At 64.9% G+C, this 115343-nt stretch carries 101 protein-coding genes and 4 tRNA genes (2 of these 105 cut by a window edge); 37 read left to right on the top strand and 68 right to left on the bottom strand.

Going from position 1 to position 115343, the window contains the following annotated elements:
• The 3 genes from glgB to ABEA06_RS05795 form a co-directional block, all read right to left on the bottom strand.
• Positions 1–2559 carry the 5' portion of a 1,4-alpha-glucan branching protein GlgB gene (glgB, locus tag ABEA06_RS05805; RefSeq protein ID WP_345310883.1) on the bottom strand. The gene continues 1512 nt to the left of window position 1, outside the view, so only the first 2559 of its 4071 coding nucleotides appear in the window; its start codon is at positions 2557–2559; its stop codon lies beyond the left edge, outside the window.
• Between the two features lie 50 nt (positions 2560–2609).
• Positions 2610–4379 carry a maltose alpha-D-glucosyltransferase gene (gene treS, locus ABEA06_RS05800; RefSeq protein WP_303381839.1) on the bottom strand — a complete coding sequence of 590 codons (1770 nt, stop codon included), beginning with the start codon at positions 4377–4379 and terminating at the stop codon, positions 2610–2612.
• Between the two features lie 75 nt (positions 4380–4454).
• Positions 4455–6518, bottom strand: coding sequence for an alpha-1,4-glucan--maltose-1-phosphate maltosyltransferase (locus ABEA06_RS05795; RefSeq protein WP_345310887.1), 2064 nt, complete (start codon positions 6516–6518; stop codon positions 4455–4457).
• 400 nt (positions 6519–6918) lie between these two features.
• Here ABEA06_RS05795 and glgP point away from each other — a divergent pair, with 400 nt between their 5' ends.
• Positions 6919–9519 (top strand): alpha-glucan family phosphorylase, encoded by a 2601-nt coding sequence (gene glgP / locus ABEA06_RS05790; RefSeq protein ID WP_345310882.1) that lies wholly within the window; start codon positions 6919–6921, stop codon positions 9517–9519.
• Between the two features lie 86 nt (positions 9520–9605).
• Here glgP and glgX read toward each other — a convergent pair whose 3' ends face one another.
• From glgX to ABEA06_RS05760, 6 genes are all read right to left on the bottom strand, one after another.
• On the bottom strand, positions 9606–11774 hold the full coding sequence (glgX, locus tag ABEA06_RS05785) for a glycogen debranching protein GlgX (RefSeq protein ID WP_345310881.1): 2169 nt from the start codon (positions 11772–11774) through the stop codon (positions 9606–9608).
• Positions 11761–12741 (bottom strand): 23S rRNA (guanosine(2251)-2'-O)-methyltransferase RlmB, encoded by a 981-nt coding sequence (gene rlmB / locus ABEA06_RS05780; protein ID WP_303381836.1) that lies wholly within the window; start codon positions 12739–12741, stop codon positions 11761–11763. Before rlmB ends, glgX begins: the two co-directional genes overlap by 14 nt.
• 93 nt (positions 12742–12834) lie before the next feature.
• Positions 12835–14265 carry a cysteine--tRNA ligase gene (gene cysS / locus ABEA06_RS05775; protein ID WP_345310880.1) on the bottom strand — a complete coding sequence of 477 codons (1431 nt, stop codon included), beginning with the start codon at positions 14263–14265 and terminating at the stop codon, positions 12835–12837.
• A gap of 9 nt (positions 14266–14274) precedes the next feature.
• On the bottom strand, positions 14275–14790 hold the full coding sequence (gene ispF, locus ABEA06_RS05770) for a 2-C-methyl-D-erythritol 2,4-cyclodiphosphate synthase (RefSeq protein WP_303381834.1): 516 nt from the start codon (positions 14788–14790) through the stop codon (positions 14275–14277).
• Positions 14791–14830: 40 nt separating this feature from the next.
• Positions 14831–15628: an IspD/TarI family cytidylyltransferase gene (locus ABEA06_RS05765; protein ID WP_345310879.1), complete on the bottom strand. Its 798-nt coding sequence runs from the start codon at positions 15626–15628 to the stop codon at positions 14831–14833.
• A 21-nt stretch (positions 15629–15649) separates the two neighbouring features.
• Positions 15650–16132, bottom strand: a complete 483-nt coding sequence (locus tag ABEA06_RS05760) for a CarD family transcriptional regulator (protein WP_190782494.1) — start codon at positions 16130–16132, stop codon at positions 15650–15652.
• Between the two features lie 234 nt (positions 16133–16366).
• Here ABEA06_RS05760 and ABEA06_RS05755 point away from each other — a divergent pair, with 234 nt between their 5' ends.
• Positions 16367–16903, top strand: coding sequence for a hypothetical protein (locus ABEA06_RS05755; RefSeq protein WP_345310878.1), 537 nt, complete (start codon positions 16367–16369; stop codon positions 16901–16903).
• Positions 16904–16976: 73 nt separating this feature from the next.
• On the opposite strand, the gene ABEA06_RS05750 is transcribed toward ABEA06_RS05755, so the two are convergent.
• Both ABEA06_RS05750 and ABEA06_RS05745 read right to left on the bottom strand, forming a co-directional pair.
• Entirely contained in the window at positions 16977–17657 is a 681-nt protein-coding gene (locus ABEA06_RS05750; protein ID WP_345310877.1) for a response regulator transcription factor, read from the bottom strand.
• Complete coding sequence (locus tag ABEA06_RS05745; protein WP_345310876.1) at positions 17654–18847, bottom strand: sensor histidine kinase; 1194 nt, start codon at positions 18845–18847, stop codon at positions 17654–17656. Before ABEA06_RS05745 ends, ABEA06_RS05750 begins: the two co-directional genes overlap by 4 nt.
• A gap of 228 nt (positions 18848–19075) precedes the next feature.
• Between ABEA06_RS05745 and phoU the strand changes: the two genes are divergently transcribed.
• A complete protein-coding gene (gene phoU, locus ABEA06_RS05740; protein WP_345310875.1) occupies positions 19076–19774 on the top strand; it encodes a phosphate signaling complex protein PhoU in 699 nt (232 codons plus the stop codon).
• A gap of 132 nt (positions 19775–19906) precedes the next feature.
• On the opposite strand, the gene ABEA06_RS05735 is transcribed toward phoU, so the two are convergent.
• A complete protein-coding gene (locus tag ABEA06_RS05735; protein ID WP_303381828.1) occupies positions 19907–20665 on the bottom strand; it encodes a phosphoglyceromutase in 759 nt (252 codons plus the stop codon).
• 77 nt (positions 20666–20742) lie between these two features.
• On the opposite strand from ABEA06_RS05735, the gene ABEA06_RS05730 reads away from it, so the two are divergent.
• On the top strand, positions 20743–21534 hold the full coding sequence (locus ABEA06_RS05730; protein ID WP_345310874.1) for a class I SAM-dependent methyltransferase: 792 nt from the start codon (positions 20743–20745) through the stop codon (positions 21532–21534).
• Positions 21535–21566: 32 nt separating this feature from the next.
• Here ABEA06_RS05730 and ABEA06_RS05725 read toward each other — a convergent pair whose 3' ends face one another.
• Positions 21567–21917 carry a DUF2516 family protein gene (locus ABEA06_RS05725; RefSeq protein ID WP_303381826.1) on the bottom strand — a complete coding sequence of 117 codons (351 nt, stop codon included), beginning with the start codon at positions 21915–21917 and terminating at the stop codon, positions 21567–21569.
• Positions 21918–21927: 10 nt separating this feature from the next.
• The gene (locus ABEA06_RS05720; protein WP_345310873.1) at positions 21928–23058 is read right to left on the bottom strand and encodes a trans-sulfuration enzyme family protein; all 1131 of its coding nucleotides are present in this window, start codon (positions 23056–23058) and stop codon (positions 21928–21930) included.
• Positions 23059–23152: 94 nt separating this feature from the next.
• Here ABEA06_RS05720 and tmk point away from each other — a divergent pair, with 94 nt between their 5' ends.
• Genes tmk through ABEA06_RS05705 form a run of 3 tightly spaced genes read left to right on the top strand, consistent with a single transcriptional unit; the run spans position 23153 to position 26510 of the window.
• Positions 23153–23788 carry a dTMP kinase gene (gene tmk, locus ABEA06_RS05715; RefSeq protein WP_345310872.1) on the top strand — a complete coding sequence of 212 codons (636 nt, stop codon included), beginning with the start codon at positions 23153–23155 and terminating at the stop codon, positions 23786–23788.
• Entirely contained in the window at positions 23785–24912 is a 1128-nt protein-coding gene (locus ABEA06_RS05710; RefSeq protein ID WP_312395134.1) for a DNA polymerase III subunit delta', read from the top strand. Before tmk ends, ABEA06_RS05710 begins: the two co-directional genes overlap by 4 nt.
• A gap of 20 nt (positions 24913–24932) precedes the next feature.
• On the top strand, positions 24933–26510 hold the full coding sequence (locus ABEA06_RS05705; protein ID WP_345310871.1) for an alpha/beta hydrolase: 1578 nt from the start codon (positions 24933–24935) through the stop codon (positions 26508–26510).
• Here ABEA06_RS05705 and ABEA06_RS05700 read toward each other — a convergent pair.
• The gene (locus tag ABEA06_RS05700; RefSeq protein ID WP_345310870.1) at positions 26507–28456 is read right to left on the bottom strand and encodes an FAD/NAD(P)-binding protein; all 1950 of its coding nucleotides are present in this window, start codon (positions 28454–28456) and stop codon (positions 26507–26509) included. The two genes, ABEA06_RS05705 and ABEA06_RS05700, sit on opposite strands and share 4 nt — an antisense overlap.
• A gap of 230 nt (positions 28457–28686) precedes the next feature.
• Here ABEA06_RS05700 and ABEA06_RS05695 point away from each other — a divergent pair, with 230 nt between their 5' ends.
• The 3 genes from ABEA06_RS05695 to ABEA06_RS05685 all read left to right on the top strand — a co-directional run bounded on the left by ABEA06_RS05695 (position 28687) and on the right by ABEA06_RS05685 (position 31243).
• A complete protein-coding gene (locus ABEA06_RS05695; RefSeq protein WP_345310869.1) occupies positions 28687–30072 on the top strand; it encodes an NtaA/DmoA family FMN-dependent monooxygenase in 1386 nt (461 codons plus the stop codon).
• A gap of 1 nt (position 30073) precedes the next feature.
• A complete protein-coding gene (locus tag ABEA06_RS05690; protein WP_345310868.1) occupies positions 30074–31084 on the top strand; it encodes an LLM class flavin-dependent oxidoreductase in 1011 nt (336 codons plus the stop codon).
• An 86-nt stretch (positions 31085–31170) separates the two neighbouring features.
• A tRNA-Thr gene (locus ABEA06_RS05685) sits at positions 31171–31243 on the top strand.
• A gap of 123 nt (positions 31244–31366) precedes the next feature.
• Here the strand turns inward: ABEA06_RS05685 and ABEA06_RS05680 are convergent.
• From ABEA06_RS05680 to ABEA06_RS05670, 3 genes are all read right to left on the bottom strand, one after another.
• Positions 31367–32311: a TauD/TfdA dioxygenase family protein gene (locus tag ABEA06_RS05680; RefSeq protein WP_345310867.1), complete on the bottom strand. Its 945-nt coding sequence runs from the start codon at positions 32309–32311 to the stop codon at positions 31367–31369.
• 293 nt (positions 32312–32604) lie between these two features.
• Positions 32605–33357, bottom strand: coding sequence for an ABC transporter ATP-binding protein (locus ABEA06_RS05675; RefSeq protein WP_303383735.1), 753 nt, complete (start codon positions 33355–33357; stop codon positions 32605–32607).
• A 2-nt stretch (positions 33358–33359) separates the two neighbouring features.
• The gene (locus ABEA06_RS05670) at positions 33360–34505 is read right to left on the bottom strand and encodes an ABC transporter permease (RefSeq protein WP_345310866.1); all 1146 of its coding nucleotides are present in this window, start codon (positions 34503–34505) and stop codon (positions 33360–33362) included.
• A gap of 220 nt (positions 34506–34725) precedes the next feature.
• Here ABEA06_RS05670 and ABEA06_RS05665 point away from each other — a divergent pair, with 220 nt between their 5' ends.
• Together ABEA06_RS05665 and ABEA06_RS05660 are read left to right on the top strand one after the other, a co-directional pair.
• The gene (locus tag ABEA06_RS05665; protein WP_303382941.1) at positions 34726–36042 is read left to right on the top strand and encodes a sensor histidine kinase; all 1317 of its coding nucleotides are present in this window, start codon (positions 34726–34728) and stop codon (positions 36040–36042) included.
• Positions 36039–36656: a response regulator gene (locus tag ABEA06_RS05660; protein WP_303382940.1), complete on the top strand. Its 618-nt coding sequence runs from the start codon at positions 36039–36041 to the stop codon at positions 36654–36656. Before ABEA06_RS05665 ends, ABEA06_RS05660 begins: the two co-directional genes overlap by 4 nt.
• Positions 36657–36704: 48 nt before the next feature.
• On the opposite strand, the gene ABEA06_RS05655 is transcribed toward ABEA06_RS05660, so the two are convergent.
• From ABEA06_RS05655 to ABEA06_RS05640, 4 genes are all read right to left on the bottom strand, one after another.
• Positions 36705–37184, bottom strand: coding sequence for a hypothetical protein (locus ABEA06_RS05655; protein ID WP_303382939.1), 480 nt, complete (start codon positions 37182–37184; stop codon positions 36705–36707).
• A gap of 60 nt (positions 37185–37244) precedes the next feature.
• The gene (locus tag ABEA06_RS05650; protein WP_345310865.1) at positions 37245–37463 is read right to left on the bottom strand and encodes a YbdD/YjiX family protein; all 219 of its coding nucleotides are present in this window, start codon (positions 37461–37463) and stop codon (positions 37245–37247) included.
• Positions 37463–39751: a carbon starvation CstA family protein gene (locus ABEA06_RS05645; RefSeq protein ID WP_312395120.1), complete on the bottom strand. Its 2289-nt coding sequence runs from the start codon at positions 39749–39751 to the stop codon at positions 37463–37465. The genes ABEA06_RS05650 and ABEA06_RS05645 overlap by 1 nt, the downstream gene beginning before the upstream one ends.
• A 120-nt stretch (positions 39752–39871) precedes the next feature.
• On the bottom strand, positions 39872–40855 hold the full coding sequence (locus tag ABEA06_RS05640) for an NAD(P)H-quinone oxidoreductase (RefSeq protein WP_345310864.1): 984 nt from the start codon (positions 40853–40855) through the stop codon (positions 39872–39874).
• Between the two features lie 202 nt (positions 40856–41057).
• On the opposite strand from ABEA06_RS05640, the gene ABEA06_RS05635 reads away from it, so the two are divergent.
• A tRNA-Ser gene (locus ABEA06_RS05635) sits at positions 41058–41148 on the top strand.
• 136 nt (positions 41149–41284) lie between these two features.
• Here the strand turns inward: ABEA06_RS05635 and ABEA06_RS05630 are convergent.
• From ABEA06_RS05630 to ABEA06_RS05620, 3 genes are read right to left on the bottom strand one after another with little or no spacing between them, the layout of a single operon-like run.
• A complete protein-coding gene (locus ABEA06_RS05630; RefSeq protein WP_345310863.1) occupies positions 41285–42994 on the bottom strand; it encodes a phospho-sugar mutase in 1710 nt (569 codons plus the stop codon).
• 28 nt (positions 42995–43022) lie between these two features.
• Entirely contained in the window at positions 43023–43679 is a 657-nt protein-coding gene (deoC, locus tag ABEA06_RS05625; RefSeq protein WP_303382934.1) for a deoxyribose-phosphate aldolase, read from the bottom strand.
• A 42-nt stretch (positions 43680–43721) separates the two neighbouring features.
• Positions 43722–45017: a thymidine phosphorylase gene (locus ABEA06_RS05620; protein WP_345310886.1), complete on the bottom strand. Its 1296-nt coding sequence runs from the start codon at positions 45015–45017 to the stop codon at positions 43722–43724.
• A gap of 155 nt (positions 45018–45172) precedes the next feature.
• On the opposite strand from ABEA06_RS05620, the gene ABEA06_RS05615 reads away from it, so the two are divergent.
• Together ABEA06_RS05615 and ABEA06_RS05610 are read left to right on the top strand one after the other, a co-directional pair.
• Entirely contained in the window at positions 45173–46390 is a 1218-nt protein-coding gene (locus tag ABEA06_RS05615) for a NupC/NupG family nucleoside CNT transporter (protein ID WP_345310862.1), read from the top strand.
• A gap of 39 nt (positions 46391–46429) precedes the next feature.
• A complete protein-coding gene (locus ABEA06_RS05610) occupies positions 46430–47365 on the top strand; it encodes a sugar-binding transcriptional regulator (RefSeq protein WP_345310861.1) in 936 nt (311 codons plus the stop codon).
• A 49-nt stretch (positions 47366–47414) separates the two neighbouring features.
• Here ABEA06_RS05610 and ABEA06_RS05605 read toward each other — a convergent pair whose 3' ends face one another.
• On the bottom strand, positions 47415–49442 hold the full coding sequence (locus ABEA06_RS05605) for an FAD/NAD(P)-binding protein (RefSeq protein WP_345310860.1): 2028 nt from the start codon (positions 49440–49442) through the stop codon (positions 47415–47417).
• 27 nt (positions 49443–49469) lie between these two features.
• Between ABEA06_RS05605 and ABEA06_RS05600 the strand changes: the two genes are divergently transcribed.
• The gene (locus tag ABEA06_RS05600) at positions 49470–51632 is read left to right on the top strand and encodes a prolyl oligopeptidase family serine peptidase (protein ID WP_345310859.1); all 2163 of its coding nucleotides are present in this window, start codon (positions 49470–49472) and stop codon (positions 51630–51632) included.
• Positions 51633–51800: 168 nt separating this feature from the next.
• Positions 51801–53258: an MDR family MFS transporter gene (locus tag ABEA06_RS05595; protein WP_345310885.1), complete on the top strand. Its 1458-nt coding sequence runs from the start codon at positions 51801–51803 to the stop codon at positions 53256–53258.
• Between the two features lie 24 nt (positions 53259–53282).
• Here ABEA06_RS05595 and ABEA06_RS05590 read toward each other — a convergent pair whose 3' ends face one another.
• From ABEA06_RS05590 to ABEA06_RS05580, 3 genes are all read right to left on the bottom strand, one after another.
• Complete coding sequence (locus tag ABEA06_RS05590; RefSeq protein ID WP_345310858.1) at positions 53283–55241, bottom strand: S8 family serine peptidase; 1959 nt, start codon at positions 55239–55241, stop codon at positions 53283–53285.
• A gap of 232 nt (positions 55242–55473) precedes the next feature.
• Positions 55474–55565 (bottom strand) — tRNA-Ser (locus ABEA06_RS05585).
• A 112-nt stretch (positions 55566–55677) separates the two neighbouring features.
• Complete coding sequence (locus ABEA06_RS05580; protein WP_345310857.1) at positions 55678–56775, bottom strand: glycosyltransferase; 1098 nt, start codon at positions 56773–56775, stop codon at positions 55678–55680.
• 97 nt (positions 56776–56872) lie between these two features.
• Between ABEA06_RS05580 and ABEA06_RS05575 the strand changes: the two genes are divergently transcribed.
• Complete coding sequence (locus tag ABEA06_RS05575; RefSeq protein ID WP_345310856.1) at positions 56873–58375, top strand: lipopolysaccharide biosynthesis protein; 1503 nt, start codon at positions 56873–56875, stop codon at positions 58373–58375.
• Positions 58376–58381: 6 nt separating this feature from the next.
• On the opposite strand, the gene ABEA06_RS05570 is transcribed toward ABEA06_RS05575, so the two are convergent.
• Together ABEA06_RS05570 and ABEA06_RS05565 are read right to left on the bottom strand one after the other, a co-directional pair.
• The gene (locus tag ABEA06_RS05570; protein WP_303383447.1) at positions 58382–59515 is read right to left on the bottom strand and encodes a glycosyltransferase family 2 protein; all 1134 of its coding nucleotides are present in this window, start codon (positions 59513–59515) and stop codon (positions 58382–58384) included.
• Between the two features lie 30 nt (positions 59516–59545).
• On the bottom strand, positions 59546–61702 hold the full coding sequence (locus ABEA06_RS05565) for a RecQ family ATP-dependent DNA helicase (RefSeq protein ID WP_345310855.1): 2157 nt from the start codon (positions 61700–61702) through the stop codon (positions 59546–59548).
• A gap of 684 nt (positions 61703–62386) precedes the next feature.
• Here ABEA06_RS05565 and pstS (ABEA06_RS05560) point away from each other — a divergent pair.
• Both pstS (ABEA06_RS05560) and ABEA06_RS05555 read left to right on the top strand, forming a co-directional pair.
• Positions 62387–63526: a phosphate ABC transporter substrate-binding protein PstS gene (gene pstS / locus ABEA06_RS05560; protein ID WP_345310854.1), complete on the top strand. Its 1140-nt coding sequence runs from the start codon at positions 62387–62389 to the stop codon at positions 63524–63526.
• Between the two features lie 56 nt (positions 63527–63582).
• Complete coding sequence (locus ABEA06_RS05555) at positions 63583–64557, top strand: MsnO8 family LLM class oxidoreductase (RefSeq protein WP_345310853.1); 975 nt, start codon at positions 63583–63585, stop codon at positions 64555–64557.
• On the opposite strand, the gene ABEA06_RS05550 is transcribed toward ABEA06_RS05555, so the two are convergent.
• On the bottom strand, positions 64552–65721 hold the full coding sequence (locus tag ABEA06_RS05550) for a heparan-alpha-glucosaminide N-acetyltransferase domain-containing protein (RefSeq protein WP_345310852.1): 1170 nt from the start codon (positions 65719–65721) through the stop codon (positions 64552–64554). The two genes, ABEA06_RS05555 and ABEA06_RS05550, sit on opposite strands and share 6 nt — an antisense overlap.
• A 110-nt stretch (positions 65722–65831) precedes the next feature.
• Here ABEA06_RS05550 and ABEA06_RS05545 point away from each other — a divergent pair, with 110 nt between their 5' ends.
• From ABEA06_RS05545 to ABEA06_RS05530, 4 genes are all read left to right on the top strand, one after another.
• Complete coding sequence (locus ABEA06_RS05545; protein WP_345310851.1) at positions 65832–66596, top strand: SIR2 family NAD-dependent protein deacylase; 765 nt, start codon at positions 65832–65834, stop codon at positions 66594–66596.
• Between the two features lie 307 nt (positions 66597–66903).
• Positions 66904–67434, top strand: a complete 531-nt coding sequence (locus ABEA06_RS05540; protein ID WP_345310850.1) for a nucleotidyltransferase family protein — start codon at positions 66904–66906, stop codon at positions 67432–67434.
• 2 nt (positions 67435–67436) lie between these two features.
• Complete coding sequence (locus ABEA06_RS05535) at positions 67437–67703, top strand: hypothetical protein (protein WP_303382222.1); 267 nt, start codon at positions 67437–67439, stop codon at positions 67701–67703.
• A 412-nt stretch (positions 67704–68115) separates the two neighbouring features.
• Entirely contained in the window at positions 68116–68661 is a 546-nt protein-coding gene (locus ABEA06_RS05530; protein WP_345310849.1) for a hypothetical protein, read from the top strand.
• A 366-nt stretch (positions 68662–69027) separates the two neighbouring features.
• On the opposite strand, the gene ABEA06_RS05525 is transcribed toward ABEA06_RS05530, so the two are convergent.
• The 7 genes from ABEA06_RS05525 to ABEA06_RS05495 form a co-directional block, all read right to left on the bottom strand.
• Complete coding sequence (locus ABEA06_RS05525; protein ID WP_345310848.1) at positions 69028–70173, bottom strand: phage major capsid protein; 1146 nt, start codon at positions 70171–70173, stop codon at positions 69028–69030.
• A gap of 272 nt (positions 70174–70445) precedes the next feature.
• Complete coding sequence (locus tag ABEA06_RS05520) at positions 70446–70778, bottom strand: hypothetical protein (RefSeq protein WP_345310847.1); 333 nt, start codon at positions 70776–70778, stop codon at positions 70446–70448.
• A gap of 40 nt (positions 70779–70818) precedes the next feature.
• Positions 70819–71115 (bottom strand): WhiB family transcriptional regulator, encoded by a 297-nt coding sequence (locus ABEA06_RS05515; RefSeq protein WP_345310846.1) that lies wholly within the window; start codon positions 71113–71115, stop codon positions 70819–70821.
• Positions 71093–71395: a hypothetical protein gene (locus tag ABEA06_RS05510; RefSeq protein WP_345310845.1), complete on the bottom strand. Its 303-nt coding sequence runs from the start codon at positions 71393–71395 to the stop codon at positions 71093–71095. Before ABEA06_RS05510 ends, ABEA06_RS05515 begins: the two co-directional genes overlap by 23 nt.
• Positions 71396–71561: 166 nt before the next feature.
• Positions 71562–72704, bottom strand: a complete 1143-nt coding sequence (locus tag ABEA06_RS05505; protein ID WP_345310844.1) for an AAA family ATPase — start codon at positions 72702–72704, stop codon at positions 71562–71564.
• Positions 72701–73540, bottom strand: a complete 840-nt coding sequence (locus ABEA06_RS05500) for a bifunctional DNA primase/polymerase (RefSeq protein ID WP_345310843.1) — start codon at positions 73538–73540, stop codon at positions 72701–72703. The genes ABEA06_RS05505 and ABEA06_RS05500 overlap by 4 nt, the downstream gene beginning before the upstream one ends.
• Positions 73541–73713: 173 nt before the next feature.
• On the bottom strand, positions 73714–73908 hold the full coding sequence (locus ABEA06_RS05495; RefSeq protein ID WP_129700766.1) for a helix-turn-helix transcriptional regulator: 195 nt from the start codon (positions 73906–73908) through the stop codon (positions 73714–73716).
• 99 nt (positions 73909–74007) lie between these two features.
• Here ABEA06_RS05495 and ABEA06_RS05490 point away from each other — a divergent pair, with 99 nt between their 5' ends.
• Both ABEA06_RS05490 and ABEA06_RS05485 read left to right on the top strand, forming a co-directional pair.
• Positions 74008–74676 (top strand): helix-turn-helix domain-containing protein, encoded by a 669-nt coding sequence (locus ABEA06_RS05490; RefSeq protein ID WP_345310842.1) that lies wholly within the window; start codon positions 74008–74010, stop codon positions 74674–74676.
• Complete coding sequence (locus tag ABEA06_RS05485; RefSeq protein WP_345310841.1) at positions 74663–75796, top strand: tyrosine-type recombinase/integrase; 1134 nt, start codon at positions 74663–74665, stop codon at positions 75794–75796. The genes ABEA06_RS05490 and ABEA06_RS05485 overlap by 14 nt, the downstream gene beginning before the upstream one ends.
• Before the next feature lie 62 nt (positions 75797–75858).
• Here the strand turns inward: ABEA06_RS05485 and ABEA06_RS05480 are convergent.
• Positions 75859–75931: transfer RNA gene (locus ABEA06_RS05480), tRNA-Lys, on the bottom strand.
• Between the two features lie 144 nt (positions 75932–76075).
• On the opposite strand from ABEA06_RS05480, the gene ABEA06_RS05475 reads away from it, so the two are divergent.
• The 5 genes from ABEA06_RS05475 to ABEA06_RS05455 all read left to right on the top strand — a co-directional run bounded on the left by ABEA06_RS05475 (position 76076) and on the right by ABEA06_RS05455 (position 81191).
• The gene (locus ABEA06_RS05475) at positions 76076–76813 is read left to right on the top strand and encodes an ABC transporter permease (RefSeq protein WP_303382238.1); all 738 of its coding nucleotides are present in this window, start codon (positions 76076–76078) and stop codon (positions 76811–76813) included.
• Positions 76810–78651: a glutaminase A gene (gene glsA / locus ABEA06_RS05470; RefSeq protein ID WP_345310840.1), complete on the top strand. Its 1842-nt coding sequence runs from the start codon at positions 76810–76812 to the stop codon at positions 78649–78651. Before ABEA06_RS05475 ends, glsA begins: the two co-directional genes overlap by 4 nt.
• 21 nt (positions 78652–78672) lie before the next feature.
• Positions 78673–79293 (top strand): hypothetical protein, encoded by a 621-nt coding sequence (locus ABEA06_RS05465; protein ID WP_303382224.1) that lies wholly within the window; start codon positions 78673–78675, stop codon positions 79291–79293.
• A gap of 248 nt (positions 79294–79541) precedes the next feature.
• Entirely contained in the window at positions 79542–80159 is a 618-nt protein-coding gene (locus ABEA06_RS05460; RefSeq protein WP_312395380.1) for a DUF47 domain-containing protein, read from the top strand.
• A gap of 6 nt (positions 80160–80165) precedes the next feature.
• Positions 80166–81191, top strand: coding sequence for an inorganic phosphate transporter (locus tag ABEA06_RS05455; protein WP_303382226.1), 1026 nt, complete (start codon positions 80166–80168; stop codon positions 81189–81191).
• A gap of 70 nt (positions 81192–81261) precedes the next feature.
• Here the strand turns inward: ABEA06_RS05455 and pstB are convergent, their stop codons facing one another.
• From pstB to pstS (ABEA06_RS05435), 4 genes are all read right to left on the bottom strand, one after another.
• Positions 81262–82041, bottom strand: coding sequence for a phosphate ABC transporter ATP-binding protein PstB (gene pstB / locus ABEA06_RS05450; protein WP_345310839.1), 780 nt, complete (start codon positions 82039–82041; stop codon positions 81262–81264).
• Between the two features lie 37 nt (positions 82042–82078).
• Entirely contained in the window at positions 82079–83197 is a 1119-nt protein-coding gene (pstA, locus tag ABEA06_RS05445) for a phosphate ABC transporter permease PstA (RefSeq protein ID WP_303382228.1), read from the bottom strand.
• Positions 83197–84144: a phosphate ABC transporter permease subunit PstC gene (gene pstC / locus ABEA06_RS05440; RefSeq protein WP_303382229.1), complete on the bottom strand. Its 948-nt coding sequence runs from the start codon at positions 84142–84144 to the stop codon at positions 83197–83199. Before pstC ends, pstA begins: the two co-directional genes overlap by 1 nt.
• 149 nt (positions 84145–84293) lie before the next feature.
• Entirely contained in the window at positions 84294–85406 is a 1113-nt protein-coding gene (gene pstS, locus ABEA06_RS05435; protein ID WP_303382230.1) for a phosphate ABC transporter substrate-binding protein PstS, read from the bottom strand.
• Positions 85407–85714: 308 nt separating this feature from the next.
• Between pstS (ABEA06_RS05435) and ABEA06_RS05430 the strand changes: the two genes are divergently transcribed.
• The 3 genes from ABEA06_RS05430 (at position 85715) to disA (ending at position 89461) form a co-directional block, all read left to right on the top strand.
• Positions 85715–86872: an FUSC family protein gene (locus tag ABEA06_RS05430; protein ID WP_303382231.1), complete on the top strand. Its 1158-nt coding sequence runs from the start codon at positions 85715–85717 to the stop codon at positions 86870–86872.
• Positions 86873–86918: 46 nt separating this feature from the next.
• A complete protein-coding gene (gene radA, locus ABEA06_RS05425; protein ID WP_312395378.1) occupies positions 86919–88310 on the top strand; it encodes a DNA repair protein RadA in 1392 nt (463 codons plus the stop codon).
• 74 nt (positions 88311–88384) lie between these two features.
• On the top strand, positions 88385–89461 hold the full coding sequence (gene disA, locus ABEA06_RS05420) for a DNA integrity scanning diadenylate cyclase DisA (RefSeq protein ID WP_303382233.1): 1077 nt from the start codon (positions 88385–88387) through the stop codon (positions 89459–89461).
• Between the two features lie 8 nt (positions 89462–89469).
• On the opposite strand, the gene ABEA06_RS05415 is transcribed toward disA, so the two are convergent.
• Positions 89470–90201, bottom strand: coding sequence for a hypothetical protein (locus tag ABEA06_RS05415; RefSeq protein ID WP_345310838.1), 732 nt, complete (start codon positions 90199–90201; stop codon positions 89470–89472).
• Between ABEA06_RS05415 and ABEA06_RS05410 the strand changes: the two genes are divergently transcribed.
• On the top strand, positions 90200–91210 hold the full coding sequence (locus ABEA06_RS05410) for an HhH-GPD family protein (RefSeq protein WP_345310837.1): 1011 nt from the start codon (positions 90200–90202) through the stop codon (positions 91208–91210). The two genes, ABEA06_RS05415 and ABEA06_RS05410, sit on opposite strands and share 2 nt — an antisense overlap.
• 39 nt (positions 91211–91249) lie before the next feature.
• Here the strand turns inward: ABEA06_RS05410 and ABEA06_RS05405 are convergent, their stop codons facing one another.
• The 20 genes from ABEA06_RS05405 to dacB all read right to left on the bottom strand — a co-directional run bounded on the left by ABEA06_RS05405 (position 91250) and on the right by dacB (position 111346).
• Positions 91250–91768, bottom strand: coding sequence for an amino-acid N-acetyltransferase (locus ABEA06_RS05405; protein WP_345310836.1), 519 nt, complete (start codon positions 91766–91768; stop codon positions 91250–91252).
• A gap of 112 nt (positions 91769–91880) precedes the next feature.
• Complete coding sequence (locus tag ABEA06_RS05400) at positions 91881–94496, bottom strand: ATP-dependent Clp protease ATP-binding subunit (RefSeq protein ID WP_312395373.1); 2616 nt, start codon at positions 94494–94496, stop codon at positions 91881–91883.
• A 250-nt stretch (positions 94497–94746) separates the two neighbouring features.
• A complete protein-coding gene (locus tag ABEA06_RS05395) occupies positions 94747–95079 on the bottom strand; it encodes a histone-like nucleoid-structuring protein Lsr2 (RefSeq protein ID WP_303383613.1) in 333 nt (110 codons plus the stop codon).
• A 257-nt stretch (positions 95080–95336) separates the two neighbouring features.
• Positions 95337–95600 (bottom strand): hypothetical protein, encoded by a 264-nt coding sequence (locus ABEA06_RS05390; protein ID WP_303383612.1) that lies wholly within the window; start codon positions 95598–95600, stop codon positions 95337–95339.
• Between the two features lie 59 nt (positions 95601–95659).
• Positions 95660–97183, bottom strand: a complete 1524-nt coding sequence (lysS, locus tag ABEA06_RS05385; RefSeq protein WP_345310835.1) for a lysine--tRNA ligase — start codon at positions 97181–97183, stop codon at positions 95660–95662.
• Positions 97184–97206: 23 nt separating this feature from the next.
• Positions 97207–98049, bottom strand: coding sequence for a pantoate--beta-alanine ligase (panC, locus tag ABEA06_RS05380; protein ID WP_345310834.1), 843 nt, complete (start codon positions 98047–98049; stop codon positions 97207–97209).
• Positions 98046–98972 carry a Rossmann-like and DUF2520 domain-containing protein gene (locus ABEA06_RS05375; protein WP_345310833.1) on the bottom strand — a complete coding sequence of 309 codons (927 nt, stop codon included), beginning with the start codon at positions 98970–98972 and terminating at the stop codon, positions 98046–98048. The genes panC and ABEA06_RS05375 overlap by 4 nt, the downstream gene beginning before the upstream one ends.
• Positions 98969–100675, bottom strand: a complete 1707-nt coding sequence (locus tag ABEA06_RS05370) for a PH domain-containing protein (protein ID WP_345310832.1) — start codon at positions 100673–100675, stop codon at positions 98969–98971. Before ABEA06_RS05370 ends, ABEA06_RS05375 begins: the two co-directional genes overlap by 4 nt.
• Positions 100675–101190, bottom strand: a complete 516-nt coding sequence (locus ABEA06_RS05365) for a PH domain-containing protein (RefSeq protein ID WP_303382616.1) — start codon at positions 101188–101190, stop codon at positions 100675–100677. Before ABEA06_RS05365 ends, ABEA06_RS05370 begins: the two co-directional genes overlap by 1 nt.
• Positions 101174–101731, bottom strand: a complete 558-nt coding sequence (locus ABEA06_RS05360) for a DUF3180 domain-containing protein (protein WP_345310831.1) — start codon at positions 101729–101731, stop codon at positions 101174–101176. Before ABEA06_RS05360 ends, ABEA06_RS05365 begins: the two co-directional genes overlap by 17 nt.
• A gap of 7 nt (positions 101732–101738) precedes the next feature.
• Positions 101739–102236: a 2-amino-4-hydroxy-6-hydroxymethyldihydropteridine diphosphokinase gene (gene folK / locus ABEA06_RS05355; protein ID WP_303382618.1), complete on the bottom strand. Its 498-nt coding sequence runs from the start codon at positions 102234–102236 to the stop codon at positions 101739–101741.
• Positions 102237–102253: 17 nt separating this feature from the next.
• The gene (folB, locus tag ABEA06_RS05350; RefSeq protein ID WP_303382619.1) at positions 102254–102658 is read right to left on the bottom strand and encodes a dihydroneopterin aldolase; all 405 of its coding nucleotides are present in this window, start codon (positions 102656–102658) and stop codon (positions 102254–102256) included.
• A gap of 6 nt (positions 102659–102664) precedes the next feature.
• Positions 102665–103567 carry a dihydropteroate synthase gene (gene folP, locus ABEA06_RS05345; protein WP_345310830.1) on the bottom strand — a complete coding sequence of 301 codons (903 nt, stop codon included), beginning with the start codon at positions 103565–103567 and terminating at the stop codon, positions 102665–102667.
• Positions 103564–104220 carry a GTP cyclohydrolase I FolE gene (folE, locus tag ABEA06_RS05340; RefSeq protein WP_303382621.1) on the bottom strand — a complete coding sequence of 219 codons (657 nt, stop codon included), beginning with the start codon at positions 104218–104220 and terminating at the stop codon, positions 103564–103566. Before folE ends, folP begins: the two co-directional genes overlap by 4 nt.
• Positions 104221–106368, bottom strand: coding sequence for an ATP-dependent zinc metalloprotease FtsH (gene ftsH, locus ABEA06_RS05335; protein WP_345310829.1), 2148 nt, complete (start codon positions 106366–106368; stop codon positions 104221–104223). It abuts the gene before it with no gap.
• A 220-nt stretch (positions 106369–106588) separates the two neighbouring features.
• Entirely contained in the window at positions 106589–107140 is a 552-nt protein-coding gene (gene hpt / locus ABEA06_RS05330; protein ID WP_303382623.1) for a hypoxanthine phosphoribosyltransferase, read from the bottom strand.
• A gap of 50 nt (positions 107141–107190) precedes the next feature.
• Entirely contained in the window at positions 107191–108183 is a 993-nt protein-coding gene (tilS, locus tag ABEA06_RS05325; RefSeq protein ID WP_345310828.1) for a tRNA lysidine(34) synthetase TilS, read from the bottom strand.
• A 60-nt stretch (positions 108184–108243) separates the two neighbouring features.
• Complete coding sequence (locus tag ABEA06_RS05320) at positions 108244–108705, bottom strand: DNA-binding protein (RefSeq protein ID WP_396415721.1); 462 nt, start codon at positions 108703–108705, stop codon at positions 108244–108246.
• Positions 108706–108756: 51 nt separating this feature from the next.
• Positions 108757–109854 carry a zinc-dependent metalloprotease gene (locus ABEA06_RS05315; protein ID WP_345310827.1) on the bottom strand — a complete coding sequence of 366 codons (1098 nt, stop codon included), beginning with the start codon at positions 109852–109854 and terminating at the stop codon, positions 108757–108759.
• Between the two features lie 46 nt (positions 109855–109900).
• Positions 109901–111346, bottom strand: a complete 1446-nt coding sequence (gene dacB / locus ABEA06_RS05310; RefSeq protein WP_345310826.1) for a D-alanyl-D-alanine carboxypeptidase/D-alanyl-D-alanine endopeptidase — start codon at positions 111344–111346, stop codon at positions 109901–109903.
• Positions 111347–111515: 169 nt separating this feature from the next.
• On the opposite strand from dacB, the gene ABEA06_RS05305 reads away from it, so the two are divergent.
• Positions 111516–112031 (top strand): inorganic diphosphatase, encoded by a 516-nt coding sequence (locus tag ABEA06_RS05305; RefSeq protein ID WP_312396894.1) that lies wholly within the window; start codon positions 111516–111518, stop codon positions 112029–112031.
• Between the two features lie 202 nt (positions 112032–112233).
• The gene (locus ABEA06_RS05300; RefSeq protein WP_345310825.1) at positions 112234–113049 is read left to right on the top strand and encodes a hypothetical protein; all 816 of its coding nucleotides are present in this window, start codon (positions 112234–112236) and stop codon (positions 113047–113049) included.
• A gap of 4 nt (positions 113050–113053) precedes the next feature.
• Here ABEA06_RS05300 and ABEA06_RS05295 read toward each other — a convergent pair whose 3' ends face one another.
• From ABEA06_RS05295 to serS, 3 genes are all read right to left on the bottom strand, one after another.
• Positions 113054–113674 (bottom strand): hypothetical protein, encoded by a 621-nt coding sequence (locus ABEA06_RS05295; RefSeq protein WP_396415722.1) that lies wholly within the window; start codon positions 113672–113674, stop codon positions 113054–113056.
• 68 nt (positions 113675–113742) lie between these two features.
• The gene (locus ABEA06_RS05290) at positions 113743–114654 is read right to left on the bottom strand and encodes an HAD family hydrolase (RefSeq protein ID WP_345310824.1); all 912 of its coding nucleotides are present in this window, start codon (positions 114652–114654) and stop codon (positions 113743–113745) included.
• A gap of 81 nt (positions 114655–114735) precedes the next feature.
• On the bottom strand, positions 114736–115343 hold the 3' portion of the coding sequence (gene serS / locus ABEA06_RS05285) for a serine--tRNA ligase (protein ID WP_345310823.1). Its footprint extends 697 nt past the window's final position; only the last 608 of its 1305 coding nucleotides appear in the window; its start codon lies off the right edge, out of view; the stop codon is at positions 114736–114738.

The raw sequence follows: 115343 nt of genomic DNA, 5'->3' as shown, positions 1-115343 counted from the left end.
TTCGTAGGTGGACTCGAAGACCCGGGATGCCGTGGACGGCGGTACTTCCGTTCCGAACGCCATGGGGTCGGCCTTGTCCCGCCAGCTACCATCACGGCCCTGGACACGGAACTTGTAGGTGTCCCCCGAGCCCATTCCCGGGATGAACAACTCCCAGATGCCGGTGGAGCCCAGCGAGCGCATCGCGTGCTCGGAACCGTCCCAGCCGTTGAAATCACCAATGACACGCACGGCGCGAGCATTGGGGGCCCACACCGCAAAGCTCACGCCCCGGATCTCTCCCATGGCCGAGGGGTACCGGTGAACGTGCGCACCCAGCGCAGTCCAAAGCGTCTCGTGGCGCCCTTCACCCATCAGATGCAGGTCCAACTCGCCCAGGGTGGGTGCAAAGCGGTACGGGTCATCCAGAACTTGCGGTTCCTGCCCGCTGTAGGTCACCTCTAGACGATAATCCGGGATACGCCCCTCCTCATGACAGGCAACGACACCCGAGAAGATGCCGCCCCACTCGTGTTCGAGCGGGTACAGACCGTCCACGGTGCGCACCGAAACGTCGCTCGCGAACCGACGCAACGTACGAATGGTGACCGTGTCATCACCGTTCGGGTGAGCGCCCAGCACCGAGTGGGGATCGTGGTATCTGCCCTCTGCCACGGCCGCCAGCACCTCTTGGGACACGGGCTTGGGCTTGTTCTCCCCGGATGGGCCGGCGTCCTGATCCGTGTTCTGCGACATCTCCGCGGGCACGGGGCGCTGCTTTCCCGTGGGTTCCGGATCAGCCGAGGTGTCCGGAGTGTGTCGGGGGTCCTGCTCTCGCTCGGTACTCACTACTTCCTCAGTTCTGAAGGTGTCGTCGGAGTTCTGATGATCGTCCGTCGTGGCTGTCACGCTACGGGAGCTTGCGTCGCGTAGCGAACGGATGACGGCATCGGTCGGTACATCCACCCAGTCGGGACGGTTGCGCTGTTCATAGACCACTTCGTACAGCGCCTTGTCCAGCCACAGCGCTTGGAACAGCACGGATTCCGTGTCGAGGGTCCGGCCGCTGACCTCGCGGTAACCCTCGAGAAAGGCCGACGACGCCGCCCGCGTCCATTCCTGCGTGTCCTCGGACCGGTCGCGACCGGCCATGGCGCCGGCGTAATCCAGGGAACGCAGCATGCCCACGACATCGCGGAGCGCAACGTCCGGGCGTACTCGCTCCTTGATGGGGCGCAACGGTTCACCCTCGAAATCGAGAACCTTGAAACCATCGTCCCGGTTGTAGAGCACCTGACCCAGGTGATAATCCCCGTGAATGCGCTGCAGAGGAGGCAGCTCGTGGAGGTTTTCGAGCTCGGCCATGAGTGATTCGAGGACCTGCTCGAACTCGCTGAACCGGTCGCCGCATGCCTCCCAGGCCCAGCGCAACCGCCCCGAAATGTCCTTCAGGAAAGCATTGCGGGCGTCGTGGTCGACGGTGACCGGGTCGAAGGCAGCAATCAGATCCGCGTGCACACGCGCCGTGGTGGCCCCCAGTTCCCGGGCACGGTCCGTGAAGTCCGCGCCGTTCGTTGCACTGTCGACCGCCATGGCCCATGCGTCCTGCGCGTGGTCCACGAAGTGTGCCGCCACGGCCAGCTGGCCCGCGGTCGTCACGAGTCCTTGGCGCCACTGGGCATCGATCCACCCTGCAGTGGCCGGCACGGCCGAAGATCCCTGCGAGGTGAGCTCCACGCCGACCTCGACATCCGGGTTGCGCCCTTCCCCCACCACACGGAAGAACTTCACGATGACCGCGTCACCACGCAGGGCGGTGTCCGACGACGTCTCGTGGGCGGGCGGGGTCAGGATCACCGACGTGTTCGACTGTTCCGAAGAAATGACGCGGACCTGGTCGGAGCCGGAGATCCTGTACTGCATGTTGAGCGCGCCCGTGTACTTGCCGTGGATGCCCATACCGTGGCGCAGCACACCACCGACACCGAGTTGGGTGTCCATGATGCGCAGCACGGCGTCCAGGAATGCGGGGTCGCCCACGGCGTCGTAGAGATAAGACGTGCCGGCGTGGTCTTCGTCCAGTTCGGAACTCGCGCGGGCGCGGGGTTCCTGGTTCGACGGTGGCTTGTCCGGCCCGGCGTGCGTGGGCTCGTCAGTGGGTGAGGTGGCCTGCTCCGCGGTGGCCCCCGAGCGGCGTCGTTCCCAGAACGACCCCGCCTGCCGAACCGCACGCCTCAGGAAGGAGGTTGAGGCATCCACGCCGGCCACGATCTGCTCGGGTAGAGCGCGACTGGGACCGGTGCCCTGATAGGAGCCGATCAGGTACCGCTCGTACTCGGCCAGCGGCTCGGCGGTGCGTACTACCGGAACATTCAGCAGCTCGCTGCGATCACCCACGGTGGCCCGAACCAGGTACACCACATGATCGCGCACGAGCGAATCCGTGCCCTCGAGGTCGAGGTCCAGCTGCACACGGCCCGCGACATCAAGCGTGATCTCCTCAGCTATGGCGGTGATCGGGAACCAGCGTTGCCGCGGCAGCCAGTCACGCAACCGGTCCAGAACCTGTTGATCCGTCATTGTGTGTTCCCCGCTTCCCTCAGATACATCTTCGTGGAGTGCCCCACCGGTCAGTCGTTACGCGCGGGCTTGATGATAGGCATCGCGATGGTTTCCGGGTGGGATCCGTCGATCGAGGACGCGCTGCGCAACCGCAGCCAGAAGAAGTCCTGCGATCCCAGGGTGATCCGGTAGCGACCGGACTCATCGAACTCACCGAAAGGCTCCCCGCCGAACAGTTCGCGGGTACCGCGACCGGCGTACTCGGGCAGCGTCAGCGAGCAACTGGCCGGCACATGCGACAGGTTAAAAATGCTGAGCACCGTTTCGCCGTGCTCGTCATCCGCATCGTGGGGATCCAAGCGACGCAAGAACGCAAGCACCGACTCGTGATCGGTGTCCACGTTCACGTAGTCCCCCATTCCGAATGCCGGGTGTGCCTTGCGGACCATGAGCATTTGCCGGATCCAATGCAACAGCGACGAGGACGACGCAAGCTGGGTCTCCACGTTGGTCTGGGTGTAGTTGTACACCAGTGACTGGATCACCGGGAGGTACAGCTTGCCCGGATCCGCGGTGGAAAACCCGGCGTTACGATCCGGGGTCCATTGCATAGGCGTGCGGGAGGCATCACGGTCGTCCAGCCAGATGTTGTCGCCCATGCCGATCTCATCCCCGTAGTAGAGGAACGGCGAGCCCGGTAGCGACAAGAGCAACGCGTGGGCGAGCTCCAGCTCGGCCCGCGAGTTGTCGAGCAACGGCGCCAGGCGACGTCGGATACCGATGTTGGCTCGCATGCGCGAATCCGGGGCATACCAGCCCAGCATGGCCTGGCGTTCCTCGCTGGTCACCATTTCCAAGGTCAACTCGTCGTGGTTGCGCAAGAACGTACCCCACTGGGTGCCCGCGGGAATCTGCGGCGTGTTCTCCATGGTGGAGACGATGGGCTCGGCCTTCTGGTCACGCAGCGCGTAGTAAATGCGCGGCATGATCGGGAAGTGGAAGCACATGTGGCACTCGGGTGAGGTCTCCGTTCCGAAGTACTCCACGACCTCATGCGGCATCTGGTTGGCTTCAGCAATGATCACGCGCCCCGGGTAGAGCTCGTCCACCATGGTGCGCAAGTTGACCAGGAAATCGTGGGTGCCCGGCAGGTTCTCGCAATTGGTGCCGTCCTCCTCGATCAGGTACGGGATGGCATCCGCGCGGAAGCCGTCAATGCCCATGTCCAACCAGAACTTGACCACGTCGAACACGGCCTGGACGACCTTGGGGTTCTCGAAGTTAAGGTCCGGCTGGTGGGAGAAGAAACGGTGCCAGAAGAACTGACGCCGCACCGGATCGAAGGTCCAGTTGGACTCCTCCGTGTCCACGAAGATGATGCGCGCGTCCTGATACTTCTCATCCGTGTCGGACCACACGTAGAAATCGCCGAAGGGCCCCTCCGGATCTTCGCGGGACGCCTGGAACCACGGGTGCTGATCCGAGGTGTGGTTCAACGGCAAGTCGGTGATCACGCGCAGTCCGCGCGCGTGAGCCTCGGCCACGAGCCGCTTGAAATCGCTGACCGTACCGAACTCATCCAACACCGAGTAGTAGTCGGAGATGTCGTAGCCGCCGTCGCGCAGCGGGGACTCGTAGAACGGTGGAATCCACAGGCAGTCGATGCCCAGCCACTGCAGGTAATCCAGCTTGTCGATCAGCCCGGAGAAATCACCGGAGCCATCGCCATTGGCGTCCGAGAACGCCCGCACCAGAACTTCGTAGAAAACGGCTTTGCGGAACCAGTCCGGATCGTGCGAAATACCCGGCGCGTTGAGGTGGAAGGGTGTGCTGGTCATGGTCGGTTGCTGTGGCCTCTCAAAGGTGACGTGGACATACTGGTGGCACAGGGTTGATCCGAGCCATCACGGGGATCACTTCACGTTGCGTCGAATGTGCAGGATGTGCGCGGGCTCAATGTAGGGATCCAGACGGACGTAGTTGTGGGTCCCCCACTTCCAGCTGGCACCGGAAATCAGATCATCCACCCAGAACGAACCGTCCTCGTTGAAGTCATCATCGCCCAGACCCAGAGAATCCAGTTCCAGCCACACCGTGGCCTCACGCGTGGCGTGCGTGTCGGTATTGATGACGACGATCACGGTGTCCTTCACCTCGTGGCCATCGCGTTCCACGGTTTTGGTTTTGGAGTACGCAACGATGGCGGAATCGGTCGTGGATTGCACGGTGAGGTTCTGCAGATCACCCAGCGCCGGGTGGTCCCGGCGGATCTCGTTGAGCCGGGTGATGTATGGGGCCAGCGACTCGCCCCGATCAACCGCGCCCTGGAAATCACGGGGGCGCAGTTCGAACTTCTCGTTGTTTATGTACTCCTCGGCACCCGGGCGGGCCACGTGCTCGAACAGTTCGTACCCCGCGTAGACGCCCCACAACGGTGAGGCAGTCGAAGCCAACGCCGCGCGCACCTTGAAGGCCGCCGGACCACCGAACTGCAGGTACTCGGTGAGGATGTCCGGGGTGTTGACGAAGAAGTTCGGCCGGTAGGCGGATGAGGTTTCGTGGGAAACCTCTTCGAGGTACTCCTCGATCTCTTCCTTGGTGTTGCGCCAGGTGAAGTACGAGTAGGACTGCTGGAATCCGGCCTTGGCCAAGCCCTGCATCATGGCCGGGCGGGTAAAGGCCTCCGCGAGGAACACGGTGTTCGGGTGCTCTTCGCGCACACGGGCAATGAGCCACTCCCAGAACCACAGGGGCTTGGTGTGCGGGTTGTCCACGCGGAAGATGTCCACGCCGTGGCTGATCCACAGTTCGACCACGCGCAGCACCTCGCGGGCCAGACCCTGCGGATCGTTGTCGAAGTTCAGCGGGTAGATGTCCTGGTACTTCTTGGGCGGGTTCTCCGCGTAGGCAATGGTGCCGTCGGCGCGGGTGGTGAACCATTGCGGGTGTTCGGCGACCCATGGGTGGTCGGGGGACGCCTGCAGCGCGAGGTCCAAGGCCACTTCCAGGCCCAGTTCGTGAGCGTGGGCCACGAACTTGTCGAAGTCTTCGAAGGTGCCCAGGTCAGGGTGGATGGCGTCGTGACCGCCCTCGGCCGAGCCGATGGCCCACGGAGAGCCAGGGTCCTGCGGTCCGGCCTCGAGTGAGTTGTTGGGCCCCTTGCGGTGGTTCCGTCCGATCGGGTGGATGGGCGGCAGGTAAGCAACGTCGAAGCCCATGGCCGCGGCTCGGTCCAGGGCCTCGACGGCCGTGGTGAAGTTACCGGAGATCCACTGGCCCGCTTCCGCATCCCAGGTGGCGCCTTCGGAGCGCGGGAAGAACTCGTACCACGATCCACGACCCGCCGCTTCGCGTTCGACCTCGATCGGGAACCGCTGGGACGAGCTCAACAGGTCGCTCAACGGGCGCTCGGCCACGTATGCCTTGACCTGGGCGGAAGTGCCAGCAGCCAGCCGGTCCTCGACCGACAGACCGGTATCCATCATGCGGGCCGCGGCGTCCTCGAAGGCCTGCGCCTCCGCCGTGGAACGCGAGGATTCCTTGGACGCTGCTTCGAAGAGCAGTTGGCCCTCCTTGAACATGAGCTCGACGTCCTGGCCGACACCGATCTTGATCTCGGCGGCATGCAGCCACGTATCGTACAGATCCGACCAGCCCTCGACCGCGAAACCCCAAGGGCCCTCCGCCAGTGGGCGCAGCAGTGCGTGGAAGCGATCGGTACCGGGGGCGCCCGGTGTCATGGTGACGCGCTGGACCTCGTGGCCCTGCGGGTCGTACAGAACGGCGCTCGCGCCCAGGGAATCGTGGCCTTCGCGGAACACGGTGGCGGAGACTCGGATGTCTTCGCCGGGGATCGCTGTGGCGGGGAGACGACCGCACTCCACCACGGGGCTGACATCGGTGATGGGGATGCGTCCGTAGACCAGGTCCGCGGACGGGAACTCGGATGAGTCACCCGAGTCGGATTCACTGCCCAATTCGGCGGTGCCGTGCTGCTCCGTGGGTTCACGATCCACCACGTCATCCTCTTCCAGGAGGTCGACTCGGGGCTGTTCGTCCGGCTGCTGACCGGCTTCATCTTCGGTGGCGCGCTGGCGCTGGAAGGATGGCGAAACGTCGGGCACGCCCGTGGCGGGGACCGGTGCGTTGAAGCGGCTTCCCACATCAGGCTGGGCGGACCCGACCTGGGACGTAGGTTCCTGCGGGTCGTTGGTGCGTGCGTGATGGCCAGTGGGCTGAGGATTCTGCTGCGACACGGACCTAACGTTAGCGACAATCCGCCCGAATCTTAAGGCCGACCACTCATCTGGGGTCATGGGAGTGTCCCAATCGGACCATGACGTGGGGGGCGGCCCGCGTGCCGGTAGGCTCGCACTTGTGAAGGCCATACGTAGATTCACCGTCCGCACCGTCCTGCCCGAATCCATTGCGCCCTTGAGCCGGCTGGCCAAGAATTTGCGGTGGTCATGGCACAAGCCCACCGAGGATCTGTTCGCGCAGCTCAACCCGCGTGCCTGGGAGAACGTTCACGGTGACCCCGTGAAACTTCTGGGATCCCTCACTCGTGAGGAGATTCAGCAAATTGCTGAGGATCCACAGACCGTCGAACAGATCACGGCACTCGACGCAGATCTGACCAGGTACTTGACCCAGCCCCAGTGGTACCAGCGCACCCAGACCGACGACGCTCCGGCGGCCATCGCGTACTTCTCCGCCGAGTACGGCATCACCTCCGTACTGCCCCAGTACTCCGGTGGTCTGGGCATTCTCGCCGGTGATCATCTCAAGACCGCATCCGACATGGGAATCCCCGTGGTGGGTGTGGGCCTGCTGTACCAGGCCGGTTACTTCAAGCAGTCGCTGTCCCAAGACGGTTGGCAACAGGAAACGTATCCCGTCCTCGACCCAGACGAAATGCCGTTGACTCTGCTGCGCGAGCAGGACGGCGCCCCCGCGCGCATTTCGCTGCCGCTGCCCAACTCACGTTCGCTGTCCGCTCAGATCTGGCGCGCCGATGTCGGCCGGGTCCCGCTGTTGCTGCTGGACTCCAACATTCCCGAGAACGACGAGCACGCCCGCAACGTGACCGACCGCCTCTACGGCGGCGGCAGTGATCATCGTTTGCAACAGGAACTGCTCCTGGGCATGGGCGGCATCCGTGCGCTGCGCGCGTTCGCCCGCATCACCGACGCACCCGCGCCCGAGGTGTTCCACTGCAACGAGGGTCACGCGGGCTTCCTGGGTATCGAGCGCATCCAGGAACTGATGAACCCCCTTGACGGTTCCGAACCCATGACGTGGAACGAGGCACTGACCGCCGTTCGTTCCGCCACGGTGTTCACGACACACACCCCGGTACCCGCCGGTATCGACCGCTTCGACCGGGCGCAGGTCGAATACTTCGTCAATGCGGGCCTCACCCCCGCCGTTCCCACGGCGCACGTCCTCGAACTGGGCGCGGAGAACTACGAGGGTGGGGACCCGAGCAAGTTCAACATGGCCGTCATGGGTCTGCGTCTGGCACAACGCGCCAACGGAGTGGCCAAGTTGCACGGTGTGGTCTCGCGCGGAATGTTCCAGGGGCTGTGGTCCGGTTTCGATACCGAGGAGGTTCCGATCACCTCCGTCACCAACGGTGTCCACACGCCGTCGTGGATCGACCCTGCCATGCGAGAGATCGCGGTCGACCCGCAGGAGAACGACCAGGACCCGGCTTCGCGCTGGCGCAAGATCTACCAGGCCAGCGACCAGGACCTGTGGCGCGTTCGGCGCGATCTGCGCGAACGCCTGGTGCATGACGTCCGACGTCGCTTGCGCTCCTCGTGGAAGAAACGCGGCGCCGCCGATGCCGAGCTGGCATGGACGGACTCCGTACTTGACCCGGACGTTCTGACCATTGGCTTCGCCCGTCGAGTGCCCACCTACAAACGCCTGACACTCATGTTGCGCGATCCCGAGCGGCTCAAGCGGCTGCTGCTGGATCCGGAGAACCCCATTCAGCTGATCGTAGCGGGTAAGTCCCACCCGGCCGATGAGATGGGCAAACGAATGATTCAGGATCTGGTGCGCTTCACGGACGACCCCGAGGTGCGCCATCGCATTGTGTTCCTCCCCAACTACGACATCGCCATGGCCCGCGTGCTGTTCCCGGGCTGCGACGTGTGGTTGAACAACCCCCTTCGTCCGCTGGAAGCATGCGGCACCTCGGGCATGAAGGCCGCCATGAACGGTGGGTTGAACCTGTCGGTGCTGGATGGCTGGTGGGATGAGATGTACGACGGCCAGAACGGCTGGGCCATCCCCACCGCGGACAACAAGGCCAGCGCGGACGAACGTGACGACATCGAGGCCGCTGCTCTTTACGAGCTGATTGAGAATCACGTGGCGCCGCGCTTCTACGGTGAGTCCGCGGACGACCCTGAAATCACCTCCGAAGAGATCCCGCACCAGTGGCTCGCAATGGTCAAGCACACGCTGGCCACGCTGGGCCCCAACGTGTCGGCCCGCCGCATGCTGACAGACTACGTGCAGAAATTGTACGTGCCGGCCTGTGTGTCCGGGCGCCGCGCACTTGCCGACAACGGCACGGTGGCGCGCTCCACCTCGCGGTGGATCGAACGTGTGCGTCAGGGGTGGCCGCAGGTGCATGTCGAACACGTGGACGCCGAGGGTGTGCTGCAGGAACCACAAATCGGTGACGAGCTGACCATCAACGCCTACATCAATCTGGGGTCCTTGGCTCCTCGGGACGTCAAGGTCCAGGTGGGCTTCGGTCACGTCTCGGAATCGGATCACATTCACGAACGCAATTACGCGTACCTGGATCGGGTCACCGAGCTGGGTAGCGGACGTTTTCTGTTCAGTGGGGCGCTGACGATCGACCGTTCGGGGCCGTTCGGCTACACGGTTCGGGTGCTGCCCTCTCATGAGGAACTGGCCGGTCCGGCCGAGCTGGGCTTGGTGCGCAACGCCGCTTAATGCGAGCGTCGTGGCCGAGCCGTTGAGGAGACCGCGGGCGCGGCACCCTTCAGGGGTGCCGCGCCCGCGGTCTTGCGTATCGGTCGTCAGGCGAGTGAGAACATGGCGATGCTCTGCGCCGGAATTCGACAAGCGTCCCCGCTGGTGAACTCGACGTCGACTTTCTCGTTGAGCTCCGAGTCGGTGGCGAGTACCAACTGATACACACCCCGCGTCACGGGGTAGCCGGTGGCGCACTTGGCCTGGGTGTGCAGTTCCTCCAGCCCGGGCAGGGTAACGGTCACCGGTTCGTTGGAGCCGTTGATGACAAAGGTCCCCACCAGTTCACCGCCGCATGAACCCAGCAACACCTGGACCACGCGGGAGCCGTCCGTCTGCCATAATTGCGGGGTCATGGGGAGACCGGCGGGACCGTACCAGTGCAGCAGGACGTCCTCGGGCCGGGCAGGGAAATGACTGGGCTGCCCCGCGAGGAAGGCTTTGCGAACGGCGATCAATCGCTTGGTGGTCTTGAGCATGGACCTGCGCCACGGGGTGAGCTGCCAATCAACCCAGGAGATCCGGTTGTCCTGGCAGTAGGCGTTGTTGTTCCCACCCTGCGTGCGAAGCAGCTCGTCCCCGGCGGTCAGCATGGGAATCCCCTGCGACAACAGCAGTGTGGCCATCATGTTCCGCACCGTCTTGGCACGAGCTGACCTCCGGCCAACCGTGTCCGAGACGCCTTCTTCACCGTGGTTCCACGAGTGGTTGTCGTTGGTGCCGTCCGCGTTGTTCTCGAGGTTCGCCTGGTTGTGCTTACCGTCGTAAGCCGTGAGGTCGTACATGGTGAAGCCGTCGTGAGCGGTCACGAAATTGACCGACGCGAGCGTGGTGCGACCCTCGGGGGCGAACATGTCCGCCGAACCCGAAATGACACCGGCCAGCCTCCCGGCGTTCCCACCGCCGCCACCGCGGGCCATGGTCCGCTGGCCCGACAGCCAGAAATCGCGAACGGTATCCCGGTAGGTGTCGTTCCAGTCCGCCCATCCGGTGGGGAAACGGCCGGTCTGCCAACCACCGGCTCCCACGTCCCATGGCTCGGAGATCATGCGAACGCCCTGCAACACGGGATCCGTGGCCACGGCCACGAAGAACGGATGGTTGCGGGTGAAGTGGTGGTTCTCGTCCCGCCCGAGTTCTGGTGCGAGGTCAAAGCGGAAACCGTCAATGTGGCATTCCGTGACCCAGTACCGCAGTGAGTCCAAGGCCATGCGCACCACTTGGGCGTCCGCGAAGTTCATCGAGTTCCCGCAGCCGGTCACGTCCACGTAGTTTCCGTGGGTGTCGTGTCGGTAGTAGTGCCGGTCTCCCAGCCCTCGCCAGCAATAGGCGGGTTCCTCGCTCCCACCCTCCGCGGTGTGGTTGTACACGACGTCCAGGAAGACTTGGATTCCCGCTCCGTGCAGGGCTTCCACCGCTCGTTTGAATTCGTTGAGTACGGCGGTGGGCCCCGACTCCTGCGCGGCCCGTGTGGCGTACCCGTGGTGAGGGGCGAAGAAGCTGAGGGTGTTGTACCCCCAGTAGTTGCTCAGACCGTTCCTGGTGAGGTGTGGTTCGTCGAGGTGTGCGTGGATGGGGAGCAGTTCAATGGCCGTGATCCCCAGCTCCTGCAGGTAGCCGAGGATCACCGGGTGAGCCAGTCCCGCGTAAGTTCCCCGCAGCTCTTCGGGGAGGTCCGGGTGCAGCATGGTGAGGCCCTTGACGTGGGCCTCGTAAATGATGGTGTCACGCCAGGCAATGCTGGGGCGGTCGTGATCCTGCCATTCGTGGTCCTGGGCCACGATCTCGGAAACGTACGTGCCGCCATAGGCGTCCGGGCCCGGGTTCCCCACCCCCGCCGGAGGGCTCAGTCGGGTGAGACCGCGGCCGTAGGGATCGAGCATGATTTGCTGACGTTCGGGGTTGGGGGTGCGCTTGGCACCGGGCGAAGACTGCTCGAAGCCGTACCTCGTGCCTTCCGGCATGGCCGCGCACACATCGTGTTCCGCTGGCTGAGAACCCGAGCCGGTGCCCGGCGAGGAGCGCAGCGGCGGCGGAACCGTGTCGTAATGGATCCCGTGATTGTGGCCCCTGAGCCGGTGCCTGCGCCACGACCCACCGGGACGCTGGTACACCAGCTCGAGTTCGGCCACACCCGGCGCGTAGACGGCCACATTGGCGCTGCCGTCCCCGGATCGTGAGGGATGAACCCCCAGCGGGTAGCTACGCGCTTGCACGGCGGCGGGACACTTCGTAGAGCGTGATGCCCACCGCCATCGACGCGTTGAGTGATTCCATCGTGGAATCGATCGGGATCGAGACGATCGCGTCGCAGTGCTCCGTGACCAGGCGGGACAAGCCCTTACCTTCCGAGCCCACCACCACGATCAACGGTTCGGTGGCCAGGTTCAACTCGGGTAGCTGAACGTCTCCACCGCCGTCGAGACCGACCACGAAATAACCGGCCTTCTTACAGTTCTCAAGGGTGCGGGTCAGGTTGGTGGCCTTACTCACGGGCACGCGTGCGGCGGCCCCGGCGCTGGTCTTCCACGCCGTGGCGGTCACCGCGGCAGAGCGGCGCTCCGGCAGGATCACGCCGTTTCCGGAGAACGCGGAAACGCTGCGGATGACGGCGCCCAGGTTCCGCGGGTCGGTAATGCCGTCGAGAGCGACGAACAATGGGGCCCTGGAGCCGGGTTCCTGAGGATCGTAACGACGAATCACCGCTGCGGCGTGCTCGTCCGCGTCGCGGTAGTCGTAGGGCGGGACCTGCAACGCGACACCCTGATGAACGGCGTCGGACGTGAGACGGTCCAGCTCCGAGCGAGAAGCCTCCAACGTGGGCACATTGCGTTCGGCGCACATCTGGAGGATGTCCTTGACGCGGTCGTCCACCTCAATTTTGGTGGCCACGAAGAGCGTCTTGGCCGGCACGTTGGCACGCAACGCTTCAAGCACCGAGTTGCGACCGGTGACCAGATCCTCCTTGATCGGACCCTTACCGGCGCGCGTCGGCCGGTTGTGCGAGGTCTGCGGCTTGCGGGTGGCCGCCTGCTTGGCCTTGTAGGCCTTGTGGTACACGCGGTCCTCAGCCTTGGGCGTGGGCCCGCGGCCTTTCAGGGCCTTGCGGCGTTGCCCGCCACTCCCCACGACGGGGCCCTTCTTGTTCTTGCGAACGGCTCCTGGTCGATTGGCTTGGGCCATGGTTGTCTACTCCGTGTCTCTCACGGGTTCACGGCGCATTGGCCGCCCCGGAGTAATCAGCGATCTATGGTTCAGTTTAGGGCAGCGGCCGAATCACACGGACCACACGGAGCCCTGGGCCCCGTCCTTCACGACCACTCCGGCATCCGCCAGTTGATCGCGAATCTTGTCCGCCAGGGCCCAGTTCTTGTCCGCACGAGCTTGAGCGCGCTGGTCCAGCAGTTGACGGACCAGGGAGTCCAACGCCTGGTGTTCGCCACCTCCGCCGGCACCGTCAAGGTTCATCAGCTGCAGCAGGCCGAGCACCTCGGACATGGCGGCCACCGCGCGGACCGCTGCGGCGGCGTCGTCGATGTCACCGGTGGCCAGGGCGCCGTTCACGGCGCGAACCGTCTCGTGCAGTACGGCAAGGCCCTGCGGCACGTTGAGGTCGTCGTCCATGACGCGCGTGAAGTTCGCGGGCACGTCCTGCGGTTGCCAAGCCAAGCTCAGCCCCGCACCTCTCGCGGCGACCAGGACGGCCTCCACGCGCTCGACCGCCGACGTCGCTTCCCGCAGTGATGAGGGACGGTAGTCCAGGACCGAGCGGTAATGGGCCTGTCCCAGGTAGTAGCGCACGGCCAACGGGCGGGCCTCCGCGAGCATGTGCTCGGGAGAGACCGTGTTGCCAATGGATTTGGACATCTTTTCGCCCTGGTACGTGACCAGGCCGTTGTGGAGCCAGAAGTTCGCGAACTCCTGGCCGGCCGCCGTGGACTGCGCCACTTCGTTCTCGTGGTGCGGAAAGCGAAGGTCCAGGCCACCGCCGTGGATGTCGAAATGGGTGCCCACGTACTTGGCGGCCATGGCCGAGCACTCGAGGTGCCAGCCGGGCCGCCCCTTACCCCACGGCGAATCCCACGCGGCGGTCTCCGGCTCGTCCGCCTTGTGACCCTTCCACAGTGCGAAGTCACGGGGATCGCGCTTGCCGCGGGGATCTGCGTCCGGGGCGTCCTGCATGTCGTCCACGCGCTGGCGCGTCAATTCGCCGTACCGGGGCCAGGAGCGAACGTCGAAGTAGACGTCACCGGAATCGTCCGGGGCGGGATAGGCATGACCCTCATCGATCAACGTCTGGATGAGTGCGTGCATCTCGGGGATGTGTCCGGTGGCGCGCGGTTCGTAGGTGGGGGCGGCAATGCCCAGAGCGGCGTAGGCGTCGGAGAAAACGCGTTCGAAGCGGTAGGCCAGGGCCCACCATGGCTCACGCGGGTGCCCGCCCGCGTAGTCGGGGGCGAAGGAGGCCGCCGAATTCACCAGGATCTTGTCATCGATGTCCGTGACGTTGCGGACCGTGGTCACCGTGTAGCCGCGGAAATCGAGCCAGCGCGAGAGCTGGTCGAACACGAGCGCCGATCGCACGTGCCCGATGTGCGGCGCGCCCTGCACCGTGGCACCGCAGTAATACAACCGGGCCTCACCCGGGTACACGGGTTCGAAGTCTTTAACGGTTGCGGAGGCGGTGTCGTAAAAGCGCAAAGTCACCCGCCCAGTCTAACGGCGCGGGATCACGAGCGCGGTCGCGATGGCCGCCAGCCCCTCGCCGCGGCCGGTCAGTCCGAGGGCGTCCGTGGTGGTTGCGCTCAAATGCACCCGCGCCCCGGCCGCTTTGCTGAGCACCGCGGCGGCTTCTTCTCGCCTGGGCGAGAACTTGGGCCGGTTACCGATCAGCTGCACCGAGATGTTGCCGACGTCGTAGCCCGCCTCCCGCACGATGGCTGCGGCCTCGCCCAGGATCCGTTGCCCGGACGCCCCGGCCATGTCCGGCCGATCCGTACCGAAGTGAACTCCCAGGTCGCCGAGGCCCGCGGCGGAGAACAGTGCGTCCGCGGCGGCGTGGGCCACCACGTCACCGTCCGAGTGACCCGTGAGTCCCCGCTCCCCCGGCCAGTGCAGACCGGCCACCCACAACGGGGTTCCCTCCGGTCCGAAGGCGTGGACGTCCACCCCGATTCCGGTGAGCGGTAGCTGGGCCGAGTGCGGCAAAGGTATTTCTGGCTGTTCGGTCATGGGTTCATCATCTCCGATGGGTTCGGCCGGCCCGTGTCCGTCAATCAGCCACGTGGTCAGCGACGGCCCGGTGGGCGCGTTCTTCCAGAACGGCACGCGCAGTGACCAGGTCGAAGGGACGGGTGATCTTGAATGATTCGTCGTGGCCGGCCACGAGCGTCACGGGGACGTGGCGAGCAAAGCGTTCAATCAAGGACGCGTCGTCGGTGATGCCCTCGGGATCGGCCACGCGGTTCACCGGTGTCAATGCCCCCTGGTCATCGAGTTCGAGCAGACCGGCCTGGCGATTCACATCCACCAGGAGGTCGGCATCGAAGCCCTGCGGGGTCTGCACCGCGCGCAACCCGGAACGGTCCACCGTTCCGGCGCTGTGGCCCTGCGCATCCACTCCACGAACCGTGTCATTGACGGGAAGGACGGGCACCACGGCACGCTCGCCGGCCGCCAATGCGGCCACCACGGCGGTGATGACCCGCGCGGGGACCAGGCAGCGAGCGGCGTCGTGGACCAGAACGTAAGTCGCCGCGCAATCCACGGCCGCGAGTGCGCAGGCAACGGACTGCGCGCGGGTCGCTCCGCCGGTCACCGCGTGCGCACCGTGAGCCACGGCAATGGCGCTCAGTTCGGTGTCCCCGGCGGGCACGGTGACGATGATCCGGGCGGACGGCAGGGCACGAGCCACGGATTCGAGGGCGATGCCGAGAATGGGGCGCCCGGCAAGGGGAACCAACGCCTTGGGCATGCCGTAGCCCAGGCGGGTGCCGGAACCGGCGGCCACCACAATGATAGCGAGCCCGTCCTTCACGGACGGGCTCGCAGAAAGGTCAGTCAATGCCATACGAGTCGAAGTGACCCTGAATCAATCGGCCAGGATGTCGTCGAGACGCTTCTCGGCTTCTTCCTCGTCGATCTCCTTGGCCAGAGCGAGCTCCGACGTGAGGATCTGACGGGCCTTGGCCAGCATGCGCTTCTCACCGGCCGACAAACCACGACCCTGATCGCGGCGCCACAGGTCACGAACGACCTCGGCCACCTTGAGGACATCGCCGGAAGCGAGCTTCTCCAGGTTCGCCTTGTAGCGGCGGGACCAGTTGGACGCCTCTTCGGCATCCTTGGCCTGCAGAACGGAGATGACCTCTTTGAGTCCCTCCTCGTCCACGACGTCCCGCACTCCCACGAGGTCCACGTTGTCAGCGGGCACCTCGATCATCAGATCGCCCTGCGTGACCTTTAGACGCAGATACATTTTCTCTTCGCCCTTGATGGTGCGCGTCTTGATCTCTTCGATCGTTGCGGCACCGTGGTGGGGGTAGACAACCGTCTCGCCAACCTCAAAAACCATGTACACAAACCCCTTTCAGCCTTTCGATTCTACCACGGTGTATTATTTGCCGCGCTCGGCCCAGCTCCCCCGGAATCCCGCGCGAAATGGCGGATGCGGCAGCATTGTGCCGTGCTCGTCACGGACGACGCCGCGAGCGTGTCCCCGTACGCGGATGCAGACGTTGCGTCGCCAAAACGCTAGACTTGCCGCAGATATTCGACACATCGTCTTAGAGCCCGAGGAGTTCGTGCCGTGAAGAACGCCGCCCGCAAGAAGCTGCAGCACTTTGGTTTGGGTGCTGCTGCGGCCGCCGCATTGTTGACCGCAACCGGTTGCGGGTACGTGAGCCCTCAGGCCACCGCGGACGAGTACGCGCCCTCGGACGGCATTCAGGCCGACCTGGGTGACGTGAAGGTACGCAACCTCATGATCCTTGCCGCGGATGCGGACTCCGAGGGCCGCGTGATCGGCTCCGTGGTCAACGAGGGCTCCGAGCCGGCCACCTTGTCGATTGACGCGGACGGCGCCACGGCAGAGGTCGAGGTTCCCGCCAACGACACGGTGATGCTGGAGACGTCGGAACCCGTGATGGTTGACCGGGCCGGTGCCGGGCCGGGCCTCATGGTCGAAACCGAGCTCGAGGCGGACGGCCAGTCCTCCACTCAGTCGGTGCCCGTGCTGGACCACACCTACCCGCGCTACGCATCGTTGATGCCCGGCGGTGCACCGTCCACTCCGGCCAACCCTTCCAACACTCCCAAGGCGGAGTCCGAAGAGGGCGGTCACTGACCGAACAGCCAGCCTTGACGTGAGAGGGCCTCATCCCACCGGGATGAGGCCCTCTCACCGTGTCAGACCCTTTTCAGGCCTCGAACTTGTATCCCAGACCGCGCACCGTCACGATGTGACGGGGTTGCGAAGGGTCCGGTTCGACCTTGGAACGCAAACGCTTGATGTGCACGTCCAGGGTTTTGGTGTCACCCACGTAATCGGATCCCCACACCCTGTCGATGAGCTGCCCGCGGGTCAACACCCGGCCCGCGTTGCGGAGCAACATCTCCAGGAGCTCGAACTCTTTGAGCGGCATGGTCACGGCCTCGCCGGCAACATTGACCACGTGGCGTTCCACGTCCATGCGGACCGGGCCCGCAGCGACGGTCGCGGTGATCAGCTCGTCGGGTTCCGCCCGACGCCGCAGCACGGCTCGGATCCGAGCCACGAGTTCACGGGCGGAATACGGTTTGGTCACGTAGTCGTCCGCGCCCAGTTCGAGTCCCAGGACTTTGTCGATCTCGGCGTCCTTGGCGGTGAGCATGATGATGGGAACGGTCGACTGTTGACGGATCTGCTTGCAGACCTCCGTGCCCGATTGACCGGGCAGCATCAGATCCAGGAGGACAAGATCCGCTCCGGACCGATCGAACTCGCTGACCGCGGAGAGGCCATCAGCCACCACGGTCACGTCAAAGCCCTCTTTACCCAGCAAATACGCCAGGGGATCGCTGAGAGACTCTTCGTCCTCGACCATCAGAATACGGGTCACTTACGCTCCTCCTCTAGGTGCATGCGTTCGTTGGTGGAGACGGCCACCGGGCCGTTGTGTGCGTCCAGGTCCTCCGCTTGGGGAATCACCAGCGTGAAGGTGGATCCTCGCCCGGACTGCGACCACACGGACACCTCTCCGCCGTGCTGGGCCATCACGTGCTTGACGATGCTCAACCCCAGTCCTGTGCCTCCGGTCTGGCGTGAGCGCGCGCTGTCCACACGGTAGAAGCGCTCAAAAATTCGGTCCTGCTCCGCGTCGGGTATCCCCGGCCCCTGGTCAGTGACCATGAGTTGGGCCGTGCCGTCCCGTTCCCGCAGCCCAACACCCACGCGAGTGTTCTCCGGCGAATACCGCACTGCGTTGTCTATAAGATTGCGTGTGGCTGTCACCAGGAGGTCCGGATCCCCGTAGACCGGGGTCTTGAGGGTGCCCCCCACCTTGATGCAAATGCCCTTGGCCTCGGCGGTCAGGCGGGTGCGATCCACCGCCTCACTCACCACTTTGTTCAAGTCCACCACGGTCCCCTTCGACACCACGTCGGCGCCCTGCAACCGGGACAGTTCGATGATGTCCTGGACCAGTGCGGTCAACCGTACCGCCTCCTTGTGCAGGCTGTTCGCGAAGTGCCGCACGGCCTCCTGGTCCTCGGCGGCGTCCGCGAGAGCCTCGGAAAGCAAACTGATCGCACCCACGGGCGTCTTGAGCTCGTGAGACACATTCGCTACGAAGTCGTTACGGATGGACTGTGCGCGAACGATGTCGGTTTCGTCGTCGGCGAGGAGAAGAATGTATTCCTCCGCAATGGTGACCACGCGAATGTCCAGCACGAGAGCGCTCTTCTCCAACGTGCCGCGAGTGATTTCCAAGCGCCTTTCCTCGACCGCGCCGTTGCGCCTGGTGCGTCTGATCATCTGCAGCAACTCCGGGTGAACCACGGTGTGGCCCCGGACGATCCCGTACGCGTAGGCGGCCGGGGACGCCCTGATCACGCCGTCCACCCCGTCGACCACCACGTAGGCCAGACCGAGGGCGGCCAGGATCTCGGCGGTCCCCTCGGGCAGGGTGGGTTCTTCCACGGTCACCGCGGAACGGCGGCGACGCTGGCTGACCCGCACGGCGACCAATCCACTGATGCCGAGCAGGAAACCGACAAAGCCCGCGAGAAGGGCAACGGAGGTCATGCTCACCCTGCCCAGCTTAGACGGAGGGATCGAGCGCTCGGCGCGCATTCCGGGCGTTGCACACCGGGTTCAACCAACGTTCACCTCGGGGTGAGTCACAGTTCATTCGCCCCTGCGAGTGTGAGAGCGCTCGTGCGTATGCATCGTGCCCCTCCGGGTTCGAGCTGCCGGCTGGACAGCAGTATCGCGTAAACTACGTGACCAACGAATGCTCTGAACGAAAGGACGCTCTCTGTGCGCAAGGTTTTCCAGGCTGAACTTCACCAGGTAGGTGAAGAGCTGATTCAGATCGCCACTCTTGTGCAGCAGGCACTGAAGAGCTCCAAGGTCGCTTTCCTCGAAGCGGACGTGCAGGTGGCCGAAGAGGTCATCTCCAACGACGCCCGTATCGACTTCCTCCAGAACGACTTGGACGAGCGCTCCATCGACATCCTGGCGCTGCAGTCCCCCGTTGCCTCCGACCTCCGCATGATCGTGGGCGCCCTGCGAATGAGCGCCTCGCTCGAACGCATGGGTGACTTGGCTCGCCACCTGTCCCAATTGGCACGCATGCGCTTCCCGGAGCCCGTGCTCCCGGAGTCGCTGAGTGATCACTTCGCGGCAATGTTCGACCTTGATCTCCAGTTGATCGAACGGGTGATCTTGGTTCTCGAGGACCGCGACATGACGGTTGCGGACGAGATCTACTCACTGAAGTCCGAGCTCAATCAAAAGCACCAGAGGGTCTTCGACATGCTGGCCGATCCCAACTGGGATTCCTCGGTGCCCACCGCGGTGGACGTCACTCTGGCGTCTCGCTACCTCGAGCGCATCGGCGATCACTGCGTGTCCGTGGCTCGCAAGGTCTCCTACTTGGTCACCGGTGACTGGGCTCCCGTCTCCGACGCACACCCCACCGGCCACGGCCACATCGGCAGCGACACCGGCGAATAATCACGAGTTTCGAAAGAACCCGGCCGCGCTCGCCCGGTATCGACGCGCAGCACGTTGCCGATCCCATCGCAAACCTATGAAGAACGCCCCCACCACGCGGTGGGGGCGTTCTTCGTGTGGTGGAACCGAGAGTTACTTCTTGCCCTGGTTGGCTACGGCCTTGATCGATTCGGCAGCTGCCTCGGGATCCAGGTAGGCACCGCCGATCGTGACCGGCTTGAGGTTGTGGTCCAGCTCGAAGTACAGCGGGATACCGGTGGGGATGTTCAACCCGGCGATGTCCTCGTCGGAAATATCGTCCAGGTGCTTCACGAGCGCCCGCAACGAGTTACCGTGCGCGGCCACGAGCACGGTCTTACCGGCCTTCAGGTCCGGGACGATCTGCTCCTGCCAGTACGGCAGGAAGCGCTCGAGTACGTCCTTGAGGCACTCGGTACGGGGCAGGTCCGCCACGTCCGCGTAGCGGGGGTCACCGGCCTGCGAGAACTCGGAGGAGTCATCCAGTGCGGGAGGCGGGGTGTCGTAGGAACGGCGCCACACCATGAATTGGTCCTCACCGTACTGGTCGCGCACCTGCGTCTTGTCCTTGCCCTGCAGGTCGCCGTAGTGGCGCTCATTCAGGCGCCACGAACGCTTGACGGGAATCCAGTGCCGGTCCGCGGCGTCCAGGGCGATATTGGCCGTGTTGATGGCCCGGCGCAGCAGTGACGTGTGGAGAACGTCCGGTGCGAGGTCGTTGTCCTTGATCAACTCACCACCGCGCTTGGCCTCAGCCCTGCCCTTCTCGGTCAGCGGCACATCCACCCAGCCGGTGAACAGGTTCTTCTCGTTCCACTCCGATTGCCCGTGGCGCAGGAGGATGAGCTTGTGTGTTGCTGAATCATTAGCCATGGCCTCATTCTTCCACCCGCGTGAGCCGTTGGCACGTGTTATTCGCGTGTGTCACCCAGCGCCGTTACAGTGACGATGTGCCAGCCCGCTCCCGCCCCGTAGGAACCGTCACCCGGGGTACCACCAACCCCAATCGATTGCGCCGCGCGGACCGCTATGCCCTCGGCCCGCTGGCCTCCGTGCTCCGCCGCGCGACGGATCCTTTCGTGGTCGATCTGGGCTTCGGAGCGGCCGCCACCACCACGGTCGAGATGAGCGACCGGTTCTTGTGCGTGCGCCCCGATATCGAGGTGGTGGGTGTGGAGATCGATCCGGATCGCGTGGCCGCGGCGCAAGCGTTTTCCCGTCCCGGGTTGAGCTTTCGGCGCGGCGGCTTCGAGATTCCGATTCCCGGCCGCTCCCCCGCGTTCATCCGCGCCTTCAACGTGTTGCGCCAGTACGACGAGCGCGATGTTCCGGCCGCGTGGGAACTCGCGTGTTCACGGTTGGCACCGGGCGGAGTGTTCATGGACGGCACGTGCGACGAGATCGGCCGCAGGGCCACCTGGATCTGCTGCGATGCCACCGGCCCGTTGACCCTGACGATCAGCATGCAGCTCGGGAGCTTCGAGCGCCCGTCGGACGTGGCCGAGCGCCTGCCCAAGGCTTTGATTCATCACAACGTGCCCGGCGAGCGCATCCAGCACTTCCTCGCCGCCGCCGACGCCGCGTGGCTGGCCCTCGCTCCCCTGGCATCCTTCGGATCCCGGCAACGTTGGTTGGCGATGTGCGCACGGTTGCGCGCCGAGGGTTGGCCCGTGCTGCACCGTGAATCCCGTTGGCGCCTGGGGGAGCTCACGGTCGCGTGGGACGCGGTGAAAACCCACTGAGCGGGCGGTGCCGGCACACCGGTGAGGACGGCTTACCAGTAACCGGGATTGCCGGACTCGCTGGACACCGCTGGCTTCACGTCGGCCAGATAGACGCCGGCAATGGTCGCGGCAATCAGCATGAGAATCAATGACCCTTGACCCGGATAGCCGCTGCTGATCAGCGACATGGTGGAGAACACCGCGCTCAGGACGCTCACCACGGCGGCGCCGGCGGTCAACGCCAGCCAAAAGGTCTTGGTCCGTTTCCAGGCGCGCTCGAACTGCGGCGCGGAACGGCGCACGCAGTCCAGGGCGGCCATGAGGCTCAGCGCGGCCACCACCAGCGTGATGGCGTAGTCCAGGTAACTGGCCAGTGCAATGGCCCAGGGGATTGAGGTCACGTTGTTCAGTCTACCGATCTACCAGTTCGTCCAGACCCGCTTTCAGGTCCTCCCACAAGTCATCCACGTTCTCAATTCCCACGGACAGCCGCAACAGGGTGTCCGGTACGGTGTCCGGTTCGTCGTGGTGCCGACGCCGCCGCTCCACCAAGGACTCCACGCCACCCAGGGACGTGGCCGGGGTCCACACACTCAGGCCCTCCACGAGCGTTTGGGTCGCGGCGACTTCGGCGAGCGGGACGAGGGAGATGATCGAACCGAATCCGCCGTCCATCTGGGCCGCAGCGCGTTCGTGACCCGGGTCGCTCGGTAGTCCCGGGTACCGAACCTCGGACACCCCGGGGTGCGCACTGAGCCGACGAGCCAGCTCGGCGGCGCTGGCCATGGAGCGTTCGAGTCGCACGGACAACGTGCGCACGCCACGCAGCGCGAGCCACGCCTCGAAGGGACCGGGGATGGCGCCCTCGAGCGAGCGCTGTTTCTTGAGGTTGGCCCGCAGCTCGGGTGTGGAGCAGACCACGGCGCCCAGAACGACGTCGGAATGGCCGGCCAGGTACTTGGTGACCGAGTGCACCACGAGATCCGCGCCGAGGGTGAGCGGCCGCTGCAGCAGAGGAGTCGCGAACGTGTTGTCCACGCAGGACAGCACACCGGCCTCGCGGGCCGCGGCAAGCACGGCGGGCAGATCGGCAACCTCGAGCATGGGGTTGGTGGGGCTTTCCAGCCACAGGACGTCCGCGCCACGGAGGGCCGCGATCGTGGCGTCGGTATCAGCGACGTCCACGGTGCGTACGGCGAAAATCCCACGTTCCTCGAGCCGGTGAGCCAGCTGGAGGGTCCCCTGGTAGCAGTGCTGAGGCATGACCAGGGTGCCGCCCACGGGAACCAGCGTCAGCACGGACGCAACGGCGGCCATACCGGAGGCGTAGCTGAGCGCGGGAATCGGAGCGTCCTCGAGGTCGGCGAGAACGTCCTCGAACGCCTCCCACGTGGGGTTGGTGAACCGCGCATACGTGCGGTCCCGGTCGTTGAGATCACCGGCACCTCGATAGGTGGAGGTGAGGACCACGGGCGGGTTCACGGGAGCGTCGTGCTCGTGGGCGGGTCGGCCGCCGGAGACGACCACTGTGTCTTTACGCATGGTTCCAGGGTAATGCGCGAGCGCCACGGCGCTCGCACTGCACCCGGGCAGTTCGGCGTACAGCCTGTCGGTCACACTCGGTACAGTTGAGCGCGTGAATGAGACTGCGCGCGGTGCACTGCTCGTCTTCGAAGGCGGGGACGGGGCCGGGAAATCCACCCAGGTCCGGGCGGTGGCGCGCGCCCTTGAATCCCAGGGGCGCACCGTGGCCCGCACGCGCGAGCCCGGGGGCACTCCCCTGGCCGAATCCGTGCGCGGGCTCGTGCTCGATCCCACCCACGCGCCGGTGGATCCCCACACGGAGGCCCTGTTGTTCGCCTCCGCCCGTGCGGATCACGTGAACCGGTTCATCCGCCCCGCCATCGAGCGCGGTGACGTGGTGATCTCCGACCGGTTCGTGGATTCCTCCGTGGCGTATCAGGGCGCCGCCCGCGGCCTGGGGCTGGGGAACGTCCAGGAACTCAACGAGTGGGCGCTACGCGGTTTGACGCCCGACCTCACCGTGTTGCTGGATGTGGAGACCTCCGTGGCCGAGAGTCGCCGCACCGACCGAGGCCGCGCGGCCGACCGCATGGAGGGTGAGGACCGTGACTTCCACACGGTGGTCAATCAGGCCTTCCGTGAACTCGCCGCCGCCGCTCCGGAGCGGTACCTGGTGTTGAGCGCGGATCAACCCGCCCAGGTCATCACCGATCAGATTCTCAGGCGTCTTGCGGAGGTGCTGCCATGACCGTGTGGGATCAGCTCGTGGGCCAGCATCACGTGGTGGAACAGCTCGAACGCGCCGCCCGGGACAACAACCCCACTCATGCGTGGCTGTTCACCGGCCCACCGGGTTCCGGTCGTTCCACCGCCGCGCGAGCATTGGCTGCGGCGCTGTTGTGCGAACACGGCACCGGCTGCGGTGAGTGTCACGCGTGCCGCACGGCCTTTGCGGGGTCGCACGCGGATGTCATGCACTTCGTCACGGAAAACCCCCAGATCAGCATCGAGGAAGCCCGCGAGCTCGTGGTCAAGGCGCAGGACCGCCCGTCGGTGGGTCAGTGGCGCGTGATGATCGTGGAGGACGCGGACCGGATGACCGAGCGCACCTCCAACGTGATGCTCAAGGCCATCGAAGAACCCCCGCCGCACACCATTTGGTTGCTGTGCGCGCCCTCCCCCATGGATGTGCTGGTGACCATCCGCTCGCGTTGCCGTCCCGTCACCCTGAAAGTTCCTTCCGCCCAGGACGTGGCCCAGCTGCTCGTCAGTCGGCACAGCGTGAGTCAGGAACGCGCCGTTGAATGTGCGCGGCTGGCCCAGTGCCACGTGGGAATCGCCACCCGTCTGGCCCTCTACGACGACGCCCGCACGCGCCGCCAAGAAGTGGTGTCCCTGCCGCTGAACATGCGCGGTGTGACCCAGGCCGTCCGCGCGGCCGACCGGTTGCACCGGCTCGCGGTGGACGAGTCCGCCGCCAACGCGGAAGCCCGTAATGACGAGGAACGCGCGCAGTTGCTCGTGGCCCTCGGTGCACCCGAATCCGGTCGGATGCCGCCCGCGATCCGCGGTGCGCTCAACCGTTTAGAAGCGGATCAAAAACGGCGCTCCCGCCGGATTCAGACGGACACCCTGGACCGTTTCCTGATCGATCTGACCACGTTCTACCGTGACGTGCTCAGCGTGCAGCTGCACACCGGAACCGAACTGATCAACCAGCACCTCACGCGTGACATCCAGGACTACGCCGTCAACAGCAGCGCGGAACAGACCCTGGAACGAATTGATGTGATCAGTGAGACCAGGGACCGGATCCGCACCAACGTCAACGCACAACTGGCCTTCGAAGCCATGATGGTCTCGCTCGTCTGAGCGGCACCGAAGGGAAATCCGTGACTCGTACTCCCCCGGCCCGTTGGGTGGCCGCCGCCGTTGCCGTAGCAGCTCTGGCGCTGACCGGCTGCGCTCCGCAGTCTCAGCAGGACTCTGGCTCGGGGGCAGCGTCCCAGGCCGATCCTGACGTCACCGCGGGCACCGATTCCGCGTTGGCCACGTACTACACCCAGGACCTCTCATGGGGTGAGTGCGACTACTCCCAGGAGGATCAGGACGCCGCCAAGAACCTCGAGTGCGCCCGCGTGAGCGTTCCCGTGGATTACGCGAACCCCGGCGCCGGAGACACATTCGTGGAGGTCTCCCGGTTGTCCGCCTCCGAGGACGATCCCCAGGGCACCCTGTTCTTGAACCCCGGAGGTCCCGGCGGGTCCGGGGTGGACATGATGCTGTCCGCGGGCTTCTTCGCCTCGGCCTCGGTACGGGACAACTACGACATCGTGGGTTTCGACCCCCGCGGCGTGGAACGCTCGGACGGCATTGACTGCCTCACCGATCAAGAAATGGACGAGTGGCGAGCCGAGCCCGCGTTCGAACCAGGCACCGAAACGGTGGATGACATGCGTGCCACGTACGCGCAGATCGGGGCCAAGTGCCACGAGAAGTCATCCCCCGTGGTGGCCCACATGGATACCCAGTCCGTGGCCAAGGACCTGGACGTGCTGCGCGCGGTCTTCGACCAGCCGGCCACCCACTACCTGGGCTTCTCCTACGGCACCGAGATCGGCGCCACCTACGCACACCTGTTCCCGCAGCGCACCGGACGCTTCGTGCTGGACGGCGGCGTGGATCCCACCATGGACGAACGGGCTGTGACGCTGGACCAGGCCAAGGGCTTCGAGGACAACCTCCGGCACTGGGTCCAGGACTGCCAGGATTCGAATAACCGCTGTGCCGTGGGAACTGACGGCGTGGCTGCCGGCATGGAGCAGATCCAGGGTCTACTGGCCAAGGTGTCTGACGAGGACATCACCGTGTCCGACGGGCGCCGGATCACGGCCGTGAACGCTGTGGAGGGCATTCTGGTCCCCCTGTACTCCACGGCGTCCTATGCGCAGTTGAACTCCGCACTCGAGAAGGCCTTTGACGGGAACTTCGACGAGCTCATGGGGTACTCGGACTCCAACCACGGCCGGAACTCCTCCGGCGAGTACACCTCGAACGTGTCCGAGGCCTTCACGGCCGTCAATTGTCTGGACACCGTCTCGCGTGGGATCTCCGATCAGGACATGGCGCAAGCCGCAGAGACCATGGCCGAGGAGGCTCCCACGTTCGGGCCGTACCTCAGCTACGGTGACGCCGCATGCCAGGGCTGGCCGGACGAACCCGTCACACCCCTCGATTCCTACGCAGCGGACACCGATGAAACACTGCTCGTGGTGGGCACGACCCACGATCCCGCCACCCCCTACGCATGGTCGGAAGCGCTCGTGGCGGAGCTTGGCAACGCACGACTCCTGACCCATGACGGCTGGGGTCACACCGCGTACGTGTCCGGCGACTCGTGCATCAAGGACTCCGTGGACAATTACCTGGTCTCCGGCACCGTACCGAAACAGGGCGCCACGTGTGGTTAGCTCGCCGGGACCACCGGTAGCCCCAGGGCGCTCAACACGGTGCGGGCCAGTTCATCGCATTGCCTGAAGGGTGCGGAGTTGGCGTGCGGGCGTGCGAACGCTCCGACATTCCAGGCGGACGTGAAGTTTCCCGCCGCGAACACCGTGGGCTGCACGGCTCCGGCGCGGTCCACCACCTGAGCAGTGGATTCGACCACGAGCTTGCCGGTACTGACCGTGGCGCCGTCCTCGGTTTCGAAGTTCTGCTCGACTCCTGCTCCGCTCGAATGCACGTGGTGCAGCGCCGGATCAGCGGACGAGACCACCGTGGGCGCGGGCAATCGCGCTTCGATCCAGCTGTTCGCGGAGACATCCGCACCGCCGGCCCGCGAGCGCGCCCGGAACGCCGCAGTTCCCTCGGGCGCGTCCTGGTGTGCCGTGGTGACCTCCAGATCGGGGCCCAGGAACGTGATGAAGCCGGCTCGGTGCAGGGCCAGCAACTCTTGGAGGCGATGAGCGGGCGGGCCCGAGTCCACAAAGCTGAAGAAGCCGTGCCACCACCCCGGGACGAGTCGCTGGGATTCATCGTCCAGGTGCTCCAAAGGAACCAACCGGCCCACTTCCATGTAGGTGCGAAGTAGTGCCAGGAAGAGCGCCTGGGTCTCGGAATGATCCGGATGGGTCCGCAGGGTCAGGTCGCGCTCGATGTAGCGCACCAGGGCGTCCTGGACCTGCTGGGGGTCCTCGAAGAACATGTCCTCGAAGGGTCGATCGATCGACGCCAGATCCACGCGATAGCGGGAATCGGGGATGGCCGTGCGCACGAGCCGCTGCAGCTCGTTACTCCCCCAGGAGGCCGCGCGGTATGCGGGTGCGAACTCCTCCCAGCTCATCCGGGCGCGTTCCGGGTGCCCCACGATCAGCTCCCGGTACACGTGGTAACCGAGCTCCTGATTAATGAGCGGCCACAAGTGCTCGTGGAAGTTGAGGGTGTTGTGCTGCTCCAACAACCGGTTCACGGTGTCCGCGGTGATGAAGCGCAAGGGCTCAGGATCGGCGGAGAGCACCGAGGTGATCTTGCTGTGGTACGGGACCCCGCGGCGGGATCCCACAAAGAGCTGGGGCTCCCGGCCGCACGCAACGTAGGTGAGGGGACCGCCGTCGCGAATCCCTTCGCGGGGTTGACCGTCCACCCGCTGCCCGGAGATCTGGAAGCGTCCCCCGCGGCCCTCGTACAGCAGCACCATGAGGTCGATGAAAGCCAACCCCATGCCGGTCACGATCACGCGGTCCCCCGCGCGCACGGGCGAGTAATCGACGTCGTTGGTGTAGGCGGGCGGAGCGTAGAAACCCCCGCGGGCACCGGCCGTGCGTTCGCGGGTCAGCTGGGTGTTGGAGCCCATGCTGTCCGTGTGGCCCACGGTGTAGACCACCGCATCCGAGGCGATGGTCTCGCCCGAATCCAGGTTCACCGTGTGCCCGAGCTCGGTGTCCGTCACGGCAGTGACCGTGGCACGGTGAGTTTCCACGCGCACGTTGGAGGCCGCGTGCTCAACGGTCAGGCGGTAGAACCAGCCCAGATAAAACGATTGCAGTTGCCTGGTGGGAAAGCTTTCCGGACCCAGCTCACGCACCTGGGCCATGATCTCGGGGTCGGTGATCCGGTGGTCGGTGATTTCTCCCGAGAGCACGGCTCCGCACCACTCCAGCAGCGTGGGCCCCTCACGCGCGGGCCCCGCGCACTGCACGGAGCGGTCCGTGAACATGGTGATGTCCTGCGCCATCGAATTGAGTTTCAACAGGGGTGACTGGTCGTAACGCCAGATCCGACCCGCTCCCGGTTCAAAGGGTTCCACCACGTGGACGGTGAATGGCGCCGCGTCGTGCGGGTAATTGGCGGTGATGCGCTCCAAGACCATGGCCGCACGCGGACCCCCACCCACGAATGTGACGCTGCTTGAGTCCACCGGTGACCTCCAGAACGTTGCGTGCTCCCCCCTGACGGACGGGCACTGCGGACAGTATCCGCCACGCTATCGCCGCGGGCAGTGAGGGCGCAGGTCGGTGTGACGCTCTGTGACAGCGTGTGAAGAATCAAGTCAGCCGGCTGGAATCAACCGCGGTGGCGGCGGCACCATGGATGGGAGTGCCCGGTCGCTCAACCATGTCCGGGACCGTTGTCGACAGAGGGTAGGTCATGAGCAGCTCACCGCGCAGAGTTCACCTGGCGGCGCATTTTCCGGGCGTCAACAACACCACGATTTGGTCCGATCCGCGCAGTGAAAGCCACATTGCGGTGGATTCGTTCATTCACATGGCGCAGACCGCCGAGCGAGGCCTCATGGATTTCCTGTTCCTGGCCGAAGGGCTGCGGCTGCGCGAGATGAACGGCAAGATCTGTGACCTCGATGTCATGGGCCGCCCGGACACCCTCACGGTGCTGTCGGCCGTGGCCGCAGCCACCGAGCGCATTGGCCTGGCCGGAACACTGACCGCCACCTTCCATGAGCCGTACGAGCTGGCGCGGCAATTCGCGACCCTGGATCACCTCTCCGGTGGCCGTGCCGCGTGGAACGTGGTGACCAGCCCCGATGCGTTTACGGGTGAGAACTTCCGCCGCGGCGGCTACCTCCCCTACCCCCGGCGGTACCAGCGCGCCGAGGACTTCATTGACGCCGCCCGGCAGTTGTGGGAATCCTGGCCCGCCTCCGCGCAGGACGCGGACGAAACCGCGGGTGCCTACGAACATCACAGCGAATTCTTCGACATCTCCGGTCGTTTCGACGTGCCCCGCAGCCCCCAGGTTCACCCGGTGATCTTCCAGGCCGGGGATTCGGATTCCGGCCGTGAGTTCGCCGCGGGCTCCGCCGACGTGATCTTCACGCGCCACTCCGAGCTGGAGGACGGCAAGGCCTTTTACAAGGACACCAAGGGCCGCCTCGCCAAGTACGGCCGCGCCGAGGACGACCTGCGCATCTACCCGGGCGTCTCCTATGTCCTGGGTGACACGGACGCCGACGCCGCCGAACGCGCCCGGGAGCAGGCCTACGCCCAGCACTCCGGTGCCACCGCGATCGCCACACTGGAACGCGTGTGGAACACGGACCTCTCCTCGTTCGATCCGGACGGCCCGCTCCCCGACTTCGACCCCGTGCTGGACGGCCCCGAGGTCTCCCAGGGCCGCGTCAAGCACGTCAAGGACCCGGTGGCCACGGCACAGCGCTGGCGCGAGATCGCCCAGGCCGAGAACCTGTCCATCCACGACCTGGTGGTGCGTGAGGCTCCCGGTGTCGCCTTTGTCGGCTCCGCGGACACCGTGGCCCGGCAGATGAACCAGTACATCCAGGAGCGGGCCGCGGACGGTTTCATCCTGATTCCCACCGTGGTGCCGGGTGGCCTCGACGAATTCGTGGACTCCGTGGTCCCCCGGTTGCAGGAAATGGGTGTGTACCCCGATTCCTATGCGGAGGAGGACCCCACGCTGCGCACCACCATGGAGCTGGGCGGCTACCGTCCCGCCACCGAATGGTCGCGGGCACGCTCTACCGCCCGCGCCGCAGCTACCAATGGTCAGGAGGCCTGATATGAGCACCCCTACGTTCGTGATCGCCGCGCGCATCACACCCCGGCCGGGAATCGATCGCGTGGCTCCCGCAGAATATTTCTCCGGTGCCGCCCTTCGTCAGGCCGCCGTCGACGCGGAGACCGCCGGTGCCGCGTTCGTGCTACTTGATGACGAGCTGGACACCGCACCCGCCTCCGGGCCCGCGGCGGGCCGGTTGTCCGCGCTGCAGACGGCCGCGTGGTTGGGCCCCCGGACCAGCTCCGTGGGCCTGGTCCCCACCCTGCGCACGACCCACACCGAGCCGTTCCTGATGGGCACCGAGAGCGCGTCCCTGGATTGGGCCACGCACGGCCGCGCCGGTGTTGTCTTCGCGCCTTCTTTGGGGGCCGACGCCGCCGCCAACGTCGGTCGACGCGCCGCACCTTCCCCGGAGGCCGCCTGGGCGGAAACCGCGGACGTCATCGACGTGGTCCGCAGGTTGTGGGATTCGTGGGAGGCGGACGCGGAGATCCGCGATCAAACCACCGGCCGGTTCGTGGATCGTTCCAAGCTGCACTACGTGGACTTCAGCGGAACCGATTCCGCGGGTGAGGAGTTCACCGTGAAGGGGCCCTCGATCGTCCCTCGCCCCACGCAGGGGCACCTTCCGGTTTTCGTAGAACGTACCGCGGATGTTTCCCTCGAAGATCTGCGCGCCGCGGTGGAACACGCCGACGCCGTTCTGCTCCCGGTGGAGTCCGTGGGCCCCGAGACCCTCACGGTTCTCGAGTGGAACCCGTCCGCCCGCGTGTTCGTCGTGATCGACGCAGACTCGGCTGCTCTCGATCCGGAACTGGTGGCGAGCTGGGTTCAGGTCGGTGTGAGCGGCGTCGTCCTGGAAACGGGGCCCTACGACGTGGAACTGGCGATCCGGGCGGCCGCCGGGGTGATCCCGGAGCTGGTCGGCACTGACCCTGCACCCACGGAAGGTTCCACCCTGCGCGAGCGCCTGGGGCTGCCACGGGCGAAGAACCGCTATACCAACGCCTGAGGTAGCAAAAACCCCGCTGATTGGGGCCCGAGCGGCGTTGTCTGCTACTGTCTTGGGTGCATCTGAACCATGCTCGGTTCTGCTGCGCCACCTTAGCTCAGTCGGTAGAGCAATTCCCTCGTAAAGAATAGGTCGCCGGTTCGATTCCGGCAGGTGGCTCGATGAGCAAAGACCCCGTTCCCCTGGATAACCAGGAGAACGGGGTCTTTTGGCAGCTGCTCGCCCCTGTGAGGCCGGCTCTCCGACGATCAACGACCTGGCCTCGAGACCACGGGCAGCAGGTCAAGGGAGTTCGACGATTGGGGAGTACTGCGAGGAGTCTCCTTCGAGGGAGTGACTGCGCTGCCCGTGGACCCCGACCGGGACGTCCCCGGCCACGGTGATCCGGTTCAGTTTTCGCGGGGCGCGGTCGTAGTTGTCGATCGCGTAGTGCTGGGTGATCCGGTTGTCGAAGACCACCACCTGCCCCGGCTCCCACCCCACCCGGACCACGTGCTCGGGACGGGTGACGTGCGCCTGGAGAAGCCGCAGCAGGTCCGCGGACTCGTGCGCGGAGACCCCGAGGATCCGCAGCCGCTGGGCGAAGGCTCCGATGAACAACCCCTTCTCCCCTGTCAGCGGATGCACCCGTACCACGGGGTGGACCGTGCGGAAGGTCTGGGACACAAAGGCCTGCTGGTACTGCTGCTCCTTCTCCCCCTGCACCGTCCGGGGCCGAATGTAGTCCGAGGCATTGGTGTGCTCGGCCCACAGAGTCTGCGCCAAGTGCTGCAGCTCCCGCGGTAGGGACTTGTAGGCGGCGGCAGTGTTGGCGATCAGGGTCTCCCCGCCGTACGTGGGCAGCACCACCGCCCGCAAAGTGGATATCTGCGGCGGGTTGATCACAAAGGTGACATCGGTGTGCCACTGGTTGGCCACCGACTCCTCACTGTCCACGGGTAGCACCGTCTTGGGAGTGCCCTCGTGGAAGGTCACGGTGGGGTGGGCGGTGGTCAGCGGTCCGAAGTGGGCCGCAAAGGCCTCTTGCTGGGCATCGGAGCTGATCCCGGCGTCGGTGAAGACCAACGCCTTGTGCTCGTTCAGCGCCGCCCGGATCGCGGACACCGTGCCTTCCTCCAGGGGCCCGGACAAGTCCAGGCCCTCGATCCGGGCGCCGATGTGCTGCCCAAGTTTTTTCAGGCGCAGGCCGGTATCGGTGGTCGTCGCGGGGGCTGTGGTGGTGGTCATGGGGTTTTCTCGCAAGGTGCAGAAGTGTGGGCGGAAGGACGGCATCGCAGGGTGGGCACGTCCCAATGCGATGGGATGGCCGAGGGCTGGGAGGGCGGCATCTGTAGACAGCGGCCATGTTTTATGACCGGCTCGTCAGGGCCTTCGTGAGAAGCGACAACAGCGCTGCGGATCGACAAACATGGCTTCACCCTAGAGGTGGGGGCGCCGACCCCCAAGGGTCCTGTAACAATTTGACAAATACGTTCTACGGCGTCGCCGTACTGGATTCGGGGGCGCGGAACGGGCTGCGCTCAGCCGGTCAGCGTGCCGTCCAGCATGGTGACCTCACGGTCGGCCATGTCCACGAATTCCAGGTCGTGGGTGACCACCACGGTGGCCAGGTCGAACGTGCGGGTCATGTTCTTGAGCAGCTGCATGACCTCGGCCGAACGCTGCTGGTCCAGGGCAGAGGTGGGTTCGTCCACGAGGAGAAGCTTGGGCTCTCCCATGAGGGCCCTGGCAATGTTGACGCGCTGCCGTTGGCCGCCGGACAGTTCGTGCGGACGGCGCCGCCCGGCGCCCTCCAGCCCCACCAGCTCGAGCAGTTGCCGCGCCCGTTCCCGCGCGTGCCGCGTGGCGCCACCTCGAGCGCCGCGGATGTGACTGGTCACCACCAACTGATCCTCGGCCCGCAGCGAGGGGATCAGGTTCGGCTGCTGGAAGACGGTGCCCACTTCTTCGCGACGCAACCGCGCACGGTCCTTCTCGGACAGGTTTCCCACGGCAACCCCACCAATGCGGACCTCGCCGGAGGTTGGATTCAACAGCGTGGATGCCACGGCCAGTAGCGATGATTTACCCGAACCGGACGGGCCGGTCAGCGCGGTCATCGTGCCGGCAACGGCCGCCAGGTACACGCGGTCCAGCGCGGTGATGGTGCGGGGAGCGCCGTCGGGACCCTTGCCGTCCGGATAAGCGAGGGTGACCTCGCACAGTTCGAGGGCCGGGGTGCCGGCCGTGGTCTGCTGGTCGTTCCAGGGAGCGGTATGAGTGGTGGTGGACATGATCAGTTGCCTCCCAGGGCAATCATGGGGTCGACTTTGGCAACGCGGCGCACGGCGAGCAGCGAACCGACAATGCCCAACAGCAACACGCCGGGCGCCGGGACGGCCACGGCGGTGAGCGAGAACAGGAACGGGACGGCGGTGACCTGCGTGGCCACGAGCCAGCCCATCAGACCACCCACCAGGGCGCCGATGAGCACGCCGATTCCGACCACGAGGGTTGCCTGAACCAGCGAATCGCGCACCAGGTAGCCGCGCGAGGCACCCAGGGCCCGCAGGACCGCCACGTCGCGGGTGCGCTGCACCGTCCACACGGTGATGAACGCAATCACCACGAGCGCCGAGATCCCGTAGAGGAAGGCTTGCATGAGCATGAGCGACCCGTTCTCCGAGGAGTAGGACGGGATGGCCTGGAACGACTCGCGGGTCGTCCGGGTGATCGTGCCGGTTCCCTCATCCAGTTCCGCGCCGATCTCGTCCATCCGGGCGGAGTCGGTGCCGGCTGCGAACTGGAGCAGCAGCTCGGTACCCACGGTGGCGCTGGGCTGGTGCGCGACCGCGAGCGCATCCGCATCGCTCAGCCATGCCACGGGCAAGTGGCCGTAGAACTCGTCCTGCACGAAACCAACGACCTCGAGATCTTTACCACCGATCCCCACGGTGTCGCCCGGGCCGATGCCCAAATCATCCGCGTAGGACTCCGACAACACGATCTGGCCGTCCTGGGGCCGGTGCTGACCCTCGAGGAGCTCGATCTTGCGAGCGAACATTGAATCCTCGGGCAGGCCCAACACGGCGCCGGTGGTCACCTTGGAATCGGATCCCACCTGGGTCATCGTGACCACGAGCGGTTCGACGTGTTCGACCGCGGGCTCCGCCGCCCAGGCGTCCATTTGATCCTGAGTGATTTGCGAGGTGGTGACCGTGGGCATGTCCTGTGTGCCCTCGGCCTGACCGAAGACAATGCGTTGCGCACCCAATGTTTCCAACGCGGCGGTGTTTTGTTTACCCAACCCGTTGGTCAACCCGCTCAACATGATCAGGAGAATGGTGATCAGCGCGACCACCGACGCCACCAGGGCTACGCGCCCCTTGGCGAAAACGATGTCTCTCACCGAGACGAACATGGCTACCTCCGGTGCCTTCACGACGGCTGTCTTCCCTTACAGATTCCCGGAAACCCGCGGCCGTCACATCGGGCGTCCGAGCGATTCGCCGGTCCCGTTGAGTGGAGCGCGCAATCCACCTTTTGATGGATCCGAACACCGTGGTTTGCCGCGTATGCTGCCTTAGCGAGGCCGACGACGCCGCGGCGGCGTCGTCGGCCTGAACACGAGACCAGCGAACCGGCACGGGAGGCAGACCCCGGTGGAAACAACCTCGACCGCCCGGGTGCTGCGGGTGCTGCGCTTGGCCCTGCACGTGAGCTTCGCGGGGTTGTTGTTGCTGGGTGTGCTGCGCATGGCCTCGGACCCGCCCATGAAATTTGCCTGGTCACTGTGCCTGGCGTGCGTGCTGGCGGTCGTGTATCTGGTGGGTACCGTGTGGGAGAACCGGTACGCCCACGGTCGCAGCGACCGCAACCCCCGGTTCCTGGCCGCGCCGTGGCTAGTGGTGATCTCGGCGCTGTGGGGCGCTTTGGTCCTCATGAGCGAGAATTTCATTTCCGTGGTGTTCCCGCTGTTCTTCCTGTTCCTCCTGTTGCTCCCACGCGCCATTGCGTTGGCGTGCGTAGTGGTCCTGACGAGCGGGGTGGTGCTGTCCCAACGGCTGCACATCGGCGCCGAGGACTTCACGGCCGGCATGGTTTACGGCCCGGTGCTGGGAGCGGTGTTCGCGGTCGTCATGGCGTCCTCCTACCGAGCCATGTATCGGGACGTGCTCCGCTACCAGCGCACCCTGTCCGCTTTGGAAACCACGCGGACCGAACTGGCGCGCACCGAACGCGCCGCCGGTCAGGCCACCGAACGCGAACGCTTGGCCCGCGAGATCCACGACACCCTGGCCCAGGGTCTGTCCTCGATCGTGTTGATGTCCCGAGCGGCCCGGGCCTCTCTGTCACGCGATGATGTCCGCCGAACCGATGAGCGATTAGGGACCATCGAGACCGCCGCATCCGAAAACCTCGCCGAGGCCCGCAGGTTCGTCCACAACCTCTCGTCCCCGGCTCTGGCCGTTCCGTTGGCGGACGCGCTGCGCCAATTATGTGAGCGCACCACGGAAGAGGCCCGTGCGCGCGGCGATGAACTCACCGTGGCGTTCACCGAGGACGGCACCGGGCAGGCCGATTTCGCCCAACAGACCGTGTTGCTGCGTGCCGCCCAGACGTTGCTGGCCAATGTGGCCCAGCACGCCCGTGCGCAGCACGCCGTGGTCAGCTTGTCCTGGTGGGATCACGACGTGAGCGTGGACGTGGTGGACAACGGCGTGGGATTCACTTCGGATCGGGTGCCCCCGGCGGAGCCCTGCAACGGATTCGGCCTGCCCGGCCTCCATGACCGAGTGAGCGCGGCCGGTGGAACGGCCACCATTGAATCCGCCCCCGGTGACGGCACCGCGGTCACCGTTCGCCTGCCCCTGAATCCCCCGCCCGCGAACACCGCACCCCGGGTCGTGGACCCCGCATCGGGCGGCTCCGAACCGCCCCGCTCCCCAGACACCGACCTCCCCGGAGACACACAATGAGCACACGAGTCCTACTGGTCGATGATCACCCCGTGGTGCGCGCCGGACTGCGCGCCGTGCTGGAGGGCCTGCCCGACATCTCCGTGGTCGCCGAGGCGCGCGATGCCCTGTCCGCCCAGCAGCGCTCCCGTCACCACGACATCGATGTGGTGGTCATGGACATTCAAATGGGCCCCGGCCCCACGGGAATTGATGCAACCCGCGCCATTCGGGCGGCCGGCGGCCCTCCCGTGTTGATCCTCACGACCTACGACGCGCAGTCGGACATCCTCTCGGCCCTGGAGGCCGGCGCCACGGGATACCTGCTGAAGGACGCACCGGAGGAAACTCTGCGCCAAGCCGTTCTTGATGCCGCTGCCAACCGCCCCGTGCTTTCCCCACAAGTGACCGCGCAACTCGTGATGCGCACCACGAAACCCGCATCCGCTTTGTCTCCGCGTGAAATCGAAATCCTCAAATTGGCGGCCACCGGGGCGAGCAACCGGAACATGGCAAAACAATTGTTCATTTCCGAAGCCACCGTGAAAACGCACCTGGTGCACGTTTACAACAAGCTCGATGTCGACAATCGGACGGCCGCGATCAACCGAGCCAGAGAGCAGCGGATCATTTGAACCCGGCCGGTACAGCCCCGTGAGCTCGACGCCCGATCCCGTGACACGCTAATCCCGCAGTAGGGCCTCGGCCTGAGCCACGCATTCATGCACGCTGGCCGCCCGCCGTTCAATACCTTGAACGCGCGGGTCGCCTTCGGGGTCCCCAACCGGTTGATTCGCCGACGTCGCCGCGAAGCGCGCCATCGTCAGCGCCTCCGCCGTTTGCGCCATGGCGTTGCCGCTGCGGGACAGTTGGCGGTGGACGTCCGACAGGTAACCCCCCTTGGACGCGGGGATATCCTGGGTCTCGGATGGCGCGCGACGGTGGGCCTCCGCGCAGACCTCGCGCACTCGGGGCAGCAGATCCGCGAGGTCATTGGCGATCGGGATGGCTCCGGCACGAAGATCGGGGTCCGTTACGCCCTCCAACATTTGGTGGTACCGGTCCAGGCCTCGCTGGAAGCGATCATGAGCGCGCCGCCACACGCCGCGACCCAGTTCCTGGTCGTCGCGGCGAGTAGCCACGTAATCGCGCAAGAAACCCACACGGTGCCCCTTTCATACATGAACCGCCGCGTCCTAGACGCGGCGGTTCATGGTATCGCTTCAGCAGCACCGACCCTGCGGGTTGTGGTCCTGCCAGTCCTGATAATCCCTCCAGAACTCGCGTTCCGTCATGGGCCGACCGGGTTGCCCACTGGCCCGGTGGTAGTCGAGGTACTTCTCGTACTTGTCTGCGCCCAGCACTCCGTTGCCGAACCGAAGTGCGGAACGGGCCCATGACCGCGCAAGGTCCCCGAGCGGCGTCGCCCGTGAATTCGACATCAGTGGTGACCGTGGCCCGTGGGGACCCGTTGCTCGTACGGAAGGGCGTCCCATTGCCTGGCCAGCGCCTTTTCGGAGGGCGTGGAGATCATCCCCGACGGCGCGTAGTAGCGGGATTCCACGGCCGGGTCCTCGTGCGAGGCGCGCTGATGACCGCGCAAAGCCTTGACCATTTCAATGAACGCCATGACCACCACAATGATCGTGAGGACCGCGAACACGATGGACAGGGTGCCCTGCACCAGGGTGTTGCGCACCACGGCTTCCATGGCCTCGACATTCTGGGCGGTGCCCAGACTGGTCTCGCCGTTGGCCAATGCGTCCTTGAAGCGGAAGTGGTTGGCCCAATAACCCACGGTGGGATCCGAGGAGAAGATCTTGTGCCACGAACCCGTCATGGTGACCACCACGTCGAACAAGAGCGGGATCATGATGATCCACAGGTACTTGAACCGTTGGAGGTTCGCCGCGATCGCCAGGCACACCGCGAGCGCGATGGCCGCCAGTAGCTGGTTGGAGATACCGAACAGCGGGAAGAACGTGTTGATACCGCCCAGCGGGTCGGTCACGCCCAGAATCAGGATGGATCCCCAGCCGGCCACCATGATGGCCGTGGTGAGCCAGGCCCCGAGTCGCCAATCGGTGTCCCTGAACTTGGGAATGAAGTTGCCCAGGGTGTCGGTGAGCATGAAGCGAGCCACGCGAGTGCCGGCGTCCACGGCGGTGAGGATGAACAGCGCCTCGAACATGATCGCGAAGTGATACCAGAAGCTCATCATGGATGCGCCGCCGATCCACTGGTTCATGATGTGGGCCAGGCCCACGGCCAGGGTGGGCGCGCCACCGGTGCGGGACACAATGGATTCCTCACCCACGGCGTCCGCGGTGCCCTGCAGCAGCTCGGGTGTGACGTGCACGCCGGACAGGCCCAGTGAGTTCACGAAGGCGGCGGCGCCCTCAACGGTTCCCATGGTCACGGCCGGGGACGAGTTCATGGCGAAGTAAATGCCACGGTCGATCGAGACTGCGGCAACCAGCGCCATGATCGCCACGAAGGACTCCATGAGCATGCCGCCGTAGCCGATGAACCGGGTCTGGCGTTCCTTCTCGATCATCTTGGGGGTGGTACCCGAGGCGATGAGCGCGTGGAAACCGGACAGCGCACCACACGCAATGGTCACGAACAGGAACGGGAAGAGCGAACCGGAGAACACGGGGCCGTCGGAGCGTCCCGCGAACTCGGAGACCGCCGGGACGGTGATCTCCGGACGCACCACCACAATGGCGGCTGCCAGGAGCACGATGGTGCCGACCTTCATGAAGGTGGAGAGGTAATCACGGGGGGACAACAACAGCCACACGGGCAGCACTGCGGCAATGAAACCGTAAATGATCACGCACCACGCCAGCGTGATGCGGTCCAGGGTGAACAGCTGGGCACCCAGCTCGGTGTCGGCAACCCACCCGCCGGCCACAATGGCCGCCATGAGCAGGATGAAACCAATGATGGAGATCTCCATGACCTTGCCCGGGCGCAGATAGCGCAGGTACACGCCCATGAACAGGGCGATCGGGATGGTCATCCCCACGGAGAACACTCCCCACGGGGACTCGCCCAGCGCGTTGACGACCACCAGGGCCAGGATGGCCACGATGATGATCATGATGGCCAGGGTCGCAATGATGGCGGCGTAGCCACCCACGGTGCCCAGTTCCTCGCGGGCCATCTGGCCCAGGGAACGGCCACCGCGGCGCATGGAGAAGAACAGCACCAGGTAGTCCTGGACGGCACCGGCCAGGATCACGCCCACGATGATCCAGATGGTGCCGGGTAGATAGCCCATCTGGGCCGCGAGCACGGGACCGACCAGCGGACCGGCGCCGGCAATCGCGGCGAAGTGGTGACCGTACAGCACACGACGATCCGTGGGCATGTAGTCCTTGCCGTTGGCCATGTACTCCGCCGGAGTTGCCCTGCTGTCATCCGGGCGCGTGAGTTTGGCCTCGATGAACTTGGAGTAGAACCGGTACGCAATGAAGTAACTGCACACCGCGGCGAAGACGAACCAGATGGCGTTGACCGACTCACCGCGGGCAAACGCAATCATGACCCAGGCCAGGCCGCCCAGGAGGGCAATGCCGATCCAGAGCGCGATGCGCAGGGGGGTCCAGCGGGTTTGTTCGGCCTCGAGGACCTCGGGGTCCACGTGGTTGGGGGGTAAATCAGGGGCCGGGGTTCCTCCCGGTCGCGGAGAGCCCGCGGCGGGGCCGCGATGGGTGGTGCTCATGGGGAAGCTCCGAATCTTGTGTGAATTCACTCAGAATCCTTAGGGATTCCGCAAGTCGGAGTCTATTTCACATGAGGCGCATCACAAACCATCGCGGCGACCGCCGACACAGGACGGCTCTCACATGGTCAGGAGCACCTTGCCGATGTGCGAGCCGGAGTCGAAGTATTCATGTGCTTCGCGCACCTGATCCAAGGGAAAAGTCTTGGCCATGATGGGTCGAATTTCACCGGACTTCACGTGCGGCCACACAATCTGGCGCACCGCGCCCATGATCTGGGCCTTCTCGCTCAGGGGACGCGAACGCAGCGTGGTACCGATGACCGCACCCCGCTTGTTCATCAGGCGCCCGATGTTCAGCTCTCCCTTGACCCCGCCCTGCATCCCGATGATGGTGATGCGACCGTTGGTCGCCAGCGCCTTGACGTTGGGCTCCAGGTACTTGGCGCCCACGACGTCCAGGATCACGTCCGCACCGTGGCCGTCGGTGAGTTCCATGACCCGCTCAACGAAGTCTTCGTCCTTGTACTTGATGGCCGTGGCGCCGAGCTCGGTCACGAAATCGGCCTTCTCCTGGCTGCCGACCGTGGCCAGCACGGTCAGTCCCAGCGCCGTTGCCACCTGGATGGCATGGGTTCCGATTCCACCGGTGCCCCCGTGCACCAGCAAGGTCTCCCCCTCCCGCGCGGCCGCTGCCATGAACACGTTGGAGAACACGGTGGCCGCCACCTCGGGCAGGCCCGCGGCCTCGACCAGATCCATCCCCTCCGGCGCGGGGAGCACCTGCGGCCACGGCGCCACCACCTTGTCCGCGTAGCCACCGGAATCCAGCAGGGCCACCACCTTGTCGCCCACGGTGAGTCCCGCTTCTGCCGGCACCTCGGGGCCAAGTTCGGCAATGGTTCCGGAGACTTCCAACCCGTACACGTCGCTCGCATCCGGCGGCACAGGGTAATTGCCCTGCCGCTGCAGCACATCCGCACGGTTGAGACCCGCGGCCACCACCTGGATCAGCACCCCGTCCCCCGTGACCGAGGGATCGTCGATCTCCGTGACCTTCAGGACCTCGGGGCCACCCGATTCAACATCTCGTACCGCGCGCATGAATTCTCCTTCTTCGCTGGTTGTTCTCCTGCTGCTTCCATCCTGACGCGGATTGTGGGGCACGGCTAGCCGATGACGCCGCTCGGCGGGTTCGCCACGCGCATCACCGGCCCGGGCGGCGTCGTATTGGCCCTGCGCCGTGGTGCCGTGGAATAATGACGTGTCGTTCGCGACCGCCCCCGCGGGCGGCCGCGAACGATCAGGAAGGTTGTCCGAGCGGCCTAAGGAGCTGGTCTTGAAAACCAGTGTGCGGTAACCCCGTACCAAGGGTTCAAATCCCTTACCTTCCGCCATTGACGAAGGCCCCCGGCGCTCCCCTTCAGGAGTGTCGGGGCCTTCGGGTCCCCGCCAGCGGTGATTTATGGTTCCCTATTACGGATTTCTTGCTCGTTTTCGGGGATAGGGAACCATAAATCCGCAGCGGCAACGTCAGAAGCCCACGGCCCGGCGGATCTCGTCGTTGATTCGCTCGAGGCGGACCTCCGCCGACCTGCGGGGGATCTCGGCATTGCCGTCGACCGGGAGAACCACTTCCAGGTAGCACTTGAGTTTGGGCTCCGTGCCGGAGGGGCGAACGATCACGCGGTCGTCGGCCTCGGTGCGCAGCAGCACACCCTCGGTGGGCAGCATCTCGGGTCCGCCCTTGGACAGGTCCGTGTACTCGACCACCGGGGAGCCGGCCAGGTCCGCGGGAGGGTTCTCGCGCAGCCGCTGCATGCCCTGCGGAATCAGTTCGAGATCGGCCACGCGGAACGTCAGCGGGGCCGTGGCGTAGAGCCCGTGCAACCGCGCCAATCGGTCCAGTTCACCCTGCACCGTGGCGTTGGAGTGCTTGAGCCGGTGCACGTAGGACGCCACCCGCACCGCGGTGGTGATGCCGTCCTTGTCGCGCACGGCCAGCGGGTCGGTGCAGTAGCCAATGGCCTCCTCGTAGCCGAACCGCAGCCCGGGCGTGCGGGCGATCCACTTGAAGCCGGTCAGGGTCTGGCGGAACTTCAGGCCGTGATGCTCAGCAATCCGTCCGAGCAACCGTCCGGAGACGATGGAGCAGGCCAGGGTGTCACCGCTGCGATCGGGGTCCGACGCCGCATGCTCACCCAAGAGTGCGCCCAGCTCATCACCGGTGAGCCGCCGCCACGTGGTGTTTCCGGTGTCCGAGACGCTCGGAATCGCAATGGCGCAGCGATCCGCATCCGGGTCCAATGCGATGACCACGTCCGCGTTGTCCTCCGACCCCAGCGCGAGGGCCAGGTCCATGGCCCCCGGTTCCTCGGGGTTGGGGAAGACCACCGTGGGGAATTCGGGATCCGGTCGCGCCTGCTCCGGAACCACCGTGACATTCGGGAATCCGGCGTGTTCCAGTACGCGCACCGCCGTCTCCCCGCCCACGCCGTGCATGGGTGTCAGGACAATGCGCACGTCCGAGGGTTCATCGGTGCCGCGCAGGGCTGCCGCGCGGGAGATGTATCCGTGGAGCAATGAGTCGCCCGCCCATTCCACGTCGGCGTCAGCACGGGGCACCTCGTTGGCTGGCGGGGCTGCGGCAATGCGTTCGGCGATGTGAGCGTCATCCGGGGGCACGATCTGCACGCCGCGCTCGTCGTCCGAATCCACCGCCCGACCGCCCAGGTACACCTTGTACCCGTTGTCCGCCGGAGGGTTGTGGGACGCCGTGACCATCACACCCGCGTCCGCACCCAGTTCCCGCACGGCATAGGCCACCACGGGGGTGGGCAGCTGGGCGGGCAACCGAATGGCCCGGCAACCCGCGGCAGCGAGGACGGCGGCGGCGTCGGCGGCGAAATCCGCGGAACCGTGGCGAGCATCGCAACCGACCACCACTACCGGACGCTCCCCCACCCGCTCGGTGAGGAAAGCCGCGAGACCGGCGGTGGCGCGAATGACCACCGCGCGGTTCATCCGGGATTCTCCTGCGCCCACCGCGGCACGCAACCCTGCCGTGCCGAACATGAGCGGTCCGGAGAATCGGGAGGTGAGATCCGCCACGGCGGCACCGTCGCCCGCGTCAGCGCTCGCCGCGAGGGCTTCAAGTTCGGCGCGAGTGGCCGGATCCGGATCGCGCGCAATCCAGTTGCGCACGGCCGACGAAAGTTCGGCGGTCAATGGTTCAGCGGTCATGCGTACCTCCGCGGGATGAGCGGGTGAATTAGTCGGACAGGCCGTCGAGCACGGCGCGGGATCCGGACAGGCCCAGTCGGGTGGCCCCGGCTTCGACCATGGCCAAGGCATCCTCGGTGCTGCGGATTCCGCCGGAGGCCTTGACGCCCAGGCGGCCGCCCACGGTGTCCGCCATGAGGCGCACGGCCTCGACCGTCGCTCCGCCGGCGGGGTGGAAACCCGTGGAGGTCTTCACGAAGTCCGCACCCGCCGCCTCGGCGGCCTGGCATGCGGCCACGATCTCGTCATCGGTCAGGGCCGCGGACTCAATGATGACCTTCAGCACCACGTTCGCGGGGCAGGATTCACGCACCATGGCGATCTCCGCCTGCACCTCATCCCAGGCCCCGGCCTTGGCCAGACCCAAATTGATGACCATGTCCACTTCATCAACGCCGGCGGCCACGGAATCCGCGGCCTCGGCGGCCTTGACGGAGGCCTCATGGGCTCCGGACGGGAAACCGCACACGGTGGCCAGCTTGACGCCGTCGGGCAGTTGAACGGTCAGCCGCGACGGCGAGACACAAATGGAGAAGGTGCCCAGCTCACCGGCCTCGCGGGCCAGCTCGTTCACCTGCTCCGCGGTGGCCTCGGGCTTGAGCAGCGTGTGATCGATCATCGTGGCCAGTTCGGCGCGGGTGGTCATGAAATTTTCTCCTTGGTTCGGTGAGTCGGGCGGTAGGTGAGGTCAGGAAATCCGGTCGAGCACGATGTCTTTGCGCGCGCCGGTACCCTCGGCCGCCCGGGGATCAATGGTGTAGCCACCGCGCAGGGAATCCAGCGCGCGGTCGAAACGCTCCGGGGTGTCCGTGTGGAGGGTGAACAGTTTCTGACCCTTGGTGATCGTGTCGCCGGGAACCGCGTGGATCTCGATACCGGCACCGGCCTGCACGGGATCCTGCTGGCGAGCGCGGCCGGCACCCAGGCGCCAGGACGCCACACCCACGGCAAGCGCGTCCATCTCGGTCATGACGCCGTCTTCTTCGGCCGTGACCTCGTGGGTGTCGGTGGCCATCGGCAGCGGGGCGTCCGGGTCGCCACCCTGGGTGGAGATCATGCGCTTCCAGGTGTCCATGGCGCGGCCGTCCTTGAGGGCCTCCGCCACGTCCGGGTCCGTGACGCCCGCCGCCTCGAGCATTTCCTTGGCCAGGGCAAGGGTCAGGCGAACGACGTCGCTGGGGCCGCCACCCGCCAGGACCTCCACGGACTCGCGGACCTCCAGGGCGTTGCCCACGGTCAGGCCCAGGGGGCGGGACATGTCGGTCAGCAGCGCCACGGTGTTCACCCCGGCGTCCGTTCCGAGGTCGACCATGGTGCGCGCGAGCTCGCGGGCGTCCGCTTCCTTCTTCATGAACGCGCCGGGGCCCACCTTGACGTCCAGGACCAGGGCGCCGGTGCCCTCGGCGATCTTCTTGGACATGATCGAGGAGGCGATCAGGGGAATGCAGTCCACGGTGGAGGTGATGTCGCGCAGGGCGTAGAGCTTCTTGTCCGCGGGGGCCAGGCCGGCCCCGGCCGCGCAGATCACGGCGCCCACGTCCTCCAGGACGGACATCATGCGCTCATTGGACAGCTCCGCCTGCCAGCCCGGGATGGCCTCGAGCTTGTCCAGTGTGCCGCCGGTGTGGCCCAACCCGCGGCCGGAAAGCTGCGGAACGGCCACTCCGTAGGAGGCGACCAGGGGCGCGAGCGGCAGGGTGATCTTGTCACCCACGCCACCGGTGGAGTGCTTGTCGGTGGTGGCTTTGGAGAGGGCCGTGAAGTTCATGGTCTCGCCGGAGTCGATCATTGCCTGAGTCCAGCGGGCGATCTCCTCGCGGTCCATGCCGTTGAGGAAAATGGCCATGGCCAGCGCGGACATCTGCTCATCGGCGACCACACCGCGGGTGTAGGCGTCAATCACCCAATCAATGGCGTCCATGGGCAACTTCTGCCGGTCTCGCTTGATTCGGATGACATCCACAGCGTCGTAGGCCTCGACCATCGCGATCACTCCCTCGGGATAGCGGTTTGAGAACACCCGTTCCTGGCTTGTGGAACCGGTGTTCACATCCTAAGCTGCACATGAGAAATTTTGTCAAACGGACTTTTGACAAATGTTCGCGCCGGTTCGGCGCCCCATGCGAAGGCAGGATCATCGTGGATCGCTTCCAAGGCTTGATTGGCATTGTGCTCATCCTGGGCCTCATTGTTCTTCTCTCCAGGCATCGCAGTTCCATCCGGTGGCGGACCCTGGCCGTGGGCCTGGCCCTGCAGGTGGGTGTGGCCCTGTTGATCCTGAAATGGGAGCCGGGTTTCGAGGCCCTCAAATGGTTCTCCGGACTGGTTCAGGGACTGATCGGGTTCACGAACCAGGGAACATCCTTTGTCTTCGGTGGGCTCCTGGGCGAGAACAACGGCTTCGTCTTCGCGCTGAACGTGCTTCCCGTGATCATTTTCCTGGGTGCGCTCATCGGTGCCCTGTACTACCTGCGCGTGGTCCAGGTCTTCGTGCACCTGCTGGGCACGGCGCTCAACAAAATCATGGGCACGTCCAAGATCGAATCCGTGTTCGCATCCACCGTGATCTTCCTGGGGCAAAGTGAAGCCCCCCTGATGATCAAGCCGTATCTGAGCAAGCTCACCCGCTCCGAGCTCTTCGCGTGCATGACCGGTGGATTCGCGGCCGTGGCCGGTTCCACCCTGGTGGGTTATTCGCTGCTGGGCGCGCCGCTGCCCTACTTGCTGGCGGCCGCGGTGATGAATGCCCCGGGTTCGTTGCTCGTGGCCAAGGCCCTGATGCCCGAGACCGAGAAGTCCGTGGCCTCCGTGAACGTGCTCGAGGTGCGCGACACCGAGTCCAAGAACCTCATTGACGCGATCGGTGCCGGCGCCATGAGTGGTGGCAGGATCGCCGTGATCGTGGGTGCCCTGCTCATCGCGTTCATCGCCCTGATCGGACTGGTTTCCGCGGTGCTCGGGTGGTTCGGCGGCCTGTTCGGCTTTGAGGGCTGGTCCCTGGAAGGCCTGTTCGGGATCATCTTTGCCCCGCTCGCGTGGGCGCTGGGTGTGCCCTGGAACGACGCCGCCATGGTCGGCAACTTCATCGGTCAGAAGACCATCCTCAACGAATTCGTCGGTTACACGTCCTTCGGCCCGGAAATCCCCAACTTGGATCCTCAGTCCGTGCTGATCACCACGTTCGCCCTGGCCGGTTTCGCCAACTTGTCCTCAATCGCCATTCAGATCGGTTCCATCGGCGGCCTGGCACCGGATCGCCGCGGCGACGTCGCCCAGATGGGTTTGTTCGCCCTGCTGGGCGGCTTCCTGACCAATATGCTCAACGCCGCTCTGGTGGGTGTCATTCTGGGTCTCTGACCCTTCCTCATCACCACCTCTGACGAACGAGAGACTCCCATGTCATTGAGCCCCAGAGATGTCCAGGGACTGAGCGCCGCTCGCCTCTACTACGAGCGCGGCCTGCCCCAGACGGATGTGGCCCGTGAACTGGGGGTCTCTCGCCCCACCGTGTCCAAACTGATCCAGCACGCCAAGGATCGCGGATTCGTCACCATCGAGATCCACGATCCGCGCCAGGTCTCCACCGCGGTGGCGGATCAGCTGTGCGAGCGCTTCGGTTTGGCGCAGGCGCGGGTGATCACGAGCCAACCCACCGACGATGACCTCGTCCGCGAGTTGGGCGCGGCGGGTGCCCTCATGCTCGAGGAAAACGTTGCCGACGGCGATCTGCTCGGGATCACCTGGGGCCGCACCTTGCACGCGGTTGCGCGTTCGCTCAAACCGACCGATTGCCATGGCGTGCAGGTGGTCCAACTCAAGGGCGGGGCCACGCTGACCTCACGTTCCACGAGTCACTACGAAACCATCCGGTTGTTCTGCGAGGCGTTCAACGCCTATCCGCAGACCTTGCCGCTTCCGGTGATTTTCGACAACGCCCAGGTCAAGCGGGTGGTTGAAGAAGATCGGCACATCAAACACATCCTGGATCTGGGTCGAGACGCCCAAACCGCCATCTTCACGGTGGGGGCCATGAGCCCGGACTCCACGCTGTTGAAACTCGGATACTTCTCCGCCACCGAACAGGCAACGCTGCTCGAACACGCCGTGGGCGACATCTGCTCGCGCTTCATCGATGAGCACGGACAACCGTGCCTGCCCGACCTCGAGGAACGTACCGTGGCGGTGTCCTTGCAGAACGTGAAGGCCAAGCAGACACGCATCTGCGTGGCCGGTGGGCAGCAGAAGGTTCGCCCGTTGAAGGCCGCGCTCGCGGCGGGGTACGCGTCCCACCTGGTCACGGACGAGGGCACCGCCCGGGCCGTTCTGAGTTAGACCAGCACTCCCGTGACGGGAACGGGCACAAACCGGGTGGTGGAACTCGCTACTGCGCCAGGATCGCCTGCGCCACTTGGTCCGCGTCCGCGAGCGTGCGGGCACCCAGATGCGCCGGCGATTCCGCTTCCGCGGCGATCGAGACTCCCCACTGCACCGAGGACAATTGCAGGCCCAGCACGAAGATCCCGGGTTCCACGGCGTCCTTCTGACCCACCACCCGGTAGGCGAACGCGCCGGTACCGAGTGTGAGGCCGCCCAGCGCGGTGCCCTTGCGGAGGGCGCTCGCACTCACGTCCAGCCCCGTGCTCGTGACGGGGCTGGCGCCGTCGCGCGTTTCCATGAGCTTGCCGCGCACCAGACCCCGCTCGTGCATGTTGGACAGCAACGGGGAGATGTTGCGGTGCACGTCGTTGGTGGGTGACATGGCCTCGATGAGCCAGCGGGCACGGACGGGCGTATCGCTGACCCACGGCGAGGCCGCCACGAAGCAACCCTCATTGCGGTCCACCACGAAACGCGGTTCGGGGCCGAGGAAACGGACCACACCCGCCCGCGTGAGAGCGGCCAATTGCTGGATGCGCAGCACGGGTGGGCCCGAGGCCAGGCCCTCGACGAACGGCTCGAAATCCCTGCGCAGCTCGTTGACCCACGATGAGTCCGAAACCCCCGCCTCTGCCAGCACGCACTTGAGCACGGTGCGGGCGGCGTTGAGGGACGCGATGGCCATTTTGACGGGATCGTCCTCGCCCCGCAGCGAGCCGTGGACGTCGCGGTCCAGGTAGTGCACCACCGCAGCGGCGTACTCGTCGTGGCTGTCGAAATTGATGTCCTCGAAGGGCCGCGCCAATCGTGCCTGCTGCAGCTGCCGGCCCGGTACCACGGAGGCGGAGACCAAGGCTTCGACGCGCTGGGACCAGCGAGCGTCGTCGTCGTCAAGAAGAATGGCGTCCAGCCTGCGGAGGAAGTCGCCCGCGGGTTGTGTGAACGCATCCGGGGAGGTGCGCGCCAGGACGCGATAGTAGTTCCAGTCCGCGTCCTTGCGGATCAGGGGCCACAAATCACGCTCGAACGACAGTTGTTCGGTGCTGGCGTCGAGCAGCTCCTGAACGGCCTCGAGCGTGAAGAACCGCGTCTGCAGGGTGTGCGCGTAGTACCCCTCGAGTTGCGGCTTGGCGCGATACGGCGTGCCCCTACGGGACCCCGCGACAATGTGCGGTTCTCGGCCTGAGGGCCGATAAATCAACCGCTCTGGGTTGTTCTCATCGGGCTCAAAGGTGCCGCCGCGGCCTTCGGTGAGTTGCGCGAGCGCGTCGCAGAAATTCAGGCCCATGCCGCGTACGAGCACGGTTTCCTGCGCCGGCACCTCGCTCCACCACGCATCGGCGGGCACGGTGGGCGGCCAGTACGTGAGGTCGTGTTCGGCCGCGCCGTCCACCAGTTCTTTCTGACCGGGGCGCAAATGTGCGTCCAAGTGGCCCAGGGCGAGCACCACGGCGTCCGCCGGGATCGACTGACCACCGGCGAGTTCCACGGCGTAGCGGTGCCGGGCCTCGTCCTGGACCCACGCGTCCACGGCCTCGGCCCGGTGCACGGTCAGCGTCACGTTCGCCGGCAAGTGGCGGTTGAGAGCTGCGAAAATCCATTCGAGGTACCGCCCGTAAATGGCCCGGGGCGGGAAATCCTGAGCGGTCAGTGCGGTCAACGCCGCGCGTTCCGCCTCGGTCAGGGGGTTCTCGGGCGTGATGTCACCGTCGACGACGCCGCGGCGCCACCTGTCGAAGCTCATGTTCCGCACCTCGGCCAGCGGGTCCACGTCCAATGCGCCGTCCGGAGCAATCACAGTGGGGAACAAAGAAGGAGTGTTCATCAGGAACAACAACGACTGATCGGTGCGCCATACGTGGCCCGCGCCGGGAGGGAAGGGGTCCACCAGGTCGATGTGCACCCGGGCGCGGGTCTGAGCCGCTCGCGCCGTCAGCCGTTCCACCGTGGAGAGCCCCCGGGGACCCGCACCCACCACTACCACTCGTCGCTGACTCACCATGACCACCAGGATAACGAGCCAGCTGTGCATGTCTCACCCCGCTCGTAGCATGGGCCCATGGCCACTACTTCCACCGCGTCCGCCCGCCCGCAGACAGAGCCCGCTGATGAGTTCTTGTGGCTCGAGGAGATCCATGGTGAGCAACCCATGGAGTGGGTGCGGGAGCAGAACCGGCACACCGACACTCTGCTGGACGGCCCGGACCTGGAATACATGACCGAACGCGTCCTGGACGTGATGGACAGCCCCTCGCGCATCCCTGCCGTGACCAAGCACGGACCGTATTACTACAATTTCTGGCGCGATGCCCAGCACCCGCGCGGACTGTGGCGGCGCACCACGTGGGAGTCCTGGCTCAGTGACGACCCCGAGTGGGACGTCCTGTTGGATATTGACCACTTGGCTCGAACCGAAAGCGTGGAGTGGGTGTTCTCCGGCGCGCACCTGCTGCGCCCGCAGTACACGGACGGACAGTGGCGGCGCGCTCTGGTCCGGCTGTCCCCCGATGGCGGGGATGCCGTGCGCACACGCGAATTCGATCTGGAAACCCGGGAGTTCGTGACCGGTGGCTTCGACGTCCCCACGGCCAAGTCCTCGGTCTCCTGGATGGACGCGGACACCGTGTTCGTGGCCACTGACACCGGTCCCGGTTCCATGACCGAGTCCTCGTATCCCCGCCAGGTGCGCCGTGTCTCCCGCGGTCAGGAGGTCAGGGACGCGCCCGTGATTTTCGAGGTTCCCGTGAACCATGCCCAGGCAGCGGTTTACAAGGACCACACACCCGGTTTCGAACGCGTGATCGCCGTGGATCTGGTGGATTTCTTCACGGTGCGCACGCACGTGCGGAGCGGGGAGCAGTGGGTCGAACTGGACCTGGATCCCACCGTGAGCGTGGACCTCCACAAGCAATGGCTCCTGATGCGACCGCGCCACACGCTGGAACTGAACGGGACCCAATACCCCGCCGGTTGTCTCCTCGCCGCCGATGTTGCCGCGTTCATGCGCGGCGATCACAGCGTGCAGCCGGTTTTCACCCCGGACGCCCACACCAGTTTGGAGGGCTGGTCCTGGACCCGTGACCACCTGATCCTCAACACCCTGCACGATGTCTCCTCCGCGCTCTACTCCGCGGTGCCCGGCGCGTGGGAGCTCACTGCCCTGCCCGGCATCCCCCCGTTGCACAGCGCCTCCGCCTGGGCCGTGGACAACGAGGATCCCGAGGTGGGCAATGACTATTTCTTCTCGGTCACCGGCTTCCTCACACCTTCGTCCCTGGGCCGCGGCTCCCTCCCCGATCTCTCGGGGCACGGCGCTGACGCCGACGACGACGCCGCCGCCGCGCGCGAGGCGAGCGAGCCCACGATCCTGAAGCGAGCGCCGTCGTTCTTCGACGCGCAAGGACTCGAAGTGACCCAGCATTTCGCCGTGTCGGCGGACGGCACAAAGGTGCCGTACTTCCGGGTGGGCCCGCGTGAGCTGGAACTCGACGGCCTGAATCCCACGTTGCTCAGCGGCTACGGCGGCTTCGAGGTCTCCCGGACCCCGGGTTATTCGGGGGCCACCGGAATCTCATGGCTGACCCGCAGGGATGATCGCGGCCGCACGGGTGTGTACGTTGTCGCGAACATTCGCGGCGGCGGCGAATACGGACCGTCCTGGCACACCGCCGCGCTCAAGGAGAACCGACACCGTGCGTACGAGGATTTCGCGGCGGTTGCGGAAGACCTTCATCGCCGTGGCGTGTGCACCGCCCCGAAACTCGCGTGCGCCGGCGGCTCGAACGGCGGGTTGCTGGTCGGAAACATGTTGACCACCTATCCCGAGCTGTTCGGTGCGATCTCATGCGGTGTGCCGCTGCTGGACATGCGCCGCTACACCAAACTCTCGGCCGGGGCATCGTGGATCGCGGAATACGGCGATCCGGACCAGCCGGAACAGTGGGAGTACATTCGCACGTTCTCGCCCTATCATTTGCTGTCCGAAGTGATGAGCTACCCGCCCACACTCATCTGGACCGCGACCTCCGATGACCGCGTGGGACCGGTGCAAGCGCGCAAGATGGCGGCCAAGATGATCGATCAGGGGCACCAGAACATTTGGTTCCACGAAGCCACGGACGGCGGTCACGCCGGGGCTGCGGACAACCGGCAAGCCGCTGCGCTGCACGCGCGTTCCCACCAGTTCATGTGGCAGATGCTCTCGGGCCGCAAGGGCCGTTAACCACCGGCAAGGCACCATGGCTATTCTTGCTGACGGCCCTGGTACAGATCTGCCAACGGGCACAACCTCAAGACATTCAGACGTTGGAGATCACTCTTGCCTTCTTCACCCTCCCAACCCGCATTGGGCGGTACCGCGGAGCAACCACCGCAGACCGCTCCGGGCGCGATGGGAACCATTGCCGTTCTGCTGATCGCGGCCTTCGTGGTCATCCTGAACGAAACCATTTTGAACGTGGCGCTGCCCCACTTGATGGAGGACCTTCACGTTGACGCGGCCACCGTGCAGTGGGTCGCCACCGCATTCATGCTGACCATGGCCGTGGTCATTCCGACCACCGGCTTCCTGCTGCAGAAGTTTTCCACGCGCGCCGTCTTCGGCCTGGCCATGGGGTCCTTCGCGCTGGGCACATTGCTCGCCGCCCTGGCCCCCAGCTTCGCCATTCTGCTGGTGGCTCGTGTCATCCAGGCCTTCGGTTCGGCCATCATGTTGCCGCTGCTGATGACCACAATCCTCACGTTGATTCCCAAGCAGCGCCGCGGGCTGGTAATGGGCAACGTGTCCATTGTGATCTCCGTGGCGCCGGCCCTGGGCCCCACTATTTCCGGGTTCATCCTGGCGCATTTTCCGTGGCGCAGTATTTTCTGGTTCGTTCTCCCCATTGCCGTGCTCGCCTTGATCATCGGGGTGACCCGTCTGGGGGACGTCGGTTCACGTGGCGACCTGCGACTGGACGTGCTCTCGGTGGCGCTGTCCGTGTTCGGCTTCGGACTGTTGGTGCACGGCCTCTCCACGGTGGGTGCCGGTGGCACGCAGGGCGGCGATTCCGACTCCTTCATGGGCTGGGCGACCTCCGCCGGCGGTGGCGCAGTGATTCTCACGGTGGGTGTTCTGCTCGTCGCAGCCTTTGCCCTGCGCCAGCTCCACCTGCAGCGCAAGGACAATCCCTTCCTGGACCTGCGCACCTTCAAACACCGCGACTTCACGGTGTCCGTGGCGCTGATGGCGGTGGCCATGATGACCCTGTTCGGTGGCGTGATCGTATTGCCCCTGTATCTGCAGACCATCCGCGGCTTGGACACGCTCCAGACCGGCCTGATCCTACTGCCCGGTGGTCTGATCATGGGCCTCTTGGGACCGGTGATCGGGCGCCTGTTCGACGCCTACGGCCCCCGGCCGCTGGCCGTACCGGGTGCTGCGATGCTGACGTTCGTCATGTTCAACTTCTCGCGGCTGCAGGCGGACACCGCCGTATGGTGGATCGTTGTGCTCCAGATCGCGATGTCGGTGGGTCTGGCCATGATCTTCACCCCGGCGTTCACCGCCGGACTGAATCCGCTGCCGCCGTCGCTGTACTCCCACGGCTCCGCGACGCTGTCCACCCTGCAGCAGGTGGCCGGTGCGGTCGGCACGGCGTTGTTGGTGGGGATCCTGCAGGCAGGCACCACTGTGCTCCAGAACCCAGACGGCTCCACGACGACCGATGCAATCCCGGGCGTCCACGCGGCTTTCCTCACGGCCACCGGGTTGGGCGCCGTGGCGTTCGTGCTGACGCTCTTCATGCGCAAGTCCACCCCGGAGAACACTCGCGTGACGGTGGAGGGTTCCGAACCGGCAACACACTGATCGAGGGTGACCCCGGTGGCGTGCTCACCCCACGCGGCTTACTTTCACACCGCCGCGTGGGGTCCACGTGTACTGGGTTCGCACCCCGGTCTTGACGTTGATGAAGCGCTGATAGGCACCGGTAGAGGTCCGGACTTCCCCGGTGGTCGGGTATCCAGCTTTGGCCTCATAACCATTGCGTGCCCAAGTCTGGCCGATGGCCGAACGTTCCACGATCGGGTTGGCCATGCTGCGCGAGCTCCACAGGATCTTGGTGGTCTTGTTCGTCTGCGGATTCACGAACGTCTGGTACGCACCACCGGTGGAGGTGGGTTGTTCGTTATTGAACGGGATGCCCACTCCGCGTGCGCCGCCCAGGGAGACGTGCCTGGCGCCGATACCCGTCCAGGTCTTCACCTCGCGTGCCCCGGTCTGGGAGGACCAGTAAATCTTGGTGGCTCTGCCGTTTCTCACGAACGTCTGCACCACTCCGCCCACGCCGGTGCTCTGCTCACCGGTGGTCGGTGGACCGTACACGGCCGCTCCGCCCCTGGAGTTGTAGTACGTCGCAATTGCCCCTCGCGCAGTCGGAACTACCGCGCGCGCGGCACGGTTCGCGTCCACCTTGCGGTAGCCGTTCACATTGACCCCGGTGTTGCGCAGGGCGTTACGAATGGATTCAACGCCCAGGTTGGGGTTGCGCTCCTTCATTAACGCAATCACACCGGACACGTGAGGTGCCGCCATGGACGTTCCACTCAGATCGCCGTACGTGGGCGATCCCAGGGAGAATTTCCCGGTGTTGACAGTGGACCAGATCTGCGCGTTGGTGTCGCCACCGGGCGCCACGACATCCACCATCGGACCCCAGTTGGAGTAGCCGGTGATCCGGTTGTGGGACGACGTCGCCCCCACCACGATCGCGCCGCCACAGTTGGCCGGCGAGGCCAGATTCGCGCTCTTGCCCGCGTTGCCCGCAGCGACTACGAGGGGCACTCCGATCTGATGCATGCGGTTGACCGCGTTCTGCATCACGGGCGCGCAGGACGTGGCATCCCAGGCCTCGGAGAGATTGACCACCTTGGCGGGGGTCGTGTTCCGCGGGACTCCCGGGATCGCAATGCCGGCCGACCACATCACGCCGTCGGCTATGTCCGAGACGTAACCGCGACCATCAGCACCCAGGACGCGCGCGTGCTGGATCCTGGCATCCGGGGCGACCCCGGCAATGCCGGTGCCATTGTTGGTGTGCGCTGCCGCGATACCCGCGACGTGCGCACCGTGCCACCAGTTGGCGCGGCCCGTGCTCCAGTCGCCCATGTCCTGGGGGTTGCTGTCCCGGCCGTTGCCGTCGCGTGAATGGTAGAGATCGGATAAAAAGTCGTAGCCGCGGACCGTGCGCTGATTGAGGTCCGGGTGGTTGATCTGGCCGGTGTCCGCGACGCCGATCACCACGCCGTCCCCGGTGCCCTGCCACCATGCGCCGGGCACGCCGATGTTCCTGGGACCCCATTGGTAACCCCAGTACCGGTCGTTCGGGGTGGACCCGGCGTGGGCGGCGAGCGCATTGACCACGATCAGATCAGGCTCCGCCGATTCGACGGCCGGGTCTTCCTCGATGGTCTCGACCACTGCTTGCTGTTCGGCCTTGTTGAGCAGCGTGTCGGACTCCACGACATCCTCGGCATTACCGGTGGTCTTGACGATTTCCGGGTCTTCGATCTCGGTGGACGTCTCTGCCTCTGCCAGGACGTTTTCCTTCTGGGCCGCGGGAATCTCGTCCTTGAATTTCACGACGATCCGATCCGTTTCCGGTAGCACCGTGCCTTGGGCCCCGGTTCCCCTGCCGAGCGACCCGATACCACCGACCGTCGGCGGCTGAACTTGCGCTTGTTGCTCCGGGGTCGGCCCTTCCGGCGGGGCTGCGACCGCGGGTGCGGTCGTCGCCACCAGCAGCGTCGATAGCGAGAGCGTCAGGAGTGTTCGTGCGGCGCTGGTCTTCATGGTTTCTCCCTGGGAAACAGCCCCTGTCGCTGTGATCAGCACAGTCGTTCATGAGCTGATGTCCGTCGGCAGGAATTTCGAACTGCGAATGGTCGAAGTTTACCATCGTAAATATTCGCGGCTGAGGAAGTTGTCAAACCGGTATGTGGGCGGGTTGTCGTTGCCCGCGCCCGGGTACAAAAAAAGTCCTGGGCCGCGGCCAGTTCTTAAACTATGTCGCGACTCAGGACAATGGCGGAGACGGGGGGATTTGAACCCCCGGTCCGGTTTAATCCGGACCCTTCATTAGCAGTGAAGTCCATTCGGCCGCTCTGGCACGTCTCCACGTTGTCACTCCGTTCGGGGTAGGCCCGGCAAGAAAACAACGAAGATTAGCTTATCGGTAGCCTGAGCTGCGGGTCAAAACCGAAGCCACCCCAGTGACTGTGCTCGTCCTTCACCGAGAGCGCCCGCCGCCCACGGCGCCGCGGTACAACTCATTCAATTGGTCACTGACGGCATCCGATCCGTAGCGGGCACGGATGTCCCGCGCCATCTCATCCGGGGTTGCCGCCGAAACGGATTGGGACAGTTCCAGTACCGCCCGCCCGAAGGCTTCCGGGGATCGTTCGGACACCATGCGGCCGTTGCGTTCCGTGATGAAGTCTCGCTGGCCTCCCCGATCCCCCATGATGACGGGTCGGCCGGCTGCAAGTGCTTCGGCTGCGGCGACGCAGAAGGTCTCCGATTTCGAGGGAAGTACAAAGACGGTGGATTCGGCGAGGTCTTGCCGCAAACGCTCGGTACTGCGGAACCCTCGGAAATCTACGTGGTCCCCGATTCCGAGCTCACGCGCACGTTCCTCGGCTTGCTCCCGCATGGGGCCATCCCCGTCCCATACGAGCGTGGCATCATGGCCGTGCCTGCGCAGCCATTCCACGGTGTCCACGGCCAGCAACGTGCCTTTGTGTTCGGTGACGGCACCCACCCCGATGAGGCGCAGCGCGCCGTCGTCAGTTATGGGTGTGACCTGCGGCGCGTGGTCGACCACGTTGCCGATCAGCTGAGTGGCCCCGGGGCGGGCAAACTTCTTTAGTTCGCGGGTCATCAGTGTGCTCACGCCCGTGACGACGCGCGGCAGGCGCAGCACGTACCGCAGCCACGCTGTGCGTTCCCAGAGCTGGTTGACGTGCTCTGGGAACAGGATTCCGTTCCAGTGCTCGGTGTGCACCCACGGAGTGCGGCCCACAATCGGGGCCGCAATGAGGGCCGATGAGAAGGCCATGGTGTGTACGACATCGGAGAACCGCACCCACTTTCGGATCTCAGCCAGGGCTTTCACGATGGTGAGTGGCTTTCGAGGATCGAAGCCCACCCGGGTGACCGCAGCGCCGTCGTAGGTTTCCTGGGTGACGGGCGAATCGTTCAGAAGTTGGACGTGAATGACGTGCACTTGATGATCCCGGGCAATGGCGCGCACGTGCCGTGTGATGAACGGCGTGCGGAAGGGCGCATCCCGCGTCGGATACCACGTGGAGACCACCAGAATTTGCATGGCTTCACCCTATCGAGTGCAACTTTTGTACTGCTTAGTAACCGGTCTGCGGGTGGCCATCAGACCCTTGGCGGCACGATGTCCTAAACTCCCAATAGTGACCACGCCCGCTGCAGCTCCCCGCGTTCCAGGCCGGTGGCGGCCGATCCTCTTTCCGCCGCCCAACCACGAGAACAAGGACAACCCCATTGGGTCCGCCTTCGCGCTGACCGTGATCGCTGTGTTCGTCCAGGGACTCTCGCGCTTCGGCTACAGCTTGCTCATCGGCAACATCCTGGGAACGGAAAAGCTCGGGCAGGTCAACCAGGTCATTGCCCTGGGGCTGTTCCTGGTGCTCCTGTGGCCGCAGGCCTCCGGCACCGCGGCCTCCAAATACATTGCCATGGCGCGAGGTATGTCTAACGCCGATCAGCAGGCGTCCGTGGCGTTGTACACCTCCCGCAGCGCGTTCGTGGGCATGACGGTGCTCTCCGTGGCCGCCGTTTTCGTTGCCATTTACGCGCAGGAACTTCCCCTGAGCTACGCACTGTCAGCGGGGCTTCTCGTGATCGCTCTGTCCGCCTATAACTTTGTCCGCGGCGTGCGCACGGGCAACAACCAGTTCGTGACCACCACGTTCTGGGACTGCATCAGCTCATTCGTCACCCTCACGCTGTTGCTCGTGGTGCTCCTGGCCGAACTGTCTTCACTGCTCCTCCTACCCTTGTGCCTCGGCTACTTCATCTACGCCATCCCGGCGTGGCCTGTGCGCGGGGGAACCCCGTTGCCCAAACCCCTCAAGCGTGAACTCCTCAAGTTCACCGCGTGGGGATCCATCAACATTCTCACTGCTGCCGGTCTGCTGCAGCTGTCCCTGATCATTGGCGGCAATTACGATAGTCAGGAAGCCATTGGCCACTACGCGGCGGCGTTGACCATTGCCACACCGGCCAGCATGCTCTCCTCCGCTATGATCGTGGCCCTCTCCCCCTCTGTGGCACGCATGTTCAGTGCCGGCGACATGACCGGGATGAAAACCCAGCTGGACTCGATCATGCGCACCATGGTGCTGGTCTTCCTCCCCGTCTTCGGTGTTGGAGTCCTGTGGGCCGAGCCGCTCGTCATGGTGCTCTACGGCGCTCGTTACGAGGAGTTCGAGGGCGCGATTCCGCTACTGATCGTGCTGTTCTTCGCTGTCTCCACCACGAGTTTCAACGCGGCCAACTCACGCCTCAACGGTGGCGAGCACTGGGGTGTGCGCGCACTGGCCATGTGCAACGCGATTGGCATGATCCTGGGCATTATCACCATGGTGTGGTGGGGCCCGGAGCTGGGCATGATGTCGGCGGCCATCGGCTATCTAGTGGGCTGCATCATCAGTTCCATGGCGCCCTTGATTATTGTGTGGGTTCACGACCGGATGCCTTGGGGTGGCGTGATGATTCGGATCCTGACCGGTTATGTCTTGACGCTGCTGAGTCTGTGGCTCACGTACCGCTACGACTCGCTTCTGGTCACCATCGGCGTGACGCTGGCCTTCCTACTGATCTGGTGCGCCATGTCCTGGCGCGATCTGGCTCCGCGCTTGCGTACGGCCACCGAGCGCTTCTCCAGGAAATAATTGCCGTCAATTCGTTCCGCGTCGCTTGGCCAAGCGATCCCGGGCTGTTTGGGCGGCTGCCGCGGCCATGAAGCGCAACGGGGCGTCGCGGCCCAACACGTGCATAGGTTTGGCCGTGAGAAGTGCGGCGAGGCTGGCAAAACGACGTCGCTCGGTGAGCGCCGCGCGCAACGCGCCCTGATCGGTAGCGCCGGCCAACAACAGGTCGATCACCCGCACATCAGCCCGGGAAAAACTACCGCGGGCGCCCGGAACGGAGCCCAACAAAGAAGTGAGAACCTTGCGCGCCCCCTGGGCCTCGTCACGGGTCCACGTTCCGGCCTTCAGATGCGAGGTAACGGCCTCAAACATGTTGATACGCACCACCTTGACGATGAACGCACGACGTAATTCAAGCGCGGCGCCCTCGAACCACGGCCTGTCCAGAATGCGCAGGGCGGACTCGAGCTGCGTTCGAACGGGCGACGGAGTCCGGGACACCCGATCCGTGGCGTCCGCGTGCATGACATACGTGGGTTCCCCGGGGGCATAGTCGATCCTGGCCGCGCCCGCGTAGAGACGCATGACGAACGCTTGGTCCTCGCCGGTGCTCGTCCCGAACTCGAATTCCGCTCCTAACCTGCGGACGGTCTTCACCCGCTGCAGCCCGAATACCGAGGCCCGATACACAAGCCGGTCGGCAATGGGATCCAGGTTCGAGGTACGCCCCGGGCGGATGACGGGTGTGATGTCTACGCGGCCGTTGCTGTGTTTCAGCCACGGGATCACCATGTCGCTGTGCCGGCTCTCGGCGATCTTGACCCAGCGAGCCACCGCTCCGGGCTGATAACTGTCATCACTGTCCAGGAAGCAAATGTACCTGGCATCGGTGTGGTCCAGCCCAGCGGTTCTGGGAGCCGCGGCGGTCGTCCCTTCAGCGGGCGCCTCAATGATTCTGATGTGTTCCAGTTGCTGCTCCGTCAGCATGTTTCGAACCTGCGCCGTGGACAGGTGATGAGCCACCACGGTGATGACATACTCGTCCGCCGAGAGCGGAAGGACACCAACTCGCGCAGAATCCACAGCGCGACCGAGCGGCCGCGAGATGGAATGAACGGGAATGACGACGTCTACGAGTGGGCGAACGGACGGTTGCTGCATGACTAGCAGAATAAGACACATTCCCGTACTTCAGCCCTGCGATGCCAGAGCGAACGGCAGAACATTGGTGGCGCCCGCCAAGCGCAGCTCACGCGCGGCAACGGTCAGCGTCCAGCGGCTGTCGACGAGGTCATCCACCAGCAGGATCGATGGCTGCGGTTGCTCCCGCAAGGCCTGCGCAATTTCGGGCGGAACGGAGAACCGGTCCCACACTTCCGCAAGTCGGTAGGCACTGTTACCGCCGTGGCTTCCGCGTGGAACGTCCTGGTTGAGCCGCAGTGTTCCGAGGAAGGGCAGATGCCCCGCCGCGGCCAGCCCCTGTGCCAGGGAGGTCACCAGTTCGGGCCGCGACAGTGACGGCATGGCCACCACGGCGGTGGGGCGGGTCGACCAGTCCCACTGGGCGAGAACACCGACACACGCGCGGCCCAGGGATGAGTCGACGGTGGTGTCCACGGGCTGACCGTTGTCGTCGGTGCGGAAAATCTCCCGCAACCGCTGCCCCCATCCCAAGTCGGTGAGACGAGCCAGAGACCTGCCCCGGTCCGCCCGTTCGTCCTCGGGAATCTTGCCCTTGACCTGGATGCCCAGCCGGTCCATGCCGGTGGGCCACTGAGCACGCGGCTCCACAGGCGCACCCGCTCGATGCAGGGCGCTGTCCGCAGCGGCGGAGGCCTCCTTGTGCACGGTGGTGGCGTACCACGCACCGGCGCACACATCGCAACGACCGCACGGCTGGGCCGTGCGGTCATCCAATTGCTCGGCCAGGAACTGCATGCGGCACTCGGTGGTGAACTGGTAATCCATCATGGCCTGCTGCTCGGCAATGCGCGCGCGGCGGACACGGTCGTACCGAGGGGCGTCGTACTCCCACGGCCTGCCCGTGGACTGCCAGCCACCGGAAACACGTTCCACCGCACCATCCACGGCGAGCACCTTCAACAACAGTTCCAACGGCGTGCGTTTGATGTTGACCCTGGTTTCCAAGGCCGCGACCGAGAGGGGTCCCCCGTGCTCGGCCAGCGCCGTAAGCACCGCCCCGGACTTCTCCTCCGTGGGCATGGACGCGGTGGCGAAGTATTCCCAGATCTCGCGGTCCTCAGCGCCGGGCAGCAGCAGGACATCAGCACTGTCGGTCGCGCGGCCGGCACGGCCCACTTGCTGGTAGTAAGCCACCGGTGAGGACGGCGCACCGAGGTGGACCACAAACCCCAGGTCCGGTTTGTCGAATCCCATACCCAACGCCGACGTGGCCACGAGCGCCTTCACGGTGTTGTCTTTGAGTGCGGCTTCGAGTTCTTCACGCTCCGCCGCATCAGTACGGCCCGTATAAGCCACCGCCGCGTATCCAGCGTCCGTGAGTGCTCGCGCCGTGTCCTCCGCGGCACCAATGGTCAGCGCATAAATGATGCCGCTGCCCGGCAGCTCACCCAGGTGCTCGATCAGCCATGCCAACCGGGTGGCTGTGGAGGGTAGCCGCAGCACACCCAGCCGAAGCGACGCCCGCGACAGTGGCCCCCGGAGTGTGAACACTTCTTGCTGATCGCCAGCTCCCACGCCCAGTTGTTCTCGGACATCCTGAATAACTCGCTCATTGGCCGTGGCCGTGGTGGCCAAGACGGCCACCGACTCGGGAAGCCGTCCCAGCAGGTCCTTGATCCGGCGATAATCCGGACGGAAATCATGCCCCCAATCAGAAATGCAGTGGGCCTCGTCCACGACCAGAAGGCCGAGCTGATTCACCAGCTGCGGGAGCTGCTCGTCCCGGAACCTGGGGTTGTTCAAGCGCTCGGGCGAGACCAGCAGGACATCGAGTTCCCCTCGTTCCAGGGCAGCAGTGATCTCTCCCCATTCCGTGGGGTTGGCGGAGGAAATGGCCGCAGCCCGGACCCCTGCCCGGGCCGCCGCCGCCACTTGGTCACGCATGAGGGCCAGCAGCGGGGAAATGATGAGCGTGGGCCCGTACCCCTGCGCGCGCAGTAACAACGCGGAGATGAAGTACACAGCAGACTTGCCCCAGCCGGTGCGCTGGACCACCAGGGCGCGACGGTGATCTTGAACCAGTGCGGAAATGGCATCGAACTGGCCGGAGTGGAATGCCGCCTCGGGGTTGTTCGTGAGCGCCCGCAGGTGGTTCACGGCCTGTTCGTGCAGCTGCGGGTTGGTTATCTCCGATGCCTGGTTCATGCCGAAAGTGTCTCAGCGCGATCAGACACGCATAAGCAAGTGGGACGTGAGTGGCCGGAGGCAGCTGGAGGAAAGACCTGGGCCGTTGAATTGGAAGGCGCCCGCCGCGCTCATGTTTTTTCCCCCGAAGAAACACGAGCCCGGCGGGCGCGTCCACCGGCAGAGCCGGTGCGGATCAATCCGCTGATGAAGCCAAAGCCCCCGCAATGACTTCTGTTCGTTACTTCCTGGTGAATAATTGCGCTTTCACGCCCCCCAGCGTTTCGACGCGTTCACCGTACCTGAGAGGACAGGTCATGGCCCCCCTGGCCACAACCATTGATTGCTTCCCGGTACTTGAAGTAACAACAGTATGTAAGCATGAGTTCCGCTCCGTGGCCAGCACGATTTGAACCGAGTCACACGTGCTGTCCTCAACCTTGGGGTGTCCATTTGCACTAGTCAACCATGGTTTCGAGGCCTATAGGGGACGTGTCACCTACTGGGCCCGGGCGCGCCGTAGCGCAAAGAGGGGACACGTCAATCATATGTTCGTCCCCCAAAAGCCCCACGGAAAAAGTCACTCCTGCGGTCCGCCCAGGGAATCCCACGCAAGCGTGAGCGCCCCGTAAGCGGGGGCCCGGGATACGCGACTCGGGTGCATGCGTGTCTACCATGGTCTTCTGTCCTCAACATGTCGCGGAGATGAAGATGAGCCGAACAGGCGCCCCTCGAAAGACAGCGAGTTACGCAAAAATCGGAGCGCTGGCGCTGGCCGCCGGAATGGCATTGACCGGCTGCGGTTCCGACTACCCCTTGGGTGAGGAACAACGCAGGGCCGCCGAACAGGGTGACACCTCACTGTCGGGCATCCTCACAGGCATCGGTTCATCGGCTCAGAACGCGGCCATGCAAACGTGGCGGACCGGGTTCGAATCCACATACCCCAACGCCAGCGTGCAATATTTGTCAGCCGGTTCAGGTGCGGGTCGCTCAGCACTCGTGGGCGGTGGCACGGACTTCGCGGGATCGGACGCGTACATGGACGAGGAAGAGCAGACCGAAGTCACGGACACCTGCGGTCCGGACGGGGCCATCAACATTCCCGTCTACATCTCCCCCATCAGCGTGGCCTTCAACCTCCCGGGTATCCGGGAACTGAACATGGACGCGCCCACGATCGCCAAGATCTTCCGGCACGAGATCACGCGGTGGAACGACCCCGCCATCGCGAACCAGAATCCGAATGTGGACCTGCCTGACGGCGTGATCACCCCGGTCGCCCGCGCCGATGATTCCGGGACCACGGAGAACTTCACCGACTACCTTGAGGCCGCCGCCCCCGAGGTATGGACCGACGAGCATAGCGGCGGCTGGCCCAATTCGCTCCCCAGCGAGCGCGCCCAGGGCAACAACGGTGTGGTCACCGTGACGAACCAGACCGAGGGCGCCATCACGTACGCGGACGACTCCCTCGTGGGCGATTCCCTGGGCAAAGCCAGGGTGAAGGTAGGCAATGAGTACGTGCCCGTCACCGCCGAAACCGCAGCCACGGCCGTGGGAGTCTCTTCCCGGGTGGAAGGAACCGGCGAACACGACATTGCACTGGACATCGACCGCACCCCTGACGTGCAGGGCGCCTACCCCGTGGTCCTGGCCTCGTACCATGTGTTCTGCACGAGCTACAGCGACCCCCAAACCCTGGAGTTGATCAAGACCTTCGGGCATTACGTGGTCAGCCCCGAGGGCCAACAACTGGCGGGGGATTCGGTCAAGAGCGCGCCCCTTCCCGAGAACCTCACCCAGGAGGCTCAGGAGGCGCTGGACTCCATCACGCTGCGATAACACCCGCCGTGCGGTGCTCCCGGAATGAGTGGCCCCGCGGCCGTGTTCTGTGAGTGATGGGTATTCCACTTTCGCTCCTCGACCGATCCCGCACCCGCCAGGGACACACCGATTCCGCCGCCTTGCATCAGACGGTGGAACGCGCTCGGCGCGCTGAGGCGGCCGGGTATCGGCGCTTCTGGGTGTCCGAGCACCACGGAGTTCCCGGGGTCGCCTCGGGGACCCCGGCCTTACTCGCCCAGGCGGTCGCCGCCGCCACCAGCACGATTCGGGTGGGGTCCGGCGGAGTAATGCTGCCCAATCACCGTCCGATCGTGGTCGCCGAGGAATTCGCGGTGCTCACGGCCCTGCACGGCGAGCGCTTCGATCTGGGGCTCGGTCGCTCCCTGGGCTTCACCCAACCCGTGCGCGAAGCGCTCGGCACATTGCAGGCTCGACCGCGAGAATTCGCGGCGGCCATCGAGGAGGTCCGTGAGTATTTGACGGGTGCGGGCAACATCACGATTCGCCCGGCCGATACCGGCCGTATCCCGCTCTTCGTACTGGGCACCGTCACCGGGCTCCAGATCGCAGCAGAGCTGGGTCTGCCCGCGGTGGTCGGTGGGCCGTTGCTCACGTCAGGCCCGGAGGCCTTCGACGCGTACCGCTCCGAGTTCCGCCCCAGCTCCCAACAGGCCGAGCCGTACTTAATTGTCTCCGCCGAAATCTTCGTGGCCGAGTCGCCCTCGGAAGCTCGCGCACTCGCTGTGCCGGAGGCCTGGGCCATGGCCCAATCCCGCCTCACCGGATCTTTCCCGCCGCTCCTGCCGACGACGTCGCTCCCCGCCCAGCGCACGAGTCGGCAAGATCGCTACGTGGCCCAGGCGCTGGCGACCGTCATCGCGGGGACGGAGGACCAGGTCGTGAGCGAGATCAGCGAACTATTGAAGCGCACCGGTGCGGACGAGATCATGAGCACGGCGTCCACCTTTGACGTTGCCGCGCTGTACGCCTCGGATGCCCGGTTGGCTCGTGCCGTCGCAACCCTATAAGCCACGTGCCTTACCCGGCACGGGGCTGCTGCCATCAGTTGGCCCGTCGGGTTCCTCCGCTTCGGTCGATACCGCATGAACGAGCTGCTCCATCGGGCCCTTCCCGCACATCAATGCCCAGGCAACACAGCCCACCGTGACTCCCAGGGTGATCGGCCAGAACGGGTCCAGCGCCAGAAATCCATGCAACCGGTGGATGTCGGAGCCCACTCCCGGTGTGACCATGATCCAGATGCCCCAGACGAGCAGGTGCGCCGTGTATGCCGTCAAAGGCATGGACCCGATCACCCGCACCGGCCATAGAAGCCAGCGCAGCGGCGTCGTCGCCGCGAGGACGGACATTGCGAGGGTTGCTAGAGCGAAACCTCCCGAGCCGAACGTCTCCCCCACCCCACCAGAGTGGGGGGCGTCGCGAAAAACCGACAGCGCCCAGAGAGCCGAGCCGACCTGGAGATCTGCCCCGTAACGTGCAATCACTTGGTTGCCTACCGGGCCGAGCGCCGCGTAACCGAGCACAGAGAGTGCCACCCCGGCCCCGAGCAAAACCACCGTGGGGCCGATTCCGCGCCGGATCAACCGCCCCGCGATGATCCCCACGGCCACGAACGCCAGCCACAACACGAAGGGGTAATTCCACCCGAGCACGTCGGAGACGAGTTCCGCAGCGCTTCCCCGTTCGGGTGGGCCCCCGCTGTCGAGCATTGTGACCACGAATGGCGCGACAGTGGCTGTGAGCGCCGCTGTGATGGCGAGCGCCCGCGCTGACCACGAGACCATGAACGCGCCGATCATCAAGAGGAGACCGTAGGCCGGCAGCACCACGAACACCGGCACGTCAAGGCTGAGCAGAAGCAGACCGAGGGCCCAGATGAATACCGCGCGGATCATGATGGAGCTGCGCGCCGCGTCCCGCCCGCCGGCTCGCATCCGAATCCTGGAGCCCATGAGCCCCAGGGACACACCGGCGAGGGTCGCGAAGAGAATGGCGGACCTGCCCTCGACCACCCCGAGCCAGGTCTCGGGTCGCGACCACTTCAGGGGCGTGACCACAGTCAGGTGGGCCACATACATGCCCAGGATCGCCAAGCCCCGGGCCAGATCGACGCCGGGGATCCGACCCGGCGATTCCAGCCGGGCCACATTCTGCTTCACGCGCTGTGTCATGCTGCGTGGCGGCGATGCTGCGGACGGTGGCATGCATCCATCATGGTGCACCGGGAGGATCACGTACTGCTGCATGGGTAGCAATGAGGTCATGACCTAGCCTGAGGAGCATGTCCTCCTCCGATCAGGTACCCACCGAGATTCTCGACCTCGCCCGCTCGGCACGGCGGGTGACGGTTCTGACCGGGGCGGGGATGTCCGCCGAATCCGGGGTTCCCACCTTCCGCGATGCCCAAACCGGGCTGTGGGAGCGTTTTGACCCGGCGGAACTAGCCACCCCGGAGGCCTGGGCGGAAGACCCCGCCCAGTGTTGGGCCTGGTACGCGTGGCGCACGTCCCTCGTGCGCGGTGCCGAACCACACCCCGGTCACCTGGCGCTCGCGCAATGGCAGGCTCACCCCGGTATCGATCTGCGGATCTCCACGCAGAATGTCGACGATCTGCATGAACGGGCGGGATCCACGGTTCTCGCCCACGTCCACGGCGACCTCTTCGCCCTGCGCTGCGCCGACTGCGGCGCCCCCGCGGACATCGGCTACCCGCACGTCGTCGAGCCGGTGGCGCACCTCGACCCGGTCTCGTGCGCAGTGTGCGGTGGGCTGATTCGTCCCGGCGTGGTGTGGTTCGGAGAGGCCCTGCCCGAGCAGGCGTTCCAGGACTCGGTCGAGGCTGCGCAAGAAGCGGATCTCGTGCTGGTCGTGGGCACCTCGGGCCTGGTGTACCCGGCCGCGAGCATCCCGGACTTCGCCGGTGCCCGCGGTGTGCCCGTTGTTGAAATCAACCCCCGGGTCTCGGAGGTGTCGGCCAGCGCAGACCACGCCTGGCGCGCCCCGGCCGGCCGGGCGCTACCCGCGCTGGTGAGTGCCCTGGGGTAAAAATGGGTCTGGTTAACGCGACATTGGCGCAAGCTCCGCGAATCGGCGCATCAAAATCACACTTGCCCAGTCCCGCATCGCACCGCGTCAAACCATCAGCGCTCCAACCGCTCATTGCAGTGCGGCGGGGCTTGGTCACCCCCGAAAATTCCGAGGACGTTGCGGGTTACTCTTGGGACATGCAGAACCAGCCACCCACGCGCAAGCAAGTGAAGAAAGCTGGTTCCAGGATTCGCGCCTATCATCGTGGAGATTTGCCCCGCCACGATTACGAGCTTGCTCTTCGGGTAGTGGAGCAGTACCGCGCATGTTTCAGCTCTCCGACTGTGAACGTCAACAACTGGTTGCGACGCTTAATCTCCTCACGATGCACGACATCGGTAGCTGCCGCGTAGTCCTTGATGACCTGAAATCTCTCAGGCTGTTCGAGGCCTCGATCAAGGATCACCGCCAGAATCAAATACTCCGTGTACTTGACTACGTGGAAATCCCCCGCATCTCGGGGTACAGGGCAGTGCACATAGTCCTCAAGACGCAACCCAGTGGGCTGCCCGTTGAGGTGCAGTTAAGGACTCAATCCATGCATGAGTGGGCCGAGACTTCAGAGGGGTTTTCCAAAGATTTGGGACGCAACTTCAAGCAGGATGGTGACCATCCAGTCCAGGAGTTCCTCGCCGTAGTGGCAGATATCTACTTCTTGACCGATATGAAGAAGCCCGTATCACATGATCTTCAAAAAAGGTACAGTGAGACTCTAAGTGAGGCACGGAGGTCCATATATGTTCTTCGTGCTGCCCAGGGGGTGCAACAAGAGTTGCCCCTCGATGAAAGGATCTAGCTATGGCTAAGGCACAGCCCATTCACCACTTCTTGCTGGTGTTTGACCATGCCCACGGCAAGTTAGTGCACCAAGAAGACTTCGGTTCTGATGTGGCCAAAGCAACCACCGCGTACTCCGCGATGGAGCAACGACACCAGGACGAGACGCAGATTGATGTGGTCCTGGTGGGCTCTGACTCGCTGGAGACCATCAAATTTACTCATGCCAACTATTTTGAAGGCGCCTCCCAATCTCTCATGAAGAAAGCTATGGCCCTGAGCTTCTAGCTACGTTTCCAAGTCTTCTTCGGAGATCATGAAGTCCCATCCGCACCTGTGGATGGGACTTCTTCTTAACGCTTTGATCCGAGTGTGATGGGCATGTCGTTCGGACAAGGTTCCATCCTTAAACATGGGCTAAAAACCCGCGCGAGCACCCTAGGCGCGCATGGGAAAGGCCCGAACCTCGACCGCTGAAAACGGAACGGTAAAGGTTCGGGCCTTGCACGAGAGGTGCGCCCTGTGGGGCTCGAACTCTCGCACAATAGCTAGTCCGGGCCTCAAACCCTGGAAACACGCGGTTTTCAGTGAGCCAACATCACGAAAAATCAGAGTGTCTCGTGGGCAAGTGTGGGCAAAATGTGGGCAAACGGAGGCGTCTGGCAGCAGGTCATCTTGATGCCCATGCCACTATCTGAGTATGGCCACCATCATCGCAAGTATTGCCGGAATCATCTTGACCGCGCTGCTCGGTTACCTCGCAGGGCTCCACCGTGACGGGCGATCCGTAGAACTCGAGCGAGAACGCGAACGACGACACGATGTACAGGCCGCGGCCATCGAAATAATCGAGGCTTGCCGAGACAAATTTGCGGCTCACGTATCCAATAGAGATCTTGGCAGATTTTTCGATTCGAAAGAGTACGACACAAGGGAACTGGAACCGAGCGCGCGGCCTGCAGAATTGCGGATAATCAGCGAAGCTCGCAGCAAGAGCCAGATAAAAGACGCGGAACAAATCGCTGCAGCACAGCAGCGAGTGAACCGGGCAATCATCCAGCTACGCATACAGGCACCCGAACTCGTTGAACAGGCGGAAAAGCTCAGACAATTCGCTGACCGCGTACCGAGGGAACTGCCTAAGAACAAGTCCTTCGATTACTTCGACAACAACTCTGAGACGTTTGCTCAAGCCGTCCGTGAGCACCTTTCCTCTCCCCAGCGGACTCGAGGCGGCCGCAAGTAAAACAATCTCGCCGGGGAGAGATTCGGCGCGGCACCCAGCCGACATGAGCGACTGGCACATCAATTGGTACAATCGCGCGCACGCGCGCGATGGGGTACACCTCTTGCCGCGCGCGGACCACTCATCGGAGGGTAGTCAGCCACGGAATCGACGCTGAACATTTTTACCCTCCTACCCCTCGTGCAAGTACCCCCACCGGCTACCGGCTGCACGCTCCGGGCCTACTGCACCCCGGACCATCTACCAACACCACCGGGTTATCCCGATGCGGGAGAACGGCGCACAGTGGCGCACCCCTCGGTTCGGGTACGTGTGAGGCCAGCACCCTGGGTTATCGGGTACTGGCCTCACACGGGTTGCGGCTGGTTAGGCTGCGGGTGCGGCGTCGCCGAGGGTGACTCGCACGACCGCGGCGGGCTGCTTGAGCATCGTCTCGAACCGGCCCTCGCAACGGAACACCACTTGGTTGCGGTTGAACGTGTCACCGGGCTGACCAACGTGGAGGTTGATACCGCCGGTGGACGCGATGCCTAACTGTGACGGGTCCAACACGACAGCCTCACCAACGTTGATCGAGGTGGTGAGCACAACCTGGGTGCCCCACAGTTTCTGTGCTGCGGAGTCCACGGGCCCGCCGAGCACGTATTCACCGCTGCCGTTGCTGGTCGATACCTCGATCGCTTCCCAATCGGCCGGGTTCAGGGCGACGATGCCGCCGGTGTATCCCTGCATCTGTAGCCGGGTGAGCGCTGCGCGGATACGGTCTACCGGGCGGGCGCCGGTGGTGATGAGCTGCACGCCTTCCTGGGTGAGCACACCGTGGAGTTCGTCGGTGCCGGTGCCGTAGAGCACCTGTCGTTCCAGCGCGGAGTACAGCCCGTAGAGCAGCTCGTAACCAATCACGGTCGATACAGAACTCACGTCGGCGAGCAGCTGTTCAGGTACGGGCTCGGAGATGTGTGCGAGCACCTGGGTTTCGCCCTGCACGCGGGTCAGGCCGATCTTCGAGGTGGGCTTGAGCTGGCCCTCAGGGACCACACCGGCGTTGAGTTCGCGGGTGGTCTGTCGCAGGAACGAGAAGAACTTATCGTCGAACACGTTGGTTCCGAGTGCTTCGACGAAACCCTGCGGGGGTGCGCCCATCGTGGCGGGTTCGGTGAGCTGGATAGGTGCCGTGTACTGGCCCATCGACACGGCTGCTTTTTGTTCCTGGGCGCCGTGCTTAAGGTTCTCGGCCAGGGTGCGGGCGGTGCGTGCCAGCCCGACACGGGTGAGCCGTTTCGCTTCGGGCTGGTAGGCGCTTTGGTGGTCACTGGCGTCGAAACCGGGTGCGGCGCCCTTGGCGAGTGCGGTGAGGATACGGTCACCCTCGGTCGCTTCGGCTGCTTTCGCGGACTGAGCTTCGGTGGTGAGTTCGCGGAGCTTGTTCACCTGAGCTTCGGTTGCGTTGCCGGCTTTGACGACGGCGTAGAGCGAGCGGAGTTCGGGGAGGATTTGCTGCGTTGTGCGCATTGTCTTTGATCCAATCTTGAGCGTGGCCACGAGCGTGGCCACGGGGTTTCTGTGATTGGACTAGCGGGGGCTATGTGCTCGCGGGCCACGCTCGACGCGACTTGACCTCAGAAGGTTCCTCGTTGCGGAGCTTGCCGGCGGCGCCCTGGCTGCCTTGTCGAGTGAGCGCGAGCCCCGAACTTAACTCTCAGTGATTCAGGCTGAGTGTTCTCGTTCGGAGCTCGCACACGTTTCTCGACGCACCTAAAAGGTGTGGTTCCAGTATACGGGTTTCAGCCGTCCTCACCGGGTGCGTCGAGGTCGGTGCGGAACGGGACCATATCAACCTCGGTCAGCGCGAGATCCAGCAGGTTCACCGGGTCCGCGGCGTTGTCCATGCCGAGGCTGGTGAGCGCGTCGGCCAGGTGTCGGGTCAGTGCGAGGATGAGCCGCGCGGTGGCGTCGGGGTCGTTCGTGTAGATCGGGTGAGACAGGATTGCCGTAATTGCTTCCTGGTCTCGGGTCAGATGTGCCCGTGCGAGCTTGTACGCGTCACGGTGGGCGACCAACGTCGGGTGGTACGGCGGGTACTTCGGATCTTCGTTCGGTCCGGTGTGGATAGTCATGATTAGGGTTCCTAACTTTCTGGTTGGGTTGTTGGGCGGGTCAGGCTGCGTCGAGCTTGGCGACAATCGGCCGGCGAACGTGGGCGGGGACGGCACCCCACACACCGGCCGGTTCGAGGGATGCTTTCGCGTACTGTCGGCACTCGGTCAGCAGCGGGCAGGTGCGGCACCCGGCCACGGCTCGGGCTATTGCGTGTTGGTCCTGGTCGTTGGTCCAGTCGTCGCGGTTCCGGCCTAGGCATGGGATCTGCTCGGGACAGTCCAGGTACGCGGCGAGGTGGCGCATGAACTGCTGGTAGGCCAGCCGTGCGCGCTTAGATGAAACGCGCTGCACCATCGCTGAACACCTGCCCCTCGTCGTCGCGCCGCGGGTGGCCCTCAAAGCGTGGACGCTGCAGGTCTATGACGCCGACGAATACGACGGTGCACCCGTCGTGCGATGCTCGGTGCGCATGCAGCTCACAGGTCAGGAGTCGCTCACAGGTTTCGCTGAGGATCACCGGTTGCCCGTCGTCGTCCCATGCGACAACTCGGTGCAGCTCGGTTTCGTTTGGCCCATCATCGTCATGCTCGAGTCGAAAGCGGGCCACGAGCGAGGTTTGCGTGTTCGGGATCATTGTTGGTCCTTTCGTTGTGCCACCGGCGTGGCGATTTGGGGTCTATTTTTGGGACACTCGAGCGTTCTTTTGAGTGGAGTGTGTGAGTGTCCCTGTTAAGGGACACTGGGACACTCATCCACACCGTTCCGGGACACTGACGGGACAGTCCGGGACACTGGGACACTCATGAGGGTTTGCCCGCCTCGCTCCCCTCTTGAGCGGCCTTTGGTGGGTGGTTGCGTACGTGGATCGTCGAGTTCCTTGGCCCTTGCTGGCAGAAGATTTCCCGGCGCTCCCGGCCGAGTTTGATTGCTGCCTCAACCTGCGCACGGGTCCGATCAGTGCCCTTGAGCGAGTCTTTGATAGCTCGGCCGGACAATCCCGCGGGGTTCTTGTCGAGCAGCTCGAGAACGTCCACGAGCGCCTCGCTTGCACCGGCCTCTTTCCTGGATCCAGTGCCAAGGGTGAGGCGTCGCGTGGCGTCGTCGTAGCACAGGGCGGTTTCTGGGTGGTCCACGTCTCTGCCGAACGCGGAGAAATAACGAGGCGAGGATGGATCTTCGGTCGCCTCGCGAACGAGCTTCCACGTGGCATCGGGCCAGTCGAGGATTCGGGAGTCGCCGCGGGAACGTTCGCCCGAGTGCCCCATGTGGTGCACGAGCACAGCTTCCTGAGCTCCTGCCTCGCTCACGAGCGCATCGAACGCGACGAGGAAGCGGCCAGCGTCATGGTTCTCGTCTAGGCCGAGCGCGTCCAGTACCGGGCGCAAGCAGTCGAGGATGATGATGTCTGCCCCGCGGAGCTGTTCGGCCCATTGCGCTCGGATTGTCTCGTTGAGCAGGTCGAGGGTGCCCACTTTCCCCCTGATAGGGACAACCCTCACCCGGTTTTCGTTCTGGATACCTTGCGCACGCATCCATCGGCGGACTGTCCGCTCGTCTAGTTCGTTGTCGATCAGCACTACGTCGTGGACTGGGGCGGTGTGGAACTCGTCGAGGAAAGCGTGACCGTCCACGAGCGAGCGGATGAGATTTCCGACGAAAGTTGTTTTACCGGCCTTGTACTGGGCGGCGAGCATTGCCCGTCCACCGATGGGTAATAGTCGATCCACCCGGTACGCGGTCTCGTCATCTGGTGTTGCTAAAAAATGATCCAATCGGATGGGCACGGGGATGCTGAATTGCGCAGCATCTTCGGCGGCGAGCAGGGCTTTAGCGTCTCGGCTGGCTCGGTATTCGAGGGCACGTTGAGCGACGTAATTCGTGTACGCCTCGGGGTCCGCCTCGTTGTTGGTCGGCAGGTAAGTGAGTTCCGGGTGGATGCTCATGATGCGGCCAGCTCCTTACCCGCCGAGCGGATCGTTGCGATCGCTTCGGCCTCGGCCAGTCCTGCGGCTTTGGCGGCGTCGAACAGCACTTGGGCGTGCTCTTGGGTGAGTGCCCGGTCTTTCGCGAGCTGGTATACCGCCCAATTGAGCATGTCGTTGCGTTGGCCCACTGCTGCGGTTGCTACCTGGTGGGCGAGGGCGTTGACGCGTTTCCCGGCCTGTGACGGGAGTGCGAGCACACGTCGGGCGGGCCGCTGCGGTGCGGCCTTGGGCGCGGTGAGTGTGGCGGTGATCCATTCGGGCAGCACGGGCAGCGTTGCGGGTTCCCACAGGGGCGTGTAAGTGCCAGCGGGGAGGGTGGTGCCGGGTGCGACGACGTACCCGCCTTGGGCGCGTACGTCCACTTGCCAGCCGAGGCGCCCGCTGGCGCTGTTGCGGATCTGCTGGGCCGGTGCACGGTAGTACAGGTGCCCGCCACCGGAGGGTGTGAGCACCACGTAGGTGTGTGCCCAGCTTGAGCCATCGGTGGTGTGTTCATGCCATTGCCAGGTGAACACGTCGGCGCCGTCGAGGCAGCCGCGTTCGGTCCAGATCTGGTGTTCGGGTTTCGACGGCTCGGCCGTGTGGCAGTCGAGGTCGATCACGACGAGGTTGGACGGTCCGCACGCGATGCCCACACCGGCGCCCTCGGGCCAGTTGAGCAGTTTGGCGGGGTCGGTGGTGGCCCATTGCTCCCAATTCGCCACGGCCGGGCGTTTGTCGCCGGGTCGGAGTGGGAACAGGTGCCAGCCTCGTGCGGCCATGAGTAGGCGCTGTTGGGCGGGGTTGTGGCCCATGAAACCGGCCCCACCCCGGTCGTTTTGGGCGGTAGACTGTTGATACATCACTGGTTCTGCTTTCTGGTGTTTTGTCCGCGTGTGGGGCGCGGGCTGGTTTGGTTGATAGAGCGGCGCAGGTTCCTACGGGTCTCCTGCGCCGCTCTTTCTGTTTGCGGTGCAGCGGGTCCGGGTCACGCGGCCGAGCCGGTCTGAGTTCGCGTGTTCTCGTCGAGCCACGCTTGAACGTCGGATTCGCGGTAAAGGACACGGCGCCCGGCCTTGGTGAAAGCCGGTCCCCTGCCTTGGAATCGCAGTTGCGCGAGGTTGCCTACCGTGGTGTGGAGGTACTCGGCCAGTTCCACGGGGGTCAGCAGCTTGTCAGTCATTGGTTTCAACCTTTCAGGGTTATAAATTTCTGTGTGTCTCAAGAATGGACTGTAATTCTGCCTCCTGTCAAGTAACTAGATTTCCTGTACCCTGAGGCCATGAATCAACCCGAACCGATGCGTGCCGTGATTGGCCGGAACGTTCAACAACTGCGCAAGGCCCAAGGCATGACTGCGGAGGAACTCGGCCGGCGAGCGCGTAAGCGCGGCCTAAATTGGGCCACCTCGCGGGTGTCGGACCTTGAGAACGGGCGCAAACCCGTCAGCCTCGCCGAGATGCTGGTACTGGCCCAGGTACTCAATGACGGGCCAGGGGTGGCGCTGGCGGATCTGCTCGCCGGCGCGGATTCCGTGGAGGTCACAGACACGTTCCACATCCCTGGGGAGGATCTTCACCGTGCGCTGTCTGGTGGGCAGGTGCACATCTACCCGAACGGCAAGAACCGCCACGATGCACGGGAACGCCTATACGCGCGACTGGACCACGTCAATCAGGCGTTCGATTACCTCGGGCTCGATGATTGGGAGCTACTAGAGCGCACCGCCATTGCGACCATCGGGGCGGCCGAGGACAAGGCAGCGAAATCACTCGACGTGCCCCGGCTGGTGGTCGAGGTCGCGGCTCAATCACTGTGGGGTCAATCGTTGACGGAACGGCGTGACTCACTCGTGAGCGCGGATAGCACACCTCAAGCTCGGGGCCACGTCACCCGCTCGCTTATTGCCGAACTCGGCAAATACATCAAGGATCGTCATGGCGACGATTGAGGCGTACGAAACGAGATCCGGCCGGCGATACCGGGTGCGCTACCGGACACCGGACCGCCGGCAAACAGACAAGCGCGGGTTCACCACGAAACGTGACGCTGAGCGGTTCGCCCGCACCGTGGAAGTCTCAAAAGATCGCGGCGAGTACATCGACCCGGCCGACTCACGGGTGACCGTCGGCGAGCTCGGCACCGTGTGGCTCAAGAACCGCACCAACCTCAAACCGTCCACGTTCCGCACCACCGAGTCAGCGTGGCGGATTCACGTTGAACCGCGCTGGGGCCAAACCCTGGTGTCCGCGGTGCGGTTTTCCGACGTCGAGACGTGGGTGAGTGAGCTTTCTGCGGGCAAATCGGCCACGACGGTGCTGCGTGCTCACGGTGTGCTGTTGTCGATCCTCGCCGGCGCGGTGCGTGACCGGCGGATCTTGTCGAACCCGGCCGAGGGTGTCCCGCTGCCACGTAAACGCCGCAAGGAACACATCTACCTCTCACACGAGCAGCTCCACTCTCTCGCGGACGCCGCTGGGGTCCACCGGACGTTGATTCTCGTGCTCGGGTACACCGGGCTGCGGTGGGGTGAAATGGCCGGCCTACGAGTGAAGGACGCGGACCTTACCCGCCGCCGGCTGCACGTGGAACGCAACGCCGTGGAGGTCGGTTCACGTGTGGAGGTCGGCACCCCGAAAAGTCACAAACGCCGCTCGGTGCCGCTACCCGCGTTCATGGTCCCGCTGGTGGCCCAACAAGCAGCAGGGAAAGGCCCGGATGAGATCCTGTTTCCGAGCAGCACGGGCGGGTTCATCAAGCGGCCCAGCTTGAAAGGCCCAGCAGCGACCGCGCTCACAAGCAACAAACACTCGTGGTTCACGTCCGCGCTCAAACGCGCCGAGCTGGACTACATGACGTTGCACGATCTGCGGCACACCGCGGCGTCTCTCGCGGTCTCGGCCGGGGCGAATGTGAAAGCGGTTCAACGCATGTTGGGCCACGCTTCAGCGGCCATGACGTTGGACGTGTACGCGGACCTGTTCGACGACGATTTGGACGCCGTGGGTGCGGCTCTCGATCAAGCTGTTTCAGCCTCAGGTGTGGGCAAAATGTGGGCAAACGCGGCCTAGGTGGGCATGAAAAAGGCCCGTAAACCCCGGTATTCCGGCGATCTACGGGCCTTGCGCATGAGTGCGCCCTGTGGGGCTCGAACCCACGACCCATGGATTAAAAGTCCACTGCTCTACCAACTGAGCTAAAGGCGCGTGCCCCGCAACGGCGAACCGCAAACGGAGCACCGCTACTCTACCGCAGGCGCCGTACTTTTCCACTTTCGGCGCCACCGCACTGCCCGAGGTCATGCGTGTTGGCGTGGGTTGCTGCGTGGCTACCCTGGCTGGGTGGGCAATATGTGGTGGTTTGCGGCGGGTCTTGCGGCCATGACGGTTCTGGCCATCGTGGTGCAGCGACACGCGGGGGTCAGGCTCGGAATGCAGCCACTCGTGGCGGTGATCCGGGCAGCCGTTCAGCTCGCCGTCATTGCGTTGATCTTGCGCGGCGTCTTGGCGGTGCCGTGGTTGGTGCTGGCCTTCGTGGCGCTCATGCTCACCACCGCCTCATGGACGTCGTTCAGCCGTTTGCGAGGGATTCCCGGTGCGCGCCAAGCTGTGGTCACCGGGGTTTTCACCGGTGCTCTCGTCACCATTGGGCTCATTTTCGGAATGCGTTTGGTGGAGTTCGAGGTCACCAACGTGGTGGCCGTCGCGGGCATCGTCATCGGCAATACGATGAGCGCGGCCACCCTGACCGGTCGGAACTTCGAACGTTCCACCGTGGCGCGGCGGGGCGAGATCGAGGCCTGGCTGTCCCTGGGCGCCACCTCACGAGTCGCGTACCAGGCCGTGGCCCAGGAATCCATGAAGGAATCCCTGATCCCCAACATCGACCAGACGCGGGCCACCGGCCTGGTCACCTTACCCGGCGCATTTGTGGGAGCCTTGTTGGGGGGCGCATCCCCCGCCCAAGCGGCCATGCTGCAGCTGGCGGTGCTGGTGGGGATTTTGCTGACCCAATCCATTTGTTCGTCCGTGGTGATCCGTGTGCTGTCCGGGTCACCCGAGGTCCCGCAAGAGGTACGCACTTCATGAGCACCGTCACCAAAACCAAGTTGGGTCCTTCCGTCATTACCGAGTACCTGCAACGAGTGGTGGAGGACCTTCGCGAGGTCGAGGGCGGCGCCGTCAACGACTCGATTCCGGCTCTCGCCAATGCCGACCCGAACATTCTGGGCATTGCCGTGGCCACCGTGGACGGAGCCATCTACCAGGCCGGTGATTCCAAACAGGAATTCTGCATCCAGTCCATTTCCAAGGCATTCACCTACGCGCAGGCGCTGGTGGATCGGGGCATGGACGGTGTTTTCGAGAAGATCGATGTGGAGCCCAGCGGTGACGCGTTCAACGAGATCTCCCTGCAACCCGAAACGGGCCGCCCCGCCAACCCCATGATCAACGCGGGTGCGATCGCGGCCACGTCACTGGTCAAGAACACGTCCCACGGCACGCGCCGGGATCGTATTCTGCGCCTGTACTCCCGTCTGGCCGGGCGACAGCTGCGTTACAACAAGTCCATTCAAGCTCAGGAACACCGCGCCGGTGATCGCAATCGCGCCCTCGGGTGGCTGCTGTCATCCCGCGACATCATCGAAGGTGACCCCAGGGAGGCTCTCGAGGATTACTTCGCGCAGTGCTCGGTGATGCTCAATTGCGTGGATCTGGCACGCATGGGCGCCACGCTCGCGGCGGGGGGCAGCAACCCCCTGACCGATGAACGCGTACTGGGCACCCAGGTGATCTCGGACGTCCTCTCCGTGATGAACACGTGCGGTATGTACGACGACGCCGGGCGCTGGGCCCTGCAGGTGGGGCTACCGGCCAAATCGGGTGTGTCAGGTGGCATTCTTGCGGTGCTACCGGGTCAGCTGGCCGTGGCAGTCTTCTCCCCTCCGCTCGATCAACACGGCAATTCTGTGCGCGGCGTGGCAGCATGCGAACGGCTGACCGAGGATCTGGACCTGCACTTCGCCCGGACCGAACGCAACGGCCACTCGACCGTGCGCTCCGAGTACTACCTGTCCGAGGCGCCGTCGTTGATGCGCCGCAACGAGGCCGCCACCGAGGTGCTCGAGGAACACGGCGAAGATGTGCGGATCATTGAGTTACAGGGGGACCTGCGTTTTGCCGGCGCGGAAACTGCCATTCGCACCGTTCGTGAGGCCGCCCGCGAATGCGCGTACGTGCTGGTGGATATTCGGCCGGTGGATGACCTGGCCCGGTACGTCATGCCGCTGCTGGGCCGCACATCGGAACAGCTGGAGCAGGCCGGACGCCACCTGAGCATCATTGCCGAGAAGGGCTCGGAACATACGCAGGACCTGGAGCACCCCGTCACCGTGTTCCCCACGCGCGCCGAGGCCCTGACCTGGGCGGAGGATCAAATCCTGGACAAGTTCGGCGGTCCCGAATGCATGCCGGACAAAGTGCATTCGACCCGCTCGGACCTGCTGAGCTCGCTGTCCGAGGCGGACGTCGAGGAGATTCGTTCCAGGACCGTGCACGTGGAGTGGCCCGCCCGAACCACGGTGCTGCGAGCCGGGCAACGGTTTGAAGGCGTGTACATGGTGATTTCGGGCAATGTGGAAATCACCCGCCGCTCCCCCACCGGGGAACGAGTGGAATTGGAGGTCGTGGGCCCCGGCATGAGCTTTGGCGAGGTGGCCCTGGGAACGGACTCCCGACACATGGTCAGCTTCACCACCCTCACGGACGTGGCCGCCCGCCGGTTGCCGCCCGAGGCCGTGGTCGAGATCGAGAAAACCCACCCGGAGCTCGCCCTGCGGTGGTGGCGGGCCGTCTCGACACACGCCATGCGCCGCATTGAGGAACGCTGGCGCCAGCAGGCCGGGGAAACCCACACCACGGACTGATCACGCGCGTAGGCTGGGCTCATGAATGAACCGCGCCTGCACCATTCGCCCGTGAAATTCTCACCGGAGCAGTTCGACGCCCACGAGGGCGGGATTGACCCCGCGCGCGTTTCCGAAGCAGCGCACTTGGCGGCCCACGCACTGGTGTCCCGGGGCCGCGAGGCGGACGACCCTGAAGTGCACCAGCGACTGGTCCAGCTCACGGACGAACAAGGCCTGGAGGGCATAGCCGAGCTCTGGGCCCAGGCGCCTGCCGTCTCGCTCCCCGGCGCACTGTGGCGGCTGTACGCCCTGCGCGCGGCGGCCCGCACGGACCCCCACCGAATGGGCCGCTGGTTCGCCGCGGGCAAGGGCACGGCGCAGGTCTCCAACGTGGTCGCGGGAGTAGCCGATCCGCCCGGCGCCGAGGAGATCTGCCAGGTCGCGGACACCATCCTGTCGGGTGCTTTCAACGGCGAGTTCGACGTCGCCCTGGAACGTTTCGCGGCGTTCTGTCGGGTGATTGCACTGGGCCAGGAACGCACGCAGGACATCCCCAGCTTGACAGTCCGGCGCGCCGATCATCGCATCCCCAGACTCTCCCGGACCGCGAACGAACTCGACGCGGCAGCCAAGGCGTGGCGCGCCGGGGTATTGGATTAGCCCCCCGCACAGGGTTTAGCATGGTGGATAGGTGTCGGGCCGTGGCAGCCCCGGGCTCCATCATTAAGCCGCTACGAGCGGCCTTCCGCCGAGAGGCGCTCCCGGTCCGGCACCCCCTGTTAATCCCCGAAATCTCGCCCCTCCCCCCTGCTTGGGCGAGCGAGTCAGCCTGCGACCATGACGTTTACCTCAGGCGGGTACAGTGAGGTCGAAAATTCACGCGGATTACACCTAAGGACGGGCGGGGTATGGCCTTTCGGATCTTCCCGGAGGACGAACAGGTAATTGAGCTCCTGGTTCACATGTCCCAGTGCGTCACCACCTCCGTGGACCTCTTGGCCGAACACCTCAGCGCCGCCGACGACCGCACCGGTGAAACACTGCAGGCCCTGCTGGACACCGAGGACGAATGCAGCAACCTGTATTTCTCCCTGATGACCACCACGCGCTCCTCCTACGTGGTTCCCATCCCCCGCCAGGACCTGTACATCCTGGGCCAGTGGATCCTGAAATCCGTGGAGGCCCTCGTAGCGTGTGCTGAAACCCAGCAGCTGTACAAGATCGATCGCCCCACGTCTCACGCCACAGAACAATTGAACGTGATCCGGTTGATGTCCGAAATGACCTCCAAGGCAATGGGCCGGTTGGCCACCCTGGACGAGTTGGACGACTACTGGTTCGAGATGATCCGGTTGTCCCGCCAGTCGGAGCGGACCCACCGGACCTACCGCGCGTCCCTGCTGGACAAACACAAGGCACCCCACGCAATCCGTCGCATGGACGCCGCGGACAGACTGCTGGATGCTTCCCGTGCCCTGGGTCATGTCTCCGCCGAGGTCGGCCGAGTGCTCGTCTCGGAATCCTGATATCCCATGGCTGAGCTCCTCCTGGCCATTGGATTCCTCCTGGCCATCGCCTTCACCGTGGTCAACGGGTTCCATGACGCCTCCAACGCGAACGCGCTACCCGTCCGCTTCAACGCGCTCACCCCGCGCGTGGCCGTGGGAATGGGTGCCGTCTTCAACGTACTCGGTGCCCTCACCGTGGGGCTCGTCCTCACCCAGCTCATCCCGTTCGACATCCCCGTTCCCATCAGCACCGTGGGAACCGTGGTCATCATCTGCACCCTGGTCACGGCCGTGGCGTGGGACCTGCTCACGTGGTGGTGGGCCATGCCCGCGTCGTCCACGGCGGCCATGAGCGGCGGCATCATTGGTTCGCTCGCGGGCGCCTACGCGGTGGGCCTGGCCCCCGATCTGGCGGTCCACGGGGACACGGTCTGGCAATTGGTGCTGCCCATCATCGTGGCCCCGGCCATCGCGTTCATCCTTGCGCAGGTGCTGGTCTTCGTGGCCGTGTACCTCGTCCGACATCAAGCCCCGGGTGTCGTCAAACGCCGATCCGCCGTTGTTCAGGCCACGGGCGCGGCCGCCATCCACTTCGGCCATGGCATCCAACACGGCCGGCGTGCCATTTGGGTGTTCGTGGTCCTGCTCATGTGCCACGGGCTGGTCATTCCCATTTCCGGTATCCCGTGGTGGATCTCGGTGCTCGTGGGCCTGTGCTTGGGCGCGGGAACGCTGCTGGGTGGCTGGCGCATCGCCTACACCCTGTCCTCACGAGTGGTGAACCTGGATCCGTTACGCGGCGCGGTGGCCCAGACGGTCGCCGGCTCCTTGTTGTTCATCGGCGGCTTCCTGGCCTCGTTCCCCATGTCCACGTCCCAGACCAGCACCGCCGCCATTCTGGGTGCCGGGACGCTCCAACGGTTCCGCACCGTCTACCACCGCACCCTGGTTCAGGTTCTGACCACGTGGGCCGTGACGGTTCCCGTCTGCGCCGTGGTCGCAGGCACCCTTTTCCTCGCCGCATCGCCCCTGCTGCAGCTCGGGGCCTGAATCCACGACGACGTCGCGCGCCCGGGAGCGCGCGACGTCGTCGTGGGAGATGCGTTGTAGATGCGAGGGATCAGCCGAACCGGCCGGACACGTAGTCCTCGGTGTCCTTCTGCTGCGGGTTGTTGAAGATCTCCGTGGTGGGCGCGTACTCGATGAGCTTGCCCGGCTTTCCGGTGCCCTCGATGTTGAAGAACGCGGTGCGGTCGGACACACGCGATGCCTGCTGCATGTTGTGGGTCACGATCACCACGGTGTAATCGGCCTTGAGCTCGTTGATGAGATCCTCGATGGCCAGGGTGGAGATCGGGTCCAGGGCGGAGCAGGGCTCATCCATGAGGATCACGTCCGGTTTCACGGCAATGGCGCGTGCAATGCACAAGCGCTGCTGCTGACCACCGGACAGCCCCGAACCGGGCTTGCTCAGACGATCCTTGACCTCTTTCCAGAGGTTGGCGCCGCGCAGGGACGACTCCACGAGCTCGTCAGCCGCCGCGGACGAAATGCGCTTGTTGTTGAGCTTCACGCCCGCCAGCACGTTGTCCCGGATGGACATGGTGGGGAACGGGTTAGGCCGCTGGAAGACCATACCGATCATGGAGCGCACCGTCACCGGGTCCACGCCCTTGCCGTACAGGTCGTCACCGTCCAGCAGCACCTTACCCTTGGCGTACGCACCCGGGATCACCTCGTGCATGCGGTTGAGCGTGCGCAGGAACGTTGACTTACCGCAACCCGAAGGGCCGATGAAAGCGGTCACGGACCGCGCTTCAATGTTGATGTTCACGTCTTCGACGGCCAGGAAGTCGCCGTAGTAAACGTTCAGGTCTTCAACGTCGATTCGTTTCGACATGGTGTGGATTCCTTAGAACTCGTGACTCGATAGGTGCTTAGCGGCCGGCCGTCTTGGGAGCGAAGGCCTTGGCGATCAGCCGGGCGAGAAGGTTGAGCAGCATCACGATCGCGATCAGGATCAATGCCGCGGCCCAGGCACGCTGCAGCGAGGGGTCGGGGTTGGTGGGCGAGGTGGGTGTCATGATCTGGTAGTAGATGTACGTGGGCAGCGTGGTCATCCAGCCGGAGAACGAGTTCCAGTTGATGGCCGTTGCGAAGCCCGCGGTCACCAGCAGCGGAGCGGTCTCACCGATCACGCGCGCAATGGCCAGCGTAACGCCGGAGGCGATACCGGAGATCGCGGTGGGGATGACCACCTTCAGGATGGTGCGCCACTTGCGCACGCCCAGGGCGTAGGAGGCCTCACGCAACTCGTTGGGCACGATGCGCAGCATTTCCTCGGTGTTCTTCACGACCGTGGGGATCATGAGCACGGTCAGGGCGACCGCGGCCACAAAGCCGGTACGGGTGGACGGACCGAACATCATACCGAACAATGCCGCGGCGAACAGGCCGGCCACAATGGAGGGAATACCGGTCATCACGTCCACGAAGAACGTGATGGCCTTACCCAACCACCCGTTGTTGGAGTACTCCACCAGGTAAATGGCGGTCAACAGCCCGATCGGCACCGACATCAACGTGGCCCAGAAGGTGATGGAGATCGTGCCCACAATGGCGTGGTAGGCACCACCCACAACGTCTCCGGGTCCTTCGGCAAAGTTGTCCTGGGCGCCGGTCACGCCGTTCATCGAGGTGAACAACAGGTTGGATGTCAGGCCGGGAATGCCATTGGCCAGCACGGTCCAAATCACCGAGATCAGCGGAATCACGGCCAGGATGAACGCGGTGTAGACCAGGAAGGTCATGAGTGAGTCCGCACCGGCGCGTGATCCCTCGATCGCGCCGACCAGCAGCGGGCCCACGATCAAGAACACGAGGGCGGCGAAAATGGCCCAGGTCGCAATGTTGAAGCCGATGAGCGCGGAAATCGCAGCACCCACCACAATGGCTCCCCCACCGATCGCGGGGATGAGCCACGTGGGCCGCTGACCGCGGGTCAACTTGGACTCGCGCACGGGAGAGGTACTGGGCTTGGTCGTGGTCGTGGACATCAGTTGGCTCCCGAGAATTCCTTGTAGCGGGCAATGATGGCGCGAGCGATCATGTTCACCACCAGGGTGATCAGGAACAGCACCAGACCGGCGGCAATCAGCTCGGACAACCGCAGGCCGTAGGCCTCGGGGAAGTTCAAGGCGATTTCCGCCGCGATGGTCTGGTTACCGGACTTGATCAGCGACGCCATCATGGGTCCGGAGGAGAGCACCAGGGCCACGGCCATGGTTTCACCCAGGGCGCGGCCGAGGGCCAACATCACGGAAGAGACGATGCCGGGGCGCGCGAAGGGCAACACCGACATCCGGATCATTTCCCAGCGGGTCGCACCCAGTGCCAGGGCTGCTTCTTCATGCAGCTTGGGCGTCTGGGTGAAGATCTCGCGCGACATCGCGGTGATGATGGGAAGGATCATGATGGCCAGCACAATGCCGGCGGTCAGCATGGTCTTACCGGTCTGGGACGCGGGGCCTTCAAAGATCGGGATGAACCCCAGGTTGTTGGCCAGCCAGTTGTAGAACGGAACCAGAGCCGGGGCCAACACCGTGGCACCCCACGCACCGTAAATCACGGAAGGAATCGCGGCGAGCAGGTCGATCACGTAACCGACGGACTTGGAAATTCTGGCCGGCGCGTAATGCGAGATGTACAGGGCCACCAGGATGCCAATGGGCGTGGCGATCAGCAGCGCAATGATCGATGCGATCAGCGTGCCGATCACGAGGGGCCAGATGTACGCGAAGAAACCTTCTCCGCCGGTGATCTCGTCCGCCGGCGCCGCGAACGTGGGCAGCGCCTGCATCAGCAGGAACAGCGCCACGGCCGCGAGCACGGCGAAAATCAAGATGCCCGCTGCGAGACTCAACCCTGAGAAAATCGAGTCGCCGGCGCGACCGGCCGCGGAGTTCGTGGTCCCCGGCTTGTGTGCGCTCGCTGTGGTGGACATGTACAGAGTCCCTTCAGATCATGGTCATTTCTGGTGCCTGGGCAACCTACCATTGCTGATCGGCAGGAAGGGGCCCCGGGCGATTCGCGCGCAGACGGCGTCGACGCGTGTCACGCGCCGACGCCGCTGGTGCGCGTCAGGTGGTCAGGTCAGCCCTGAACCGTGATGGAGTCAACTGCTGCGGTGGCCTGCTCGCGCAGGGTCTCTGACAACGGTGCGGATCCCGCGGAATCGGACGCGGTCTTCTGACCGTCCTCCGAAATCACGTAGGACTCGAAGGCCTTCACCAAGTCGGCCGTCTCCTGGGAATCGTACTGGGAGCACACCACGTGGTAGGAGATCAGCACGAGCGGGTAGGCGCCGGCCTCGGTGGTGTCACGCTCGAGCTCGATGGCCATGTCGTGTTCGCTACGGCCCTCGACCTGCTTGGAGACCTCCACGGCCTTGGCTGCTGCTTCCGGGGAGTGGGCAACGTATTCCTCGCCCACCTTGATCTCCACGGTGCCCAGGTCACCCACGGCGGAGGCGTCCGCGTAGGTGATGGTGCCCTCGGTGCCCTGGGTGGTGTTCACCACGCCGGAGGTGCCCTTGTCGTTCTCGGCGGCGTACTCGGAGGGCCATGCCTGATCCGGCTCGTTGGTCCACTCCTCGGGAGCCGCAACGTTGAGGTACTCGGTGAAGTTCTCGGTGGTGCCCGAGTCGTCGTTGCGGTGCACCACGGTGATGCGGGTGTCGGGGAGGTCAGCGTCCGGGTTCTGCTCGGCGATCTCGGGAGCGTTCCAGGTGTTGATCTCGCCCTTGAAGATCTTGGCAATGGTGGGGGCGTCCAGCTTCAAGCTGTCCACGCCGGGCAGGTTGAAGGCCACGGCGATCGGGGAGATGTACACGGGCAGGTTCAGGGCGCCGTCGGAGCCGCACTGCTCCTTGGATTCCTCGTTCTCCTCGTCGCTCATGTAGGCGTCGGAGCCGGCGAACTGGGCGCCGCCCGCGAGGAAGGCGGTGCGGCCCGCGCCGGAGCCGTCCGGGGAGTACTGAACGGTGGCGCCATTGTTGGCGGACTGGAAACCGTTCTGCCACGCGGTCATGGCAGCCTGTTGCGACGACGCGCCAATGCCGGTCAGGGTGCCGGAGACGCTGGACTCGCCGCCACCACTGGACTCGCCGCCTTCGCTGCCGGTCGGGTTGTCCGAGCCGCAAGCGGTCAGGGCGAGGGCGCCAATGGCGAGAACGGCGGCTGAACGGCCGAAGTAGGAAGCCTTCACAGTGTTACCCCTTCATGGAATGTTCCGGCGGTGCCGGTGGATCGCAATGCGACCGGACCCCGGCCGCAACTTCCGCTACGGAACCGAGAATCCGTAGTGGTACACCCGTGACGGTAGGCAGTGGATATGGACAGCGATCTCCGAGAAGGTGAACGAAGGGTAAACAGGTGACGTGTCAGGGCGGTCATTTCGCGTGTCACGTGCGGCTTTGCCGGTCATTGTGAGTTATTGCACATGGTTGGGGGGCGAAATCTCGCGGAGCCTGACCGCGTCGTCGGAATTCTGCGGCCGCTGCCTAAGATGGTGCCATGGCATCGAGCGAGGCGAAACACCCCAGATCCCGGCTTGCTCATGTTCCCTCGGTGCTGAGTCGACGTTCCAAGGCCGGCTGGAACCGTATGCTCAGGGGGTTGTTCCAAGCCGTTCAGATGACCGTGGCCGCAGTGGGTGCGTTCATGATCGCGGAACGGCTTTTCGGCCACGAGGGGCCCATCTTTGCGGCCACTGCCGCCTTGGTTTCGCTGGGGTACGCAAAGGGCGGTCTGCGCTATCGGCGGGTCCTCGAGGTGTCCATCGGCTGCACCCTGGGCATCGTGGTGGGGGACTTTTTGATCCATGTGCTGGGCCACGGGGAATGGCAGGCCGCCGTGGTGCTGCTGATCTCACTCATGCTGGCTCGTTTCTTGGACAACGGCGCCATATTCACCACGCAAATGGGCCTGCAGTCCGTGTTAGTCGTGTTGCTGCCTCCGTCGCAGGACGGTGTCTTTGCCCGCTCCCTGGACGCCGTGGTGGGTTGCGTCTGCGCGCTGCTCCTGGCCTATTTCATCCCGGAGGATCCACGCCGCGAGCCTCGGGAGGACGTACGGAAACTCATCACCGAGTACTCCGAGTTGCTGAGCGAGTGCTCCCGGGCCGTGTCCGATTATGATTCCCGGTTGGCCTGGCACGCCCTCGTGAGGGGACGGCAAACGCAGCCGTTGGTGGATTCCGTGCGAACGGGGTTGAAAGCATCCAAGGAAATTTCCCACGCCTCACCTTTGCACCGGCGACATCGGCAGGAAATCGACACCCTTGACCACTGCATCCACTATCTCGACCTGGCCGTGCGAAATTCTCGGGTACTGGCACGCAGATTGGCCTCGGTGCTGAATCGTGTTTCTCTGGCCGATGAGGCCGTGTCCTCGCTGTCCGAGGTGCTCGCGGATCTGTCCGACGCCGTCGTGAGCCTCGGCAATGCCCTGGCCGTGAGCCACCCGCAATCGCGTGAGAGCTACTTGCGGCAGGCGCGTAATGAACTGTTCTCCGTGGCGGCCCGCTTGGAACCCCACGAGATGGGGGTGCACACCATGGAGGGTGAAGCACTGGTACTGATGATCCGCCCCATGGTGGTCGATCTGATCGAAGCCACCGGCATCAGCCACCAGGTGGCCATCAATCATCTGCCGTCACTCCAGTCGGATTGATGCCACTGCTGCTATGCGTGTCTGACGGAAAAGTTACTGTGAACGCATGAGCACCAAAACCCGCAAATCCTCCGTGTCCTACCGCTGCACAGAATGCGGGTGGACCACCGCCAAATGGGTGGGCCGGTGCGGAGAATGCCAGTCCTGGGGGACGGTCGAAGAGACCGGAGCGGCCCAGGAACATGGCCGTACCCAGGCGGCCCGTTCCGTGGCTCAACCGGCCAAACCCATTGGCCAGATCGATTCCTCCGTCGCGCAGTTCACCCCAACCCACGTCCCCGAGCTGGATCGTGTGCTGGGTGGCGGGCTGGTACCGGGCGCCGTGATTTTGCTGGCGGGCGAGCCGGGCGTGGGTAAGTCCACCCTGCTGCTCGACGCCGCGGCCAAGGTGGCCGGGGGCCGGACCCCCCGAGACGTGCTCTACGTGACCGGCGAGGAGTCCGCCGCGCAGGTCAAACTGCGCGCGGAACGCATTGGGGCGGTCGCGGACAAGCTCTACCTCACCGCGGAAACGGACCTGTCCACCGCGCTCGCTCACGTGGAGGCCGTGAAACCCCAGTTGCTCATCGTGGATTCGGTTCAGACGCTCGCCAGCTCGGAAGTGGACGGCTCCGCGGGTGGTGTCAGTCAGGTCCGCGAGGTGGCGGCCAGCCTCATCCACGCGGCCAAGACCAAGAACATGACTACGTTGCTGGTCGGACACGTCACCAAGGAAGGTTCCATTGCCGGCCCACGGCTGCTCGAGCACCTCGTGGACGTGGTGTGCCAGTTCGAGGGGGACAAGCACTCCCGGATCCGTTTGCTGCGCGCCATCAAGAACCGTTTCGGCCCCACCGACGAGGTCGGTTGCTTTGACCTGGCAGAGACAGGCATTGAATCGGTGGCGGACCCGTCGGGCCTGTTCGTCTCCCGCACTCCCCTGCCCGTGGCCGGCACCTGCCTGAGCGTCACCGTTGAAGGCCGCAGGCCCCTGTTGGCGGAGGTACAGGCCCTGTTGGACAAGTCCAGCACCGCCCAGCCCCGCCGAGCCACCTCAGGTCTGGATGGTTCACGAGTGGCCATGCTGTTGGCTGTGCTGCAGCGTCGGGCGGGTGTCGCTCTGGCCTCCCTGGACTGCTACGTCTCCACCGTGGGCGGCGTGCGGCTCACCGAGCCGGCCACCGACCTCGCGGTGTGTATGGCGCTGGCCTCGGCCGCCCAGGACCGCCCGCTGCCCCAGCGGCTGGTGTGCTTCGGGGAGATCGGTTTGGCTGGTGAGGTCCGGCCCGTCCCGGACATCAATCGTAGGATCCAGGAAGTGGCACGTCTGGGTTTCACCCACGCGGTGGTACCCGCCTCGCCCAGTGGGCCGGGCAAGGTCCCCCAGGGCTTTTCCGTGCGAGAAGTCACCACGGTCAGTCAGGCCATTGAATTGCTCTTCCCTCACCGGGAGCGTTGACGGGGCCCCGGTAGTGCGAGTGACGTCCCATGTCCGGGTGCCGGGTGACTCCGGATAGCACGTAGGATGACGATGTGGTGAAAGCTCAGAATTCGGCTCTACGGAAAACCCTGGCCCGCTTGGCACCCGGAACCCAGTTGCGCACTGGACTCGAACGCATTCTGCGGGGCCGGACCGGCGGGTTGATCGTGCTGGGCTTCGATAAGTCCGTCGAAGCTGTGTGCTCCGGTGGTTTCGACATCGATGCGGAATTCACCCCCACCAAACTGCGTGAACTCGCCAAAATGGACGGCGCCATCGTGTGCGACCGCGACGCCACCCGCATTCTCAAAGCCGGTGTGCAGCTGATGCCCGAGGCCCACATCGAGACCCAGGAATCCGGTACTCGCCACCGATCCGCCGAGCGAACCGCCAAACAAACCAACGTTCCCGTGGTCTCCGTGAGCCAATCAATGAGTGTGATCACCATTTACGTGGGCGACCACCGATACGCCATCGAAGGTTCGCAGGCCATCATGGCTCGGGCGAATCAGGCCCTGCAGACTCTCGAGCACTACAGCAACCGTCTCGAACAGGTCCTGGGTAGCCTCTCCGCCCTGGAGATCGAAGCCGCGGTCACCGCCCGGGATGTCGCCCTCACCCTGCAGCGCATGGAAATGGTGCGGAGAATCTCCGACGAAATCAGCTGGTACGTGCTGGAACTCGGCGAGGACGGCCGTCTGATCTCACTGCAGCTCGAAGAACTCACCGCGGGAAACGGCCCGGGCCCCGGTGTTGTGCTCCGCGATTACCTACCGGAGGAAACACCCGCGGACGTGCTGAGCGAGGCCCTGGAGCAGCTGGCCGAACTGTCACCCGCCGATTTGATCGACCTGCAGAAAGTCGCGGTGGCTGCCGCGCTCATCACGCCGCAGGGCAACCTGGAAGCGGACCTTCACCCGCACGGCTACCGGCTGCTGGAGGGCATCAAGTCCATGCCCCGCGTGGTGGCCAAGCGTCTGGTGGGCCAGTTCGACGGGTTGCAGGCCCTCATGGCGGCAAACCTGGAGGACCTCATGTCCGTGGAGGGCATCGGCGAACAGCGCGCACGCAACGTCCGCGAATCGCTGTCACGCATGGCGGAAACCAGCCTGCTCGAACGCTTCATGTAATCAGCGGGTCACTCCAGAACGAACGTCGCGTTCGGGCTGCTTTGTTCGCCCAGACCCACGCTCAGGTTGTAGTAACCCGCCATGGCCTCGGGCTGATCCGCGGGGCACCCCTCGGCGGTGCGGGTACGGTTCCACGTCAGGCGGGCGTCTTCCTTTTTGCCCGGTTCCAAGGTCACGTCCCGGTCCTCACCGTCCGCGGCGCAGTGGCGGGAATCGAAAATCACGTCCGAACCCGAGGTGACCACATAGCTCATGGCATTGGTGCCCGCGTTGACCTTGCACGGCTCATCACCGGTGTTCTCCATGGTCAGGATCAAAACCGGTTCCTGATCCGCCGGGTAGGTCTGCTTGTCCGTGCCGGCCGTGAGACTCACATTCGCACCGCACTCCTCCACCGCGGCCGGGCTTGCCGACGCCGATTCGGTCGGGGACCCGGCGCTACCGCTCGGGGTGGGTCGGGGCGTGAAATCGGCGAATTTGTTGTTGGGGTCCACGGTGGGTTCCGAGGTGGGCTCGGCCGTGGCCTGGGTCTGTGGTTGCTCGGGCTCCTCCGGGGAGCCGGTCAGTGCGGAGACCACGGATGAAATACCCCAGATCAGGGCCACGACCAACACGAGCAGAACGACCAGGGCGATCACGCGGCGTCTGCGATAAACCGACGGGGGCAACCGGTCCCCGGAATCTCCGTGGGATGCGCCGGAGTTGGTGGAATCACGCTGCTCAGAACCGTTGATTGCCATGAACTCCAGGCTACCGTGGGGACTTATGAACTCGAGCCCCGCGCCCTGCCCTCCGGACCAACTTCACGGCATTCACCAAGCGGTTGTCGAGTGGTTTTCCGAGGCCGCCAGGGATCTCCCGTGGCGCCACCCCGAGTGCTCAGCCTGGGGAGTGCTCGTGAGCGAGATCATGCTCCAACAAACACCCGTGGTGCGTGTCCTGCCGGTCTGGCGCGCATGGTTGGACCGGTGGCCCACGCCGGCCGCTCTGGCTGCGGCTGGCCCCGCCGATGTGGTGCGTGCGTGGGGCAGGTTGGGGTACCCCCGCCGGGCCCTGAGACTGCACGCCGCCGCCACGAGGATCGCGCACCAGCACCGCAATGAAGTGCCGAACAACCACGCGCAGTTGTTGGATCTGCCCGGAATCGGCTCGTACACCGCTGCCGCCGTGGCTGTGTTCGCCTTCGGACAGCGCCACACCGTGGTGGACACCAATATCCGGCGGGTGCACGCTCGCCTGTTCGGCGCCAAAGCGCTGCCGGCCAAGTCGCTCACCGCCGCCGAAACCCGCCTTGCCGATCGACTGATGCCAAAGGACACCGAGCTGTCGGTCAAGTGGAACCAAAGCGTGATGGAACTCGGGGCACTGGTGTGCACGGCCCGCTCCCCCACATGCCATGAATGCCCCGTGTTCGAGCAGTGCGCATGGATTGCCGCGGGCCGCCCGGAACCCGACTACGTGCCCAAGGGGCAGTCCTGGCACGGCACCGACCGCCAGGTGCGCGGTGCCATGATGGCGGTGCTGCGCCACAGCAGTGACCCGGTTCCGGTGAGCCTGCTTCTGACGGATCGATCCGGGGCGGAACAGCTGGCGACCCGGATCGAGAACCCGGGGAGGGACAGCGCCGAACTGCTGGCGAGGCTCTGGTCGTTACCGGCGCCGCCGGAACAACGCGAGCGAGCACTCGACGGCCTGGTCAAGGATGGTTTGGCGAGTCGCCGGGACAACACAGCAAGCCTGCCCGACTGAGCCGGCCGGGCCGCCGGAGTTCGCGCCAATAAACGGCGCTCAACCGGCCACGTGTAACTGTCGGATCATACGCGTGTTGCCCAGGGTGTTGGGCTTCACGCGCGCCAGGTCCAGGAACTCCGCCACGCCCTCGTCGTGCGAACGCAAGAGCTCGGCAAAGACATCGGGACCAATACTTTCCTGGTTCTCCATCACCTCGAAGCCGTGGGCGGAGAAGAACTCGACCTCGAACGTCAGACAGAACACCCGGCTCACCCCGAGCCCTTCGGCACGTTGGATCAGGACCTCGAGCATGCGCCGACCCACACCCCGCCCACGCGCCTTGGCGGAGGTGGCCAGCGTTCGTACCTCGGCGAGGTCCTCCCACATCACGTGCAGGGCACCGCAGCCCACCAGATCGCCGCTCTCGTCCTGAGCGACCACGAACTCCTGGATGTTCTCGTAATAGGTCACGGTGTCCTTGGTGATCAGAATGTTCTCCTGCACCAGGGGCGCCACGAGGGCTTTGATTCCCTGGACGTCCGTGGTCCTGGCGGGGCGAATACTGATCTTTTCCATGCCAAGACTGTACGCCGCCGGGACCGTGGGGCGCGGGTTAAACGCCGCGAGCGGCGTCGTCACCCCGGTCAGGATGACGACGCCGCTCGCGGCGTTCTCGGGTCCGCTCGCCCTAGGCCTGGGCCTGGGCGGGGCCGTCCCCCAGGCCACCCGTGTTGGGTGAGCGCGGGACGTCCTTGCCGGACTGGCTGTCGTCGTTGTCGAGCAATGACGGGGTGCTCTGAATCTTTTCGAGCTCCTCGTCCGACAGCTCCGCCATGGGGATGGACTCGAACGTGAACTCTCGCTCGTCGCCCTCGCCCTGGACGTCCACCGTGATCTTCTCGCCGGAGGAGATCTCCCCGAACAAGATCTTCTCGGACAGTTGATCCTCGATCTCGCGCTGGACCGCACGGCGCAGCGGGCGGGCACCCATGGCCGGATCGTAGCCCTTCTCGGACATGAGCACCTTGGCGGCGTCCGTGAGAGCAATGGACATGTCCTGCTCGCGCAGTCGCTGCTGCAACCGGGCGACGAACAGGTCCACGATCTTGAGGATTTCGGCCTGGCTCAGCTGCGGGAACACGATGGTCTCATCCACGCGGTTGAGGAACTCGGGGCGGAAGTGGTCCTTGAGCTCCTCCTGCACCTTGGCCTGCATGCGCTCGTAGGACGTGGCGGTGTCACCGCTGGCCTGGAAGCCCACGGGAACGGTACGGGAAATGTCCTTGGTACCCAGGTTGGTGGTCATGATGATCACCGTGTTCTTGAAATCCACCATGCGACCCTGCGAGTCGGTCAAGCGACCGTCCTCAAGGATCTGCAGCAGCGAGTTGAACAGGTCCTGATGGGCCTTCTCGACCTCGTCGAAGAGCACCACGGAGAACGGCTTGCGGCGCACCTTCTCGGTGAGCTGGCCGCCCTCTTCGTAACCGACGTAGCCCGGAGGGGCACCGAACAGGCGCGAGACCGTGTGCTTCTCCTGGTACTCGGACATGTCCAGGGTGATCAGGGCGTCCTCGTCACCGAACAAGAACTCCGCGAGCGCCTTGGCCAGCTCGGTCTTACCGACACCGGTCGGGCCGGCGAAGATGAACGAACCACCGGGGCGGCGCGGGTCCTTCAGACCCGCACGAGTACGGCGGATCGACCGGGACAGCGCCTTGATGGCCTCGTTCTGACCGATGACGCGCTTGTGCAGCTCGTCCTCCATGTTCAGCAAGCGGCCGGACTCTTCTTCCGAGAGCTTGTACACGGGAACACCGGTGGACGCGGACAGGACGTCCGAGATGACCTCGGGGGTGACCTCGGAGATCTGGTCGTCGCCGTCGCGCCAGGCTTTGTCCTTCTCCTCGCGTTCGGTGATGAGCTTCTGCTCGTCATCACGCAGCGAGGCGGCCTTCTCGTACTCCTGACCGTCGATGGCGGCTTCCTTGGCACGCTTGGTGTCCGCGATCTTCTCGTCCAAGGCCTTGATCTCCGGCGGCGCCGTCATACGCTTGATGCGCAGGCGGGCACCGGCCTCGTCGATCAGGTCGATGGCCTTGTCCGGAAGGAACCGGTCCGAGACGTAGCGGGCGGACATGTGCACGGCGGCGTCCAGCGCCTCGTCCGTGATGGACACGCGGTGGTGGGCCTCGTACTTGTCGCGCAGGCCCTTGAGGATCTCCACGGCGTGCGCCTCGGAGGGCTCATCCACCTGGATGGGCTGGAAACGACGCTCGAGGGCGGCGTCCTTCTCGATGTGCTTGCGGTACTCGTCCAGCGTGGTGGCACCAATGGTCTGGAGCTCACCGCGAGCCAGCATGGGCTTGAGGATGGACGCAGCATCAATGGCGCCCTCGGCGGCACCGGCACCCACCAGGGTGTGGATCTCGTCGATGAACAAGATGATGTCACCGCGGGTACGGATCTCCTTGAGCACCTTCTTCAGGCGTTCTTCGAAGTCACCGCGGTAGCGCGAACCCGCGACCAATGAACCGAGGTCCAGGGTGTACAGGTGCTTGTCCTTGAGCGTCTCGGGAACGTCTCCGCGCACGATCGCCTGTGCCAGACCCTCGACCACGGCCGTTTTACCGACACCGGGTTCACCGATCAGCACGGGGTTGTTCTTGGTACGACGTGAGAGCACCTGCATCACGCGTTCCATTTCCTTGTACCGGCCGATCACCGGGTCAAGCTTGGACTCGCGCGCGGCGGCGGTGAGGTTGCGACCGAACTGGTCCAGCACCGCGGAACCCGCGGGGGTGCCCTCGGCACGGCCGCCGTTCCCGACCCCGGCGGCTTCTTTCTCGCCACCGGCATTACCGGACTGATAACCCGAAATCAGCTCGAGCACGGTTGCCCGCACCTTGGCCGGATCGGCGCCCAGCTTGATCAGGACCTGGGACGCCACACCCTCGCCGGCCCGAATGATGCCCAGCAGGATGTGTTCGGTGCCGATGTAGTTGTGACCCAGCTGCAATGCCTCCCGCAGCGAGTGCTCCAACACCTTCTTGGCACGGGGCGTGAAGGGAATATGGCCGGACGGAGCCTGCTGGCCCGGTCCAATGATGTCTTGTACTTGTTCGCGCGCCGAGCTCAGGGTGATGCCCATCGAGTCGAGAGCTTTGGCTGCTACGCCTTCGCCCTCGTGAATCAAACCGAGCAGCAGGTGCTCGGTACCGATGTAGTTGTGGTTGAGCATCCTGGCCTCTTCCTGGGCCAGCACGACCACCCGGCGGGCGCGGTCGGTGAAGCGTTCGAACATGGATACTCCTCTATTGATGTCTGCCAACGATGCTAGGCACCCGAACGGCATTTCTGGGCACTGTTCGCCACTGGCGCACGATGTACCGCCCAGAGCTAAACCCGGTTGCGCCGGGCAACAGCAACGGCCGGAGCGCACCCCGAGGTGCAGTCCGGCCGGATGGCTGCCCGCCGGGAAACATCGTTCCCGGCGGAGAAATCCGATTCACGCTGAAGCTCTGTTCTTTCCTCAGCGGATCGGACGTGGCTACTTACTTGTGAGCGTCGTAGTACTTGTCCTGAATGTCCTGGTGGATACGGCCGCGATCGGACACCTGCAGGCCTTGTTCCTTGGCCCAGGCACGGATCTTGGGGGTCTCGGGATTACCCGAACGCGTGGGACGAGTGGTGGCCCCGCGATTGGTCTTGGCCGACGCGCGGCGTGCCTTGGACACGTAGGGTCGCAGCGCTTCACGCAGCTTGGTGGCGTTAGCGGAGTTCAAATCAATCTCGTACTGTCCGCCGTCGAGACCGAAACGAATGGTCTCATCTGCGGAACCGCCGTCGATGTCATCTTCAAGAATGATCTTGACTGTCTGTGCCATGTCGGTTCCTCCTCACCACCCCGAAAAAGGGTGGCGTCAAAATTAGTGGGCTATTGCCTGTGGTGTGTGATCTCTGGTCCGGAAGTCACTCAATGCGCCACGATGCGTGTACCTGTCCCCCGCTTAACCCCTATTGTTTGCGGTGGTCTTTGCGATACTCGGACTCCGCACACTAAGCAGACAAGGACACGCGTGTTTCACGGGCTCCTATCATGACACGATGAGTCGATAATGTCACGATGGGATAATGCGCCGCGTTATTTGTCCTCAGAAGTATCGCGGATGGGAATGGAGTTCTTCAGCCCTAATCCGCGCTTTCTCTTAGAGCTTACTTCTTGGTATCCAAAGGGGACATTGTCTCCTTCGCGTTCACGCACTTCTTCATACCAGCGCTCGGCGTCCTTCTCGACATTGGCCTGAGCAGAACGTTCTGCCCGGTCACCGCGAAAAAGCCACCGCATGACCAGGTAGAAAATAAGGCCCACCCCGAGAGAAGGCACAAAAACGGACAAGTACTCCATGACGCTTAGTATCCTCTACTGCCCTGAACGAGAACTGATATTGACCTGATGGTATTCACTCACTCGGGCTTCATGAGCGGGAACAGAATGGTCTCTCTGATGCCCAGGTCTGTGAAAAGCATGATCAGGCGGTCCAGGCCCAGCCCCAGGCCGCCCATGGGCGGTGCGCCGTACTCCAGGGCCCGCAGGAAGTCCTCGTCCAACTGCATGGCTTCAACGTCACCGGCGGCGGATTTCGAGGACTGTTCGGTGAGGCGCTGACGTTGAATCACCGGATCGATCAGTTCGGAGAACGCAGTACCGCGCTCCATACCGCCGATAATCAAATCCCATGCTTCAATGAGACCCGGCTTTTCGCGGTGCTGGCGCGCGAGCGGCTGCGCGGAGGGCGGGTAATCGTAAACAAATGTGGGCTGAATCAAGGTGGGCTCCACGATTTCCCCGAACAGCTCCACCGCGAGCTTTTCGGCATCCCACGCGGGATCCACGGAGATTTCGCGTTGCTGGGCAATCTTCCGCAGGGTCTCGGCGGGGGTGTCCGGAGAGATTTCCTGACCCACGGCCTCAGACAATGCCGGGTAGACGGAAACCCATTTCCATTCGCCGAAGAGCTCGATGCGCCCCTGGTCAGTGTCAATGCCTTCCACCCCGAGTGCGGAGGCGCACGCCTGAATAACTTCTTTGATCCGCTCGGCCATGACGAATTGATCGGCATAGGCCTCATAGGCTTCCAGCGTGGTGAACTCTGGGCTGTGTGTTGAATCCACGCCCTCGTTACGGAATACCCGCCCGAGTTCGAACACCTTTTCAATACCGCCCACCACGGCACGTTTCAAGTACAGCTCGGTGGCGATACGCAGTGTCATGTCCTGATCGAACGCATTGAGGTGCGTTTCGAAAGGTCGCGCCGCCGCGCCACCGTGGATGAGTTGCAAGATGGGAGTTTCGATCTCGATGTACCCGCGGTCCTCCAGCACACGGCGCACGGTGCGGGTGATCAATGACCGGGTCAACACCACTTCGCGGGCCCGGGGGCGCACGATCAGGTCCAGGTAGCGCTGGCGCACCCGGGTTTCCTCGCTGAGTTCCTTGTGCAAGGTGGGCAGCGGGCGCAGTGCCTTGGAGGCCATGCGCCAGGAATCGGCCATGACGGACAGTTCACCGCGCCTGGAACTGATCACGCGGCCGGTGACCGCCACGAAATCGCCGCGGTCCACCTGGGCTTTCCACGCGGCCAGGGCTTCCTCGCCCACGTTCGCCTTGGAGATCATGACCTGCAGCCGCGTGCCGTCACCCTCATGAAGGGTGGCGAAGCACAGTTTGCCGGTGTTGCGCACGTGCATCACGCGTCCGGCAACGGTCACGACGTCGTTAGTTTCCTCGCCGGCCTCCAAATGCTCGTGGCTTTGGCGCACCTGGGCCAGGGTGTGGGTGCGGTCAACACTCACCGGGTAGGCGGAAACACCCGATTCCTCGATGGCCTGGCGCTTGGCGGCACGGAACAACATCTGGTCGTTGAGTTCGTGCTCGGAAAGCTCCGGCGTGGAATCTGCTGCTGGGGTGTTATCTCGCTGCTCGGTCACAATTCTCCAGGATAGCGGTCAGATCAAATCTTCATATTATCGATGAGGCGGGTGGGACCCACCCATGCCGCGGCCAACGCCAGGGCACCCGCCCGTGGGGGGGTCTCCGCGAGCGTATCGGGGTCCACGGTCACCAGGTAATCGAGTGTCACCCCTGGTTCCCCGTCGATGGTGTTCCGGGCCTGCTCCAGAGTGAGTTCACCCGCCGCCAGGGCGCGCAAGGTGCGGTTGAGAACCAAGGCGTGGGCGGCGTCGTCGGCGGTGAGGTACTGGTTGCGGGAGGACAGCGCGAGGCCCTCGCCGGAACGAACGATGGGCACCGGGCGGATGTGCACGCGGTGATTGAAATCACGGACCATTCTTTGGATGAGCAGTAATTGCTGGGCGTCCTTTTCCCCGAAGTACGCGCGGAAGGCGATGCCCGGGCCGGGTTGGACGATCATGAAGAGTTTGTTGACCACGGTCAGGGCGCCGTCGAAGTGCCCGGGGCGGGTGGTTCCCTCAAGGACCGACCCCGCTCGCCCGGAGGTCACCGAGATCACCGGCACGCCGCCCGGGTACATTTGCTCGGTGCTCGGGGCAAAGACCACGTCCACACCGCAGTCGGCGAGCGCGGAGACGTCCCGTTCCAGGTGCCGCGGGTAGCTGTCGAAGTCCTCGTCGGGGCCGAACTGCAGTGGGTTCACGAACACCGACACCACCACCAGGTCATTTTCGTCCCGGGCCGTCCGCGCAATGCGCAGGTGCCCGTCATGCAACGCCCCCATGGTGGGGAACAGCCCCACGCTGGTCACGCCCTGGGACACACGCGTCTCGAGCGCGTCCCGCAGCTCCGCCACGGTGGTGCACACCACGGGTCGAGTCACTGAAAGTCCTTCCCATCGAGCGCGGCCAGCACCGCGCGGTACGTTGTGTCGTCGATCCGCTCGGAGGCCGCGGCCCGCTGCGCCGTGAGCCTTCCCAGCGCCCGGTAGCCTTCGAGCAGGTCGTGGCCCGCCGACGACGCCGCCCGGTCCGGTCCCGCAAGTTCCGCCAGGGCGGCCACGTGGGCGGCCACCGTGGTGACGTCTCCGCGGGCCACCGGCCCGGTCAGGGCGTTCTCCCCGGAGGCCAGGGCGTTGTCGACCGTGGCTCGCACCAGCGGGCCGAGCATCCGATCCGGTTCTTCGACACCGATCTCATGCAGTAGCTGCATGGATTGGCCCATGAGGGTCATCACGTGGTTGGACCCGTGAGCGAGAGCCGCGTGGTAGAGCGGCCGGTCGGCCTCGGCAATCGCCACGGGTTCGGCACCCATTTCCACCACGAGCGCCTGGGCAATGGGTAGGACGGGTGCCGCCGCGGTCACCCCGAAGCTGCAGTCCGTGAGCCGCTGCAGGTCCAGACTGAGACCGGTGAACGTCATGGACGGGTGGATGGCCAGGCCGATGCCACCGGCCGCGCGCACCGGTTCGAGAACGTCGGTTCCGAAGCGACCCGCGGTGTGCACCACCAGTTGTCCCTGTTGCCAGGCGCCGAGCTTGCCGAGCCCGTCCACCAGGCCCGGCAGTTGGTCATCGGGCACGGCCAGCAGCACCAGCTCGCTGCGTTCCACGATGGTGGTCACGTCGAGCACCGGAACATCGGGGAGCAGGGCATCCGCCCGTTCCCTGCTCGTTTCGGAGTGGGCATGCACGCCCACCACGGCGTGCCCCGCCGCGCGCAATGCCGCACCCAGGACGGAACCGACCTTTCCGGCGCTGATGATGCCCACGCCCAATCGTCCCGGGCGCTGTTGTGGCTCGTTCACTGGATCTCCTCGCGTGAGCGCTGTGCGTTGTCTTGATTGGTGCGTTCCCTGGCGGCGCGTGCCGCATCCGTCTGGCGAACCATCAGGTCCCGAGCCTGTTGTGCATCCAGGTGATGCACCACGGTGGTCACCGGCCCGGCAATCATATGGGCGTGGATGCTGGCGATGCGCATGCGGCGCTCGATGGGGCCCTGTTGCAGCCCGAGTGACTGGGTCTTGTGATGCGGAATCACGCTCACGTTGCGGTTGAGACGCCCCCACCGCAATGACAACACCGCGTCATCCATGGCAAATCCCGTGCGCCGCCAGGTCAGAGGGTCCAGCCACCGAGCCCGTCGAGGGCTTGTAATGTAGTTCGCGCCCCCGTCGATCCCGTTGAGCCCGTCACGCACGAGTTCCGTGGGCGGCTCGGCAAGGGGCAGTACCAGCTCGAGGATGTCCGCCACGTTCTCCGGGGTGCCCACGGGCAGCACGAGCGAATGCAGTCCCTCCAGGTCATCCAGGCCGCCTTTGCCCGCGGTGATCACCTTGACCCTGTGGCCGTCGAAGACCCGCCAGAGCACGGGTTTGCACACCTGCAGCGCCTGCACCCGACCGACCGGAATGGTCGAGGAGCGTTCGTTGAGCAGACCGGAGCGGACTCGCACACCCACCTGCACCTGGCTGAGCGTGAATCCCCAACTGCTTTCCAGCCTGTTGTAGAGCCCCGAAACAATCATGACCACCACGGGCAGGTAACTGGGGATCAAGACGCGCAGAGCCTCCGGGTTCCACTGCCACACCACCACGGCAACCACGGCGAAGAACACCGCCGAGACGGTGCTCCATGAGAGCAACAGGCTCAATAACACGCGGCTCGTGGGCACGGTGAACACGCGGCGCTGCTGATCCTGGTCATCCTGGTCCGAGAGCAGACCCAGCCGCGCGGCGGCGCGCACCTCGCGGGAACGTTCCTCCGCGGCGCTCACCCCCCGGTTGTCGTGCGGGTCTGCGCATTGCGCGCGGTACTGCCGGGCCTGCGGCGAGTGGTCCCACGGCGCCGGGGCGGGCGCATCGACCTGCGGCGCGGGACCACCGAACGCCGGGCGGGCGGCGTCGTACCCGTGGCCGTCCCGGGAGCCCACCTGAGTCGCCGGAGCGGACCGGGAGGCCTCACGAACGGCACTGAGCAATTGATGACGCAGTTCCCGTGCTTTATCGCGGCGCAGGTACGACAGTTCCAGGGCGCTGCTACCGCCGTCCGCCACGTCGAATTTCAGGGAGGCCAGGCCGAAGATGCGCGGAAGCAGCTTGCGTTCGATATCGATGCCCTGCACCCGATCCAGCCGTGCTTGTCGCTGGGTGCGGAAGATCGCCCCGTTGCGGAACCGCACGTGTTCCGAGGTGATCTGGTAGCGGGTGAACCACCACGAGAGAACACCCAGGCCGATGACCAGGCCCACTACCCCGCACAGCACCGCGGCCACCAGACCGATCCCCACCAGCTGAATCGTTCCGGCGAAGTCCACGTCCAACGGGTCGCCGTAGACCACCGCGGCCAGTACGTCGTCCAGGAAAATATTTCCCACGCCCCACACCAGGGCCACGATCAGCAGCCAGCTGCGCACGTACGGCGTGAGCGGGTGGACACGCAGCCATTGCCCCTCGGGAGACGGCCGCACCGCATTGGTTCCGGCCGGGTCGTTCGTCCTGGCGGCGCCCATCACAGCCCCACCATGAGCTCTTCTCCCCGGCGCGTGAGCTCCTCGCGCAACCGGTCGGCCTCCGCGCGGGGTAGACCGGGCAGATTGGCGTCCGTACTGGCGGCTGCCGTGTGAAGGGTCAGGTCCGCCAGCCCGAAGGCGTTGAGCAGCGGCCCGGTCTTGATGTCCACGTACTGCATGCGCCCGTAGGGGACCACCGTGACGCTGCGGAAAATGATGCCCTTGCGCAGCCACAGTTCGGTGTTCTGCTCCGCGTAACCAATGGCGCGGACCCGGCGCGGAATCAGGCACAGGTCAATGATTCCCCAGACCAACACAATGGCGGGCGGGTACCACCGCCAAAGATCGGACGGGCTGCCCCAGATCGACAGCAGGGCCAGAATCATTGGGACGCCGGTGATCAGCACCCAGATCAGGGTGCTGATGGCCGCAGAAATGAGCCTCACCTTGATGTAGTCGGGTGAAACGCGTTTCCACGCGAGTCCCCGCGGGCCCAGGTCATTGATGTCGGGCATAGCCTCCCTCTCCGGCGGTGTAAGGATCTTGCCGCCCACCGTACGGGGTGTCCTTCTCCGCGTCGGGATCATCGGGAGGCAGCTTGCACCAATTCTCGACGACCCAACCGACCACCATCAGCAGCGCCCCGGCCACTACTTGCGCCACGCACAACCACAGAGATTCCTGGGTCGTGCGCGCTCCCAACAACATCACCTGGTCCACGCCGATCCCCGCGTGCCAACCGGCCGTCAGGGCCCCGTAATAGGCCACCGCCTGGGCCGCCGCAGCGGTGCCCACGCCCCACACGGGGTCGTACGGCTTACGGTCGGCGGGAGCTCGACGACGCCGCCGACGCTCGCCCTCGGGATCCCGGTACGCGCGCAGTCGCAGACCAAGATAGACCAACACGGCGGCCGCCGCCGCCTCCGCCAGCAAACTCCCCCACGGGAGGATCAGCATCGACTGGCTCTGCCCCGTGAGCGCCTGATTGATGCTCCACCCCACCACCGCGGCGACGAGGGCAACGACCACGAGGGACAGAACGGTCAAGTAGCGCATGGTCGAATCAACTCCGTTCCGTATCCTCGCACACCGTGAAATTCGTGGTGGTCAGCCCCGCCACGTCGGGGGCCCTGCGGGCCAGTTCCCGCACCCATTCTCCGCCCAGTCGAGCATCCGGATCCAGGCGGGCCCACGGGACCAGGACGAAAGCGCGCTCATGTGCCCGCGGGTGGGGCAAGGTGAGCTGCGGATCCTGCCGTTCGACTCCCTCGAAGCAAATGATGTCCAGGTCAAGGGTGCGAGGCCCCCAACGAACCAGCCGTTCACGACCGTGTTCGTCCTCGATCTTCTGACACGCCCGGAGCGTCTGTTCGGGACCGAGTTCCACCTGGAGTTCGACCACCGCGTTGTAGTAGTCCGGTGATCCCTCAGGCCCGCCCACGGACTTGGTACTGACCACGGGCGAGCAGCCGAGCACGGTGATTCCGGGAGTGCCGGCCAAACCGGCAACGGCCGAGCGCAACACGGCCAAGCGGTCCCCCAGATTCGCTCCCAAAGCCACCACGCACCGGGCTGCCACTACTGGACCGCCGTTTCCCGGGTGCGAAAAATCGTGACGGCAACGTCCGCGAACGTGACTTCAATGGGCGCCTTGGGTTTGTGCACCGTGACCTCGAGCGCCCGAATCATGGCGAACTGCTGGAGCAGCTCCGCGGCGATTCGTTCCGCGAGGGTCTCGATGAGCTGGTACCGGGGACCGATCACGATCTCCCGGACCAATTCGGCCACTTCCCCGTAGTGGACGGTGGCGGTGAGCTCGTCGGTTTCACCGGCGGCCTTCAAATCCACGTACATGACCAGGTCAACGAAGAACGGTTGACCGGTGCGGCGTTCCTTCTCGAAGACACCGTGATATCCCACGGCTCCCAAGCCGGTGAGTGTAATGCGGTCGTGGTGGCTCAGTTCCGCAGGGGAAGAAATCATCGGTGCTCAGTTTTCGCTCTCGTGAGGATCAAGGATCGGTGGTGTGACACCCAGCCACGCGTGGGCGGTGGCCACCGCGTCCGCGGTGGCGGCGACGTCGTGAACCCGCACCGCCCAGGCGCCTCCGAAGGCGGAGAGCGCGCTGATGGCGGCCGTGGCGCCGTCTCGCTCGGCCGCGGGACGCGGGCCCTGGTCGTCACCCAGGAGGTGACCCAGGAAACGTTTGCGGGAGGCTGCGATGAGCACCTTGTTGCCCATGGTGCGTAACCGGGGAAGGGCGCGCAACAGATCCCAGTCCTGGGCACCTGCCTTGGCGAAACCCAGTCCCGGGTCCACAATCAGGTTCTCCGGCTCCACCCCGGCCCGATACAGGCGCTCGCGCAGCCGGCACAATTCGCCGATCACGTCGTGGGCGACGTCCTCATAGGTGGAGAGGGCGTCCATGGTCGTGGACGTGCCGCGCGAATGCATCAGAATGTACGGTGCCCGTCGCCGCGCCACGAGTTCGATCATCGTCTGCTGGACGTTCACGCCCGAGACATCGTTGATGATGTGCGCGCCCGCATCCAGTGCGGCCGCGGCGGTCTCCGCGTTGAGCGTGTCCACGCTGACCACGATGCCTCGGTCCGAGAGCTCACGGATCACCCGCAGAATGCGCCGCTGCTCTTCCTCGAGGCTCACGCGGACGGAACCCGGGCGGGTGGAATCACCACCCACGTCCACGATGTCCGCGCCCTGGGCGGCGAGTTCCAGCCCGTGAGCGATGGCCGCGTCCGCAGTGTCATGCGTGCCGCCGTCGCTGAAAGAATCCGGGGTGACGTTGAGAATGCCCATGATCAGAGTGCGGTCCCGCGGCAACCGCTCATACGACCCCCAACCGAGTGGGCCGTTGGCACGGTTCGGGCTCATCGGTTCTGACCCGACAGGATCAGGTTCATGGCCTCCGCGCGAGTGGCCGGGTCCCGTAACTGACCGCGCACCGCGGACGTCACGGTCTTGGCCCCCGGTTTACGCACCCCGCGCATGGACATGCACAGGTGCTCACATTCGATCACGACGATTGCTCCGGCGGGATGCAGGTTGTCCTCGAGTGCCTCGACCACCTGCGTGGTCAATCGCTCCTGGACCTGGGGCCGCTTGGCGAACAAATCCACCAGGCGCGCCAGCTTGGACAGCCCGGTGACCTGCCCCTCGGGACCGGGGATGTACCCCACGTGGGCCACCCCGTGGAACGGCACCAAGTGGTGTTCGCAGGTCGAGTAGAACGGGATGTCCTTGACCATGACCATTTCCGCGTGGCCGATATCGAACGTGGTCGCCATCAGCTCCGAGGGGTCCTGGTGGAGCCCGGTGAACATTTCCGCGTACGCGCGGGCCACCCGCGCGGGTGTGTCCTTCAGGCCGCTACGGTTGGGATCCTCCCCGATGGCCAGCAGGATCTCTCGCACCGCAGCTGCAATGCGCGGCTGATCGATCCGCTCGTCCACGTGTTCGGAATTCAGATAGTCCGCGTACGAGCCGGCCACCGGTTCGGACGGATCCTGGTCCTTGTCCGGGCTCATTCAGCGCTGCTCCTGAGATCCACCGGACCAGGGATTCCGGTCATCGCCCTGCTGTTCACCGCCGGCGGGACCGCCCTGGGTGCCGCTCCGTCCGTCCGTACCGGGCAGCTGGGCCTCGCCGTGCTCCGGGACCTCGAGCGGGTGCTCGGGCTTGGCGGCGACCGCCTGGTCCTGCGGAGCCATGGTGTCCGGGTCCTGGGTGTGCTTACGGTGAGCTTCCTCGCGCTCGGCCGCGGTGATCACCGGCGGAATCTCGGAGACCGGGCGGTTGTCACCCGAATGCCACACGGGCCTCAGGTCGCGCTTGCGCACATCATGGAAGATCTCACCGATCTGGGCTTCGTTGAGCGTTTCCTTTTCGAGCAGTTCCAAAGCCAACCGATCCAGGACGTCCCGGTTCTCGTGGAGAATCTCATGGGCCTCAGTGTGAGCCTGTTCGAGCAGCCCTCGCACCTCGTCGTCCACGACCGCCAGGGTCCGGTCCGAGTAGTCCTTGCCGGCTGAGCCCATCTCGCGACCCACGAACGGGTCGGAGTTGTCCCCGCCGATCTTCACGGAACCGATACGCGCACTCATGCCGTACTGAGTGACCATCTTCCGCGCGGTGTCCGTCGCCTTCTGGATGTCGTTGGATGCGCCCGTGGAGGGGTCATGGAACACGAGTTCCTCCGCCGCGCGGCCACCCATGGCGTAGGCCATCTGGTCCAGCAGCTCATTGCGAGTGGTGGAGTACTTGTCATCCGCGGGCATCACCATGGTGTAACCCAACGCGCGCCCGCGCGGCAGGATGGTGATCTTGGTGACCGGGTCGGTATTGCGCAGTGCTGCGGCCACCAGCGCGTGACCACCCTCGTGGTACGCGGTGACCTTGCGTTCGAGTTCCTTCATGATGCGCGAGCGTTTCTGCGGGCCCGCGATCACCCGGTCGATGGCCTCGTCCACGGCGCGGTCGTCAATGAGCTGCGCGTGAGAACGTGCGGTCAGCAAGGCGGCCTCGTTCATCACGTTGGCCAGCTCGGCGCCGGTGAAGCCCGGGGTGCGCTTGGCCACCGACGCCAGATCCACGTTCTGCGCGAGCGGCTTGTTCTTGGAGTGCACGCGCAGGATCTGCTCGCGGCCCTTCATGTCAGGGGCGTCCACGCCGATCTGACGGTCGAACCGACCCGGGCGGAGCAATGCCGGATCCAGGACGTCCGGGCGGTTGGTTGCGGCAATCAGGATCACGTTGGTGTTCGCGTCGAAACCGTCCATCTCAACCAGCAACTGGTTCAGGGTCTGCTCACGCTCGTCATTACCGCCGCCCATGCCGGCGCCGCGTTGGCGGCCCACGGCGTCGATCTCGTCCACGAACACAATGGCCGGGGAGTTCTCCTTGGCCTGTTGGAAGAGGTCGCGCACACGGGAGGCACCCACACCCACGAACATCTCCACGAAGTCCGAGCCGGAGATGGAGTAGAACGGCACGCCGGCCTCGCCGGCGACGGCCTTGGCGAGCAGGGTCTTACCGGTACCTGGCGGGCCGTAGAGCAGCACGCCCTTGGGGACCTTGGCGCCCACCGCGGTGAACCGGTCGTGTTCCACCAGGAACTGTTTGATCTCGTCGAGTTCCTGGACGGCCTCATCCGCGCCCGCCACATCCGAGAACATCACCTCGGAGTTCTCCTTGTTGAACATCTTGGCCTTGGAGCGGCCGAACTTCATGGCCTGCCCGCCGGACTGCATGCGGGAGAAGATGAACCAGAAGATCGCCAGGATGATCAGGAACGGCAGCATGAACCTGATCAGGGACAGAAGCCAGTTGTTCTCCACCGGCTGGTCGGTGAACCCCTCCAGCTCGGCGCTGTTCATGGTGGCCACGACCTCCTCGGCGCGCGGTTCCACGTAGAAGAACTCGATGTCCTTGCCCAGTTCTTGGTCGTTGAGGGTGAGGTCTTCCTTGAGCTGGAGTTCGACCTTCTGCTGACCGTCGTAGATCTTCGCTTCTTGGACCTTGTGGTCGCGCAGCAGCGACATACCCACGTTCGTGTCCACGCGAGAGGTGGACGGGCCGAAGAGATTCGCTCCCACGGGAACCAGCACCAAGACGGCTAGCAAGATCCAGAAGAACGGTCCCTTAAAGAAACTGGTGGGTTTTTTCGCCGTGGCCAAGCCGATGATCCTCCCGTGGACGTGACAAGAAGTGTCGCGCCCCAAAACTGACGGTGTTGTATCCGGGTCCGAATGATCCGGCTACCGGTGCGGGTGCGCGGCGCGTCACGCATAATGTATCCCTTTCGGGGATACCCGACCCCATTGAGGTCTCGACGTTTTCTCTGAGCGCACGCGCCGCGCTCACGCTACACGCGGGACCCCGGGGTTCCCTGGATTCTTACTCGTAGACGTGCGGGGCCAGCGTAGCGATGCATTCGAGGTTGCGGTAGTGTTCCGCGAAGTCCAGACCGTATCCCACCACGAATTCATTGGGGATGTCCCAGCCCACGTATTTGACGTCGATGGCGGTCTTGGCAGCGTCCGGCTTGCGGAGCAATGCGCAGATTTCCACGGACTTGGGGCCGCGGGATTCGAGGTTGGTGCGCAGCCAGGACAGTGTGAGACCGGAGTCGATGATGTCCTCGACAATGAGGACGTCCTTGCCGTGCAGGTCGGTGTCGAGGTCCTTGAGGATGCGCACCACACCGGAGGACTTGGTGCCGGAACCGTAGGAGGACACGGCCATCCAATCCATGGGGTACTGCCCCTTGAGCGCGCGGGTGAGATCCGCCATGACCATCACCGCTCCCTTGAGTACACCCACCAGCAGGACGTCGCGGCCTTCGTAGTCGCGGTCGATCTGCTCCGCCAGCTCCTGGATCTTCTGGGCGATTTCTTCTTTGGTGAATAAGACGTGGGACAGATCTGACTCGACGTGCTCGGCCTTCACGTTGTGCTCCTGAGGTGTTGCGTGTGCGGGGATGGCGATTGTAGGAGGGGTTATTCGGTGTTCTGGAACTCCAGGCGCCCCTTGACGCAGAGCTTGTCCCCGCGACGTCGCCACACGGTCACCTTACCCGCCATTTGCAGCGGACCGGCAGCTCCGTAGCCCATAGCGAATCCCTCGAGCGCACTTAACCGCTCGAACGTGGGGGTTTCCCCGCCCGTGGCGACACATGCCTGAGCGAGCATACGACGTCGCATGGCCGCGGGGGCTTCCTGGACCGCCAGGCAGTCCAGTTCAACGCTCGACGACGCCGCCGGTTCCACTCGTGCGCGTCGGAAGAACTCCGTGGCCTGTTCGTCCAGGAAGTCCGCGTCCGCTTCGAGGACCGAGGCCGTCCGTGCCAGGGCGTTGGAGACGCCCGGGCCCATGTGTTCCTCCAGGAACGGCAGCACGCGGTGGCGGATCCTTGAACGCATCAGGGTGGTGTCCGAGTTGCTGGGATCGTACCAGGGGTCGAGCCCTTCAACCCGGCAGATCGTCTCCGTTTCCTGGCGGGTCACGTTCAGGAATGGGCGCAGGTACAGCACACCCTCGATCACGTGCCGCGGCGACATCCCGGACAACGAGCGCGTCCCTGATCCCCTCGCGAGGCCCAGCAGCACGGTTTCCGCCTGGTCGTCGCGGGTGTGGCCCAGGAGGACGGCGTCCGCGCGCAGCTGGGTGGCGATGTCGTTGAGGGCGGCGTAGCGCGCCAGGCGCGCGGCCATTTCGGGTCCGTAACCGACCCGGTCCACGGTGACGCGGCGCGAGATCACGGGCTCCAGACCCATGTCTTCCAGTATCCGCACGGTGGCCCCGGCGACCTCGTGCGAGCCCGGTTGCATCTGGTGGTCGATCACCGCGGCTCCCACGCGCACCGCGCCTCGGCGGGCCAGGTGAGCGGCGGCCGCGGCCAGGGCCAAAGAATCGGGCCCTCCGCTGCACGCGACCAGCACCAATGGTGGATCGTCAGAGGTGGCTGGAAGTTCGGTCAGGGAACGGTTCACGGCCCTGCGTGCGCGCGCCACCCAGGGGTGCAAGCGACCGGTTCGTCCTCGTTGCAAGGATCAGCCCTGGGCGTCGCGATTGCGGCGGGACATGTCCTCGGCCATGCTCAACACTTTGGACAGCACCGGGGTGTGCTCGCCCAACATGATCAATGCGCGTTCGAGTTCGCCGGAGGGCACCACTGTGGCCAATGCCGTGACGGCATCCGTCTCGGTGCTGATCCCCGTGCGGATTTGCGTGGTGGACAATACCGGCTGGGCAGCCTCGACTCGGCGCAACACGGCCTCGGTGTCCTGGGCCCCCACACTGTCCTCCAGCATGACCAGGCGTTCATATACGGCGGGGTTACCGATCTTGATCCGGCGACCGCTGCTGAGCTGGGAGAGCATGGGCGCGGACAGCCCCAACACCTCCGCCAGCCGTCGCTGGGTGATGTTGTAGGCCGCCACCACGTGGCCGAAACGCTCCGACAGCGGTTGGCCGTACAGCTGAATCTGCTGCTGAATATTTTCCGAGCTCACGGTTTCATCCTGACACACTCCGCCGTACCTATGCGCTGCGCGGCAAGGGCATCACCCGAGCACCCGATCCATCCAGCGCTGCGGATCGTGGATTTCCGTTTCGTCGGGCAGGGTATCCGCCGAGGTCCACACCGTGTTGAACGCGTCCATTCCGGCCCGGTCCACGATGTACTCCACAAATTTCTGGCCGTCACCGTACTGGCGCATTTTCGCGTCTATCCCCATGAGGGTGCGGATCGCCCGGTCCAGGGCCCCGTGATTCTCGGAGCGCGAGTCGAAACGACGCCGAATGGTCTTGACGGTGGGGACGATTGAAGAGTCCACCGCGTCCATCACGGCGTTGGCATGGCCCTCGAGAAGGGACATCACGGCGGTCAGGTGGGACACCGTGGCCTTTTCCTCCTCGGTCAGCAAATGACCGATGGGACCCAGACCCGAGTCGGTGCGCCCCGCAACACTCCTGCCGGTCACGGACGAGACGACCGCGCTCAGCCGCTCCCACGGGGAGACGTCAAAGGACCCCAGTGTGGAGATCTGTTCCAGCATGTGCCCGCGCAACCAGGGCGCGGCAGCGAACTGCACGCGGTGGGTTTGTTCGTGGAGACACACCCACAGCCGGAAATCGTCCGGCTCGACATTGATCTCCCGCTCCGTCCACAGCACGTTGGGAGCCACGAACATCAGCCGTCCGCCCGGGTGGGATTCGGCTGCCTCCGGTGAGACCAGGCCCGCGTACGGGTCGTACTGGCCCAACACCTTGGACGAGAGGAAGCCGACCATCGCGCCCATTTCGGCCGCCGCGGCCGTGGGCGCGAACCCGCGCAGGGCGGCGTCGACCTTCTCCGGATTCTTCTCCCGGATCCTGTCGAAGATCGGCTGCATGAGCACCGAGAACGTTTGGGTGTTGGCCTTGGCCCACCCGGCACGGTCGACCACCAGGATCTTGGAATCGCGCAGGTTCTCGGCGGCGTCCAGTCGCGTGATGTTGTGCACGTGCTGGACCGATTCGTGAGCGAAGTAGCGCAGGGACTCCACGGCCTTGCTCATTTCCCGGGGTTTGGGAGTGGGCCCGGGCGGGGTCAATTTGGCAGCGATCTGAGCCGCGGAGTCCCAGTCCACGAGTGAGGGTCGTGCCACGTCTTGAGTCATGCCCACCACTCAACCACAGAGAACTGAGTGCCACACTGTCTCGGGTTCAGCCTTGGGCGAGCGCAGCCACCGTGCGGTCCACGGTGTCCCTGGCGGCGCCTGTCTGTCCCTGGACGTCATTGAAGATCACCGAGTACACCAGCACCTCGCCCCCGGCCCGTTGCACGTACCCGCTCAACGACACCACGGAATTGAGGGTGCCGGTCTTTGCGCGGGTGAGTCCTCTGGCCGCCCGCTCGTCCGGGTCGTCGAACCGGTCCGTGAGCGTTCCGGTGGCGCCACCCAGTGGCAGCCCCTGTCCGTAAGGACCCGCATCGGGATCGATGAGCAGTGCCCGGGTGGCCTGGGCCAGCAGTCCCGTGGTGACGCGGTTGGACACTGCCATTCCGCTGGCGTCAATGACGTCCGCGCCGGCCACGTCGATCGAGTGCGCCTCCAGTGTGGCGCGGATGGCCCGTTGCACACCCGTCACGCTGCCCTGTTCCCCGGCTTCACGCGCCGCCACGCGCGCAAGTGTTTCCGCCAAGGAGTTATCCGATTGCGCGAGCATGTACGCGGCCTGTTCGTGGAGGGGCGCGGACTCCACGCGCGCGAGTTCCACGGCTTGTTCCGGCCTCGCGTGCTCACCGGGGGTCACGGTGGCCCGTGTTCCTAGCTGGTTCCGGAGCCGTTCCCGGAATTCGTCCGCGGCAGCTTCCCCCGCGTTCTCGGGCCGTTCACCACGGGACCCCGGGTCCTTCCCGTCGGAGGTGGGGACCCTGTGCGAGTACATGGCCAGGGGCGAGACGGCCGTGATCTCACCGGCCGCCACGTCCTCCTGGGCCCACCCGGGGTTCAGCGCCGGTCCCGAGAACAGTGACGTATCCAGGCTCACCGTGATCTCGCCCCGGACGCCTCGCTCCGTGAGCGCACTCGCGGTCCGCTCGGCCAGGTCCTCGAGCCCGGCCCGGCCGTTGACGGCATCCGGGTCACCCTTGCCCGGCGCCAACAGTGTGTCCCCTCCCGCGACGAGCGTGAGGCGGTGCGGATCCTCACCCGTCTCCACGGCGGTGGCGAGGCGCGAGTACGGGTCCAGGTGCTCCGCCACGGTCAGTGCGGTCAATGTTTTCTGGTTGGATGCGGGGATGCGGGCCTCACCCGATGCTCGCTCGGCACGCACCTGACCCGACTCCGCGTCCAACACGGTGACACTCGAACTGCCCGGCGCGCCGGCCAGCTCTGCGGTCACCGTTTCCTGGATGACATCGTCAGCCGTGCCCGGGCCTTCCGACGACGACGCCGCGGCGTCCAGTACCCCGGGCAACTCCCCCGGCTCCGCGGGGGCGGAAACCACGTTGATGGGTCGGCCGGGCTCCCCCGCCTCGGTTTCCGCGAGCACGGCGGGAATTGCCCACACCGAGCCGAGAATCAGCGCGATGATCAGCAACCCGGCGACCACCGGTCCGAGGAGGCTCCTGCTACGTCGGGGCGGCCGAGAACTCTGCTGAGGCATACGGTCATTCTTTCGCATGCGCGGGCCGACACGAAACGATGGGGGATCCGAGCGGCGTCGCTGATTGCCCCGTGCGCGCCCCGTGCCGCTATCGTGGGTGACAACGTGAAGTCGGGGTGCCCACCGCGTACCCCGTCACAACCGAAACTCGAATACGAGGAGTGCTGCCATGGAGCTGGACGTCACCATTGAGATCCCCCGCGGATCCCGCGTCAAGTACGAGATCGACCACGAGACCGGTCGCATCCGCCTGGATCGTGTGCTGTTCACGTCCATGCAGTACCCCACTCATTACGGATACTTCGAGGACACCCTCGGTGAGGACGGCGATCCGCTGGACGCCATGATCATCATGGACGTCGACATCATGCCCGGCGTGATCGTGGAAGCCCGCCCCATTGCCGTGTTCAACATGACCGACGAAGCCGGCGGTGACGCCAAGGTGCTGTGCGTATCCACGGACAAGCGCTACGACGAGATCCAGGGCCTGGAGGACGTCAACGAGTTCAGGCAGAAGGAGATCCAGCACTTCTTCGAGCGTTACAAGGACCTGGAACCCAACAAATGGGTCAAGGGCGAGGGCTGGGAAGGCAAGGAAACCGCCGAGCGCCTGATCGTGGAAGCTCAGGAACGTTTCCAGCAGTCCGAGTACGATTCCGCCGCAGAGGCCGAACAGGACGACTGAGTTTCGACACCGAAACCTCCGGAACCCCGCACCAGCTAATGGGTGCGGGGTTCCGTTTCACCGGCCAACACCGTGCGCCGGGATGATCCAGCGGCCTGTGCATGTCGGTGCGTTGTGGTGGGATGTCTTGTGAACGCCCCGCAGACAGCGTGCGACGGCGCTCGGCCCACCCGTTGCTTCCCGCCCGTTCGAGGTGATCTCCGTGCTTGGCTCACACCCCGCGCCCTACGAGCGCGTATATGTGTTCCACGGCAGCGCGTGCACACAGTTACTGGGCGCTGACCGCTTGGTGACGGCCGTGCAGAAGCTTCTGGCCGCCGCCGGTGTGAACCCGCATGTCTCCCCGGCCGTCCACACGGACATCGCTGCGCGACCGTACACCAACGAGGCGTTACAGGATCCCCTCCTGGACGCGCCGGCGGGCTGGCTGCGCTCCCACACCAGCGTCATGGAACTGTCCGTCCAACTACCCATGCAGAGTTTCTGGGATCGCATCAGCGCCGGAAGCTGGGCCACCTGGTCCGAGAAATGGCCCGCCCCCGTGGACGGCCCGTTGTTCCCGCCGAGCAGCCCGGAATGGCTGACCCGCGCACCGCGCTGGGAACTGGACCCGTTGGCACCGGCACTGGGCCCCGCCGCGCCGGGGGGCTGGGTCTGGTCTCCCCGGGACGGGGGCGGCCCGGATGGTGAGGTCGAACGTGGCGAGGAATCTTCCCTCCCGGGAGAGCCCTCGGCGGAGCAGGGCGAAACAGGCGGGGGCAGCCAATCATTGCCTTGGGTGGGCCTGTTCCAGCTCACCGACGTCGAGTCCTTCTGGGTGCTGAGCACCCCCGACCGGTTGGATCAGGTGGTAGCGCTGTGCGAAAGGCTCAGCAGCACACACTCGGCCTTCACCTGGCTGACCGGCTATTTCGACGCGCAAGACATTCTGGGATCGCTGCGGTTGCCCATGGAATGCGCCCCCGAGCTGGAATTCGCGCTGACCGAGGGTGGTTACGCCGTGGATGTCTGGTGGTGAGCGCCTAGAAGTGTTCCGCGCAGCGCCGCAGGAGGGTGGCTGCGGCGGGTCGGGCATCCCATTCCTCGTGCCACAGTGAGCGCACCACAGCCTTGGACACCGCCTGCGGAGTGATTCCCAGCTGGGCCGCCACGTCCTTCTGCTGCCCCCTCGCCCCCGGAGTCAGAAGGTCGACCACGCGCCATTCGGCCTCACTACGCACGCTCACAATGCGCCCCACGAGCTTGAGCACCGCCTGCGCCTCGGCCGCGGACTGCTGATCCGCCGCGCACACGCGCACCGCCACGCGATCGATGCCGCGCACGGTCGCGGCGGCCTCGTGGCCGTAGAGCATTCCTGCTCCGTCTGCGGCAACGGCCAACCGACCCTGCGGGTCGGTCACGCGTGTCAGGAACACCTCACCCACCCCGATGGCCACCGCATAACGACCGTCGCGCAAAGCGATCATTGTCGCGCTCACGGCTGCCTCGGGGTCTTCGGTGAGCCCTCGGACCTCGCCCGGCCCGGTGGGTTGGAACGGCGCGCTCGTGCTCAGATCTCCCAACTCGCGCGTGAGCTGACGGTCCATCTCGGAGCTGGGCCGGGAGCCGTCCTCCACGCGCTGAGTCAATGTCATCACAAACACGTTCTCAGTATCGCAGTTCACGCACGCGTTTCATGCGGTGGCCCCGCGGCCACGAGCAGTGTCTGAATCTAGAGCAGCGTCCGCAGAATGCGGGCGGCCCCATCCTCGTACACGGTGGTGGTGACCTCGTGGCACACCTTGGCCACTTCGTCCGGGGCCTGCCCCATGGCCACACCTCGGGCCGCCCAGTCGAGCATTTCAATGTCGTTGCGGCCATCGCCCATGGCAATCGTATGAGCGGGGTCCACGTTCAGCTGACGCCGGATCTGCTCCAGAGCACTGGCCTTGGAGACCCCGTTGGCCGCCACGTCCAACCACGAGGACCATCCCACGGAGTAGGTCACTCCGTGCAGGCCGGCCTCATCGATCACCTTGGCGAATTCCTCGGGGGTGTCGTTGGCGCTGTAGACGACCAGGCGCACCGCGGGTGTTTCGGCCAGCGTTTTCAAATCCACGCCGATCGCTTCAATACCGAAGGACGAGTCCTGGAACCGTTCGGTCGAGTAGAACTGTCCGTCTGCACCCTCGAGTGCGAACTTGGCGGCGGGCAGTTTGTCCGCCAGGGCCTCCAACGCGGATGAAGGATCGAAGCTCACGCGATCCACCACTTCGTAGTGGTTCTCGAGCTGCGGATCCAGCCGCAGTGTGATGCCACCGTTGGAGCACACGGCGTACCCGGACTCCATGTGCACCTGCCGGATCACGGGAAGGGTCGCCCCCATGGAGCGGCCGGTCGAGATCACCACGTGATGACCCGCCGCGACCACCGCGCGGGCGGTGTCCTTCACGGCGCGTGACATCTTGCCGTCGTGATCCACCAGGGTGCCGTCGACATCCAGAGCGACGAGGTACTTGACCCCTTCTTCCTTGGTCCACGAGCCCACGCGTACGGGTTGGACCTTGGTGGGGGGAAGCGTGTCCGCCGCTGATTTCAGTTGTTCTTGCTGCCGGTCATCGATGCCAGCCTGTGTTTGAGTCATAACAGTCATGGTGTCACACCACCAGCACCCGATGACACGACGCAGACCACACGGTTAAGGGCGCGTGAACTCCTCGGCGCCCTAGTTCACCGGGCGCATCACGTCCTGACCGCGCATGTAGGGCCGCAGGATCTCGGGGATCACCACGGATCCGTCCCGCTGCTGGTGCGTCTCGAGGATCGCCACGATCCAGCGAGTGGTCGCCAATGTGCCGTTCAGGGTGGCCACGGCGCGGGTGCCGGCCTTCTTGGGCTTGCCGTCGGCACCGGTGGTTTCCGGCAGCCGCTCACGAATGTTCAGGCGACGGGCCTGATAGGTGGTGCAGTTGGACGTGGAGGTCAGCTCGCGGTAGCGGCCCTGAGTGGGGACCCAGGCTTCGCAGTCGAACTTGCGGGCCGCGGAGGTGCCGAGGTCACCGGCGGCGGTGTCGATCACACGGTAGCTGAGCCCGCATGCCCGCAACATGTGTTCTTCCCAGGCCAACAGCCGCTCGTGCTCGGCGGCGGCCTGATCCTGGGTGCAGTAGACGAACATTTCCAGTTTGTTGAACTGGTGCACGCGGATGATGCCTCTGGTGTCCTTACCGCCCGATCCGGCCTCGCGGCGGTAGCACGAGGACCACCCGGCGTAGCGCAGCGGACCGCCCGAAAGGTCCAGGATCTCATCCATGTGGTAGCCGGCCAGGGCCA

This window comes from Kocuria gwangalliensis (genome assembly GCF_039544365.1).
GTDB classification, from domain to species: Bacteria; Actinomycetota; Actinomycetes; order Actinomycetales; family Micrococcaceae; genus Kocuria; species Kocuria gwangalliensis.
This window is presented reverse-complemented; position numbering and strand designations above follow the sequence as displayed.

Coding starts and splice junctions, on each gene's coding strand:
- rlmB (WP_303381836.1), bottom strand. CDS start 12,741: ATGGCCCAAGCCAATCGACCAGGAGCCGTTCGCAAGAACAAGAAGGGC.
- glsA (WP_345310840.1), top strand. CDS start 76,810: ATGAGCACCGTCACCAAAACCAAGTTGGGTCCTTCCGTCATTACCGAG.
- treS (WP_303381839.1), bottom strand. CDS start 4,379: ATGACCAGCACACCCTTCCACCTCAACGCGCCGGGTATTTCGCACGAT.
- ispF (WP_303381834.1), bottom strand. CDS start 14,790: ATGACCGAACAGCCAGAAATACCTTTGCCGCACTCGGCCCAGCTACCG.
- pstC (WP_303382229.1), bottom strand. CDS start 84,144: ATGTCCACCACAGCGAGCGCACACAAGCCGGGGACCACGAACTCCGCG.
- ABEA06_RS05505 (WP_345310844.1), bottom strand. CDS start 72,704: ATGAGCATCCACCCGGAACTCACTTACCTGCCGACCAACAACGAGGCG.
- ABEA06_RS05680 (WP_345310867.1), bottom strand. CDS start 32,311: ATGACCACCACCACAGCCCCCGCGACGACCACCGATACCGGCCTGCGC.
- ABEA06_RS05760 (WP_190782494.1), bottom strand. CDS start 16,132: ATGGTTTTTGAGGTTGGCGAGACGGTTGTCTACCCCCACCACGGTGCC.
- ABEA06_RS05660 (WP_303382940.1), top strand. CDS start 36,039: ATGAGCACACGAGTCCTACTGGTCGATGATCACCCCGTGGTGCGCGCC.
- ABEA06_RS05645 (WP_312395120.1), bottom strand. CDS start 39,751: ATGAGCACCACCCATCGCGGCCCCGCCGCGGGCTCTCCGCGACCGGGA.
- ABEA06_RS05510 (WP_345310845.1), bottom strand. CDS start 71,395: ATGATCCCGAACACGCAAACCTCGCTCGTGGCCCGCTTTCGACTCGAG.
- ABEA06_RS05395 (WP_303383613.1), bottom strand. CDS start 95,079: ATGGCACAGACAGTCAAGATCATTCTTGAAGATGACATCGACGGCGGT.
- ABEA06_RS05580 (WP_345310857.1), bottom strand. CDS start 56,775: ATGCAAATTCTGGTGGTCTCCACGTGGTATCCGACGCGGGATGCGCCC.
- ABEA06_RS05695 (WP_345310869.1), top strand. CDS start 28,687: ATGAGCAGCTCACCGCGCAGAGTTCACCTGGCGGCGCATTTTCCGGGC.
- ABEA06_RS05430 (WP_303382231.1), top strand. CDS start 85,715: ATGGCATCGAGCGAGGCGAAACACCCCAGATCCCGGCTTGCTCATGTT.
- ABEA06_RS05455 (WP_303382226.1), top strand. CDS start 80,166: ATGGCTGAGCTCCTCCTGGCCATTGGATTCCTCCTGGCCATCGCCTTC.
- ABEA06_RS05495 (WP_129700766.1), bottom strand. CDS start 73,908: ATGACTGACAAGCTGCTGACCCCCGTGGAACTGGCCGAGTACCTCCAC.
- ABEA06_RS05535 (WP_303382222.1), top strand. CDS start 67,437: ATGGCTAAGGCACAGCCCATTCACCACTTCTTGCTGGTGTTTGACCAT.
- ABEA06_RS05690 (WP_345310868.1), top strand. CDS start 30,074: ATGAGCACCCCTACGTTCGTGATCGCCGCGCGCATCACACCCCGGCCG.
- ABEA06_RS05565 (WP_345310855.1), bottom strand. CDS start 61,702: ATGAACCAGGCATCGGAGATAACCAACCCGCAGCTGCACGAACAGGCC.
- ABEA06_RS05595 (WP_345310885.1), top strand. CDS start 51,801: ATGGGAACCATTGCCGTTCTGCTGATCGCGGCCTTCGTGGTCATCCTG.
- ABEA06_RS05415 (WP_345310838.1), bottom strand. CDS start 90,201: ATGGCAATCAACGGTTCTGAGCAGCGTGATTCCACCAACTCCGGCGCA.
- pstA (WP_303382228.1), bottom strand. CDS start 83,197: ATGTCCACGACCACGACCAAGCCCAGTACCTCTCCCGTGCGCGAGTCC.
- ABEA06_RS05555 (WP_345310853.1), top strand. CDS start 63,583: ATGGGTATTCCACTTTCGCTCCTCGACCGATCCCGCACCCGCCAGGGA.
- ABEA06_RS05675 (WP_303383735.1), bottom strand. CDS start 33,357: ATGTCCACCACCACTCATACCGCTCCCTGGAACGACCAGCAGACCACG.
- ABEA06_RS05640 (WP_345310864.1), bottom strand. CDS start 40,855: ATGCGCGCGGTACGAGATGTTGAATCGGGTGGCCCCGAGGTCCTGAAG.
- ABEA06_RS05650 (WP_345310865.1), bottom strand. CDS start 37,463: ATGTCGAATTCACGGGCGACGCCGCTCGGGGACCTTGCGCGGTCATGG.
- ABEA06_RS05390 (WP_303383612.1), bottom strand. CDS start 95,600: ATGGAGTACTTGTCCGTTTTTGTGCCTTCTCTCGGGGTGGGCCTTATT.
- ABEA06_RS05475 (WP_303382238.1), top strand. CDS start 76,076: ATGTGGTGGTTTGCGGCGGGTCTTGCGGCCATGACGGTTCTGGCCATC.
- ABEA06_RS05765 (WP_345310879.1), bottom strand. CDS start 15,628: ATGGCATTGACTGACCTTTCTGCGAGCCCGTCCGTGAAGGACGGGCTC.
- ABEA06_RS05370 (WP_345310832.1), bottom strand. CDS start 100,675: ATGGGCGCCGCCAGGACGAACGACCCGGCCGGAACCAATGCGGTGCGG.
- ABEA06_RS05305 (WP_312396894.1), top strand. CDS start 111,516: ATGGAGCTGGACGTCACCATTGAGATCCCCCGCGGATCCCGCGTCAAG.
- ABEA06_RS05405 (WP_345310836.1), bottom strand. CDS start 91,768: ATGGAAAAGATCAGTATTCGCCCCGCCAGGACCACGGACGTCCAGGGA.
- ABEA06_RS05490 (WP_345310842.1), top strand. CDS start 74,008: ATGAATCAACCCGAACCGATGCGTGCCGTGATTGGCCGGAACGTTCAA.
- ABEA06_RS05735 (WP_303381828.1), bottom strand. CDS start 20,665: ATGGCTAATGATTCAGCAACACACAAGCTCATCCTCCTGCGCCACGGG.
- ABEA06_RS05550 (WP_345310852.1), bottom strand. CDS start 65,721: ATGACACAGCGCGTGAAGCAGAATGTGGCCCGGCTGGAATCGCCGGGT.
- pstS (WP_345310854.1), top strand. CDS start 62,387: ATGAAGATGAGCCGAACAGGCGCCCCTCGAAAGACAGCGAGTTACGCA.
- dacB (WP_345310826.1), bottom strand. CDS start 111,346: ATGCCTCAGCAGAGTTCTCGGCCGCCCCGACGTAGCAGGAGCCTCCTC.
- ABEA06_RS05630 (WP_345310863.1), bottom strand. CDS start 42,994: ATGACCGCTGAACCATTGACCGCCGAACTTTCGTCGGCCGTGCGCAAC.
- folE (WP_303382621.1), bottom strand. CDS start 104,220: ATGAGCCCGGACAAGGACCAGGATCCGTCCGAACCGGTGGCCGGCTCG.
- ABEA06_RS05460 (WP_312395380.1), top strand. CDS start 79,542: ATGGCCTTTCGGATCTTCCCGGAGGACGAACAGGTAATTGAGCTCCTG.
- ABEA06_RS05365 (WP_303382616.1), bottom strand. CDS start 101,190: ATGCCCGACATCAATGACCTGGGCCCGCGGGGACTCGCGTGGAAACGC.
- deoC (WP_303382934.1), bottom strand. CDS start 43,679: ATGACCACCCGCGCCGAACTGGCCACGATGATCGATCACACGCTGCTC.
- ABEA06_RS05600 (WP_345310859.1), top strand. CDS start 49,470: ATGGCCACTACTTCCACCGCGTCCGCCCGCCCGCAGACAGAGCCCGCT.
- ABEA06_RS05530 (WP_345310849.1), top strand. CDS start 68,116: ATGGCCACCATCATCGCAAGTATTGCCGGAATCATCTTGACCGCGCTG.
- ABEA06_RS05290 (WP_345310824.1), bottom strand. CDS start 114,654: ATGACTCAAACACAGGCTGGCATCGATGACCGGCAGCAAGAACAACTG.
- ABEA06_RS05315 (WP_345310827.1), bottom strand. CDS start 109,854: ATGACTCAAGACGTGGCACGACCCTCACTCGTGGACTGGGACTCCGCG.
- ABEA06_RS05610 (WP_345310861.1), top strand. CDS start 46,430: ATGTCATTGAGCCCCAGAGATGTCCAGGGACTGAGCGCCGCTCGCCTC.
- ABEA06_RS05525 (WP_345310848.1), bottom strand. CDS start 70,173: ATGCGCACAACGCAGCAAATCCTCCCCGAACTCCGCTCGCTCTACGCC.
- ABEA06_RS05570 (WP_303383447.1), bottom strand. CDS start 59,515: ATGCAGCAACCGTCCGTTCGCCCACTCGTAGACGTCGTCATTCCCGTT.
- ABEA06_RS05465 (WP_303382224.1), top strand. CDS start 78,673: ATGAATGAACCGCGCCTGCACCATTCGCCCGTGAAATTCTCACCGGAG.
- pstB (WP_345310839.1), bottom strand. CDS start 82,041: ATGTCGAAACGAATCGACGTTGAAGACCTGAACGTTTACTACGGCGAC.
- ABEA06_RS05500 (WP_345310843.1), bottom strand. CDS start 73,540: ATGGGCCACAACCCCGCCCAACAGCGCCTACTCATGGCCGCACGAGGC.
- ABEA06_RS05605 (WP_345310860.1), bottom strand. CDS start 49,442: ATGCACAGCTGGCTCGTTATCCTGGTGGTCATGGTGAGTCAGCGACGA.
- ABEA06_RS05720 (WP_345310873.1), bottom strand. CDS start 23,058: ATGCGTAAAGACACAGTGGTCGTCTCCGGCGGCCGACCCGCCCACGAG.
- ABEA06_RS05590 (WP_345310858.1), bottom strand. CDS start 55,241: ATGAAGACCAGCGCCGCACGAACACTCCTGACGCTCTCGCTATCGACG.
- ABEA06_RS05710 (WP_312395134.1), top strand. CDS start 23,785: ATGACCGTGTGGGATCAGCTCGTGGGCCAGCATCACGTGGTGGAACAG.
- ABEA06_RS05410 (WP_345310837.1), top strand. CDS start 90,200: ATGAACTCCAGGCTACCGTGGGGACTTATGAACTCGAGCCCCGCGCCC.
- ABEA06_RS05620 (WP_345310886.1), bottom strand. CDS start 45,017: ATGGTCGAGGCCTACGACGCTGTGGATGTCATCCGAATCAAGCGAGAC.
- ABEA06_RS05520 (WP_345310847.1), bottom strand. CDS start 70,778: ATGACTATCCACACCGGACCGAACGAAGATCCGAAGTACCCGCCGTAC.
- ABEA06_RS05400 (WP_312395373.1), bottom strand. CDS start 94,496: ATGTTCGAACGCTTCACCGACCGCGCCCGCCGGGTGGTCGTGCTGGCC.
- folB (WP_303382619.1), bottom strand. CDS start 102,658: ATGATTTCTTCCCCTGCGGAACTGAGCCACCACGACCGCATTACACTC.
- ABEA06_RS05515 (WP_345310846.1), bottom strand. CDS start 71,115: ATGGTGCAGCGCGTTTCATCTAAGCGCGCACGGCTGGCCTACCAGCAG.
- folP (WP_345310830.1), bottom strand. CDS start 103,567: ATGAGCCCGAACCGTGCCAACGGCCCACTCGGTTGGGGGTCGTATGAG.
- ABEA06_RS05545 (WP_345310851.1), top strand. CDS start 65,832: ATGTCCTCCTCCGATCAGGTACCCACCGAGATTCTCGACCTCGCCCGC.
- radA (WP_312395378.1), top strand. CDS start 86,919: ATGAGCACCAAAACCCGCAAATCCTCCGTGTCCTACCGCTGCACAGAA.
- ABEA06_RS05360 (WP_345310831.1), bottom strand. CDS start 101,731: ATGCGCTACTTGACCGTTCTGTCCCTCGTGGTCGTTGCCCTCGTCGCC.
- ABEA06_RS05540 (WP_345310850.1), top strand. CDS start 66,904: ATGTTTCAGCTCTCCGACTGTGAACGTCAACAACTGGTTGCGACGCTT.
- ABEA06_RS05485 (WP_345310841.1), top strand. CDS start 74,663: ATGGCGACGATTGAGGCGTACGAAACGAGATCCGGCCGGCGATACCGG.